110 protein-coding genes, 4 tRNA genes and 11 pseudogenes (1 of these 125 running past the window's edge) are annotated in these 115,343 nt (G+C 34.7%); 67 read left to right on the plus strand and 58 right to left on the minus strand.

Annotated elements, in window-relative coordinates:
- Positions 1-1,383, plus strand: coding sequence for a chromosomal replication initiator protein DnaA (gene dnaA / locus ACJZL1_RS00005; protein WP_353285034.1), 1,383 nt, complete (start codon positions 1-3; stop codon positions 1,381-1,383).
- Positions 1,384-1,410: 27 nt separating this feature from the next.
- Here the strand turns inward: dnaA and ACJZL1_RS00010 are convergent, their stop codons facing one another.
- Positions 1,411-2,676 carry a metallophosphoesterase family protein gene (locus ACJZL1_RS00010; RefSeq protein ID WP_419247228.1) on the minus strand — a complete coding sequence of 422 codons (1,266 nt, stop codon included), beginning with the start codon at positions 2,674-2,676 and terminating at the stop codon, positions 1,411-1,413.
- Between the two features lie 190 nt (positions 2,677-2,866).
- On the opposite strand from ACJZL1_RS00010, the gene ACJZL1_RS00015 reads away from it, so the two are divergent.
- From ACJZL1_RS00015 to ACJZL1_RS00050, 8 genes are all read left to right on the plus strand, one after another.
- Positions 2,867-2,954 (plus strand) — tRNA-Leu (locus ACJZL1_RS00015).
- A 29-nt stretch (positions 2,955-2,983) separates the two neighbouring features.
- Positions 2,984-4,066, plus strand: a complete 1,083-nt coding sequence (locus ACJZL1_RS00020) for a GTP cyclohydrolase II (RefSeq protein WP_265025964.1) — start codon at positions 2,984-2,986, stop codon at positions 4,064-4,066.
- A gap of 72 nt (positions 4,067-4,138) precedes the next feature.
- On the plus strand, positions 4,139-4,819 hold the full coding sequence (locus ACJZL1_RS00025) for a virB8 family protein (protein ID WP_265025963.1): 681 nt from the start codon (positions 4,139-4,141) through the stop codon (positions 4,817-4,819).
- Positions 4,806-5,606 (plus strand): P-type conjugative transfer protein VirB9, encoded by an 801-nt coding sequence (virB9, locus tag ACJZL1_RS00030; protein WP_265026659.1) that lies wholly within the window; start codon positions 4,806-4,808, stop codon positions 5,604-5,606. Before ACJZL1_RS00025 ends, virB9 begins: the two co-directional genes overlap by 14 nt.
- Before the next feature lie 16 nt (positions 5,607-5,622).
- Positions 5,623-7,059 carry a TrbI/VirB10 family protein gene (locus ACJZL1_RS00035; protein WP_419247229.1) on the plus strand — a complete coding sequence of 479 codons (1,437 nt, stop codon included), beginning with the start codon at positions 5,623-5,625 and terminating at the stop codon, positions 7,057-7,059.
- Position 7,060: 1 nt separating this feature from the next.
- On the plus strand, positions 7,061-8,053 hold the full coding sequence (gene virB11, locus ACJZL1_RS00040) for a P-type DNA transfer ATPase VirB11 (RefSeq protein ID WP_419247230.1): 993 nt from the start codon (positions 7,061-7,063) through the stop codon (positions 8,051-8,053).
- A 30-nt stretch (positions 8,054-8,083) separates the two neighbouring features.
- The gene (locus tag ACJZL1_RS00045; RefSeq protein ID WP_265025960.1) at positions 8,084-10,111 is read left to right on the plus strand and encodes a type IV secretory system conjugative DNA transfer family protein; all 2,028 of its coding nucleotides are present in this window, start codon (positions 8,084-8,086) and stop codon (positions 10,109-10,111) included.
- Positions 10,112-10,227: 116 nt separating this feature from the next.
- Positions 10,228-11,070, plus strand: coding sequence for a P44/Msp2 family outer membrane protein (locus ACJZL1_RS00050; protein WP_265025959.1), 843 nt, complete (start codon positions 10,228-10,230; stop codon positions 11,068-11,070).
- 71 nt (positions 11,071-11,141) lie between these two features.
- Here ACJZL1_RS00050 and ACJZL1_RS00055 read toward each other — a convergent pair whose 3' ends face one another.
- The 6 genes and pseudogenes from ACJZL1_RS00055 to ACJZL1_RS00080 all read right to left on the minus strand — a co-directional run.
- Complete coding sequence (locus tag ACJZL1_RS00055) at positions 11,142-11,273, minus strand: hypothetical protein (RefSeq protein ID WP_353285031.1); 132 nt, start codon at positions 11,271-11,273, stop codon at positions 11,142-11,144.
- Complete coding sequence (gene prmC, locus ACJZL1_RS00060; protein WP_419247231.1) at positions 11,249-12,088, minus strand: peptide chain release factor N(5)-glutamine methyltransferase; 840 nt, start codon at positions 12,086-12,088, stop codon at positions 11,249-11,251. The genes ACJZL1_RS00055 and prmC overlap by 25 nt, the downstream gene beginning before the upstream one ends.
- A 187-nt stretch (positions 12,089-12,275) precedes the next feature.
- On the minus strand, positions 12,276-12,881 hold the full coding sequence (locus tag ACJZL1_RS00065) for a hypothetical protein (RefSeq protein ID WP_265025957.1): 606 nt from the start codon (positions 12,879-12,881) through the stop codon (positions 12,276-12,278).
- A gap of 149 nt (positions 12,882-13,030) precedes the next feature.
- Entirely contained in the window at positions 13,031-14,107 is a 1,077-nt protein-coding gene (locus ACJZL1_RS00070; RefSeq protein WP_419247232.1) for a recombinase family protein, read from the minus strand.
- Positions 14,101-14,277, minus strand: a complete 177-nt coding sequence (locus ACJZL1_RS00075) for a hypothetical protein (RefSeq protein WP_265025955.1) — start codon at positions 14,275-14,277, stop codon at positions 14,101-14,103. The genes ACJZL1_RS00070 and ACJZL1_RS00075 overlap by 7 nt, the downstream gene beginning before the upstream one ends.
- A 383-nt stretch (positions 14,278-14,660) precedes the next feature.
- Positions 14,661-15,021, minus strand: a pseudogene (locus tag ACJZL1_RS00080) (toprim domain-containing protein); the annotation flags it as partial.
- Between the two features lie 244 nt (positions 15,022-15,265).
- Between ACJZL1_RS00080 and ACJZL1_RS00085 the strand changes: the two are divergent.
- From ACJZL1_RS00085 to ACJZL1_RS00100, 4 genes and pseudogenes are all read left to right on the plus strand, one after another.
- Positions 15,266-16,049 (plus strand): annotated as a pseudogene (locus ACJZL1_RS00085) (IS110 family transposase); the annotation flags it as partial.
- A 433-nt stretch (positions 16,050-16,482) separates the two neighbouring features.
- A complete protein-coding gene (locus ACJZL1_RS00090; protein WP_419247233.1) occupies positions 16,483-17,100 on the plus strand; it encodes an AAA family ATPase in 618 nt (205 codons plus the stop codon).
- A 34-nt stretch (positions 17,101-17,134) separates the two neighbouring features.
- On the plus strand, positions 17,135-17,581 hold the full coding sequence (locus ACJZL1_RS00095) for an RNA pyrophosphohydrolase (protein ID WP_410541785.1): 447 nt from the start codon (positions 17,135-17,137) through the stop codon (positions 17,579-17,581).
- On the plus strand, positions 17,578-18,366 hold the full coding sequence (locus ACJZL1_RS00100) for a TatD family hydrolase (RefSeq protein WP_265025951.1): 789 nt from the start codon (positions 17,578-17,580) through the stop codon (positions 18,364-18,366). Before ACJZL1_RS00095 ends, ACJZL1_RS00100 begins: the two co-directional genes overlap by 4 nt.
- Positions 18,367-18,380: 14 nt before the next feature.
- Here the strand turns inward: ACJZL1_RS00100 and mdh are convergent, their stop codons facing one another.
- Genes mdh through ACJZL1_RS00135 form a run of 7 tightly spaced genes read right to left on the minus strand, consistent with a single transcriptional unit; the run spans position 18,381 to position 22,284 of the window.
- Entirely contained in the window at positions 18,381-19,331 is a 951-nt protein-coding gene (mdh, locus tag ACJZL1_RS00105) for a malate dehydrogenase (RefSeq protein WP_265025950.1), read from the minus strand.
- A gap of 3 nt (positions 19,332-19,334) precedes the next feature.
- A complete protein-coding gene (locus tag ACJZL1_RS00110; RefSeq protein ID WP_265034473.1) occupies positions 19,335-19,907 on the minus strand; it encodes an NADH-quinone oxidoreductase subunit C in 573 nt (190 codons plus the stop codon).
- Entirely contained in the window at positions 19,900-20,415 is a 516-nt protein-coding gene (locus tag ACJZL1_RS00115; RefSeq protein WP_419247234.1) for a NuoB/complex I 20 kDa subunit family protein, read from the minus strand. The genes ACJZL1_RS00110 and ACJZL1_RS00115 overlap by 8 nt, the downstream gene beginning before the upstream one ends.
- A 3-nt stretch (positions 20,416-20,418) precedes the next feature.
- Positions 20,419-20,772, minus strand: coding sequence for an NADH-quinone oxidoreductase subunit A (locus ACJZL1_RS00120; protein ID WP_006279576.1), 354 nt, complete (start codon positions 20,770-20,772; stop codon positions 20,419-20,421).
- Positions 20,773-20,790: 18 nt separating this feature from the next.
- Positions 20,791-21,159, minus strand: coding sequence for an HIT domain-containing protein (locus tag ACJZL1_RS00125; protein WP_419247235.1), 369 nt, complete (start codon positions 21,157-21,159; stop codon positions 20,791-20,793).
- A gap of 3 nt (positions 21,160-21,162) precedes the next feature.
- A complete protein-coding gene (locus ACJZL1_RS00130; protein WP_265025947.1) occupies positions 21,163-21,417 on the minus strand; it encodes a hypothetical protein in 255 nt (84 codons plus the stop codon).
- Between the two features lie 42 nt (positions 21,418-21,459).
- Complete coding sequence (locus ACJZL1_RS00135) at positions 21,460-22,284, minus strand: hypothetical protein (RefSeq protein ID WP_419247236.1); 825 nt, start codon at positions 22,282-22,284, stop codon at positions 21,460-21,462.
- Between the two features lie 192 nt (positions 22,285-22,476).
- On the opposite strand from ACJZL1_RS00135, the gene ACJZL1_RS00140 reads away from it, so the two are divergent.
- Together ACJZL1_RS00140 and ACJZL1_RS00145 are read left to right on the plus strand one after the other, a co-directional pair.
- Positions 22,477-23,844 (plus strand): UDP-N-acetylmuramoyl-tripeptide--D-alanyl-D-alanine ligase, encoded by a 1,368-nt coding sequence (locus ACJZL1_RS00140; RefSeq protein WP_265025945.1) that lies wholly within the window; start codon positions 22,477-22,479, stop codon positions 23,842-23,844.
- Between the two features lie 50 nt (positions 23,845-23,894).
- A complete protein-coding gene (locus ACJZL1_RS00145; RefSeq protein WP_265034467.1) occupies positions 23,895-24,845 on the plus strand; it encodes a complex I NDUFA9 subunit family protein in 951 nt (316 codons plus the stop codon).
- Between the two features lie 8 nt (positions 24,846-24,853).
- On the opposite strand, the gene ACJZL1_RS00150 is transcribed toward ACJZL1_RS00145, so the two are convergent.
- Positions 24,854-24,927, minus strand: a tRNA-Arg gene (locus ACJZL1_RS00150).
- Between the two features lie 93 nt (positions 24,928-25,020).
- On the opposite strand from ACJZL1_RS00150, the gene ACJZL1_RS00155 reads away from it, so the two are divergent.
- The 8 genes and pseudogenes from ACJZL1_RS00155 (at position 25,021) to ACJZL1_RS00190 (ending at position 29,776) form a co-directional block, all read left to right on the plus strand.
- Positions 25,021-25,146 carry a hypothetical protein gene (locus ACJZL1_RS00155; protein ID WP_419247237.1) on the plus strand — a complete coding sequence of 42 codons (126 nt, stop codon included), beginning with the start codon at positions 25,021-25,023 and terminating at the stop codon, positions 25,144-25,146.
- A pseudogene (locus ACJZL1_RS00160) lies at positions 25,131-26,086 on the plus strand (IS5 family transposase). Before ACJZL1_RS00155 ends, ACJZL1_RS00160 begins: the two are co-directional and overlap by 16 nt.
- Entirely contained in the window at positions 26,070-26,192 is a 123-nt protein-coding gene (locus tag ACJZL1_RS00165) for a hypothetical protein (RefSeq protein ID WP_419247238.1), read from the plus strand. Before ACJZL1_RS00160 ends, ACJZL1_RS00165 begins: the two are co-directional and overlap by 17 nt.
- Positions 26,189-26,317 (plus strand): hypothetical protein, encoded by a 129-nt coding sequence (locus ACJZL1_RS00170; protein ID WP_265034465.1) that lies wholly within the window; start codon positions 26,189-26,191, stop codon positions 26,315-26,317. Before ACJZL1_RS00165 ends, ACJZL1_RS00170 begins: the two co-directional genes overlap by 4 nt.
- Positions 26,304-26,429, plus strand: a complete 126-nt coding sequence (locus tag ACJZL1_RS00175; protein ID WP_341812840.1) for a hypothetical protein — start codon at positions 26,304-26,306, stop codon at positions 26,427-26,429. The genes ACJZL1_RS00170 and ACJZL1_RS00175 overlap by 14 nt, the downstream gene beginning before the upstream one ends.
- Positions 26,430-26,562: 133 nt before the next feature.
- Complete coding sequence (locus ACJZL1_RS00180) at positions 26,563-27,162, plus strand: peroxiredoxin (RefSeq protein ID WP_419247239.1); 600 nt, start codon at positions 26,563-26,565, stop codon at positions 27,160-27,162.
- A complete protein-coding gene (gene trxB / locus ACJZL1_RS00185; protein WP_419247240.1) occupies positions 27,149-28,087 on the plus strand; it encodes a thioredoxin-disulfide reductase in 939 nt (312 codons plus the stop codon). The genes ACJZL1_RS00180 and trxB overlap by 14 nt, the downstream gene beginning before the upstream one ends.
- Positions 28,088-28,303: 216 nt before the next feature.
- The gene (locus ACJZL1_RS00190) at positions 28,304-29,776 is read left to right on the plus strand and encodes an ankyrin repeat domain-containing protein (RefSeq protein ID WP_419247241.1); all 1,473 of its coding nucleotides are present in this window, start codon (positions 28,304-28,306) and stop codon (positions 29,774-29,776) included.
- On the opposite strand, the gene ACJZL1_RS00195 is transcribed toward ACJZL1_RS00190, so the two are convergent.
- The 7 genes and pseudogenes from ACJZL1_RS00195 to ACJZL1_RS00225 form a co-directional block, all read right to left on the minus strand.
- Positions 29,721-30,782 (minus strand): tyrosine-type recombinase/integrase, encoded by a 1,062-nt coding sequence (locus ACJZL1_RS00195; protein WP_419247242.1) that lies wholly within the window; start codon positions 30,780-30,782, stop codon positions 29,721-29,723. The genes ACJZL1_RS00190 and ACJZL1_RS00195 overlap by 56 nt on opposite strands.
- Positions 30,783-30,784: 2 nt before the next feature.
- Positions 30,785-32,173 (minus strand): dihydrolipoyl dehydrogenase, encoded by a 1,389-nt coding sequence (gene lpdA / locus ACJZL1_RS00200; RefSeq protein ID WP_419247243.1) that lies wholly within the window; start codon positions 32,171-32,173, stop codon positions 30,785-30,787.
- A pseudogene (locus ACJZL1_RS00205) lies at positions 32,166-33,275 on the minus strand (PQQ-binding-like beta-propeller repeat protein). Before ACJZL1_RS00205 ends, lpdA begins: the two are co-directional and overlap by 8 nt.
- Positions 33,276-33,378: 103 nt before the next feature.
- Positions 33,379-33,519: a hypothetical protein gene (locus ACJZL1_RS00210; protein WP_419247244.1), complete on the minus strand. Its 141-nt coding sequence runs from the start codon at positions 33,517-33,519 to the stop codon at positions 33,379-33,381.
- Positions 33,520-33,575: 56 nt separating this feature from the next.
- A complete protein-coding gene (locus ACJZL1_RS00215; RefSeq protein ID WP_419247245.1) occupies positions 33,576-34,748 on the minus strand; it encodes a porin in 1,173 nt (390 codons plus the stop codon).
- Positions 34,749-35,175: 427 nt separating this feature from the next.
- Positions 35,176-35,979, minus strand: coding sequence for a hypothetical protein (locus ACJZL1_RS00220; protein ID WP_419247246.1), 804 nt, complete (start codon positions 35,977-35,979; stop codon positions 35,176-35,178).
- Between the two features lie 238 nt (positions 35,980-36,217).
- Entirely contained in the window at positions 36,218-37,474 is a 1,257-nt protein-coding gene (locus tag ACJZL1_RS00225) for a hypothetical protein (RefSeq protein ID WP_419247247.1), read from the minus strand.
- Positions 37,475-37,747: 273 nt separating this feature from the next.
- On the opposite strand from ACJZL1_RS00225, the gene ACJZL1_RS00230 reads away from it, so the two are divergent.
- The gene (locus tag ACJZL1_RS00230; RefSeq protein ID WP_265026385.1) at positions 37,748-38,533 is read left to right on the plus strand and encodes an enoyl-ACP reductase FabI; all 786 of its coding nucleotides are present in this window, start codon (positions 37,748-37,750) and stop codon (positions 38,531-38,533) included.
- Here ACJZL1_RS00230 and secD read toward each other — a convergent pair.
- From secD to ACJZL1_RS00245, 3 genes are all read right to left on the minus strand, one after another.
- Positions 38,530-40,038 (minus strand): protein translocase subunit SecD, encoded by a 1,509-nt coding sequence (gene secD, locus ACJZL1_RS00235; protein ID WP_419247531.1) that lies wholly within the window; start codon positions 40,036-40,038, stop codon positions 38,530-38,532. The genes ACJZL1_RS00230 and secD overlap by 4 nt on opposite strands.
- Positions 40,039-40,815: 777 nt before the next feature.
- Positions 40,816-41,772: an IS5 family transposase gene (locus ACJZL1_RS00240; protein ID WP_419247248.1), complete on the minus strand. Its 957-nt coding sequence runs from the start codon at positions 41,770-41,772 to the stop codon at positions 40,816-40,818.
- Entirely contained in the window at positions 41,757-41,921 is a 165-nt protein-coding gene (locus tag ACJZL1_RS00245) for a hypothetical protein (RefSeq protein ID WP_265026383.1), read from the minus strand. The genes ACJZL1_RS00240 and ACJZL1_RS00245 overlap by 16 nt, the downstream gene beginning before the upstream one ends.
- A gap of 665 nt (positions 41,922-42,586) precedes the next feature.
- Between ACJZL1_RS00245 and hemC the strand changes: the two genes are divergently transcribed.
- Positions 42,587-43,465: a hydroxymethylbilane synthase gene (hemC, locus tag ACJZL1_RS00250; RefSeq protein ID WP_265035671.1), complete on the plus strand. Its 879-nt coding sequence runs from the start codon at positions 42,587-42,589 to the stop codon at positions 43,463-43,465.
- Positions 43,456-44,343, plus strand: coding sequence for a UDP-N-acetylmuramate dehydrogenase (gene murB / locus ACJZL1_RS00255; RefSeq protein WP_419247249.1), 888 nt, complete (start codon positions 43,456-43,458; stop codon positions 44,341-44,343). Before hemC ends, murB begins: the two co-directional genes overlap by 10 nt.
- A gap of 544 nt (positions 44,344-44,887) precedes the next feature.
- Here murB and ACJZL1_RS00260 read toward each other — a convergent pair.
- Positions 44,888-45,901 (minus strand): hypothetical protein, encoded by a 1,014-nt coding sequence (locus ACJZL1_RS00260; protein ID WP_265026420.1) that lies wholly within the window; start codon positions 45,899-45,901, stop codon positions 44,888-44,890.
- A gap of 118 nt (positions 45,902-46,019) precedes the next feature.
- Here ACJZL1_RS00260 and elbB point away from each other — a divergent pair, with 118 nt between their 5' ends.
- Positions 46,020-46,745 carry an isoprenoid biosynthesis glyoxalase ElbB gene (gene elbB, locus ACJZL1_RS00265; RefSeq protein ID WP_419247250.1) on the plus strand — a complete coding sequence of 242 codons (726 nt, stop codon included), beginning with the start codon at positions 46,020-46,022 and terminating at the stop codon, positions 46,743-46,745.
- Positions 46,746-46,924: 179 nt separating this feature from the next.
- Complete coding sequence (locus ACJZL1_RS00270) at positions 46,925-47,233, plus strand: hypothetical protein (RefSeq protein WP_320109930.1); 309 nt, start codon at positions 46,925-46,927, stop codon at positions 47,231-47,233.
- A 2-nt stretch (positions 47,234-47,235) separates the two neighbouring features.
- On the opposite strand, the gene ACJZL1_RS00275 is transcribed toward ACJZL1_RS00270, so the two are convergent.
- On the minus strand, positions 47,236-49,098 hold the full coding sequence (locus ACJZL1_RS00275) for a peptidoglycan D,D-transpeptidase FtsI family protein (protein WP_265026417.1): 1,863 nt from the start codon (positions 49,096-49,098) through the stop codon (positions 47,236-47,238).
- A gap of 20 nt (positions 49,099-49,118) precedes the next feature.
- On the opposite strand from ACJZL1_RS00275, the gene ispH reads away from it, so the two are divergent.
- Entirely contained in the window at positions 49,119-50,048 is a 930-nt protein-coding gene (gene ispH, locus ACJZL1_RS00280; protein WP_265026610.1) for a 4-hydroxy-3-methylbut-2-enyl diphosphate reductase, read from the plus strand.
- 712 nt (positions 50,049-50,760) lie between these two features.
- A complete protein-coding gene (locus tag ACJZL1_RS00285; protein WP_265026416.1) occupies positions 50,761-50,889 on the plus strand; it encodes a hypothetical protein in 129 nt (42 codons plus the stop codon).
- Positions 50,890-51,264: 375 nt separating this feature from the next.
- Here the strand turns inward: ACJZL1_RS00285 and ACJZL1_RS00290 are convergent.
- The 4 genes and pseudogenes from ACJZL1_RS00290 to ACJZL1_RS00305 form a co-directional block, all read right to left on the minus strand.
- Positions 51,265-52,220, minus strand: a pseudogene (locus ACJZL1_RS00290) (IS5 family transposase).
- Positions 52,205-52,369: a hypothetical protein gene (locus ACJZL1_RS00295; RefSeq protein WP_265026383.1), complete on the minus strand. Its 165-nt coding sequence runs from the start codon at positions 52,367-52,369 to the stop codon at positions 52,205-52,207. The pseudogene ACJZL1_RS00290 and the gene ACJZL1_RS00295 overlap by 16 nt, the downstream one beginning before the upstream one ends.
- Positions 52,370-52,736: 367 nt before the next feature.
- The gene (locus tag ACJZL1_RS00300; protein ID WP_265026380.1) at positions 52,737-53,714 is read right to left on the minus strand and encodes a quinone oxidoreductase family protein; all 978 of its coding nucleotides are present in this window, start codon (positions 53,712-53,714) and stop codon (positions 52,737-52,739) included.
- Between the two features lie 99 nt (positions 53,715-53,813).
- A complete protein-coding gene (locus ACJZL1_RS00305) occupies positions 53,814-54,128 on the minus strand; it encodes a GIY-YIG nuclease family protein (protein WP_253307275.1) in 315 nt (104 codons plus the stop codon).
- 108 nt (positions 54,129-54,236) lie between these two features.
- On the opposite strand from ACJZL1_RS00305, the gene ACJZL1_RS00310 reads away from it, so the two are divergent.
- Positions 54,237-55,193, plus strand: a complete 957-nt coding sequence (locus tag ACJZL1_RS00310) for an IS5 family transposase (RefSeq protein ID WP_264735368.1) — start codon at positions 54,237-54,239, stop codon at positions 55,191-55,193.
- A gap of 174 nt (positions 55,194-55,367) precedes the next feature.
- On the opposite strand, the gene ACJZL1_RS00315 is transcribed toward ACJZL1_RS00310, so the two are convergent.
- The 3 genes from ACJZL1_RS00315 to rlmB all read right to left on the minus strand — a co-directional run bounded on the left by ACJZL1_RS00315 (position 55,368) and on the right by rlmB (position 57,472).
- On the minus strand, positions 55,368-55,904 hold the full coding sequence (locus ACJZL1_RS00315; RefSeq protein ID WP_419247251.1) for a cytochrome c oxidase assembly protein: 537 nt from the start codon (positions 55,902-55,904) through the stop codon (positions 55,368-55,370).
- On the minus strand, positions 55,905-56,627 hold the full coding sequence (locus ACJZL1_RS00320) for a Bax inhibitor-1/YccA family protein (RefSeq protein ID WP_419247252.1): 723 nt from the start codon (positions 56,625-56,627) through the stop codon (positions 55,905-55,907). It abuts the gene before it with no gap.
- Between the two features lie 80 nt (positions 56,628-56,707).
- On the minus strand, positions 56,708-57,472 hold the full coding sequence (rlmB, locus tag ACJZL1_RS00325) for a 23S rRNA (guanosine(2251)-2'-O)-methyltransferase RlmB (protein ID WP_265034442.1): 765 nt from the start codon (positions 57,470-57,472) through the stop codon (positions 56,708-56,710).
- A 92-nt stretch (positions 57,473-57,564) separates the two neighbouring features.
- Here rlmB and ACJZL1_RS00330 point away from each other — a divergent pair.
- From ACJZL1_RS00330 to ACJZL1_RS00340, 3 genes and pseudogenes are all read left to right on the plus strand, one after another.
- Positions 57,565-58,065, plus strand: a pseudogene (locus ACJZL1_RS00330) (Smr/MutS family protein).
- Positions 58,066-58,729: 664 nt separating this feature from the next.
- A complete protein-coding gene (locus ACJZL1_RS00335) occupies positions 58,730-59,248 on the plus strand; it encodes a c-type cytochrome (protein WP_419247253.1) in 519 nt (172 codons plus the stop codon).
- Between the two features lies 1 nt (position 59,249).
- Complete coding sequence (locus ACJZL1_RS00340) at positions 59,250-60,002, plus strand: alpha/beta hydrolase (RefSeq protein WP_265026373.1); 753 nt, start codon at positions 59,250-59,252, stop codon at positions 60,000-60,002.
- A gap of 94 nt (positions 60,003-60,096) precedes the next feature.
- Here ACJZL1_RS00340 and ACJZL1_RS00345 read toward each other — a convergent pair.
- Positions 60,097-61,188: pseudogene (locus ACJZL1_RS00345) on the minus strand (IS3 family transposase).
- A gap of 159 nt (positions 61,189-61,347) precedes the next feature.
- On the opposite strand from ACJZL1_RS00345, the gene tsaD reads away from it, so the two are divergent.
- From tsaD to ACJZL1_RS00405, 12 genes and pseudogenes are all read left to right on the plus strand, one after another.
- Positions 61,348-62,355: a tRNA (adenosine(37)-N6)-threonylcarbamoyltransferase complex transferase subunit TsaD gene (gene tsaD / locus ACJZL1_RS00350; RefSeq protein ID WP_265026370.1), complete on the plus strand. Its 1,008-nt coding sequence runs from the start codon at positions 61,348-61,350 to the stop codon at positions 62,353-62,355.
- 174 nt (positions 62,356-62,529) lie between these two features.
- On the plus strand, positions 62,530-64,275 hold the full coding sequence (locus ACJZL1_RS00355) for a type I secretion system permease/ATPase (protein WP_265034435.1): 1,746 nt from the start codon (positions 62,530-62,532) through the stop codon (positions 64,273-64,275).
- 671 nt (positions 64,276-64,946) lie between these two features.
- Entirely contained in the window at positions 64,947-66,386 is a 1,440-nt protein-coding gene (locus tag ACJZL1_RS00360) for a hypothetical protein (protein WP_265026368.1), read from the plus strand.
- Positions 66,387-66,390: 4 nt separating this feature from the next.
- A complete protein-coding gene (locus ACJZL1_RS00365; RefSeq protein ID WP_419247254.1) occupies positions 66,391-66,999 on the plus strand; it encodes a hypothetical protein in 609 nt (202 codons plus the stop codon).
- A gap of 4 nt (positions 67,000-67,003) precedes the next feature.
- Entirely contained in the window at positions 67,004-67,819 is an 816-nt protein-coding gene (locus ACJZL1_RS00370; protein WP_419247255.1) for a hypothetical protein, read from the plus strand.
- A gap of 96 nt (positions 67,820-67,915) precedes the next feature.
- Positions 67,916-67,989: transfer RNA gene (locus ACJZL1_RS00375), tRNA-Arg, on the plus strand.
- Between the two features lie 67 nt (positions 67,990-68,056).
- Positions 68,057-68,530 carry a single-stranded DNA-binding protein gene (gene ssb, locus ACJZL1_RS00380; RefSeq protein ID WP_265034432.1) on the plus strand — a complete coding sequence of 158 codons (474 nt, stop codon included), beginning with the start codon at positions 68,057-68,059 and terminating at the stop codon, positions 68,528-68,530.
- Positions 68,531-68,539: 9 nt separating this feature from the next.
- Positions 68,540-69,484 carry a 4-hydroxy-tetrahydrodipicolinate synthase gene (gene dapA / locus ACJZL1_RS00385; RefSeq protein WP_265026364.1) on the plus strand — a complete coding sequence of 315 codons (945 nt, stop codon included), beginning with the start codon at positions 68,540-68,542 and terminating at the stop codon, positions 69,482-69,484.
- Between the two features lie 57 nt (positions 69,485-69,541).
- Positions 69,542-70,638: pseudogene (locus ACJZL1_RS00390) on the plus strand (IS3 family transposase).
- A 330-nt stretch (positions 70,639-70,968) separates the two neighbouring features.
- Positions 70,969-71,565 (plus strand): riboflavin synthase, encoded by a 597-nt coding sequence (locus tag ACJZL1_RS00395; protein ID WP_265026363.1) that lies wholly within the window; start codon positions 70,969-70,971, stop codon positions 71,563-71,565.
- A gap of 57 nt (positions 71,566-71,622) precedes the next feature.
- Positions 71,623-72,180 (plus strand): CvpA family protein, encoded by a 558-nt coding sequence (locus ACJZL1_RS00400; RefSeq protein ID WP_265026362.1) that lies wholly within the window; start codon positions 71,623-71,625, stop codon positions 72,178-72,180.
- 212 nt (positions 72,181-72,392) lie between these two features.
- On the plus strand, positions 72,393-72,581 hold the full coding sequence (locus ACJZL1_RS00405; protein ID WP_419247535.1) for a hypothetical protein: 189 nt from the start codon (positions 72,393-72,395) through the stop codon (positions 72,579-72,581).
- Between the two features lie 21 nt (positions 72,582-72,602).
- On the opposite strand, the pseudogene ACJZL1_RS00410 reads toward ACJZL1_RS00405, so the two are convergent.
- A pseudogene (locus ACJZL1_RS00410) lies at positions 72,603-73,081 on the minus strand (IS4 family transposase); the annotation flags it as partial.
- A 547-nt stretch (positions 73,082-73,628) separates the two neighbouring features.
- On the opposite strand from ACJZL1_RS00410, the gene lepB reads away from it, so the two are divergent.
- The gene (gene lepB, locus ACJZL1_RS00415) at positions 73,629-74,375 is read left to right on the plus strand and encodes a signal peptidase I (protein WP_320109927.1); all 747 of its coding nucleotides are present in this window, start codon (positions 73,629-73,631) and stop codon (positions 74,373-74,375) included.
- A gap of 7 nt (positions 74,376-74,382) precedes the next feature.
- Here lepB and hscA read toward each other — a convergent pair whose 3' ends face one another.
- From hscA to iscU, 4 genes are read right to left on the minus strand one after another with little or no spacing between them, the layout of a single operon-like run.
- Positions 74,383-76,140: a Fe-S protein assembly chaperone HscA gene (gene hscA, locus ACJZL1_RS00420; RefSeq protein ID WP_419247256.1), complete on the minus strand. Its 1,758-nt coding sequence runs from the start codon at positions 76,138-76,140 to the stop codon at positions 74,383-74,385.
- Positions 76,118-76,576: an iron-sulfur cluster co-chaperone HscB C-terminal domain-containing protein gene (locus tag ACJZL1_RS00425; protein ID WP_419247532.1), complete on the minus strand. Its 459-nt coding sequence runs from the start codon at positions 76,574-76,576 to the stop codon at positions 76,118-76,120. Before ACJZL1_RS00425 ends, hscA begins: the two co-directional genes overlap by 23 nt.
- Positions 76,569-76,982, minus strand: coding sequence for a HesB/IscA family protein (locus ACJZL1_RS00430; RefSeq protein ID WP_419247257.1), 414 nt, complete (start codon positions 76,980-76,982; stop codon positions 76,569-76,571). Before ACJZL1_RS00430 ends, ACJZL1_RS00425 begins: the two co-directional genes overlap by 8 nt.
- Positions 76,983-76,994: 12 nt before the next feature.
- A complete protein-coding gene (iscU, locus tag ACJZL1_RS00435; RefSeq protein WP_151808025.1) occupies positions 76,995-77,378 on the minus strand; it encodes a Fe-S cluster assembly scaffold IscU in 384 nt (127 codons plus the stop codon).
- Positions 77,379-77,569: 191 nt separating this feature from the next.
- Here iscU and ftsY point away from each other — a divergent pair, with 191 nt between their 5' ends.
- Positions 77,570-78,481, plus strand: coding sequence for a signal recognition particle-docking protein FtsY (gene ftsY / locus ACJZL1_RS00440; RefSeq protein ID WP_419247258.1), 912 nt, complete (start codon positions 77,570-77,572; stop codon positions 78,479-78,481).
- Here the strand turns inward: ftsY and radA are convergent.
- The gene (gene radA, locus ACJZL1_RS00445; RefSeq protein ID WP_419247259.1) at positions 78,468-79,811 is read right to left on the minus strand and encodes a DNA repair protein RadA; all 1,344 of its coding nucleotides are present in this window, start codon (positions 79,809-79,811) and stop codon (positions 78,468-78,470) included. The genes ftsY and radA overlap by 14 nt on opposite strands.
- A 373-nt stretch (positions 79,812-80,184) precedes the next feature.
- Positions 80,185-80,507: pseudogene (locus ACJZL1_RS00450) on the minus strand (IS110 family transposase); the annotation flags it as partial.
- 258 nt (positions 80,508-80,765) lie between these two features.
- Between ACJZL1_RS00450 and rsfS the strand changes: the two are divergent.
- On the plus strand, positions 80,766-81,092 hold the full coding sequence (gene rsfS / locus ACJZL1_RS00455; protein ID WP_265026353.1) for a ribosome silencing factor: 327 nt from the start codon (positions 80,766-80,768) through the stop codon (positions 81,090-81,092).
- A 68-nt stretch (positions 81,093-81,160) separates the two neighbouring features.
- Here rsfS and ACJZL1_RS00460 read toward each other — a convergent pair whose 3' ends face one another.
- Complete coding sequence (locus ACJZL1_RS00460; protein WP_167347162.1) at positions 81,161-81,310, minus strand: hypothetical protein; 150 nt, start codon at positions 81,308-81,310, stop codon at positions 81,161-81,163.
- Positions 81,311-81,336: 26 nt separating this feature from the next.
- On the opposite strand from ACJZL1_RS00460, the gene tyrS reads away from it, so the two are divergent.
- Together tyrS and ACJZL1_RS00470 are read left to right on the plus strand one after the other, a co-directional pair.
- Complete coding sequence (gene tyrS / locus ACJZL1_RS00465; RefSeq protein WP_353285016.1) at positions 81,337-82,587, plus strand: tyrosine--tRNA ligase; 1,251 nt, start codon at positions 81,337-81,339, stop codon at positions 82,585-82,587.
- Positions 82,588-82,655: 68 nt separating this feature from the next.
- Positions 82,656-83,132: an SWIM zinc finger family protein gene (locus tag ACJZL1_RS00470; RefSeq protein ID WP_419247260.1), complete on the plus strand. Its 477-nt coding sequence runs from the start codon at positions 82,656-82,658 to the stop codon at positions 83,130-83,132.
- Between the two features lie 57 nt (positions 83,133-83,189).
- On the opposite strand, the gene ACJZL1_RS00475 is transcribed toward ACJZL1_RS00470, so the two are convergent.
- Entirely contained in the window at positions 83,190-83,351 is a 162-nt protein-coding gene (locus ACJZL1_RS00475; protein WP_419247261.1) for a hypothetical protein, read from the minus strand.
- Between the two features lie 635 nt (positions 83,352-83,986).
- Here ACJZL1_RS00475 and polA point away from each other — a divergent pair.
- Together polA and ACJZL1_RS00485 are read left to right on the plus strand one after the other, a co-directional pair.
- Positions 83,987-86,560, plus strand: a complete 2,574-nt coding sequence (gene polA, locus ACJZL1_RS00480; protein WP_419247262.1) for a DNA polymerase I — start codon at positions 83,987-83,989, stop codon at positions 86,558-86,560.
- Positions 86,561-86,609: 49 nt separating this feature from the next.
- Positions 86,610-87,740 carry a hypothetical protein gene (locus ACJZL1_RS00485; RefSeq protein ID WP_419247263.1) on the plus strand — a complete coding sequence of 377 codons (1,131 nt, stop codon included), beginning with the start codon at positions 86,610-86,612 and terminating at the stop codon, positions 87,738-87,740.
- Positions 87,741-87,776: 36 nt separating this feature from the next.
- Here ACJZL1_RS00485 and ACJZL1_RS00490 read toward each other — a convergent pair whose 3' ends face one another.
- From ACJZL1_RS00490 to ACJZL1_RS00510, 5 genes are all read right to left on the minus strand, one after another.
- Positions 87,777-88,556 carry an exodeoxyribonuclease III gene (locus ACJZL1_RS00490; protein ID WP_265026347.1) on the minus strand — a complete coding sequence of 260 codons (780 nt, stop codon included), beginning with the start codon at positions 88,554-88,556 and terminating at the stop codon, positions 87,777-87,779.
- Complete coding sequence (locus ACJZL1_RS00495) at positions 88,556-89,263, minus strand: uroporphyrinogen-III synthase (RefSeq protein ID WP_265026346.1); 708 nt, start codon at positions 89,261-89,263, stop codon at positions 88,556-88,558. The genes ACJZL1_RS00490 and ACJZL1_RS00495 overlap by 1 nt, the downstream gene beginning before the upstream one ends.
- A gap of 152 nt (positions 89,264-89,415) precedes the next feature.
- On the minus strand, positions 89,416-89,799 hold the full coding sequence (locus tag ACJZL1_RS00500) for a hypothetical protein (RefSeq protein WP_265034410.1): 384 nt from the start codon (positions 89,797-89,799) through the stop codon (positions 89,416-89,418).
- Between the two features lie 81 nt (positions 89,800-89,880).
- Positions 89,881-90,372 carry a hypothetical protein gene (locus ACJZL1_RS00505; RefSeq protein WP_265034409.1) on the minus strand — a complete coding sequence of 164 codons (492 nt, stop codon included), beginning with the start codon at positions 90,370-90,372 and terminating at the stop codon, positions 89,881-89,883.
- A 69-nt stretch (positions 90,373-90,441) separates the two neighbouring features.
- Positions 90,442-90,526, minus strand: a tRNA-Leu gene (locus ACJZL1_RS00510).
- A 62-nt stretch (positions 90,527-90,588) separates the two neighbouring features.
- On the opposite strand from ACJZL1_RS00510, the gene tldD reads away from it, so the two are divergent.
- From tldD to ACJZL1_RS00545, 7 genes are all read left to right on the plus strand, one after another.
- The gene (tldD, locus tag ACJZL1_RS00515) at positions 90,589-92,007 is read left to right on the plus strand and encodes a metalloprotease TldD (RefSeq protein ID WP_419247264.1); all 1,419 of its coding nucleotides are present in this window, start codon (positions 90,589-90,591) and stop codon (positions 92,005-92,007) included.
- A 500-nt stretch (positions 92,008-92,507) separates the two neighbouring features.
- Positions 92,508-93,095 carry a hypothetical protein gene (locus ACJZL1_RS00520; protein ID WP_419247265.1) on the plus strand — a complete coding sequence of 196 codons (588 nt, stop codon included), beginning with the start codon at positions 92,508-92,510 and terminating at the stop codon, positions 93,093-93,095.
- 160 nt (positions 93,096-93,255) lie between these two features.
- Complete coding sequence (locus ACJZL1_RS00525) at positions 93,256-94,077, plus strand: hypothetical protein (RefSeq protein ID WP_265026342.1); 822 nt, start codon at positions 93,256-93,258, stop codon at positions 94,075-94,077.
- Between the two features lie 107 nt (positions 94,078-94,184).
- The gene (locus ACJZL1_RS00530) at positions 94,185-95,540 is read left to right on the plus strand and encodes a hypothetical protein (RefSeq protein WP_265026341.1); all 1,356 of its coding nucleotides are present in this window, start codon (positions 94,185-94,187) and stop codon (positions 95,538-95,540) included.
- Positions 95,537-97,927, plus strand: a complete 2,391-nt coding sequence (locus ACJZL1_RS00535) for a hypothetical protein (RefSeq protein ID WP_419247266.1) — start codon at positions 95,537-95,539, stop codon at positions 97,925-97,927. Before ACJZL1_RS00530 ends, ACJZL1_RS00535 begins: the two co-directional genes overlap by 4 nt.
- 755 nt (positions 97,928-98,682) lie before the next feature.
- Positions 98,683-99,153: a hypothetical protein gene (locus tag ACJZL1_RS00540; RefSeq protein ID WP_265026338.1), complete on the plus strand. Its 471-nt coding sequence runs from the start codon at positions 98,683-98,685 to the stop codon at positions 99,151-99,153.
- 278 nt (positions 99,154-99,431) lie between these two features.
- The gene (locus tag ACJZL1_RS00545; RefSeq protein WP_419247267.1) at positions 99,432-101,174 is read left to right on the plus strand and encodes an ankyrin repeat domain-containing protein; all 1,743 of its coding nucleotides are present in this window, start codon (positions 99,432-99,434) and stop codon (positions 101,172-101,174) included.
- Here ACJZL1_RS00545 and ACJZL1_RS00550 read toward each other — a convergent pair.
- On the minus strand, positions 101,166-101,948 hold the full coding sequence (locus ACJZL1_RS00550) for an Rpn family recombination-promoting nuclease/putative transposase (RefSeq protein ID WP_419247533.1): 783 nt from the start codon (positions 101,946-101,948) through the stop codon (positions 101,166-101,168). The two genes, ACJZL1_RS00545 and ACJZL1_RS00550, sit on opposite strands and share 9 nt — an antisense overlap.
- A 66-nt stretch (positions 101,949-102,014) precedes the next feature.
- Here ACJZL1_RS00550 and ACJZL1_RS00555 point away from each other — a divergent pair.
- Positions 102,015-103,111: pseudogene (locus ACJZL1_RS00555) on the plus strand (IS3 family transposase).
- A gap of 244 nt (positions 103,112-103,355) precedes the next feature.
- Here the strand turns inward: ACJZL1_RS00555 and ACJZL1_RS00560 are convergent.
- The 4 genes from ACJZL1_RS00560 to ACJZL1_RS00575 form a co-directional block, all read right to left on the minus strand.
- On the minus strand, positions 103,356-104,312 hold the full coding sequence (locus ACJZL1_RS00560; RefSeq protein ID WP_264735368.1) for an IS5 family transposase: 957 nt from the start codon (positions 104,310-104,312) through the stop codon (positions 103,356-103,358).
- 24 nt (positions 104,313-104,336) lie between these two features.
- A complete protein-coding gene (locus tag ACJZL1_RS00565; RefSeq protein WP_419247268.1) occupies positions 104,337-104,513 on the minus strand; it encodes a hypothetical protein in 177 nt (58 codons plus the stop codon).
- 647 nt (positions 104,514-105,160) lie between these two features.
- Positions 105,161-106,738 (minus strand): penicillin-binding transpeptidase domain-containing protein, encoded by a 1,578-nt coding sequence (locus ACJZL1_RS00570; protein WP_419247269.1) that lies wholly within the window; start codon positions 106,736-106,738, stop codon positions 105,161-105,163.
- Positions 106,693-107,532, minus strand: a complete 840-nt coding sequence (locus ACJZL1_RS00575; RefSeq protein ID WP_320109925.1) for a polysaccharide deacetylase family protein — start codon at positions 107,530-107,532, stop codon at positions 106,693-106,695. The genes ACJZL1_RS00570 and ACJZL1_RS00575 overlap by 46 nt, the downstream gene beginning before the upstream one ends.
- A 125-nt stretch (positions 107,533-107,657) precedes the next feature.
- Between ACJZL1_RS00575 and ACJZL1_RS00580 the strand changes: the two genes are divergently transcribed.
- From ACJZL1_RS00580 to ACJZL1_RS00605, 6 genes are all read left to right on the plus strand, one after another.
- Positions 107,658-109,166, plus strand: a complete 1,509-nt coding sequence (locus ACJZL1_RS00580; RefSeq protein ID WP_341812852.1) for a YifB family Mg chelatase-like AAA ATPase — start codon at positions 107,658-107,660, stop codon at positions 109,164-109,166.
- Between the two features lie 84 nt (positions 109,167-109,250).
- Entirely contained in the window at positions 109,251-109,703 is a 453-nt protein-coding gene (locus ACJZL1_RS00585) for a hypothetical protein (protein WP_419247270.1), read from the plus strand.
- 239 nt (positions 109,704-109,942) lie between these two features.
- Entirely contained in the window at positions 109,943-111,139 is a 1,197-nt protein-coding gene (gene ftsZ, locus ACJZL1_RS00590; RefSeq protein WP_341818497.1) for a cell division protein FtsZ, read from the plus strand.
- Positions 111,139-111,537 carry an EVE domain-containing protein gene (locus tag ACJZL1_RS00595; RefSeq protein WP_265026328.1) on the plus strand — a complete coding sequence of 133 codons (399 nt, stop codon included), beginning with the start codon at positions 111,139-111,141 and terminating at the stop codon, positions 111,535-111,537. The genes ftsZ and ACJZL1_RS00595 overlap by 1 nt, the downstream gene beginning before the upstream one ends.
- Positions 111,531-111,983 carry an rRNA maturation RNase YbeY gene (ybeY, locus tag ACJZL1_RS00600; protein ID WP_419247271.1) on the plus strand — a complete coding sequence of 151 codons (453 nt, stop codon included), beginning with the start codon at positions 111,531-111,533 and terminating at the stop codon, positions 111,981-111,983. Before ACJZL1_RS00595 ends, ybeY begins: the two co-directional genes overlap by 7 nt.
- Before the next feature lie 86 nt (positions 111,984-112,069).
- Positions 112,070-112,858 (plus strand): succinate dehydrogenase iron-sulfur subunit, encoded by a 789-nt coding sequence (locus ACJZL1_RS00605; RefSeq protein WP_010082472.1) that lies wholly within the window; start codon positions 112,070-112,072, stop codon positions 112,856-112,858.
- 3 nt (positions 112,859-112,861) lie between these two features.
- On the opposite strand, the gene ACJZL1_RS00610 is transcribed toward ACJZL1_RS00605, so the two are convergent.
- The 4 genes in view from ACJZL1_RS00610 to ACJZL1_RS00625 are tightly spaced (at most 42 nt apart) and all read right to left on the minus strand, a layout consistent with a single transcriptional unit that may run on beyond the window.
- Entirely contained in the window at positions 112,862-113,998 is a 1,137-nt protein-coding gene (locus ACJZL1_RS00610; RefSeq protein WP_419247272.1) for a hypothetical protein, read from the minus strand.
- Positions 113,999-114,040: 42 nt separating this feature from the next.
- Complete coding sequence (locus tag ACJZL1_RS00615) at positions 114,041-114,820, minus strand: GNAT family N-acetyltransferase (RefSeq protein WP_265026324.1); 780 nt, start codon at positions 114,818-114,820, stop codon at positions 114,041-114,043.
- On the minus strand, positions 114,810-115,292 hold the full coding sequence (locus ACJZL1_RS00620) for a phosphatidylglycerophosphatase A (protein WP_265026323.1): 483 nt from the start codon (positions 115,290-115,292) through the stop codon (positions 114,810-114,812). The genes ACJZL1_RS00615 and ACJZL1_RS00620 overlap by 11 nt, the downstream gene beginning before the upstream one ends.
- Positions 115,293-115,311: 19 nt before the next feature.
- A protein-coding gene (locus tag ACJZL1_RS00625; protein WP_419247273.1) for an NAD(P)H-dependent glycerol-3-phosphate dehydrogenase crosses the window boundary here: on the minus strand, positions 115,312-115,343 show its 3' portion. The gene runs 952 nt beyond the window's last position; the window shows 32 of its 984 coding nt (coding positions 953-984); the start codon falls outside the window, past its right edge; the stop codon is at positions 115,312-115,314.

The raw sequence follows: 115,343 nt of genomic DNA on the forward strand, positions 1-115,343 counted from the left end.
ATGAACTTAACTAGCCCTAAGGTTTCTACTATGTTTTTTGATCAGATTATTACAGTAACGGATCACAATGTTACTTGGGAAAAAATCCAAAATTGTCTTTATAATCTTTATGGAGAAGCAACATATAACAGCTGGCTGAGTTCGCTAAAATTTATCAGTAGCAGAAATGAGGAAGTTCTTTTATCCGTGTCAACAAGGTTTATAAAAGAGTGGATTACAGTTCATTACATGAAAAAAATACTATCATTATGGCAAAGCGAAGATAAAAGTATATGTTCTATTGATATTCAAGTAATTGAGGAAAGGAATTCAAATTCTAATGTTATACTAAAAAACAGAGAGGAAAGTAATCATAATCTTGGTTCACCACTGGATCCCAGATTCACTTTTGATAATTTTGTGGTAGGAAAGTCAAATGAATTAGCATTTACGGCGGCAAAGCGTGTGGCAGAATCTATAGATCCAATATTAGGCAGCAATCCTTTGTTTCTATATGGTGGAGTGGGACTTGGTAAAACACATCTAATGCATGCTATAGCTTGGCACATAGTCAATTCCCCATCAGAAAAAAGAAAAGTAGTATATTTATCAGCAGAGAAATTCATGTACCAATATATTACAGCGCTGCGAAGCAAAGATATTATGTTGTTTAAAGAGCAATTTAGATCAGTAGATGTATTGATGGTAGATGATGTGCAATTTATCAGTGGTAAAGATAGTACACAAGAAGAATTTTTTCACACTTTCAATGCATTGATAGACCAAAATAAACAATTGGTTATATCAGCTGATAGGTCTCCTAGTGATCTTGATGGAGTGGAAGAAAGAATAAGATCACGACTCGGTTGGGGGTTGGTGGCAGATATTAATGAAACAACTTTTGAATTAAGGCTTGGTATATTGCAGGCAAAAGTGGAGCAGATGAATATGTATGTTCCGAAAGATGTCCTAGAGTTTTTAGCAAGGAACATCAAATCTAATATAAGAGAATTAGAAGGAGCATTAAATAAGATTACCCATACCTCATTAATTGGAAGAAGTATGACGGTAGAATCAGCTAGTGAAACCCTAATCGATCTTCTGAGGTCAAATCATAGGTCAGTCACAATAGAAGAAATACAAAAGAAAGTAGCTGAATTTTTCAATATAAAGGTTGCAGATATGCAATCCAATAGAAGGCTTCGCAGTCTTGCAAGGCCAAGACAAATAGCTATGTATTTTGCCAAAAAATTTACGCAAAAAAGCCTACCAGATATTGGGAGAAACTTTGGTGGCAGAGACCATGCTACTGTTATACATGCAGTAAAACAAGTAGAAAATTTTATAAAGACCGACTCAAAATTTGCTGATGAAATCAATCGATTAAAAAAGATGTTTAAGTAGCGTTTTTAAAATAGCTAATAACAAATCCTAAAATGAATTGACTATAGTTTTAATCCGTTTAAGTTTAAAATCTTCTGTTAGCTTCGCAGAATACATTTCCTTATTGTGTTGATTATAGAAGGTAAATTTGTGATCATCTAAGTTTAGTATTGCAAAGCCAAAACCGAAAAAGTTTCTAACCTCGTGTGCTAAGTAGTTTCTACCATTTGAATAGTCAAATTCTACATTTTGATAAACAGGCTCTTGATCTTGAGCGTGTAATAATGCACCACCGTTTCCAACTATAATCTGGTCTGGAGCATTATCCATTAATAAAATCTGGGCTATATGAATGTGGCCAGAAACTATGGTAGTAACATTGCTTGGAAATTTATCTCCAAAAGCTTCAATTTGTGTAAGATTACCATGGCTTTTTAATGTCAAAAATTCTTTTTTTGGAGATCTCCAAAGCGGTTTATGAGTTAAAAACCACGTGGGCTTATCTTGTATCAATTTATCAAATTGCCTTTCAAAAGCATCAATTGTGCTTTGGGTTGTAAAAATATCCTCACCGGATGAAGAGTCGAAGATAAAAAATTTCATCGGTCCAGCATCTAAAGACCAACTAGAAACAAGATTTTCACATTTTTCAGGCGAAAAAGGGTATGAATCTAGATATCTGAGCCATCCTTCATAAGCTCTATCACAACTCTCATGGTTTCCACGAACAAAAAGGAAAGGGGATTGTAATGAAATATCCTTTGCAGGCTCAAACCAATCAGCGTACCAAGCTTCTTTATTATATCCATAAATATCGCCACACTTTTTTGTATTTCTACATTTTGTTTGTCTATAATGATAATCACCAACATGGATAATTAAATCTGGTTTATGAAGGGCGATTGAATCTAAATTTTTTTTTAAAGGCCAGCTATCTACCGAATTACATTCCTGCTGAAATAACATATTTATTCTACAACCCGTGTCACCAATAAAAGCAATTTTATTAACCTTTTCTGGTAATATAGGAACTCGTAGATCCTCAATACTAATGTTTTTGGCACTTGTTTGTACTGTCAGTTCACAAACTGTTTCGTTATGATCACCATTGTTAATTGAGCTGCGATTCAGCATTTCTATTTCCTCGCCATCGACATAAACAATGGGACACATGTCATTGTCTGTAATTGCACGTATGCTTAATTTATTTTCTGGGATAACTTGAGACCATGTGTATAATATTTGTGCATGGACGAAATGAAAGCTAGTTATAAGAGAGAGAGCTAAAAAAATAAAGATATTAGCTATATTCATTTGTATAAAAACCTAAGTTAAAAATTAGTAGTAAGGTTATCTTAAATGATTAAAATTTATAATCACAAAATTCATAATCAAATTATACAGGTAATTTCTAAATTATTCTAGTATCAGATTGACACTCTAGATGAAAAATTCTAAAATGATTAAGTAATTTAAAATAATTATATAAAAACTAGAATATAGTGCGGCCGTGGTGGAATTGGTAGACACGCAGCGTTGAGGTCGCTGTGGCTCATAAGGCCTTGGAAGTTCAAGTCTTCTCGGCCGCACCAGTTTTTATCGCTGTTTAATATGGGTAAAAATGTTTATAGGAAATCAGAGTAGCAATAAGGTAGAAAGAGCTATCAGCGAAATCAGACGCGGTCGGCCAATTGTAATATATGATGAAAGTAATTACCTATTGTTCGCTGCTGCTGAGGCTTTAGAAAGAGATTTATTTAATCAATACAAGCTTATATCAAGTAATGTATATGTTACTTTAACTTCAAGTAAGGTAAAATACATATCTCAGAATAAAGAACATAATAGCAAACGTCTGTTGGTGAATAATTTTGATGAATTGCTCCATTTAATAAACTGTTCAAAGGAAGATTGCATAAAAGAGTTGCAATGCTCAAAGACAATAGATGAATGTGCTATTGCCTTGCTTAAGTTCTCAGAATTATTGCCATACGCGTTAGTGGCTGATATGATTTTTGAGAATAACCATGAAATGCGAAATTGGTGCGAGAAAAATGACGTTATTGCACTGGACACGTCATTCATAAATAATTTTCAAGAAAATCAGGATGTATATGAAGTGTGCAAAACATCATTATTTTTAAAACAGACTCAAGAAGTAAATATCATATCTTATAGAACCGAAAGTGGCGGAAGAGAACATCATGCAATTATCATTGGCAATCCAGATAAAGATGATGAACCATTAGTGAGAATTCATTCTTCGTGCTATACGGGTGACTTGTTAGATAGCTTATCATGCGATTGCAGAAGTCAGTTACATCAAGCAATTCAAATGATAGCTGACTCTGGAAGTGGTATTATATTGTATTTGATGCAAGATGGAAGAGGCATTGGTTTAACTAATAAGTTAAGAGCGTACAGTATGCAAAGAGGACATAATCTTGATACTGTTGATGCAAATAGAATATTGGGTTTTGAAGATGATGAAAGAAGTTTTGCTGTTGCAGCTAAAATGCTTAAGAAATTGAACATTAACAAAATCCAATTACTTACAAACAATGATAGGAAATTGTCAGAATTGGAAAGTAGTGGTATAGGAGTTACAAAGTGTCTACCACTTATTGTGGAACGTAATAAATATAACGATTCATATATGGAGACAAAGTTTAGTAAGCTAGGCCATAGATTAAGAGTTTTTTAGCTTTTTTGTTGTAACTACTTTGTTAATTTGCTATGTTTATTAACATAAGTTAAGATTTTTAGGAATACTAAAATGCTAAGATTTTTTAAGCGAGAAAAAAATACTGAATCCTTAGATAAGGATATAAATTGGAATTCAAACCGCTACAGCACAGTTATTGCTCAAAGGAATATTCTACTTTTATTTGCATTAATATTATTAGCAACGATCTCTATCAGCATATTAGTCATATTTAAAATTAGCACAAGTAGCACTATTGAGCCATTTGTTATAGAAATTGACAAGAAATCAGGAATAGTGCAATTGGTTGATCCTGTCACAGTAAAACAGTATTCTGCAGATGAAGCGCTAAACGATTATTTTATTTCAGAGTATATAAAAGCAAGGGAGGTTTTTGATCCATATCATTATAATTATAACTATTATACAAAGGTGAGGTTGTTTTCCTCACCTAATGTGTATAATGAATTTAGAAATTATGTAGGATCGCAGAATATGGATGATCTTTTTAATTTATACTCAGATACCAAAAGTGGATTTAAAATTCGCTCAATTCAAAAATTGGGTAACGATGCTCTTCAGGTGAGGTTTTTTGTGGAATTTACACGGAAAGATGGAAGTTCCACAAGAAAAAATAAGATAGTTATTATGTCATATAGATATGCATCGCTTGAAATGGATGATCAGCAAAGATATATTAACCCATTAGGATTTCAAGTTATTTCATATAGAGTAGATGATGAATATGTATAGGATATTATTAGTTTTAGCTTTACTTATAAGTGGCAATTTGAACGCATCCATTAATTATAATGAGCCTATTTCTGTAGATAGTAGAATAAAGACTTTTGTGTATAGCCCTAATGAAGTATTTACGGTGGTTTTTAGTCAGGGTTACTATTCTTATATTGAATTTGCGGAAGGAGAAAAAGTTAAAAATATTGCTGTTGGTGATGCATCAAGTTGGAAAATTAATCCTTATGACAATAAATTGCTTATCATGCCATTTGAAGTTAGTAGTCGCACTAACATGATTATTACGACAACTAAAAAAAGAAATTACATTTTCGATTTAATCTCAAGGCCAAACTACGATAAATACCCGGATACTGATGCTAAGAAAGTGGATCACGATTATTCTGCTGAAAAGGATATATCTTACGTAGTACGTTTTTATTATCCTCAAGAAGAAGGTGAATTTGATGTTGATTTAGATGAGGTTTCTTTACCTACTCAAATGCAATATACTACAGACAAGCCAGAAAAAATAATACAGGAAAATGATACGAAGTACAATTATACATATATTGATGAAGGTGGTAATGTGGATATAGTTCCGATTGAGCTATTTGATGATGGTTATTTAACCTATTTAAAATTTAGAAATAATAATAAAATACCTCAGATTTTTGTAGAAGAGGAGGATAAACCTTGTAAAAGGCTGTTATTTGATGATTATGTTATAATAAAAGGAGTACATAAAAAGCTATTTATGCGTTATGAAGATGGTGAAGTTGAAATTATAAATAGGTCACTTTAGCTGTGGTACATGCAATATGAATAAAGAAAGGCGTAACAATTCAGAAGATGAATCAGAAATAGAGAACAAGGTAGTAACAGTTGGCTCTAATCAAGGTCATAGGGCATTGATGGTCGTTATTTTAGTGCTTCTGGTTGGTGGAGTGTATTATCTCTATTTTAGTCCTTCTCCTAAAGAGGGTTTAGAAGTTATTAAAAAAGAGGAAACAAAGCAAAACGTTCAAGAATTGAAAGGAAAGTTGGAACAAGTTCCAGATAATGTAATGGTTCCTGAAAGAATAATAACTGATCCCTTACCACCCTTACCTCCTCTTCCTACACCACAAATCATACCAGAAATAAAACCAATAAAAAAAGAAGAAGAGAAACCAAAAGAAATCTCTGTGTCAAATATACCTATTTTGCCAAAGCAAAATTTTCCTTCTAGTAATGTTATGGGCAATTTACCTACCTCGTTTCCTACAATAGGGGGTGGCGGTTATCCTAGAGACAGACGTAGTGCACAAATGTTAACAATTTCAAGTGATGGTGGGGAGAACAAGGCTGCTGATGCTATTACTTCAGCACAATCGAGCAAAGCTACCAGAGTAGGAAAGCTTGGTTTAATGATTACTCAAGGTAAAATTATTGATGCTGTTCTTGAAACTGCAATAAATTCTGATCTGCAAGGAATGCTGCGTGCTATGGTGAGTAGAGATGTTTATGCAGAAACTGGTGATACAGTTTTAATACCTAAAGGCTCAAGATTGATAGGCAGTTATTCATTTGACTCGAATGTTGCAAGAGCCCGTGTAAATATAAATTGGAACAGAGTGATTATGCCACATGGAATAGATATTGCTATCTCATCACTTAGTACTGACGAGCTTGGTAGAGCAGGAATTGCAGGAATAGTTGATAATAAAATAGTAAGTGCATTATTCTCTTCAGTGGCACTTGCTGGTGTTTCAATTGGTTCAGCTGTTGTAGGACAAAAGGCCTCTAATCTTATTGGTACGCTAACTCCTATGGATGCGGTGAGATCCATCACTGTAACTGAAATAGATTTTTCTTCATTCAAAGATGTTATTGGTGAAGCAGCAAATGGTAAATCTAGTGATAAATGGAAACTGGGCCTTGGAGCTATTGGAGAAATTCGTAATGCTAAAAATGAGCAAGATTTGCTGAAAATAATGAAAAAGGAAATAGCAAAAGCGCTAGAAATTGAGGAAGACAAGGTGACTATAAGCCTGGAAAATGTAAATCAACTGTTACAACAATTTCAAAGAAAAAGCAAGTCTGTTTATGATGAAGCAATCGGGAAATCAATCAATGATTTTTCTAAAGACATGCGGGATATAGTAGGCAGATCTACAGATAAAAAACCAACTATTTATGTTGATCAAGGCACTGCATTGAAAGTATTTGTTAACCAAGATATAGTATTTCCTTCACAGGCAATATTAAATCAATGAAATGAATTATGCTGCACTTGATACATATTTGGAGCCATTACAAGGCATATTTCAAGAAGAAGGCGTAAATGAAATATCAATAAATAAGCCAAAGGAAGTATGGATTGAAAATCGCGGTGAAATAAGGTGTGAAAAATTAGAAGTATTCGATCTTAACCATTTGAAATCTCTTGGCAGACTGATTGCTCAAGCTACAGAACAAAAGCTTAGCGAAGAAGCGCCGTTACTTTCAGCAACATTACCAAATGGTTATCGTATACAGATAGTATTTCCGCCAGCGTGCGAGCCTGATAAAGTAGTAATGTCGATTCGTAAGCCTTCTAGCATGCAATTAGCACTCGATGATTACGAAAAAATGGGGGCTTTTTCTGAAACTGTTACAGAAGCAACTGATAATCTAGTTGACCGTCATTTGGATTTACTGTTAAAACAAAAGAAAATAAAAGAGTTTTTAGAATACGCTGTAATAAGTAAGAAAAATATTATAATTAGCGGTGGAACTTCCACTGGTAAGACTACTTTTACTAATGCTACTTTGCGTGCTATTCCAGCTGAGGAAAGAATTATTACTGTTGAGGATGCAAGGGAAATCGTTTTGAACGAACATCCCAATAAAGTCCATCTAATTGCCTCTAAAGGAGGGCAGGGCAGAGCAAAAGTAACCACTCAAGATTTGATAGAAGCGTGCTTACGTTTAAGGCCAGATAGAATAATAGTTGGTGAACTTCGTGGGGCGGAAGCTTTTAGCTTTCTCAGGGCAATAAATACTGGTCACCCTGGATCAGTATCAACCCTTCATGCGGATAGTCCAACAATGGCCCTTGAGCAAATAAAATTGATGGTTATGCAGGCAAATCTTGGCATTCCTCCAGATCAGATCATACCATACATTAGAAATGTGATTGATATTGTTATTCAGCTAAAAAGAACCGGTGGGGGCAAAAGAAGCATTTCTGAGATATTATTTACTAGATCTGCGAGCGAAAATGCTTAAATTTATACATAAGTTAAGGAAGAGTAGTTTATGAGTAATGGAAATCACCTACGTAATATTCTCGTAGGAGGTGTAGTAGCTTTTAGCGTACTTGACTTTTGCTTCTATCTATCTGGTATATTGTTTGTTCTGTTTGCTGATGGTCCAGATGCTGTGGATTTTAAGGCAATTAATCCTAGTTTGACGCCTTTCCCTCAAGCTCTTTGGCCAACGATTTTTGATCATATACAATATTGTTGGCATCATCCAAAGTTATATAGCCTTGAGCTCAAAATCAAATTAATTATATCTTCTGCACTGCCTATCGTTGTTTTAATGATTATTTTGTGGAATTTAAGAGAAAGGATAATTGAGTGGCGACCGTTTAAAAAGAAAGAATCACTTCATGGAGACTCGCAGTGGGCATCAGAGAAAGACATACGAAAAGCAGGATTAAGAAGCCAAAAGGGATTATTGCTTGGTAAAGATAAAAGAGGATACTTCATTGCTGATGGGTTTCAGCATGCATTGTTATTTGCACCTACAGGTTCTGGTAAGGGTGTTGGCTTTGTAATTCCTAATTTATTATTTTGGACTGACTCGGTAATTGTACACGACATAAAATTAGAAAACTATGAAATAACAAGTGGTTGGCGAGAACGACAAGGACAAAAAGTATACGTATGGAATCCAGCGCAGCCAGATGGAATAAGTCACTGTTACAATCCATTACAATGGATTAGTGAAAAACCTGGGCAGATGGTTGACGATGTGCAGAAAATAGCTAACTTAATCATGCCTGAACAAGACTTTTGGCAAAATGAAGCAAGAAGCTTATTTGTTGGAGTGGTATTATACTTACTTGCTGCACCAGAGAAAGTTAAATCTTTTGGTGAAGTTGTGCGTACGATGCGTAGTGATGACGTAGTTTATAATCTTGCTGTTGCTCTTGATACAATGGGTAAAATACTACACCCTGTAGCATATATGAATATTGCAGCTTTTTTACAAAAAGCTGATAAAGAAAGGTCGGGTGTTGTATCAACTATGAACTCATCGCTTGAATTGTGGGCAAACCCATTGATTGATACTGCAACTGCGTCAAGTGACTTTAATATTCTAGATTTTAAAAGGAAGAAAATTACAGTTTATGTTGGTTTAACTCCTGACAACTTGACTAGGCTCAGGCCTTTAATGCAGGTTTTTTACCAACAGGCAACTGAGTTTTTATGTAGAAAATTGCCATCAGATGACGAGCCTTATGGCGTATTGTTTTTAATGGATGAGTTTCCTACGCTTGGAAAAATGGAGCAATTTCAAACAGGTATTGCATATTTTCGTGGTTATCGAGTTAGATTATTCTTAATTGTTCAAGATACTGAGCAGCTCAAAGGAATATACGAAGAAGCAGGAATGAACTCCTTTTTGTCAAACTCGACTTACAGAATAACTTTTGCAGCCAATAATATTGAAACAGCTAATTTAATATCGCAACTTATAGGAAACAAAACTGTACAACAAGAATCGTTGAATAAGCCTAAATTTTTAGATTTAAATCCTGCTTCAAGGTCATTACATATCTCTGAAACACAGAGAGCATTGCTATTGCCTCAAGAAGTTATTATGTTGCCACGTGACGATCAGATAATTTTAATAGAGTCGACTTACCCAATTAAATCAAAGAAAATTTTGTACTACAGTGATACCACCTTCACAAGAAGGCTGCTCAAACAAACTCGTGTGCCTACACAAGAACCATATGACCCAAACAAAGTTCTTTCTGCCGCTGCGAGCAAAGATAAGGTTAATAATGAGGGGAATAATGCTCTTGAGGGGCCTAATTCAGTTGATTATCCTGCTGAAACTAAAACAGAAGATGCAGTATATGATGAATCAGATGAATTTGCAGACGAAGATATTGATGATGAAGATATTGACGATAAGTTTGAAGATGATGACGAAGAAGATGAGGATAGGAGCGATGATGGGTTCGATGACGAAGAAGAGGAGGATGAATTTGAAGATGAGGATATTGACGATAAATTAAAAAATGATGATAAAGCCGAAGATAAAGGTTGACTTCGCCTATTTTTTAGCTTAGAAAAGTGCAAGTTATGCAAATAATTAGGTTTTTCATATTAAGCCATTTTTAATTAATTAGTATTAGATTAGCTATTTTAACTAGGGGAGTAGTAATGATTAGTAGAAAAACATTAGCGGTTACAGCACTTGCTTTGTTGTTGTCACAACAATCTTTTGCAAGTGAAACAGAGGGGTTTTACTTTGGTAGTGGATATTACGGTCAATTTTTTAATGGCATGGGTGAGTTGAAAGCAAAAATTGGAGATACTGCTGCTACAGCTACCAATAATGTATCTGTAAATGACAGGAGTGCTCAGAACACAGAAGGTCAGTCACTAAGTAAGTATAAAGGAGATTATAATCCACCTTTTGCTGCAAATGTGGCATTTGGTTACACAGGAGAATTGGGTAACAACAGCTATAGGGCTGAATTGGAAGGGATGTATTCTTCTGTAAAAGTGGATAATATTGGTTTAACAAGCGGCCAGATGACAATATCGTACACAAAAGACGGCGATAAATATGGATCAATTATTAATCATGACCAAGTTGAAAACGCATCTATAATGGCAAATGTTTATCATCATTGGAAAAGTGACCGTTTCTCTTTTTCTCCTTACGTTGGTATTGGAATCGGTGCAACAAGAATGACAATGTTTGAAAAATCGTCAATAAGACCCGCAGGTCAATTAAAAGCTGGCCTTGATTATCGCATAAACGAAGATGTAAATATGCATATTGGATATAGAGGTTTTGGTGCTATTGGTAGCAGTGAGTGCAAACTAGAAACCTTACAGTGGGATCCCAATTCTGATAATGGCGCAGGTAAGCCAAAAGGTGGAATGGCTAAACAAAAAGATGAGAAGAATTTAGTATCTACTACCATACAGAACAGCTTTTTTCATACGCACGGCATAGAAGCTGGTCTTACTTTCCACTTTGCCAGCAAAGCTTAAACATGTTGCCCTTTAAAAAATGCATGGCTAACCAAAACCGTTCCTGTCATCCTATGGCTTGACCATAGGATCTAGTTAAATATAGATCCCAGTGTCACGCACTGGGATGACGAGGTAGAGGGTACTGGGATGACATAGGATAATATGGGATGAAGGAGATAATACAAGAAAACATTAGCTATGTTCTTTTCACAACAATGCATCTCTTCATTCCCGCTAAGTCATATACATATTCCTGAAAAGCTAATTCGTATGAGGGGATTATTTTGTCAATATCATTTTGATCTTCGCCTATCTCCAATATCGCAAACCCATTTTTTTTAAGGCACTTTCTCAATATTGGAAAAATGCTTAAATAACAGCTCAAACCATCAATACCACCATCAAGGGCAATTCTTGGCTCTTTTTGCACTTCGGCTTGTAAGTCTTTTAATTTGCTTCTTTTAATATATGGAGGATTGCTAATTATCAGATCAAATAAATCGCTGCATTCTGTCCACGAACTTGGAAATATTTTGGCTCTGCTGAGAAGATCATGTTTTTTTGTGTTCTGATAGGCAACTTTGTATGCTTCCAAGCTTTTTTCAAAACCGATGCCGACAGCATATTCATACTCACTAAGTACGGATATCAATAAACAACCTGTACCTGTACCAAAATCCGCGATTTTTAGTTTCTGCTTTTTGTTTGGGTAATATTTTAACACTGTTGAGATTAATGTTTCACTATCTGGTCTTGGATCTAAAACATGTTGGTTAACTATAAAATTTTTACTCCAGAATTCACGATTACCTATTATTTGCGATATTGGATATCTTTCCGCTCTTTTTTTTGTTAATTTCCAAAATAAAAGTTCTTTCTCCATCGGCACTTGATCAGCATGGTTCATAATTATGAATGATCTTTCCACTCCAAGTATGTGCTGCATGATGATTTCACAATCTAAATGTGGTGATTCAACTTTATGTGACGATAATAACTCCGATCCTTCTTGAATTAAAGTGCTGATTGTTTTCATTATTCTAAAAATGTGTTCCTTTCAGCCAAGAATAGCAAGATGAGCTTCCAGTTTAGGGTAGCTGCACTAAATCCCAGTGTCAAGCACGCAGCTGTACGAACATTGCAATTTGCAGATTCAAGTAGCTTGACTACTTGGATCCAGCTAAGTTGGTGAGTATAAAAGTATAGCTAACGCGAGCTCTACGTCATGCCGCCGCGGCGCTAACACGTAGCGGGATGACGAGGTTATCGTCATGCCACCGTGAACCGTCATACCGCCGCGGTATCTCATCCGCTAACACGTAGCGGGATGACAGCAATCCTACGTCATACCGCGATTCATTCGCGGTATCTCTAGATCCCGCTAACAAGTAGCGGGATGACGAGTTACTATGCCGCCGCGAACCGTCATACCTACCCCTACAACAACATTGCAAGTATTGGTCTTTTTCCCTATGAGAAGAGTCTGGAAGCTCTTTTACTCTAAAAACGATGTTCACATTCTCGAAATTAATCTCTATTCGCTTAACTAATGTCCTAATAATATCACGTTTAGTTAGCCAGTCCGCATTATCAAGACTTGAGTTAATACTAGAGGAAAACCCCTCTAAATTTGTTACTATTAGAGTGAACTCTTCTGTGAGTTTTTTCTGATCAAATATCTTTTTCTTTTGTTCTTCAACCATTTTTAAGTTTTGTTTCATTGCTCTAATTCTTGGCTCAAATTCTTCTTGATTAATATACTCTTGAGCATAATTATCAATTAATCTTGCAATACCTCGTTTCAATTTATCTTCTTGTGCTTCAAGCAAAGCGCTTTTTTGATCTAGTGGTAAGTTCTGAAAGTCTTCGTTTATACTCTTCTAATATTCTATTCGGATTTTCTAGTAGATGCTTTACTTCTTCCCAAACAGCCATGTCTAATGTATCTGTACGAATTAATTTGTTGTTACACATTTTATTACCGCCAAAACGGCGTGCCAATACAACGATAATACACCTGAATATTAGTTTTTTTTCCCTCCTTATTCCTTGCAATACTAGCACCGTAATATGCATAATTACAAAGCTTACATACTACTAAACCTTGCAATAAATGTCTTGCTCCTCTTTGTCTTGTTCTTGCTATTTTTCTATTCTCAGCTAATTGTTCTTGAACTATATCAAATAAATCTTTGTTTACTATACTAGGTACTTTAATATAAATCCAATCCTCTTTTGGAACAGGATAAGTAGAATAATTATCTTTTGGTTGCTCGCAGGAGTTCTTTTTGGGTCTTATATGTTTTAATTTTACGCCTAACCTTGTCTTACCAAAAGCTGCTTTTCCTCTATAAGCAGAGTTTTTTAACATACTCAAAACTACAGCTCTATCCCAATACTCTTTTCCTGTTCGTGTCTTAATGGACATAGCACCTAGCCTACGGCATACTTCTCCTATACTTGCTCTTTCTCGTCCTACCAAAAAAAATACTTTACGAACAACTTCAGCTTCTTCTTCATAAATTTCAAATAATGCTTGTCCTGTATCTGTATTTTTATTTATATAACGATAGCCATAAGGAGCAGCACTCATTACACTTATATCACCATTATTGGCTGCATAAATCTTTCCTCGTCGGCTTCGTTCCATGATTTTTGCACGTTCATATTCTGCTATCATACCTTGCATTTGTAATAGTAGTTGAGATTCCGGATTATCGCTAATTTGATAATTTGAAAAAATGACTTCTACTCCTAATTTCTTAAACTCTTCAAGTAATACCATCTGATATGCATACTTGCGAGATAAACGATCAGGAGAATGAATATAAACCTTATCAAGGTTACCCTCTGCTATTTTATCACGTAATTTTTCCAAACCAGGACGGATTATGTTAGAACCACTATAACCATTATCAATAAATTTATATTCATTTAATAATTTATGTCCATCCATACTAATTTGATTCTCTATAGCAGCAATTTGGCTTGCTATTGTACCTTCTTGTGCTTGTCTCCCTGAAGAAACTCTTGCATATAAACTCACTGTTACCATTTAACCCTCCTCAAATCTACTTTCTTACATTCAGAGTCTTCTTCCTTTTTGCTCACTTTTATTGGTTTACTTAACACCAATTTTCCATATGCATCTAATAGATACAACTCTGCTAATCGATTAACTTCATAACTACAATTAATACGAACTGTTAATTTCTTGTTGCCCACGAGCTCTCCCATTTATTATTCATCGAGACATATGGTTATTTGGTCACTAGCTCTATAAATAAATTCAACTCTCCGTTCTTTTTGTAGAAGCTTTCGGAAAATAGTTTTCTCTAGTTTCAGGTTTCTTGCAATATTGTTGGCGGAGTCCCAGATGCCATATGAAATAGCCAAGAAATAAGAAAGTCACTTTTTCCTACCTTAGGTGCACCAGCAAAGACTAAAAGTCCTCTTGGAGTTAAGATTCTTGGGGCAATTGTATCCTCCGGCATTGGTGATTTGTCACTCAAATATTGTCTTGCAGGAAATGAAACAAATCTCTTCGTCTTTAGAATATCAGTAGTTGGAGTATTAGTAGCAGGTAAATTTATACATGGGGTTGAAGCTAAAAACTCTTCAACATTTATTCCTTCTAACACACCATCTGCAGCATCCCAACCTTTTGGTTTATTTTGTTGGAATCTTAAGAGTAACAAGTGATGCAACACCAAGATCTGACAGCTTTTTGGCAGCATTTTCAGCATATCGTTTGCCTGCTTCATCATTATCTGGCCAAATAATAATATGCTTACCTTTAAGGGGTGACCAGTCTGTTTTATCAATTGGTGCGTTTGCTCCTGACATAGCTGTTGTTGCAGTAATTCCTTGTTCTATGAGCGCTTCAGCACATTTTTCTCCTTCAACCAAAATAACTTTATCAGACTTCAGAATGCCTGGAATATTGTATAGAGGTCTTATTTCTGGTGAAACATAATTCAACGTTTTAACATCAAATGAATGCTGGTACTATAGTAGATTACATTGTATCATTTTGCTTTAACTTTGACAGAGTTGCTTGGTGAAAAAGCTAGTGTAACTATGGATAAGTACGACTACACAAACTAAAAGTACTTATCCATAGTTACACTAATTTATAGAAGATGTAAGCCTAAATTTTCTTGTCATTTTTTATTCTTTTTAATCAAATAACTTGTTGACAGTAGAGACAGTATCTGGTTGTTATAGCGAAGATTTAGTTACCTTTATGTATGATCTGGGACATAATGTAAGTGTAGTAAACCCAGAAAGCTTTTGGCAAAAGTGAGTTACTTAGAAACAAAACAGACAAGTCAGATGCAGCTATGATAGTTAGATTTTGTATTGCTAATAAACCTAATCTTTGGAAACCTGCTCCTCCTGAAGTCAAGCGTTTAAGAGAACTTTATCGTTGTTTGCAAGCACTTAAAGATGACAAGTTGCAACAGATGAATCGCTTGGAAAATAAAAATATGGATTCCCGTTGTCAACAAGCCATACTTGAGGTCATTGCTACAATAGACAAACAAATTTCTGACCTAGAGAAAGAAATTAATGAGCATATCAATAATTACCCACACCTAAAAAATATGATAGAAAACCTTAAGACTGTGAAAGGTGTAGGACATATTACTGCTATTGCTGTTGTTGCGGAAATGCCATTAGTTGATAATTTTGATCATGCTAGGCAATTCACAGCCTTTGCTGGTCTAAATCCACAGCACTACCAATCAGGATCATCAGTAAATAAAAAAAGTCGAATATGTAAAATAGGATCTGAGCATATTCGCAAAGCTCTTTATATGCCGGCTATAGTAGTCAAAAATCGTAATTCTCATTTTCAAAAGTTTTGCCAGCGTTTAGCAAGTAAAGGAAAATGCCCAATGGTTATAATTGTTGCGTTGATGAGAAAACTAATGCATGTATTTTTTGGTATTCTTAAAAACAATCAACCATTCAATAGTGATTTAGTGAAATAATTTTAACAATAAGGAGTAACATGAGCTTATGCTCAACGGTTTTGAAATATATACTATTTAACATAAAAGACCGTGCTTAGAGTTCTAGTGCTATATAGGTTGTACCCTACCATTTCATTTTGATAGAGATACTCGGTTATCTTACAAAATAAGCCTTATTGTATAAGAAGACACGATGATAAGCTAGTGTAACTGTGCGCCTATACAAACTAAAAGCACAGTTACACTAATTTATAGAAGATGTAATCTTAAATTGTTTTGTTATTTTTTATCTTTTTAGTCAAATAATTTGTTGACAGTAAAGACAGTATCTATTTTCAACGCGACTGTTCGTTAAAGGTATTACCTGCATCTATTTTATCATCATGTTTTTAGCATGTACAATGTACATACTTTTTATATAATTGAGAATAGCTTTTTACTAGTATTCATTATGGGCAAGACTCTCATCTACTTAATCGGCTTTCCAGGCAGTGGTAAGTCTACTACTGTAAAGGAACTGTGTAAAATCATTGATGCGGTGATAGTAAGCAATAATCTATTCAATAATATTATATTTGATATTGTTAAATTACAGAATGCTGAAGTTCCAGATGACCTATGGGAAAAAATTTTTGCAGTTAGAGAAAATATATTAGCAATACTGGAAAAATATTACGTAAAATCAAAACATTATATATTTACAAATGAATTGATAGAGGGTGATCCCTATGATCAGAAGATATACAACTCCGTGATAAATTTAAGTAAGAAAATGGGCGTAAAAATTTTTCCTGTAGTATTACATTGTAATAATGAGGAACTGGTAAAGCGTGTTCAATCAGAAGAAAGGTACCAGGAAAATAAAATTACTGATTCGGATTTTGCTATGAAAAGAATTGAAGGGAAAAGGCTATTTATACCGGAAGGTACACTTGAAATTGGTAACTCAAATTTAAGTGCAAAAGAAGTTGCAAAGAAAATTATTGAAGAGATGAAGGAAGAAAAAAATGGAAAATTAATTAAAACTTCCATAACAAATAATTTAACAACAGGGGATGCTTGTGATTAAGCAGAAAAGTGAATATCGTCCTTGTGTTGGCATAATGCTATTTAACAAACAAGGACATGTCTTTATTGGAAAACGCTTTGATAGCGACTCTTACTGGCAGATGCCACAGGGAGGGGTTGATGATGGTGAGGAACTGGAACAAGCAGCGTTACGTGAGTTGCTAGAGGAAGTTGGTACAGATAAAGCAGAAATTATAGCTAAAAACAAAGATTGGATATACTACGACTTGCCTGAAGAAGTTATACCAATATGCTGGAATGGAAAATATTCTGGTCAAAAGCAAAGGTGGTTCTTAATGAAGTTTTGTGGAGAGGATAAGAATATTGATATTAATTATACTGATCATCCAGAGTTCAAAGAGTGGCGTTGGCAAAGTGTAGATAGTTTAGTAGCCAGTGCTATATCATTTAAAAAAGAAGTTTATAAAACAGTGATAGAAGAGTTTTCTTCTACAATAAAAGCCTCAACAATAAGCTCATGATAGTAGATTCTCATTGCCACTTGATTTATTTTTCCGATGATGAAATACCAAAAGTAATTTCAAGGGCAGAGCAAAATGGTGTAAAGATTTTGCATAACATATGCATAAGCGTTAATGATATTCCTAAATTACTAAAAATTTCTTCATCCTATGATCAAGTTTACTCCTCTGTTGGTGTGCATCCACTTGATGCTGCCATAGAAAACGGTGAGTGTATACATGTTGATGAATTAGTTGAATTTACCAAAAATCAAAAGGTAATTAGTATCGGCGAAACCGGGTTAGATTTTTATAAATCTGGCAACAAAGACAATCAAAAAAAAAGTTTTGCATCACACATAGAAGCAGCAAGAATGACTGGGTTACCCTTGGTTATTCACACTAGAAATGCTGATAATGAAATGATTGATATGTTAAAGTCAGAAATGAAAGCAAGTGCTTTTAATGGAGTGATGCACTGCTTTGCTTCCTCTAAGGAGCTTGCTTATCAATCTATAGATTTAGGATTATATATTTCATTTTCTGGAATTATTACTTTTAAAAATGCGAGCTTACTCAGAGGAATTGCACAAAATGTACCACGCGAACGTGTTTTAGTCGAAACTGATGCACCATATCTATCACCTGAGCCTTATAGAGGAAAAAAGAACGAACCAGCAATGGTGAAATACGTTGTTGATTGTTTGGCAGAATTATGGAATGAGTCACCAGAACAAGTAGCGGAGGTAACCACAAGCAACTTTTTTAGGCTGTTTACGAAACTTAAGCTCAAAGAAACTCTATAAAACCATTAATTTGCTTATGAACCTAAAGATTTTACCAGCTCTCTCACCGAGTTTACAGATTTATTAAACATTTTTTGTTCACTATCATTCATTTTAACTTCTAGGATCTTTTCAACTCCATTTTTTCCAATAATTACAGGAACACCAATAAACAAATCTTTCACGCCATATTCACCATTAAGGTAAGCAGCACATGGTAATATACGCCTTTTATCTTTTAAATATGACTCTAACATGCATATAGCTGAAGATGCAGGAGCGTAGTATGCAGATCCAGACTTAAGCAGATCAACTATTTCTTTTCCGCCATTGCGAGTGCGTTCAACTATTTCATCAACTTTTTTCTGCGTAATGAGACCCATATCGATAACTTGGGTAAGTGGAATGCCAGCGATAGAAGTGCAATTAATGAGTGGTACCATAGTGTCACCATGTCCTCCAAGCACAAAAGCAGATATATCTTCAACTGAGATATTTAATTCACTTGCAAGAAAATAACGAAAACGGGAAGAATCAAGCACTCCTGCCATTCCAACAACCATATTAGCTGGAAGGTTTGAAAATTTATGCACCACTGAAACCATGGCATCCAGAGGGTTGGTAACCACTATTACAAACACGTTTGGAGAATGTTTTTTAATATTTTCGCCAACCTCCTTCATTACTTTAGCATTGGTTTGCAGGAGGTCATCCCTGCTCATTCCTGGTTTTCTGGCAATGCCAGCGGTTATTATAATTGCATCGGAGTTTTTTATATCTTCATACCTATTTGTCCCAGTAATATTGACATTAAATCCATCAATAGGGGATGATTCTGCTATGTCGAGTGCTTTACCTTGTGGTATTCCATCACTAATATCAAGTAAAACAACATCACCGAGTTCCCTTAGTGCAATCATATGGGCGAGAGTTCCACCGATATTTCCTGCACCGATTAAAGATATTTTTTTTCTTTGTACTGTCATTTTCTACTCCTTTGTATTTACTTTTATGGTTTTACTTTCCCAAGGTGATAGGCTATCAAACATACGAAAATCTTGCGGTAAATCTATAGGATTATATACAACCTTTTTTGCCTCTATATCATATCTTACTTCCTCATAACCAGTGAGAGGGAAATCTTTTAACATTGGATGACCTTTGAATCCATAATCTGTTAGAATCCTACGCAAATCAGGGTGATCAGAGAATTCTATTCCATACATATCAAACACTTCACGCTCAAACCACGAAGCTGTGCTAAATATCTTCGCTACACTTGGAAGTATGTCGCTTTCACATAACTGAAGCTTTATGTGTACTCTAATATTATGCACAATGCTGAGCAGATTGTATATTAGCTCGAAACGCTTCTCTCTATTTGGATAGTCAACTCCAAAAATATCAACTAATAGTTCAAACCTACACTTTTCATCATCACGTAGAAAGAGTAAGTGCTTTTCAATTTCATCTAAAGTTGAATATATTACAATAATGCCATCATCTTTTTGAATGCACTCACACTTGGTCTTTTTTTGTATATGCCTTGCAGTTTTATCCATGCTTTATATTCTGAGTTCGTTTTATTTTGTTTTGTAGGCATAGCATTCCATATAGCAACGCCTCAGCAGTTGGTGGACATCCAGGGACATACACGTCAACTGGCACAATTCTATCACAGCCTCGGACTACTGAATAAGAGTAATGGTAATAACCACCACCATTTGCACAACTTCCCATAGAAATAACATACTTCTGGTCTGCCATTTGATCATAAACCTTGCGCAATGCTGCTGCCATTTTATTAGTTAGTGTGCCAGCAACAATCATCACATCTGATTGACGTGGGCTTGCACGGAACATTATGCCATATCTATCAAGATCATAACGGCTGGATGCAGTATGCATCATCTCAACTGCGCAACATGCAAGACCAAATGTCATTGGCCACAATGAACCAGACCTTGCCCAATTCATTACATAATCTATTAAATCACCAAATTTAGTAACAAGAAACCCTTCTTTTTTATAACGACCCCAGTCATCATTAGATAGAATTTGATTTGTCATAAACTACTCCCACTCTAATGCACCTTTACACCATTCATAGATAAAACCTATAGTGAGTATTGCAAGAAATACCATCATAGACCAAAATCCACCATAGCTTATCTTAGATAAAGAAACAGCCCAAGGAAAAAGAAAAGCAATTTCTAAGTCAAATATTATAAATAATATTGAAACTAGGTAAAATTTAATGTCAAAATTTTTTCTTGCACTGGATAGTGGATTGAAGCCACACTCATATGTGGAAAGCTTTTCACCATCTGGCTTACTCACTGCAAGAAACATAGGCAATATACCTAAAGCAAAAGATACTACAATTGATACGCAGATAAAAATTACTATGGTTAAGTATTCGCTCATTTAACAAAACATATAACACTATGAATTTATATGCTTTCCTAACTTTTTACCACCTAAAATATGCACGTGAAAGTGTGGTACAACCTGCTCTCCATTTTCACCGTAGTTAGTGACTAATCTATATCCTGTTTTTTCTAGATTATATTTGTGTGCTATTTCTCTAACAGTTTTGAAAAAACTTATTATCTCCTCTTCAGGAGCTTTTAGAATGAAGTCATCATATGAAACATATTGATTTTTTGATATAACTAAAATGTGAACTGGTGCGTCAGGGTACTTATCACAAAAAGCCAGTACATTTTCATTTTCATGTACCTTCTCACAAGGTAACTCACCTCTTAATATTTGAGCAAAGATGTTATCGCTATCATAAACTTCATTGCTCATATTTTAAGAGCGACCTTTCCCTCTTCCTTCGTTTTTCTCTACACTAGGTGTAGATAGTGGTTTTATCGTTTCACCAGAAGCATCTTCAAGATTTAAAGAGCTTACAAGTTCCCTTACTTTTACCATGTCCTGCTGTTCTTTCAAAGAGGTTTCTATTCCACTCACCCTTTTTCCAGTAATAACTCCTGGTTGTAAGTGATACATATCCCCAGGAACAGTTAGACTATGATGTCTTTCCTCTATTTTAACTTCATTCATAATACTCCCCTTATAATTCATAACTTTACCCCTTAACTCCTTTTATATTTTCAGAAACCTGTGATTCAACTCTATTTTGCCAATTATTTGCAATTTTCTCTGATGACTTTCCTTTATCACTCCTACAGATACCCCAGCATTTTTTAATGTCTCGCCCTCCTGACCAGCAGATAAAGCCAGAGTTTCTGAAGGCTGACCAACATCAGACTTCACAACTTCGTTTGATGGCTGCTTTTGATTATCATATTCCTTATACAATTTTTCTGCAATACCATTTAGCAATTTTAAGTCTGTATGAATTTTAAATTCTCCACCAGTAATTCCTGCCAGTTTCTTAAGGTCTTCGTCAACTTTATTAGCAATTCCTTTAAGAACAAGCTCTTTTATCTCTTCTGGACTCTTTCCTTTATTTTTAGAGTCAGTTTTAATGTCTTCAATTATTTTTTTAACATCAACTTCAATTACAATTTTGTTTTCTTCTCTAAAAATAGTTACATTCGGTAAACCTACTTTTATTTTACCCAATTGTTCATCGTTCAAATAAGGTATATCTCCCGTCAAAGTCCTTGACGCTAAAAAAGCTACCTTTCCTGTCCCTTTCTTTTGCTCTGTTATTTCTACACCAAGATTCTCACTAGCTTGTGTGGTTTCTATAGGTGGATCATATTCCCTTTTTTCTTTAGGTACATCTATACCAACAGCTTCCTTTAACGAAACTGTGGCATCATGTTTCATTTCACCCGTTGAAGCAAACGGCTTCTCTATAGGGTAAATAAGTGCTTTAGGCACAAGAGCAAGCACCCAACCTGTAGCTTTTACACCTGTTTTAACTACTCCGCCTATCTTAGCCCAAATAGATTCTGCCATACATACCTCCAAGGTACTTTCTACAACCAGGTGCTACAACATACCTAATTATAGACGAAAAAATTTAAACTTCTATATCTATTATAAGATGAAATTATAGAGATAGCAACCATTATTTGTACATTATCTAAAACATGTAGTATTTTCGCTACTTTTATTGTTCAATTTATTATAAAGAATACTCTCTAAATTATGTTTAAATGGAACACAAATAATATCATTGATGCAACTGGTGGAAGAGGAGAGGGAGGTTGTTACAGCTCAAATATTTCAACAGACACAAGAAGCATAAAAAAAGGTGATTTATTTATTGCCCTCAAGGGAAAGAATTTTGATGGCCATAATTTTTTGCATGAAGCGTTTTTAAAAGGGGCTGCCGCTGCAATAGTGAGTGAGGGTAAATATAAAAGTTTCCCTCTCGTTATTGTACAAGATACCCTGAAAGCTTTGCACGATATGGCATCATACTATATTAGAAATGTTCTTGTTGACGCTAAAGTTATTGCAATTACAGGCAGTGTCGGGAAAACTACTACAAAGGATATGCTGCACACTGTTTTATCGCAATATGGAGTGTCCCATGCAAACGAAGGTAACTTAAATAATAATATAGGATTGCCTTTGACAATTCTAAAAGCTCCAAAAAACTGCCAGTACTTAATCCTTGAAATGGGAATGAATAAAGCTGGTGAAATAAAAGAATTATCAAAGATTAGTAATCCGAATATTGCAGTTATTACCAACATCGAACCTGCACATACTGAAAATTTTTCATCACTATTTGACGTTGCACAAGCGAAGTTAGAGATTCTGTATGGTATGAAAAATAACGGTACTTTGATTTTGAACAGAGATAATAAATATTATGATTATCTCTCATCACATGCCAATAGAAATGTAATAAGCTTCGGTAAAGATAAAAATGCTGAAGTTTGTTTGTTGGACCTAATAAGAAATGATGACGGGCTAAATTTAAAAATCAGGCTGAGTGATAATCAAACTATAAACTGTAATTTACGTGTGCAAGGTGAGCATTTTGCTTATTCGCTACTTGTTGCAGCAGCAGTTGTGCAGAGCCTCGGACTTGATTTATCAAAATTACCACTTGCACTTAAGAATTTTAGTGTAACGAAAGGTAGAGGCAATATTCATAAGGTCAAATACAATAAAAAATATATACATTTAATTGATGACTCCTATAACGCCAGCCCTACTTCGATGAAAACTGCAATAAAAACTTTGAGTACATATTCTAATCAGAGAAAAGTAGCTTTGCTTGGTGATATGTTGGAACTTGGTGATAAGAGCATAGAATTCCATACAGATTTGGTTAAGATTATCACAGAAAATAATATAGATAAAGTTTATACAGTTGGTAAATCTATGTTAGAATTACATGAGCTTTTGCCAGATAATATAAGAGGCGCACATTTTAATGATTCTAATCAATTGAAAAGTGATTTAGCTAACATTATTCAGAATAATGACGCAATTCTAGTTAAAGGTTCACAAGGAATGAAAATGGATCTTATTGTACGGGAATTCATAATAGAATATTAAGCAAAATCATTGTATTAATTTACAGTAACAAATTATTAGGAACTTTAATTGTGACAAAACGTGTAATTATTTTTGGTGGAACGGGGTTTATAGGGAAACACATCGTAAGACGCTTGGCAGCAGAAGGATATTTAATAAAGATATTCACTCGTAATCAGGAAAAAGCTGCTTGTTTAAAATTGTGTGGCAATTTGGGACAAATATCAATATTTAAAGGCGATTTTTTTGATGAAAAATCAGTTCTGGAGGGTATGGAAGAATGTGATGTAGCCATAAACTTAGTGGGAATATTATATGAAGCAAAAAAGCACGATTTTTACGCTGTTCACGTTAAAATAGCTGAAAGGATAGCAAAAGCTGCAAAAATGAAAAATGTACCTATGATGATACATTTTTCTGCTATGGGAATAGAAAATAGCAAGTTGTCAAAATATGCTCAAAGTAAATTGGAAGGTGAAAAAGCTGTAACTTCAGCATTTCAAGAAGCAATAATAATTAGGCCAAGCCTTGTATTTGGTAAGGAAGATAACTTCTTTAATAAATTTGCAAGATTAGCAACTATTCTTCCTTTCTTACCACTAATTGGCAATGGAACGACTAAATTTCAGCCCATATGTGTAACAGACTTAGCTGAAGTGGTATATCGTATTATCAGTTTTAATAAGCAAGACAAGAAAATTTATAACATGGGTGGACCAAAGGTTTACTCTTTCAAAAGCTTATTGAAGTTTATTCTGAATGTTACTAACAGAAAGTGTTTGTTGATCAATGTATCTTTTCCAATGGCAAAGTTAATAGCTTTCTTTTTAGAAAATAAAATTATTTCTATGCTGCTAAAACCAATAACCGGAGATACGAACCCTGTGCTTACTCAAGATCAGGTGAAAGTTATGATGAATAGCTCAATCGAAAAGTCAGCTGACCTTGAAACAATGAAGGTTCGACCATTAGCAATTGAAAATGTGGTGCCAGAATACTTGAAGATTTATAGAAAGTATTGATAGAAGAGTGTGCCCGGTGGGATTCGAACCTACGACCCACAGCTTAGAAGGCTGTTGCTCTATCCAGCTGAGCTACGGGCACACAACATATATAAAATGCTTCTTAGTACAAGTGAAGTCAAGTATTTCGTGTGAATATGATGTTTATCTTGCAACACCTTGTCATTGCAGTTGTGTGTCACGCGCTGCCGAAGTTGGATGGCTTTGTTGCATAGCAACCGAAAAAATCTGGTGGCTACTGACAAAATTCATTATAAATAACCATTTAACTGTTGAAGAAAAAATATGCCACAGAAAATGAAAGTCAGTAACCAAAACGAATATAACAAATTCCTTGAAAAAAGGGGAAATATTTTTCGTTACATCGATGAAGCTATCGAAAATTGGTATGAAATTGGGCCAAAATGCAGGGTGGCAACAATATTTACAGTGATAAAGTCGTAATTTTGGTGCATATAATTGTCAATCTTTTTAGAATTGGTTTAAGACAAACGGTGGGGTTTATAAAAGGATATCTGCAACAAATAGGAAAAAATTTGGCAGTTATCAGCTATTCACAAGCATCAAGAAGGTTTAAAAAACTTAATATTAAGATAAATGATTGCAGGGTTGATAAAAGCAACATGGAAAATATTGAAATTATCATAGATAGCACAAGTATCAGCATTTACAGTAACACTCCTGGCCACAGTAAGGAAAACAGTGCAGATAGAAAGTACCGAAGCTACGAGCAAGTAAGAAAGTTACATGTTATGTTAAGTGTGAATAGTAAAAAAGCTATAGCTGCAAGATACAGTAATGGCGTCTACTCTGACCACTATGGAGCTTGCGATTTGCTTGAAGAAGTTAATTTTCAGCACAAAATAAAAGCATTATATGCAGATAGGGCATACGATAGGCACAAACTTTATAAATTGTGTAAGAAATACGATATAAAGACAAAAGTTCTACCAAAAAAGGATGCAGCAGAACATTCAAAAATAGATTATATGTCTGACAGAAATGCTGCTATTAGGTTAATAAAATTATATGGACAAGATGGTGTAAAAGAGTGGAAAAAGGAAGCAATTTATGGAAAGAGATCTTACATAGAAGGATTTTTCTCAAGGTTGAAGCAAGTATTTGGATTTAGCTTTAGGAATAAATCTGAAGTAAATCGTGAAAAAGAATTACTAATTAAGTGCTATTTGCTCAACAAATTCACTGATATTGGTATGGCTAAATTTGAAATCATTACATAAATTTGTCGTAAACCATCACTGCTTAAGGTGCTATGCAACAAAGCCATCCCAGTGTCTGGGCACTGGGATGACACCATTCTTTTTCCTGGATTCCAAACTGGGATGACAGCTAGCCTGACAATCGTCATCCCGCTGCTTGTTAGCGGGATCTATGCTAAAAGATACTGCGGCGGTATGACGGTTTGTGGTGGAATGGCGATAAGCTCGTCATCCCGCTTTGTTAGCGGATGAGATACCGCGGCGGTATGACGGTTTGTGGTGGAATGACGATAAGCTCGTCATCCCGCTGCTTGTTAGCGGGATGACAAGAAAGGAGCAGCAGGATGACACCATCATAAAATGAAACTAGATTGTATCTTATCGGTAAAAAAGAAGAGCTATTTTAGGAAGTTTTTATAGGGCTAAAACTAAAGAAAACTTGCATATAAGTTCATCAAGATGTAAAATTGAAGTTATTTTAAAAGAATAGGTCAATTATGAATCTTGTAACAAAATCTGCTATCGATTTTACTGCTTCAGCTGTTCTCTCCGGCGGAGAAATTGTTGATGATTTCTGTCTGAGTGAGCGCATAAAAAATAAGTATGCTGTCCTTTTTTTCTATCCACTTGATTTTACCTTTGTCTGTCCAACTGAGTTGATATCATTTAGTAATAAAATAGAGGATTTTTCAAAACGTGGTGTTGAAGTTATAGGGGTAAGTGTAGATTCAAAGTTCTCACATTATAAATGGCGAAACACTCCAGTTAATGATGGTGGTATTGGAGAGGTTAGCTACACTTTAGTGTCTGATATCAAAAAGTCTATATCAAGAGACTATGGGGTCTTATATGATGACTCAATTGCGCTGAGAGCAACTTTCGTTATTGATGATAAATTTATTGTACGTCATCAATCGATAAATGATTTGCCTTTAGGGCGTAATATCGATGAATTCGTTAGAATCGTTGATGCAATTAAACATAATGAGGAGCATGGTGAAGTATGTCCAGCAGGGTGGAAGAAAGGTAAGCCAGCAATGCAGGCAAGCGATGAAGGAGTAGCTGATTATCTAAACTCATACAGTGAAGAATTATAGATTTAGTACAAAAGTTCTTATTATTGGATCCGGGGCAGCGGGTTATGCTGCCGCTATATATGCAGCACGTGCAAACTTAGAGCCAATTGTAGTAACGGGAATGCAGCCTGGTGGTCAGCTTACAATTACTACAGATGTTGAAAATTATCCTGGTTTTGTTTCAATACAGGGTTCAGAACTAATGGAGCAAATGAGGTTGCATGCAGAAAAGGTTGGAGCAAAAATAATAGATGATGAGATAAAGAGCGTTGAACAACTTGAGGACTTTAATGAGTATAGATTTAGATCTTCTAGTAATATCAATGACTACTATTCAGATGCAATTATCATTGCATCTGGTGCGCAAGCGAAGTGGCTTGGTTTGGAGAGTGAAAAGGAATTTCAAGGTTACGGAGTTTCAGCTTGTGCAACTTGTGATGGTGCATTTTTTAGGAATAAAGTTGTAGCTGTGGTTGGTGGTGGAAACACTGCTGTTGAAGAGGCGATATTTTTAACTCGATTTGCCAAAGAAGTTATACTAATACACAGGCGTGATAAATTGAGAGCGGAAAAAGTAATGCAAGATAGGCTCTTTAAAAATGATAAAATAAAAGTAATATGGAACCATACCGTAGAGCAGATTCTTGGAGAAGAAAATCCGAAAAAAGTTACTGGTATTATAGTTAAATCAACGGAAGCTCAAGAATTGAAAGTCGATGGAGTGTTTATTGCAATTGGGCATGCACCAAATACAGGTATTTTTAAAGGCTTTGTTGAAATGGATGAGCAGGGTTATATAATTACGAAACCTGGAACAACTTTAACTAGTAGGGCAGGGGTGTTTGCTGCAGGTGATGTTCAAGATAAGGTGTATCGCCAGGCAGTAGTTGCCGCAGGAACAGGGTGCATGGCTGCACTTGATGCAGAGAAGTTTTTAGAGTCGTAATTAATTAACTCAGAATTAGGATTTTATAGCTAAAGTGACTTAAGTTCACCGATAATTTTAAAAACAAAAATTCGTCATTCCGCTACTTGTTAGCGGAATCTATGCTGAGATACCGCGGCGGTATGACACCTTTCTTGGGTTAGCTATAGATAAATCGCTTGCAATTTTCCTTTTCTTTTTCATAATTATATTAGTAAATTATTAGGTAGGTTTAATATGCTTTTCAATGAACCAACACAAAAGTTATTTGAGGCTATTGATGATGAAAACCTAGAAGGTTTTAAACAAGCTCTGGCAGAGGGTGCGGATGTTAATGCGTTTGATAAAGAAGGCATGACACCTTTGGTGTCCATAGTTACTAATTTGTCTGCAGGCTTTAAAAAAGAATATCAGAATATGATTAGGTTACTTCTACTGCACCAGAGAATAGATGTTAATATTTGTGAAAAAAGTAATGACGATACAGCTTTACACCTAGCAATGTGCTTTCAACAAAAGAAAACGTTACAACTTTTGCTTAGTCACCCAAACATAAACACTAATATAACCAATAAGAAAAATCAAAGTCCTAGTGAGTGTGCTAGGCAAAATCGTGCTGAACATTTGATAATAGAAATACAAAAAGCACGAAAAGGAAGACAATTATTAGATGCTCTTTTTAATGGAAATATTAACCGAGCAAAAACACTGTTGGCTCAAGAGCTTAATCCTAATTGCTGGAGAAGAACCCAAGATGGAAGAATAAAAACACCACTTAGCTTAATTATAAAATCATGTTTACAAGGAATAACACAAGATAACGAAGAAGTATTGACTAAATTTTTAAAACATAAAGACCTAGATTTTAGTCAAATAAAGCCAATACAAGATATAGAGAAAAATCCATGGGTGAAGCAAATAATTGAACAAGCTATTACAGAGCGATTAGCTGATGCTATTAATAGCAAGGATTTAGATGATGTAAAAAAATTAGTAGAAGATAATTGTTTCATAAATCGTGCAATTGTTACTGCTGCATTTGAAAGTATTGAAAGTATTGAACGTATCAGAAATTATCTAAATGAAAAATTCCCTACAAGTGCAGAGCAACCTGTAGCAAATACACATAATGTTCAACCAGAAATAAACGACGAATTCATTGCTAAAGAGTTGCAGCAGCTCGAAAACCTTAGAGATGAACTTGAAAGAACAAAAACTCAACTTGTAGAGAAAGAGCAAGAGCTGGATAAGGTTGTACGTGAAAAAACGAGCGAAACTAGCAAAATTTCACAATTAAAAAGAGATTTAGTACAAGTAAGGCAGGAAAAATCGGCTCAACAAAGTGAATTAAGGGAAGAAAGAGATAGGCTTTCATCAGAAAATAGACTGCTCCGTACTAAAAGTCTGAGTAATAAAAACGAAAAATCCTCGGAGGCAATTTCTCCTGGTAGAAAACAAAGCAACTACGCTTCTGCTTTTTTTGTGTTGTCTGGAGCGTTTGCTGTTGGTGCATGTTTAGCAGTTTTATACGGTTATCCAGTAATAGGTGCTTGTCTTGCAGCAGTTGCACTTGTTCTTCTTTTAGTAGGATATTTTTTATACAAAGGAGATGAAAAAGACATAGGACCTGGTAGTGCCACAGATAATCCTCAAGTTACAAGGGTTTTAACTTCTTCTCCAGGCCCTGCTGAAAATTTTTATACATATTAAAAACATCTTGATAATTGAGGTGAGTGTAAACTTGAGTAGTTTCCAGGCTTGAGTGGCCAAGCAGTTGTTGTATTGATCTTATGTCAATATCTTCCTGAAGCAAATGAGTAGCAAAACTATGGCGAAATGCATGTGGAGATAAAATTTCTGGTAAATTTAACATTCTCCTTATTTTCTGCAAACGATTAGCCACATAAGTTCTTCCCAATTTTTTTCCTCTTACTCCCACAAAAAGATGTTGTGCTTCATCAAGGTAAGGACAGGCTTTTACATATTCTTGTATACATTTTTTTACTACTGGGAGAATGAATACCTGCCTTTGTTTATCTCCCTTACCTGTTACTATTAAACTTTCATTGTTAATATCACTAACCCTAAGGTTCAACGCTTCACTGATTCTTAAGCCTGTACCATATAGCAGGACGATAATCGCAATTTCTCTTTTTACCACCCAAGATTCGCCCAAGTCAGATAGTTTCATTTCTTTCACCAAAGTTTTTGCGTTGCCTCCTGTCATCCCAGTACGTGACACTGGTTCTTCTTTTTTTCTGGATTCCAGCGTCACGCGCTGGAATGACAAAGGAGAGTGAATCCCATGTAAATAATGGTTATGCAAGAAGAAATCTATTAAAGCTTTTATATTAGGTATTGATAATGCTTTGGGCAGAGTTCTTCTCTGAATTGGCCTTGATAAGGAAAATATAGCTTCATTGTCTATATTGTAGTTGTTTTTTATGTACTTGAAAAAATTTCTGATTACTGACAATGCACGAGCGTTAGATCTTGCATTCACACCTCTTGCGTAACGAGAGGTAAGCCAACTTCTTAACTCAGGTATACTTAAATTTTTCAGAGTACCAACATTTACTTCTCCACCAATATGAGTATTTAGGAAACTTATAAGATCCTTCAAGTCCCTCATGTATGACTCTAAAGTGTTTGGTGAATAAGATCTGTTGCACCTCAGCCACTCATACCATTTTTCAATGATTGAACCGAGGTTCACAATTATTTTTTAAAGAAAGCATCGATGCACGCATCTCGAAAGGCTTCATTTATATCAGGATGAGAGTGACAAATTCTGTATATATCCTCTGCTGCTGCGCCGTATGCCATTGCAACCGCTGCTTCATTGATTAGCGTATCAGCGTATGCTCCTATGATATGCACACCTAGTATTGTATCTGTTCTGCTACAAGTCAGCACTTTCACGAATCCTTCAGCATCATCAGTGATTTTTGCTCTGCCGTTTGCAGCAAATTGACATTTACCAACTTTGTACTTACGGCCAACACTTTTCAACTCCTCTTCAGTTTTACCGATTGAAGAAACCGCAGGGTGAGTGTAAATGACAGATGGTATAATTTCATAATCAACGTGAGGTGACTGTCCTGCTATTATCTCTGCAACTGCCACTCCTTCTTCTTCTGCCTTATGAGCAAGCATTGCTCCACCGATCACATCACCAATAGCAAATATTCCTTTCACATTAGTTTCATATCTGTTGTTAACTTGAACGAAACCGCGATTATCTTTTTCTATTTTTTCATCAATACCAAGATTCTCAGTGCATGGTTTGCGTCCTGCTGCCACCAATACCTTATCCGCCTCTATAGTGTTTGTTTGATTATCTTTTACAGAGCAAACTTTCACACTCAAAGAGTTGCTACTTTGTTTTATCTCCTCGACTTTAGTGCTAAGTAAAAATTTTATTCCTTGTTTTTGTAGACTAGAAAGTAGAGACTTACTTAATTCTCCATCCATTGCTGCAGCGATTCTATCAAAAAATTCTACTACAGTGACTTCAGACCCTAGCCTCCTCCATACAGAAGACATTTCAAGCCCTATTGCCCCGGCTCCGATTACGACAAGTTTTTTTGGTACTTCAGTTAAAGATAATGCACCAGTAGACGAAATAATGTCTTTCTCATCGATATTAATTCCTGGCAAAGAAATAACGTCAGAACCGGTTGCAATTACTATATTTTTTGTCTTCAGCACCTTACCTTCAGCTAAAACTTCAGGATTACCTTGGTCAAAAGAAGTAATTTTCCCAAGCCCATTGATTTTAGTGATTTTGTGAAGGTTAAACAGATATTCTATACCTTTTCCAAGTTCCTGAACTCTGGCGTCCTTATAGCCTAGCATTTCTTTTAAATCGAAACTTGCGTCCTTAATTTTTACGCCAAGCTTCGACAGATCATTTTTCGTGTGAGCATACTGATAGGAAGAATGAAGTAGTGCTTTGGAGGGTATGCACCCAACTCGCAAGCACGTACCACCAAAAATGCTATTTTTATCTATGCAGGCAACTTTCAATCCAAGTTTTGCAGCAGTGATAGCACACTTATAACCACCTGGACCACCACCTATAACAATTAAATCATAATCAATCATAAAGAACAAACCTATTTTCTAAAGAATAAACACCATTCTTCTCAGTTGTTACATATATCTTATTGCGAGTAAACACTGGAGTGTGAAACACATTACCAGGTACTTTGACTACCTTTCCTGCACTTTCAGATCCCGGAAAAGCAAACATTGAACCTTTATTGCTTGTCACCCACAGTGTATGGGCATGCATAATTGGAGCAAACAATTGCATATTTTCTATTAAATCAGATGTCCAGACCGTTTCTCCATTTTTTATATCCAGGCCAATTATTTTATCGTCTTTAGTAACTATAAAAATTCTTCCGCCTTCTTTTTGCTTCTTTGGAGGAATAAGAGGACTGTAATATGACTCAATGTCTGATACACTTTTTACTTGCAGTGACTTTGACCATAAAATATTTCCTGATCTCACGTCAATACCATAAATATAGGAATTGTTTGTAGCTATTAAAGTATCGCCAAACACTCTCGGTGTAGTAGTTACATCTGTGAGCTGTGTATCCAAAAGGTTTGTAGCCAATTTTTGGCTCCACAATTTTTTACCGTCTTCATTGAAAGCTATTAACTCACCATTTGAAAATGGTGCTATTATTTTATCGTTAGAAATTGTTGGCGATATGGAATACAAACCTCGAACCTCATTGATACCGTTTTGATAAGTCTAAACGGAGCTGCCATCTTTTATATCAAACACGTACAGATAATTATCAATAGTCAATACTACCAATTTATTATTTATTACTGCTGCTTTTCCTCTTACTGGAGCTCTCAATTCTTTTTCCCACTGAATCTCGCCGGTTTTTGCATCTATTGTGTGTAGAACGTTATCCACTATAAAGAAAACGTTTCCTCTGTGACGCAATAGGCTCATGTTACTAATTTTTTTTCTGTGTGAGAGGTGTAATTTCCAATTCATAGCCTTTGAGTTATCAATATCAAAGGAATATAAAGCGCCGTGCTTGTCTGATAAAATAACGCTATCTTCTGTAAGCACTGGAGCTACATACCCTTGAGATAGTTTTTTATCCACTAGACTTATTCGCTCGCTTGCCATTGTGTAACTGCTACACAATAACATTATCATGACAATTATTACTTTCATTACTTATTGAAAACAAGACTTAATTAATATACATCTTAAGAACCTTAATTACAACGGAAATGTTCTTGCTGCATGTTAAAAACGTTGATTTATGAACGAAATATTATATTATTATGTGAGATAATGCATACTTGACCTTACCCAGAAAAAGTGCCAACCTGCCACCTATCCACTCTGAAAAGTGATTATCTTCTCTTGCTTCCAACCAAGCAATACCTAATTCATACCTTCTGGGTAAGGTCATCCGCTACTTGGATGACAGAAAAGAGTGCTGGGATGACAGGAGGCAATGCAACCTCATTAAAAACTTAATTTCAACCCAGCCAAGAGCACATAACCAGAGTTGTTATTTTCTATTGTAGGTTCTTTGGTACTAAATTTTACAATATCGAAATAGTATGAAGTACCTAAAAAAAGAGAATTTTCAAGGCTTAAAGCATATGATGTTAACTCGTTTGTGCCTTTGCCTGCAATATCCCTGCCACTATTGAAATATGTTAAGCTCGATTTGTAAGAATCAGAATGGTAAGCGATACCTGCATTCATATAATACGTATTATTTATTTCAGGATTACGCCTCTCACCAGATTCACCACCATTACCATACGAAAAAATGCAATCAAGATCGAACAATTTTAGCTTTAAACCAAAATTCCAGTTTAGTAATTGATTACGGCATTCATAATTTTTAGAAGTTCCATCTGAGCAATCAGTTAAATTTTCTCTTGCAAATTCACCAGTCAAAGCAGTAGTAAAACCTATATCATCTGACAAGCTGTTTTTATAGGAAAGGCCAGCAGCAATTAAATTGCTGTACTGTAAGTTATTTTTTCCTGGAACATAGCTGAATCCGAGTTGAAAGTTATAGATTTCAGGGGAGATGTAGTTAATTGATGATTGTTTTAACCCTAGTTCGAGTCCATTATAATTACTGTAAATGTTGGGTTTTACCCAAAATACCTTGTCTTTATCATATCCAGGGTCACCATCTTTTTTATGATCACCACGCAAATTTGCATAGTTTGTCCAATGACCATTTACTCCTCCAGCAGCTGTATAAATTTTTGAAGTGTTAATTAACATGCCCTGACTAACTAAACTTCTTTTACCATATTCAATTGATCCAAGTCCCTGATTTTTAATGATGAAATACCCTTCCTCCATGTCTAACTTTTCTATGTCTAACGCTTTTAGGTTTGCAATACCAGAAACTCCTGCCTTAACATTAAACCCCATTTGAGTATTTGGATAAACTTGCTGTAAATAAAGAAAGCGCAAGTATGAATAACTTGAAGTTTTATCCTTAGCCTTAGCATTGAAAGAATCTCTGTTGAAAGCGTAGCCGGATCTCAGATCTACTTTTCCATCTAGTTCTGCATAAAATATTTCCTTATCCAGAATTGTTCTAGAGCTAGCACTATTCTGTGAAAATAATAACGAAAGCAGTGCTATCAGGTAGTACCTTAACTTCATAAATAAACTTAAATTTTTGTAAAAATTTAAGTTTAAACTCAATATAAATAAAAAACAACTTCACATATATTAACTAAGCTTTCTAGACCCAGTGTCAGCTACTTGGATAACACCTACAACCTCGTCATTCCGCTACGTGTTAGCAGAATCTATGCTGAGATACCGCGAATAAATCCATAACTGTACGAACGTTGTGCTACCAGGAGGGTGTTATCCAAGTAGCTGACACTGGGATGACAAGAAAGAGGCACTGGCTCTTGGATGGAAAGCTGGATTCCAGACTGGAATAATACCTCTCTTAGAAAAATTACTTTTATATCATAACGTTCGTACAGTTGTGGAATAAATCGCGGTATGACGTAGAGCTGTGCTAGCTATATCATTAGCTTACATATTTTTTAAAAAGACCAGAAGGCGCCGCTGGTTTTTACGTAGATTTTGCTGCCTGTTTTTGAGCTATATTCCCATAAATTATTGATACACTTGGTAATTTTCGCTTTAATAACTGCTTATTAATGGCAGAATGTATACGATTAATTATTTTAGATGTACTTTTTACATCGCAGTTAATCAAAACAAAAAGCATTTTATTCTCATCAATATACCCTAGAAAATCATCACTACGGCAATTTTTATAAAAATGTTCTATGACAACTTTCAGTGCATCATTTGTCTCGCTACAGCTACTATTTAAGCCAATTATTCCTATAGCTGCATTAATTTGATGTTGAAAGGCGAAATTCAATATAACGTATAACTCTAGAATAGTGGACTCATTGCCCGGTATATCGAATAAGTCATGGTTTTTATATTTTTTACCCATTAGGTATTCATCTCTAAAGATTCCTAATTTATGGGACAAACTGATATCACGTATTAATAGCTCATAATTTATTTTATTACTGGCAAATTGTGCAGTGCGGAAAACTTTTACTTTTGTCCTGATATCTTCTCCTTTAGCATCAATTAAGGAAAAATCTATCACTTTAGGTAATATATCAAGTAAATCGTGTCCATTTTCGGTATACTCTAAATAATTCTTCACGTTGCCGGCTGCTCTTGTGCTTAAGATATTAATTAATGGCTTGTTAAGCAAATTCTCCTCTTCATATTTTAGCAAATCCCTTGCAACTTGATTGAGCCCCGAAATTAACACGGTTTTTTTCTTATTATCCTGACAAATAGATACCACAGCATCATCTTTCCTTCTTGCAGTTATGAAATCATCCATATTTTCATTTTATATGATACATCTATAAGTATAATAAAATTACATTAAAATTTACTTACTTATTAATATGCTTGATTAGATATAAGTAAAATGTCATATGGGATGGCTTTGTTAGCTGCTTTAGGTGGTAATAAATGGATAGTCAAGCAAAATTACATTTGTAACTTTGCTTGACTTGTCCGTTTTTTTTATGTCTTTATTACAATCATAACCTCTAGCTCTGAGTTATACCCCTTTATTACATTGTATTAGATGGAAGTAGAACAGGACCCAATTTTGCGTTTTGTTGTTCTGAAAGACTCCCTAAAAGATCTGTACCAGGTTTTAGCTGCTCAGCAGAATCAAGATTACTGCTTGGTCCTGAATCTTCCAATTGCACAATAGTGCCGCAAGCTTCTTCGTATGATGGTGGTTGTGCTTCTGAAAGATCTGGGTACAATCCTGGCTGCTTAGGTCCATCGTATGGTGGTGCTGAAGGTTTTTTACCATAATCGCCTACTCCTGTTTCTTCTTGTTCTAACTTCTTCACATCTTCAGTATTAGTTGCTTTATCTACATACTTTGGTCCTTCTATGAAGTCTTGCATTTCTTTTACAAAACTTTGCTCATAGTGTCTCAGCATTAAGTAAGCCGCACCTGCTATTGCAAGGAATGTAGCAGAGATTGAGAGCGGAATTACCAAGAAGTATATACAACAACTGGTTAATGAAATGGTGGCTGGACCAATCATTAATTCTGCCATAAGTGACACAAATAGAGGGACAAAAGAGATAAGTGCAGAGAAGTCTTGTATATTTTTTAACATTATAATCTTTTTTCTTTTACTATTAAGGCTTGAATATGTTTTCTCAATATTAGTGTTATCCTTAATATAATGCGCTAACTTCTCTTCCATCACTTTTGTAAGCTCCCTTTCTAGTATGAAAGAGTATTTTTGTGGATAAGAGCTTAATTCTACCTTGCCACCCTTAAAAAGGGTTTCAATATCCTTTTTATATGACTTGATTTTCTCGATCTCAGATGAAGCTTCTGTTATTTCTGCATTTATTTTCTGTATATCATAAGCAAGTGCTTTAGCCTCTTTACCTTGTATTTTTTTATCATTTAAATCAGTTTCATTTGCTTGTAATTTCGCTTTCTTATCTTGCAGATCTTTTAAATCTTTATCCATTGCACCTTGCAACTTTTGATTTAGTTTATCCAAGTCATCTTTGGCTTCTTGAAGTAAATTTTTATGAGTGAAATATCTTAATAAAATAGGTAGAGTTAAAGGATCTTTTTTATGAGTAAAATACAAAGCATCCAGAGTAACACTATCAGGTATTATTTCTCTTGGCAGAGTTATATTTCTTTTTTCATAATCCTTTGAGATCAGATCTGCTAGGTACTTTTCTTTATCACCATCAACTGACCTAAGAAATTTTTTGTTACTAAATATCTCAGCTAGTGCTTTCGTATCCCAGCCACTAGATTGTTTTATAATGTCACTTAGCATTGAAGCCTCACTAATTATTTAATGCACATAGCTTAACACTATTTTAATAATGTGTCAAATTAATGAAAGTATTAACTATATTATTTAATTAATAAAGCTTTATTTTTTTAATAAGGAGCAGTCTAAGATAGACGGCTGCTAGAAACTCTCATCGCTGCCCTTTTGTTAACAGTGGTATTAGACTTCAAGTTACTGCAAAAAATGTTTTAAAACATAGTGATATCTTGACTTTGCCTAGTTAATATTCCAAATTATAAAAAAACAGATAGTTCTATGACAACAAATCTATTACAAGGCAAAAAGGGATTAATAACCGGAATAATAAATAAGAGATCGATAGCATGCGGTATAGCAAAAACTCTCTCAGAGCACGGAGCAGAACTTGCAATCACCTACCAGAATGAAATAATAAAAGAAAAACTATCACCAATAGCAGATGAATTAAATGTGGAGCTAATATTACACTGTGACGTTTCAAATGAAAAAATCATAGATAACGCTTTTGAAATAATAGAGAAAAAATGGGGTACTCTTGACTTTTTGGTGCATGCAATAGCGTTTTCCGATAAAAATGAGTTAAATGGCAAATATGTCAATACTTCACTGAATAACTTCCTCAATGCAATGCATATATCGTGCTATTCTTTTACTGCTTTAGCGCAAAGGGCTGAAAAAATGATGTCAGGTGGTGGTAGTTTACTTACTTTATCTTATTATGGCGCTGAAAAAGTTATGCCAAATTATAACGTTATGGGTTTATGTAAAGCAGCACTTGAAGCAAGTGTAAAATATATAGCATGTGATCTCGGGCCACAAAATATCAGAGTAAATGCAATTTCCGCTGGTCCAATCAGAACTTTAGCATCTTCTGGAATAAGCGATTTTCACTTCATATCAGAATGGAATAGAAATAATTCTCCGCTCAGACGCAATGTTACAATAGAGGATGTTGGCAAGGCAGCGTTATACTTATTAAGCGACTTAAGTAGTGGCACTACTGGAGAAATTTTGCACGTCGATTCAGGATATAACGTTGTGGGAATGAAGGTGGTTGACTAACAAAGCGCTAGTTCCTTCGGGTTCATACACAACTCTATCAGGAGTTTTGTGACTGTGATTGCAGAAAACATCGAACATAAAATTCCTATTGATAAAGTGACAGAAAAGCCTCTAATTGCTCCGCTGCCAATAATGAACATTATTCCTGCAGCAATTAATGTAGTGATATTTGAATCCAGTATTGTCTTTATAGCGTTTTTAAACCCTTCTTCAATAGCACGTTCCACTCTCTTGCCAGATTTGATTTCCTCACGAATTCGCTCAAATATTAAAACATTTGCATCCACCGCCATACCGACAGTGAGTGCAATACCGGCAATTCCAGGTAAAGTTAGAGTTGCTTCAAGCAGAGTGAGAATTGATAATATAAGAATTACATTAGAAAAAAGCGCAATAGAGGCCAATACACCTAATTTGCCGTAAGTGATAATTATAAATAAAGCCACGGCTATAATAGAGATTGTTGCTGCCATTTCCCCTGCCTTTATTGATTCTTCTCCAAGGCTTGGGCCAATGTTTTTTTCTTCAATTATTTTAAGTGGCGCTGGCAGTGCTCCAGATTTTAAAAGTATTGCAAGTTCGCTTGCTTGTTTTTCAGTAAAATTACCGCTAATTTCTCCCTCTCCATTTAAAATTGGCTCACGTATTGTAGGTACTGTTAAAACTGTGTTATCCAGAACAATTGCAAAAGGTTTTCCCACATTTTCTTTAGTGATTTTCGCGAATCTTTTACTCGCTATGCTGTCAAATTTAAAATGCACTGTTGGTTTACCTAAGTGACCAAATCTAACTGATGCATTAATCAGTGCATCACCACCTATTTCAGTTTTGCGGAATATTGGATAAGAATTGCCTAAGGAATCCTTGAGCATGACAGTAGTTTCGTAATCTATATCCTGCACCTTGGCTATGTTAGTGTTTGCCAAATGAAAAGCTAGCTTAGCAGTTTTGCCAAGCAGAGATTTTATCTGTTCGGTGTCTTCTACTCCAGGCACCTGCACTAATATTTTATTCTGCCCTTGTTTTTGAACGCTGACTTCCTTTGTGCCAAGTTTGTCCAAACGCCGCTGGACATTGTTTATTGATTCTGCAGCTACTTCACTGATCAAAGAATTTTTATAATGGGGTTTATACGAAATGAGAATTGAAGAATCTTTTCTATTTAGCTCTAAATTTGGATTTATCGCATTAATCAACACAGATGCTTTTTTATAGTCATCAATATTATTTAAAGTTACAACGCTATTTTGTACGTTAGATTCAATATTTTTTGTTAGCAATGTCTCTTTTATCTCATCAGCTAGCATGCCTAGCTTTTCCTTAAAATAGAAGTCTAAGTCTATGTTTAGAAGCAAAGATGCCCCTCCTTTCAGGTCAAGGCCTAAGTTTATTCTTTTTTTCGAAATAAAAAGCTTATTATCAAAGAAATTTGGCAGTGTTATGTATAAAGCAAATAAACAGATGCATAATACTGAAAAAGATTTGACTATAAGCCTGTTGTACATAAGTTGTAGGTTTAAAATTGCAGTGTAAGTTAAAAATAGATTTTTGTAAAATTCTCTATTGTCCAAATAACCTATCCAAGTAGCTATAGAAACGAAAAAACTTGCTTGACACCCTTCGCCAGCCCCTTTATCATGAAACTGAAGGTATTCAGTTATCTTCATCTGTGCAGATTAAACAGCAAGAAAACAACGTAGTTGGCGTCTTATTTTTAATTTTTTGCACTATGTGCACCTTATGTCTTCACAACATTTCTAGGTTTTTACCTATATAAGCTGAAACGCGCTTATAAGTCGTTTAAGACAGTATAGTACGCCAATTTGCAGGATTAGGGAGTGAACACTAATTACCACGGGGTTTCTTTTGCCTTTTTTTCTGCTTAGTAAATTTCTTAAACATTTAAACAAAGGTGAGTTGCATTTAAAAGCAGCTAAATTGCAGTGTTTAAGACTTAAAAAACGCCAATACTGAAAGTAGACAATGACTAGGGCTTCTTTTGCCTTTTTTTTTGTTTGGTAAATTTCTTAATGTTTATGGCTAAAGATTGCACGAATGTTGCAATTACAAAAGCGATCTCTACTAGGAGAATGTCATTCCAGTGCTCCTTTTTTTGTCATCCCAGTGCTTGACACTGGGATCCAGTTTTCCATATAATCTCATCGAAAACGTTGTATTTTAACGTAAAACATCTATTTTTATGCTTACCAACTTAATAAAATTCCTGGATCCCAGTGGGCTTTGTTGCATAGCACCTTAAGCAGTGATGGTTTACGACAAATTTATGTAATGATTTCAAATTTAGCCATACCAATATCAGTGAATTTGTTGAGCAAATAGCACTTAATTAGTAATTCTTTTTCACGATTTACTTCAGATTTATTCCTAAAGCTAAATCCAAATACTTGCTTCAACCTTGAGAAAAATCCTTCTATGTAAGATCTCTTTCCATAAATTGCTTCCTTTTTCCACTCTTTTACACCATCTTGTCCATATAATTTTATTAACCTAATAGCAGCATTTCTGTCAGACATATAATCTATTTTTGAATGTTCTGCTGCATCCTTTTTTGGTAGAACTTTTGTCTTTATATCGTATTTCTTACACAATTTATAAAGTTTGTGCCTATCGTATACCCTATCTGCATATAATGCTTTTATTTTGTGCTGAAAATTAACTTCTTCAAGCAAATCGCAAGCTCCATAGTGGTCAGAGTAGACGCCATTACTGTATCTTGCAGCTATAGCTTTTTTACTATTCACACTTAACATAACATGTAACTTTCTTACTTGCTCGTAGCTTCGGTACTTTCTATCTGCACTGTTTTCCTTACTGTGGCCAGGAGTGTTACTGTAAATGCTGATACTTGTGCTATCTATGATAATTTCAATATTTTCCATGTTGCTTTTATCAACCCTGCAATCATTTATCTTAATATTAAGTTTTTTAAACCTTCTTGATGCTTGTGAATAGCTGATAACTGCCAAATTTTTTCCTATTTGTTGCAGATATCCTTTTATAAACCCCACCGTTTGTCTTAAACCAATTCTAAAAAGATTGACAATTATATGCACCAAAATTACGACTTTATCACTGTAAATATAGTTGCCGCCCTGCATTTTTGGACTATTTTCATACCAATTTTCGATAGCTTCATCGATGTAACGAAAAATATTTCCCCTTTTTTCAAGGAATTTGTTATATTCGTTTTGGTTACTGACTTTCATTTTCTGTGGCATATTTTTTCTTCAACAGTTAAATGGTTATTTATAATGAATTTTGTCAGTAGCCACCAGATTTTTTCGGTTGCTATGCAACAAAGCCATCCCAGTGTCTGGGCACTGGGATGACACCATTCTTTTTTCTGGATTCCAGACTGGAATGACACCCTTTTGGATGGAAATCAGTGTCAGCTACTTGCATGACACCATCATAAGGTGAAACTGGATCCCAGTGGGCTTTGTTGCATCGCTACTTATGAAAGGCTAACTATAGTTAGGATTATAAGCAACCTATTGAAAATCTTGTTTTTTTGCAATCAATCTGATCAAATTTAAGAATAGTAATTTATTATTTATATTAATAAACTTAATTCTATTGAAAATAGCTAAAGCATTGAAATTCTTGAATTTTAGCCGGATTAGTGAGTGGTAGTGAAATTTCTTTTACTCAAATTTAGGTATTCACTGACCGTTCTTGTTATAAATACCAGAATAATAAGCTACTGATATTCTCCATCTTTTTTATCTTTAATCCATCATAGCTAGCGATGCAACAAAGCCATCCCAGTGTCAGCTACTCGGATGACAGGAAGAGAAGGCTACTTGGATGACACCATTATAGAAGGAACCAGTGTCAGCTACTTGGATAGGGGGCACTAGAATCCAGTAAGCTTATTTATGCATATAAAAGGTTATTATTTTGTAAAGTCAAAGTTGCTTTTGGTTTTAAGTTAAAGTACAATAAATGCAAAGGCTCATATGATGAATTGTATAGTAAAACTGGATCCCAGTGTCTGGGCACTGGGATGACATCAGACAAACAGTCGTACACATGCTAGTCAAAATAGGTACCAGAGGAAGCAGCCTTGCAGTTGCCCAGGCTTTGGAAGCAAAACAAAAGTTGCTGGACTCTTTTCCTAACTTATCTATTGAAATTGTTAAGATAAAAACTTCTGGAGATAAGTATGCAAACGCAAATCTTGCTGAAATAGGGGGCAAAGGATTATTCATTAAAGAAATTGAGACTGAATTGCTCGAAAATAATATAGATATGGCAGTTCATTCGCTAAAGGATGTGCCTGCGTTTTTCTCAGGGGGTTTAACAATTCCTTGTGTTTTAGAAAGGCTAAGTCCATGCGATGCGTTTATTTCTCATAAATACAATAGCCTTGAGTCTTTGCCACAACAGGCTACTATTGCCACTTCTTCAATAAGAAGAAAAGTTCAGTTACTAAATTTTAGACCAGATTTAAATATAGTACCGTTACGTGGAAATGTAACAACCAGATTGCAAAATCAAAGTTTTGATGGAATAATTTTAGCTGAAGCTGGACTCATAAGATTAGAAAAGCATCACTTAATTACAGAGGTATTGCTACCAAAAGTTATGTTAAGTGCAGTGGGACAGGGAGCGATTTGTATTCAATGTAGGAGGAATGATGTAAAAATTATCGATCTTTTAGAGAAAATTAATAATAATATGTCTTTTATAAGAGTGAAATCAGAGCGCAGTTTTATGAAGACAGTGAATGGTTCATGTTTTACACCACTTGCAGCTTTGGCTGAATATGTGAACGAAAATATGCTACACCTTCGTTGTATGTTGGCAGATGGAAAAAATATATACTTCACTGAGCGCACTTCATTTATAGAAGATGCGGAGAAAATGGGTATGGATGCAGGGTTAGAGTTGAAATCAAAATGCTTATAAGCTTACCTAAAGTACGTGGAATCTATCGTTATGACATCTTAATGTCTAAAGCAACGTGGTTAAATGTCGGTGGACGAGCTGATATATTATTTAAACCACGTGATATTGAAGATTTAACATGCTTGATTAAAAACACTGAGTTGCCAATTAACGTTATCGGTGCAACATCCAACATAATAGTGCGAGATAGTGGCATTCGAGGAATAACAGTAAAATTAGGTAAGGAGTTTGCATATATTAAAAGTAAGGGTAACAACTCTATTGTTGCAGGTGGTGCTGCGCTGCTCAGGAACCTTGCTTACTTTGCAGGAGAGCAACAAATTAGTGGACTCGAGTTTCTAGTTGGAATTCCAGGAACAGTTGGTGGCGGAATAGAAATGAATGCAGGTGCATATGGTAGTGATATCGCAAGTGTTGTACAATCCATAAAAGCAGTGAATCTAGAGGATGGAAACCTATATGAGTTCTCCAGCAAAGAAATGGGGTATTTTTATCGTGGACATGGCCTAAAAGGAAATTGGATTTTTGTTGAAGCTGAGTTTAAAGGAGTAAACTCAGAGTATGAGCTTATATTCCAAAGGTTAAAGGAAATTGTTGAGAGAAAAAATAAAAGCCAGCCAACGAGAGGAAAAACTGCTGGGTGCATATTCAAAAATCCAAAAAACTATCGAGCATGGGAGTTAATTGATAAATCTGGCTGCCTAGGGTTAAATATTGGTGGAGCTAGAATCTCTAAGAAACATTGTAACTTCTTGCTCAATTACGATAATGCAACTGCATCTGACTTGGAAAACCTTGGCAACAGAGTAAAAGATGCAGTGAAGGATAAATTTAATGTTGAACTTGAGTGGGAAATAAGGGTTTTGGGTAGCTATTAGACAGTTTTTATAGCTTCTGTATATTCGTTCAGGAAACGGCAAATAAGGTAGACAAGTAATCTAAAAAAATAATCATAGAGAAAACGTGAGGTAATGTGGTTAATCTTGTAGAATTTTGCAAGAATCTATAGCTAAAGTGACTTAGGTTCTCTAATTGCACGGGAATGTTTAAAAAACCATACGCGTCAAGTTAAGGGAAAGTAGCATAAGGAAAAAGAAAAGTGGTAAAAATTATTTTAGATATTAAGCAATAAAGCTAGTAATTTATAGACTCTTCTAAAAGAATTATCTTATTTTAGATCAAAATTTCCAAAAAAATAAATGTAACAAACAAGTTTAAATGGTGCTATATTGGGCCTTAACTTGACGCGTATGGTTTATTTAACACTCCCATTTTCTGTGAAAGACAGATATAGAAAAACAAGAGTATCCACCTTAAGTTCATTGAATTTTCTTACCCTTGTTTCTTAACTTGACGCGTATGGTTTATTTAACACTCCCCTTTCTAATAGTAATTTTTGCGTCAAAACGCTCCTCAAATGCATCAACCCGGTCCTGTGATTCCTTCTCCACTAACTCGTTCAGGACTTGGACTATCTACTTGAGAATCTGGCTTCATTTCCTGAGCTTTCTCATTAACTTTTTGTTCTACCTCGTTTATTTCATTGTTACCAATGGCCATAATTGCAGGTTGAAATTCGCTCATAAAATCTACAAGTTTCTCCATGTCTTCCTCATGAGTACTAGTACCCTTGCTCATAAGATTGTTCAAAAGATCAGCATTATCTTCCCCTATTAACTGTCCTATGGCTGCTAGTTGCTCTTGATTCTGAAGCATTTCTACTATCTTTTTCTCATTCTGAGCGTCTTCCACGCTTTGCTCTGCTTTTAACTTACTATTGTCTGCAATACCTACAAGCAAGTCCCTATATAATCTATCAAAATTATTCTCTCTTGCTTGAACTGTAGGTAATTTATCTATTAAATCCTTATATGAACTTTTCACTGCTTTTCCTGCTTCAATCGCGCCTTCTTTTATTTTTTCCCCTGCCTTTCCTATACCTATTCCTACATAACGTGCTCCAATAGCTACAAGTGCTATTAATGTAGCAAGCACAATAAGCGGAGAAAATGCTACTCCTAATACTATTCCAGTAGAAGCTATTCCAATTTTTTTGTTTGCAGATGCTGATTCAAAATAATTGACTAGATCATCCAGCGGACCTTTATTATTATTTATAACATTACCTATTGCTTGATCATTGACATGCTTTAGCGCATCTTCTATTACTTCTAAGTTGGTTTTTTCAAAAGTTGGACTTTTAAGTGCTTCTTCAATGAATTTTATAAATAATTCTTTGTTGACCTCCTTTTGCAAGCCTTGGTCATTAATCGCTAAACCTACATTATTAAAATTCATTTTTTCAACTTGTTCTGATAGGGCTTTAAGTAACTCCTCTTTTCCCTCTGATGGGGATTGTGCGATGCTTTCTATTATATCTGAAACAGCTTTTCTTAGTTCTTGGTAGTCAGTTTCATTATCAAAGAACTCAGCCACATTTTACTCCATTGACTGTAAATATACCTAATTATACATACTAATTATTAATTATATTATAATTGATATAACATACCCCTTTCCAAATATAGAATTTGTATTAAAATATCTAGATTATATGAAATCAAGGTACTTTATGGGTGAAAAAAAATTAAAAGCTGCTGTGGTTTTATCAGGGTGTGGTCACCTTGACGGTGCAGAGGTAAGAGAAGCGGTTTTAAGTCTGCTTGTGCTTGATCAGCAGGATGTGGATGTTAAATGCTTTGCACCTGATATCAATATCACACAAGTTATGAATCATAAAACAAAGGAGGCAGTGAAAGAAAAAAGGAATGTACTTGTAGAAGCAGCAAGAATCGCAAGAGGCGAAATATATGACTTAAAAGAAGCCAAAGCTGAAAATTTTGACATGCTAGTTGTACCTGGTGGATACGGAGTTGCAAAAAATTTATCTGACTTAGCTGAAAATAAAGGCATGGTGACAGTAATGCCTGAATTTGAAAGATTAGTTTCAGAATTCTTTGTTACAAAAAAGCCAATAGGAGCGATATGCATATCTCCAGCTATCATTGTTTCAATTTTAAGTAGTAAGATAGGTAAAGAAGAAAGTAAGGTTAAGGTAACTATAGGAGATGACAAAGAACAGTTGATAGAAAAGCTTGGCGGCGAACACATAAAGTGCGATACAGGGTTATCAATAGAAGACGAAGAGTATAATGTATTTTCTTGTTCTGCTTATATGCGTAGTGACGAAAGTACATACTCTGTATATCAAGGGATAAAGCATATGATTGACAGCATGGTAAAAAAGATTAACAAAAAAACTAAACAGCCATTCCTCTAAGATGTAGTAATTTAGACTTCCTTACACAATTAACTGTTGAATTTTACATTTCTAGCTGTATTATGGTTATATAGCTAAAGTGATCTAGGTTTACTGACGATTACTTGTTAGCGGCATGGCGTAGGGCTGCACTAGCTATATATATTTAGCTCTTTTTTTATAAACGTAAGGTGTTTTATATGTCAGACCTTTTCTATATTGAAACTACGTGTTGTGTGGACGGTCAGTGTGATGTCTATACAGGGGAAGTGAGTTTTAATGATGTCATGTTAGGCAAGTTCAGTCTAAATTCGTGCAGCGGGAAAGAAGCTATGATAAATCTAGACGTTATTACATTCGACATTAATATCGCTATCGATGATCAAAATGGAAAGACAATAAAAAGAGATCTTAAAGGTCTTGAATTTGTAACTAAAGATGATGGTTCTTGGTATATTAATAAGGATTTTGGTAATGATAAATTTGAAATTACAGTAAAGCAATCATAATTTTACATCTCAGGTGTAACATTTAGTATAGGTGCTATTCTATTTATAATGTTCTTTACTATAGGCGCAGCAATTATTCCCCCGGTATGGTGTATCCCTTGAGGTTCATCAATAGCAATTAGCACTATATACCTTGGGTCAAGCATGGTTAGCACTCCTATAAATGACGCTATGTTTGCATCTTTGCTATATTTACCATCTACAACTTTTTCCGCCGATCCAGTCTTTCCCCCTATTGAATATGCCTTTATTTTTGCTTTCCTGCCAGTGCCATCTGTTACTGCTGCGCGTAATAATTTTCTCATTTCCCTGGAAGTTCTTCTTGAGATAATTTGCTCTCCTATACTTCTTTTATTCAACATCAAGGTTGCGTTATGAAATATCCCATTGTTGATTAATGCTGCTGCAGTTTGTACAAGATGTATAGGAGTTACAGCTATGCCATAACCATAAGATGCTGTTATTAAAGTGTTTTCACTCCATTTATCCGGGATTATCGGTGTAGATTTTTCTGGTATTTCTATTTTCAAAGGAGAAAATAGCTTCATAGCTTTAAAGTATTCTACTTGTTTTTCAATACCTAATTTGACTGCAATTTTTGCTGCACCAATGTTGGATGATTTTACAAATATATCTTGCACAGTAATTTTTGGAATTTTAGATTTGTGAAAATCCTGAATTTTATACTTTCCAATGGTGATTGGTGTTGATACGTCATATAAATCGCTAGTTTTTGTAACGTTTGCATCAAGTGCTGCGGCTATTGTAAAGTATTTTAATACCGACCCCATCTCATACACCCCAAGACTGGCGCGATTAAACTTTTGTACGTCTTCTGCCTTATTCTGTAGGTTGGGGTTAAAATCAGGTAGACTGATCATCGAGATGACTTCACTATTTCTCACATTTAAAACAATTCCTACTCCGCCGAGTGCCTGATATCTGCTTACAGCTTTAGTTAGCTCTTCATGTACTATGCTTTGCACTCGTGTATCTAAGGATAGTTGAACATATTGATCAGCAGAGCGTGACCATCCCTGTTGGATGACAGAAGATTGTGCAGAAACTTGGTCTGCAGTGCACTGACACTGGAATCCAGTTTTATGCGCAATTTCATCACTAACATTGGTTTTGACATATGTTTCTGGAATCCGTTGTTCATCACGTAATTTGTCAGTATTTTTATCCAGTGTCACGCACTGGATCTGTTGTGTGGGGGATTGCTGTGCAGAAGATGATGCCACCTGCTGTGCAGGGGATTGTTGTGCAGGAATTGCTTTCAAGTTGCAATATTCGTACAACTGTATATCAGCTACTTGGATGACAGAAAGTTGCGTAAGGAATCTATTTTTTATGTACGCCTCAACTCCTGCAATACCGTTGCCATCTATGTCAGTGTAACCAAGCACGTGTGAAAATAAATTACTGTGAGGATATATACGTTTTACATCGTTATAGAAGTTTATTCCTGGCACGCCGGCATTTTTTATTGCTAACAGTTCTTTTGGAGTCAAGTGCCGCTTTATCCAAGCAAATTTCTTTTCTGAAGTAAGTATTCTATATAAGTTCTCGTATTCGAGGTCATGCAAAGTAGAACACAGTTGTGCTGCTATACTTTCCGGATTCTTTACTTTGGTTGCATCTGTATATAGTGATGTTGTGGGCACATTTGTTGCTATTACCACTCCATTTCTATCTAAAATATCAGGTTGTTTATGTACTATATTATCTTTTCTAAAATTTTCTGAAGTAGTAGGTTGATCAAATGTTAAAGAGAATATGCGAAAAATAATTATTATATAAAATATAAATAATGGTACTATAAAACACAGTGAGCGGAGCTTATTTTTAAGTAATGCTTGCATATTTACTTGATTTGACAAAAATGGAAATCATCTTAGCTGAGCCGCGAGGTTTTTGTGCCGGGGTAAAAAGAGCTGTGGACATATTAGCTATTACTTTAGAAAAATACAAAAACAAGTGCCAAGTTTATGTGCTACACGAAATTGTTCACAATAAATATATAGTAGAGGACTTTAAGAAACAAGGAGTGGTTTTTGTGAACAGTATCGAGGAAATTGAAGATAATGGAGGAATACTGATCTTCAGCGCGCACGGAGTGTCAAAAAATATAGAAGATGAGGCAAAAAGAAAGGGTATTCAAGTGATTGATGCAACATGTCCTTTAGTCAGCAAAGTGCATAAAGAGGCAAAAAGGTATGAAAACAGTGGTAAAGAATTAATTCTCATTGGGCATGAAAACCATCCAGAAGTTAAGGGAATTAGAGGAAGAGTAAATAATCCTATCATTTTAGTGCAAACTGTGCAGGACGTACACAATTTAAAAGTTAAAGATCCAGATAATTTGTCTTATGTTACACAAACTACGTTAAGCATCGACGATACCCGTGACATTATTGCTGCCCTGAAATTAAGGTTTCCAGGCATAACAGGTCCAGATTTAAAGGACATATGCTATGCAACGCAAAACAGACAAAATGCTGTTAAAAAGCTAGCTAAAATTGTAGACATGGTATTAGTTGTAGGAAGTAAAAATAGCTCAAATTCAAATCGCTTATTAGATCTATGCACTGCCAGAGGAAAAAGAACCTACTTGATTGATAATTACAGCTGTGTGAATAAAAGCTGGTTTCAGGGCGTAGAAAAGATAGGAATCACTGCAGGTGCTTCCGCTCCTGACATATTAGTTGATGAATTAATAGACTACCTAAAAGTAAGTATGAATGTAGAAGTTTCAGTTATGCCAGATGGTATTATTGAAAATGTTCAGTTTAAAATACCGAATCTGATTTAAAACACAACTTATCTACTAAGCTTCTCTTGAAATCACACAAATCAGCATCTATAGCTAAGACGTCATACCGCGATTCATTAGACTTCTTGCATAACCTTATAACAAACTTTTATTGGGAATAGAAACGAAAAACTTACTTGACAAACTCCGCCAGCCCCCTTATCATGAAACTGAAGGTATTCAGTTATCTTCATCTGTGCAGATTAAACAGCAAAAAAACAACGTAGTTGGCGTCTTATTTTTAATTTTTTGCACTATGTGCACCTTATGTCTTCACAATATTCTGGGTTTTTACCTATATAAGCTGAAACGCGCTTATAAGTCGTTTAAGACAGTATAGTACGCCAATTTGAAGGATTAGAGAGTGAACACTAATTACCACGGGATTTCTTTTGCCTTTTTTTCTGCTTAGTAAATTTCTTAAACATTTGAGATAAGGTGAGTTGCATTTAAAAGCAGCCAAATTGCAGTGTTTAAGACTTAAAAAACGCCAATACTGAAAATAGATATTAACCGGGGCTTCTTTTGCCTTTTTTTCCGTTTGGTAAATTTCTTAAATATTTATAGCTAAACGACAATCGTCATCCCGCTGCTTGTTAGCGGGATCTAGAGATACCGTGACGGTATGACGAGGGAGAACAGTTAGCGGCTGAGATACCGCGAATGAATCGCGGTATGACGTAGGACTGCTGTCATTCCAGTACTCCTTTTTTTGTCATCCCAGTGCTTGACACTGGGATGGCTTTGTTGCATCGCTACTTATGAAAGGCTAACTATAGTTAGGATTATAAGCAACTTATTGAAAATCTTGTTTTTTTGCAATCAATCTGATCAAATTTAAGAATAGTAATTTATTATTTATATTAATAAATTTAATTCTATTGAAAATAGCTAAAGCATTGAAATTCTTGAATTTTAGCCGGATTAGTGAGTGGTAGTGAAATTTCTTTTACTCAAATTTAGGTATTCACTGACCGTTCTTGTTATAAATACCAGAATAATAAGCTACTGATATTCTCTATCTTTTTTATCTTTAATCCATCATAGCTAGCGGTGCAACAAAGCCCACTGGGATCCAGTTTTCCATATAATCTCATCGAAAACGTTGTATTTTAACGTAAAACATCTATTTTTATGCTTACCAACTTAATAAAATTCCTGGATCCCAGTGGGCTTTGTTGCATAGCACCTTAAGCAGTGATGGTTTACGACAAATTTATGTAATGATTTCAAATTTAGCCATACCAATATCAGTGAATTTGTTGAGCAAATAGCACTTAATTAGTAATTCTTTTTCACGATTTACTTCAGATTTATTCCTAAAGCTAAATCCAAATACTTGCTTCAACCTTGAGAAAAATCCTTCTATGTAAGATCTCTTTCCATAAATTGCTTCCTTTTTCCACTCTTTTACACCATCTTGTCCATATAATTTTATTAACCTAATAGCAGCATTTCTGTCAGACATATAATCTATTTTTGAATGTTCTGCTGCATCCTTTTTTGGTAGAACTTTTGTCTTTATATCGTATTTCTTACACAATTTATAAAGTTTGTGCCTATCGTATACCCTATCTGCATATAATGCTTTTATTTTGTGCTGAAAATTAACTTCTTCAAGCAAATCGCAAGCTCCATAGTGGTCAGAGTAGACGCCATTACTGTATCTTGCAGCTATAGCTTTTTTACTATTCACACTTAACATAACATGTAACTTTCTTACTTGCTCGTAGCTTCGGTACTTTCTATCTGCACTGTTTTCCTTACTGTGGCCAGGAGTGTTACTGTAAATGCTGATACTTGTGCTATCTATGATAATTTCAATATTTTCCATGTTGCTTTTATCAACCCTGCAATCATTTATCTTAATATTAAGTTTTTTAAACCTTCTTGATGCTTGTGAATAGCTGATAACTGCCAAATTTTTTCCTATTTGTTGCAGATATCCTTTTATAAACCCCACCGTTTGTCTTAAACCAATTCTAAAAAGATTGACAATTATATGCACCAAAATTACGACTTTATCACTGTAAATATTGTTGCCACCCTGCATTTTGGCCCAATTTCATACCAATTTTCGATAGCTTCATCGATGTAACGAAAAATATTTCCCCTTTTTTCAAGGAATTTGTTATATTCGTTTTGGTTACTGACTTTCATTTTCTGTGGCATATTTTTTCTTCAACAGTTAAATGGTTATTTATAATGAATTTTGTCAGTAGCCACCAGATTTTTTCGGTTGCTATGCAACAAAGCCATCCCAGTGTCTGGGCACTGGGATGACACCATTCTTTTTTCTGGATTCCAGACTGGAATGACACCGTCTTGGATGGAAACCAGTGTCAGCTACTTTCATGACACCATCATAAGGTGAAACTGGATCCCAGTGTCTGGGCACTGGGATGACAAGAAGAGGGCACTGGGATGACAGGAGAAGGGGCTACTGCCGTCATAAAGGAACCAGTGTCAGCTACTCGGATGATACCTTTTTCTACTTAATTTGGGTTATGCAAGAAGTCTATTCGCGGTATCTCAGCATAGATTCCGCTAACACGTAGCGGGATGACGGTTGTCGGTAAGCCTAAGTCAGTTTAGCTATATGCTTTTAATTCCCCCAAAAGGAGAATTAAATATATGAGATTCTAGTTGATATAATTTAATGAATGGTTAGTTTAAATTACTAATTACTTAAGAAATTTTGATAATATTTAATCCACTCGCTTTTCTATTTTCCATATCGCGATGGGCTTGAATTATTTCATCAAATTTATATTTTTTATTGATCCGTACAGTTAAAAGTTTTTTTCTTATCATCTCGAAGATTTCCATTGTGGTAAGCACTAATGTGAATCTATCATGCTTATAATGGTATATTGAGGTTCCAGTTGCAAATAACGAACGTGAACTAAGTAAAGAAAAACTAATAGGAGCGTTACCTGATATCTGCCCATAGGAAACGTATATGCCGAACCTGCCTAAAGATTCAAAAGAGAGCTTGCTTGTAGCGTAACCTATGGGGTCATACACTGCACCTACTCCTCTGTTTTGCGTAATCTCCATAATTTTAGAAACGAAGTCTTTATCATTGTAGTTTATTGCGTATGTGCAGCCACTTTGTAAAGCTGTCTTCATTTTTTCATCAGAGCTTACAGAGCCTATCACTACACCTTTTTTATCCTTTGCCCATTGGCATATTATTTGTCCTAAACCACCATTAGCCCCATGAACTAGCACGAAAGCACCAGGCCTAATTTTATAAGATTGATTAACTAAATAGTGAGCTGTCATACCTTTAAACAGCACTGCAGCAGCAACTTCATCAGATATGTCATCTGGAATTTTTATCAGATATTTCTGGTGTATAACGCGCTTTTCACAATATGCCCCTGGAGGAGCTGTGCAATATCCAACTCTATCTCCAACCTTCAATCCATCACTGATTTTTTTACCAAGCTTTTCAATAACTCCCACTGCTTCTACCCCAAGCACTGATGGTAAATTTTTAATTTTGCGCGTACCTTTTCTGTGCTCTAAATCATAACGATTTAAGCCAATAGTTGTGTGACGTACTAAAACTTCCTCGCCTTTTGGCTCACCTATATTCTTATCTACAAATTCTAATACTTCTGGTCCCCCAGTTTTTTTAATTTGTATAGCTCTAACCATGATGAATGTAAGATAAAAACTTTCATTATGTTATCTAACAATTAATATTTTGCAAAGTTATTGTTTCCACAATCAATAGACTTCTTGCGTTACCTCCTGTCATTCCAGCGCGTGACGCTGGAATCCAGATACGATTTCATCATATAAATCTTTCCATTCTTGATTTGTTTTTTCAATTAAGTTTATTTTCCATTTTCTCTGCCAGCTTTTTAGAAGCTTTTCTTTACTAATTGCTAAATTTATGTCTTGAAACTCCTCAAAGTAGACTAATTTACTAACATTGTACTTTGACGTGAAACCGGAAATGGCTTTGCTTTTATGCTCCCAAATTCGTTTAATTAAATTTGATGTTATACCTATATACAGGGTTCCATTTCGTTCACTTGCAAGTATATAAACATAATAACTTTTCATATATAGTAACCTGGATCCCAGTGGGCTTTGTTGCATAGCAACCGAAAAAATCTGGTGGCTACTGACAAAATTCATTATAAATAACCATTTAACTGTTGAAGAAAAAATATGCCACAGAAAATGAAAGTCAGTAACCAAAACGAATATAACAAATTCCTTGAAAAAAGGGGAAATATTTTTCGTTACATCGATGAAGCTATCGAAAATTGGTATGAAAATAGTCCAAAAATGCAGGGCGGCAACTATATTTACAGTGATAAAGTCGTAATTTTGGTGCATATAATTGTCAATCTTTTTAGAATTGGTTTAAGACAAACGGTGGGGTTTATAAAAGGATATCTGCAACAAATAGGAAAAAATTTGGCAGTTATCAGCTATTCACAAGCATCAAGAAGGTTTAAAAAACTTAATATTAAGATAAATGATTGCAGGGTTGATAAAAGCAACATGGAAAATATTGAAATTATCATAGATAGCACAAGTATCAGCATTTACAGTAACACTCCTGGCCACAGTAAGGAAAACAGTGCAGATAGAAAGTACCGAAGCTACGAGCAAGTAAGAAAGTTACATGTTATGTTAAGTGTGAATAGTAAAAAAGCTATAGCTGCAAGATACAGTAATGGCGTCTACTCTGACCACTATGGAGCTTGCGATTTGCTTGAAGAAGTTAATTTTCAGCACAAAATAAAAGCATTATATGCAGATAGGGCATACGATAGGCACAAACTTTATAAATTGTGTAAGAAATACGATATAAAGACAAAAGTTCTACCAAAAAAGGATGCAGCAGAACATTCAAAAATAGATTATATGTCTGACAGAAATGCTGCTATTAGGTTAATAAAATTATATGGACAAGATGGTGTAAAAGAGTGGAAAAAGGAAGCAATTTATGGAAAGAGATCTTACATAGAAGGATTTTTCTCAAGGTTGAAGCAAGTATTTGGATTTAGCTTTAGGAATAAATCTGAAGTAAATCGTGAAAAAGAATTACTAATTAAGTGCTATTTGCTCAACAAATTCACTGATATTGGTATGGCTAAATTTGAAATCATTACATAAATTTGTCGTAAACCATCACTGCTTAAGGTGCTATGCAACAAAGCCATCCCAGTGTCAAGCACTGGGATGACACCATTTGTTGTAAACTCACTTTTACTCTATGGTTATACTACCTTGCCGCTATCCTGAACGGATACCTTCTTTCAGCTTTGGATGACAATAGGAAAAAGTTTGTTACTTAAGCTTAAAAAACGTGTATGATAGTGTTATTTCGCTCAAATCTTTTGTATTACTATCAAGCATTATCTCAGGATCTATATAGAAAGATACGGGCATAGCAGCTTTTTGTTTTGGCAGCAACATTTGCTCTTCAAAACAAAAGCATGCAACTTTATTGAAATACTTACCTGCTTTAAAAGGCGTAACATTATACACCGCCATTCCAAATGAAGGCTGATCAGATAGATTTTTTGCGTAATAAAACGCTAAACTTTGTTCTCCTATGTTTACGTCAACGTAGTTAGTTTCTGATTTAAATTCCCAAGGTAGATCGGACATTATATCAGCATTGAAGTGAACCCTGATTTTTTGGTCAGTTGCACTTATTGTTGCATTAGTTACTTTTCTTGTTGTGCCACCATATCCAGTAGCTTTGCAAAAAATGCTGTATAGAGGCACCGATGCATATGCAAGACATAGCATCAACACGACTAAAGATATTAAAAAGAAAACTATAGAATTCTTACTACCTTTCCTTAAAAAGGAAAACATCTAGTCCCTATTATTGAACAAGTTAAGTAACCTGAGTAGATTGAGAAATATGTTAATAAAGTTAAAATAAAGATCAGTTGCACCCAGTATTGCCAATTTAGTAGTAGCGACTTCTGATCCGTCGTTATATTTATAATAAACGTCCTTGATTCTTTGAGCATCATACGCAGTCATTAAGGTAAAGACTATTACTGATATGAACGATATTGCAAAGTAGAGAGGACTACTTCCAAGGAATAAATTTACTACGGATGCTATAATTATCCCCAAGACTCCCATAATCAAGAAAGAGCCCATACTTGTAAGATCTCTTTTTGTGGTATTACCATATAAAGCCATAGAGCCAAACATAATTGATGTAATGAAAAACGCTCTTGCTATATTTTCTGCAGTATAAACTATAAAAATATAAGATAAGGAAAGCCCCATTAACACTGAGAACGAGAAAAATATAGTAACGGCAGACTGAGCACTTAGGTGTTGAATTCTATACCGCATATAGATCACCAATGCAGCTGGAGAGAATATTATCACAAGCGACAGAACAGGATTAGAATGAATTACCTGAAAAAGACCAGAAAATACCGTTAGAAACGCAACAAGCCCTGTAACGCCTAAAGCTAAAGCCATGTAGTTATATACTTTAGTTAGGTAACTTCTAAGCCCAGCACTATAATAAGCGCCTTGAGCGCGGACATCCTGTTCATTTCTCATGTAAGACATAAATATAACTCCTTTTGTCTATTATTTAACACATTATAATATAAAACCACATTTTTATCAAGTATTTTTATTATAAACAGCTATGCGCTGGCATTTGTTTTAATATAAATAGAATATAGGCCTATTGCTGCTGCATTTGAAACATTTAAGCTGTCAATTACGTTTGACATTGGTATTTTTAAAAGATAATCACAATTTTCTTTAACTAACCTCCGCATTCCTTTCTCTTCGGAACCAAAAATAATTACTCTTTTTTTCTCAAAGCTCTTTATTTCATCTATATTTTCTTTAGCATTGCAATCAAACCCGTAACACCAGTAGCCGACCTCTTTCAAATACTGCATAGTTTTTACTATATTTGTAACGTATATTAGCGGGACAATATCTAATGCCCCACTTGCTGCTTTTGCAATAGATGCATTTTCACTCGGTGAATGGTTATGTGGTAAAACCAATGCGTTGACATTAAAACAAGCTGAAGTTCTTAAAATCGACCCAATATTGTGCGTGTCAGTGACTTGATCTAAAATGACTATGGTAGAGCTATCGTTCGAGCTTTCAGCTATTTCTTCAATGCTTAAGTTATAAAGAATAGGGGCAACATTTAAAGCAATTCCCTGATGGTTAGCACCTTTGGGTAAAACGTCATTAAGTATTTTGTTTTCTACTAATCGAACTTTAATGCCCTTACTGTCTACACATTGCCTAATTTCTTTTTCGTGTTCTCTATAGAAATTTTCTGTTGCTAACAGTTCTATACACCGCCTATTTTTATTCTTCAGTGCTGACATGCAGGTATGCTTTCCATACAGCCAAAAATTCTCATTAGTTTTTGACGATTTCATCGTATTATTGAAAATCGGGTTTTTATAGAATAAGCAACATTTTACTATGTTTAGATATTGTTGTAAAATTATACAATTCGATTAATGCGTTTATGTCGGACGATAAGTTGGATTGGCAAAAAAATGTTAAGCCAATAGAATGTAGAAAAGTTACTTTGAAAGTTGATCATAAAGTAAATATAAAGTCTATGGTTGATAAAGGTACCTCCGACTTACAAGGGAATTTTCTTAATACCAATAATGGTAATTCATCATTTTGTCTTGACTACAACACAAAATCAAAGATTGATAGGGGTAAATATTTTATAAGCGATAAGCTCGATTTGCATGGCTATAATATAGAGGATGCTTACTGTAAATTGATAGATTTTATTATCAAAAATTATCGAGCAGGAAATAGATGTTTATTGGTAATTACGGGATACGGCAGTGCAACAAATAAAACAGACACTATAAAGAGTAACTAAAATAAATGGTTAAATGACACTAAAATCCAGCATATGGTTCTATACTACCAGCAAGCTACGAAAAAACATGGTGGTAAAGGAGCTTTTTATGTTTTATTAAGAAGGAATAAAAACCTTGAGTCCTGATACTTAAAATTCCTTTTAAGCCTTAATTTTTCTTGTATAACCATATAAAAATCAGTGTTCGGCAGCGCATGACGCACAATTGTACAAACATTGTAGCCGTTATTCAAGTAGCTATAGAAACGAAAAACTTGCTTGACACCCTCCGCCAGCCCCCCTATCATAGTACTGAAGGTATTCATTTATCTTCAATCTGTGCAGATTAAACGACAACAGTATTACGTAATTGGCGTCTTATTTTTAATTTCTTGCACTATGCGCACCTTATGTCTTCACAACATTTCTAGCTATATAAGCTGAAACGCGCTTATAAAGCGTTTAAGACAGTATAGAACGCCAATTTGCAGGATTAGAGAGTGACAACTAGCTAACACGGAATATCTTTTGCCTTTTTTTCTGCTTAGTAAATTTCCTAAACATTTATGACTAAAGGTTAGTTGCATTAAAAAGCAGCTGAGTCGCGGTTATTAGACGTTTAAAACATAAAAAAACGCCAATGTTTTTAAATAGATATTAGCCGGGGTTTCTTTTGCCTTTTTTTTCGTTTGGTAAATTTCTTAATATTTGTAGCTAGAGACTCTCATCTTTAGCGAGCTTCAAGGTAATTGGTTGCTATTTGCGAAAATATTTGCATAATTTAAGCAACATTAATTGATAAAAATTAACTATGGAGCTTAATAAGATTGCAGCATCGATTTTACTTTCTGGGCTAATCATTATGATAGTCAGCAACGTAGTTGATATGCTGTATAGTCCAGAGGAATATAAGATTGAACACCAAACGATAGTAGCTGCTGAGCCTCAGCAAAAAATTGAGCAAGTGGCGCTTGATATTGGAGCGCTCATGCAGAATGCTAGCTTTGAGAAAGGTAAATCAGCAGCGAAAAAATGTATAGCTTGCCATAGTTTTGAGAAAAGTGGAATGAATAAAGTAGGACCAAATTTATGGAACGTAATTGGAAACAAAAAGGCCCATCTTGGCAACTCATTCAATTACTCAAAAGCAGTGCTTGAAAAAGGTGGAAAATGGGGGTATGAGGAGCTATTTGCCTTTTTAAAGAACCCAAAAGCCTATATAAAAGGTACACGTATGGCATTTGCAGGTATTTCCAATCCACAAGAAATTGCAGATCTAGTCAGCTATTTGCGTTCGATGAGCGATAGTCCGGTTGCTTTGCCAAAGTAGTATGGATTATTGTAAATTGTTTGATGGAAATAATGGTCACATAGCATATCGAAAGCTACAAGGAAAGAAAGCTTCTGTAGTTTTTTTCGGTGGATTTGCATCAAATATGAATGGAACTAAAGCAACTGCTATTTACAAATTTTGCCAAGAAAATGACGTAGCACTTGTGCTATTTGATTACTTTGGTCACGGTAACTCAAGTGGTAATTTTGCCGATTATACAATAAGTGATTGGCAAAAAAATTGTGCTAAAGTGATAAGTGAATTAACTAGTGGTAAACAAATAGTTATAGGTTCAAGTATGGGAGGATGGCTGATGCTGCTCACTGCCCTTCAATTTTCAGAAAAAATTGCAGCATTAATCGGCATATCGTCTGCTCCCGATTTCACTGAAGATTTGATATTCAAGCAATTGTCAGGCAAGCAAAAAGAAGAACTAGATTCTAAAGGTGTAATAGATTTTACTTCAGAGCATTGTACATACAAAATAACTAAAAATTTGATCGAAGATGGCAGAAAGAACCTTCTTTTAAACAAAGAGACAATAGATATAAACTGTCCTGTGCGCTTATTGCATAGCATTAATGATAAAGATGTTCCTTATCAAACTTCATTGAATTTAGCTGAAAAAATCAAGTCAACTGATGTTGAAGTACACTTAATAAAATCAGCAGAGCATAACATGTCTGACAATCATTCACTGGAAGTTTTATTTAAGACCATTAGAGAATTTTGTAACCGTTCACTTATTTGAGCTTTCTTCAATTTAAAGTAAATACAGAAAATTGCTGCCTATAGCTAAACTGACCTTACCCAGAAAAAGTGGAGAGAAAGTTGAGAATGTTTTTTTATAAAAAGAATGATGAATCAAAATGTTCAGGGATGCAATAGTTAATAGTAACGTTGTTTGTTATAAAAAATTTCTATATATTCAAATATAGCAGTTTTAATATGCTGTTTAGAGTGCTTAGAAGTGTCTATTGGTAACTCCCTTTTTAGAGAACTTTTCTACAACAGAATTGTCGTAACAACAACCTTTATGGCTCATCTATATTCTTTATGGCTAAGAGATATTGATAACCTTGTGAAGTATATTGTGAACCTTGATCACTATGTAACAGTAGGTTTTTGGCAGGTTTACGTTTATTAACGGCCATTAATACAGAGTCCATGACCAATTGTTTATTCATTGAACTACTCATTGACCAGCCAATCACCATATGTGAGTATAGGTCGATTACTGCTGCCAAATATAGCCATCCTTCTTTGGTTTTTATATAAGTAATCCCATACTTTATTTGGTTGATCGACAATAAAGTTTTGGTCTAATATTACGACTCTACTGTCCGTTTGTTGTTTCTTAATTTTAAATTTTCTTCTCAATATAGCCTGAATACCATTTTTCTGCATAATACTTTGCACTGTTTTCAAGTTGCAACTTTTACCCAAAGCCTTTAATTCAGCATGAATTTTACGAGCTCCATATCTACATTTAGAAGCTTTTTTTGAATATCTGCTTTTATTTGCTAATTCTCTATTGCTTATTTCCCTCGCAGCCCACTTATAGTAGCCACTAGCAGATACATTCAAAATCCTACATAATTCCCGTACTTTATAGCAGCTGCTATGTTCTTTTATAAAAAAATATTTTACTCTTTTTGACTGCCCAGGGCTTTTTTTTAAATGTCTCTCTCTCTTGTTACTCTTGCTAACTCTTTCTTTAAATCAAATCTTTCTTTGTCGTAAGGAGCTACATTACCCCTACCTGGAAAAGCATTTGCTACTGACTTCTTTTCGTTATATTTTTTTATCCACTTACCTAATACGTTAGAGCTTATACCTAGATCTTTTGCTACTTTCGAAATTGTTTCTCCTCTTTCTTTAAAAAGTTTTACAGCTTCTTCTTTCAACTCTGCTGTATATTCTCTTCCATTTGACATATTGTACCTCTCTATAAAAACATTTTTTTATTATAAAAACGTACCAACTTTCTCTCCACTTTTTCTGGGTAAGGTCACTTTAGCTATAGCAGTTAACTTTGCAGTTAACTTTTACAGCGTTTCAAGGTATAGTTTTTATAATAAAGTGTTCGAATATACATGAAAACCATTTTAGCTGTTGAAACAAGCTGCGACGAAACTGCAGTAGCGATTGTAAATAGTGACAAGCAAGTCCTTGCTCACGAAATTCTCTCCCAAGCAGAACACAAAAAACGCGGTGGCGTAATCCCTGAGATAGCGTCACGTGCTCATATGGAGCATTTAAGTGGTCTAATAAAAAGCGCTGTAGAAAAATCTAACCTCAATTTTCGCGATTTGGACGCGATTGCAGCAACATCAGGACCAGGACTCATAGGTGGACTAATAGTTGGTACAATGATGGCTAAAGCAATTGCGCATGTAGCACAAAAACCGTTCATTGCAGTGAATCACTTAGAAGCACATGCATTGGTTATTAGGTTACTGCATGAGGTAAAATTTCCATTTTTAGTCCTACTAATATCAGGTGGTCACTGTCAATTTTTAATTGCACAGGATGTAGGTAAATATATTAAACTCGGGAAGACACTCGATGACTCGTTAGGAGAAGCATTTGATAAAGTTGCTAAGATGCTGGGTTTAAGCTATCCCGGAGGACCATTAATTGAAAAGTTAGCTAAAAAAGGCAATGGTGCAAGATTTAAACTGCCAAGGGCAATGATAAAACGTTCTGGATGTAATTTTTCGTTTTCTGGAATCAAGACAGCAGTAAAAAACTTAGTGCAGAAACTCGAAATAAGCGAGCAAAATGTGTGTGATGTATGTGCTTCATTTCAAGAGTGTATTAGTGACATACTGCTGGACAGGGTTAGTAATGCGATTATTATGGCCGAATCTTTAAATATCAAAATCAATGACTTTGTGATTACCGGCGGAGTTGCAGCAAATAATTTCTTGAGAGAAAAATTGAAAAAACACACAAACTTAAATATATTTTTTCCCCCTAATAACCTATGTACAGATAATGCAGTGATGGTTGGATGGGCAGGAATTGAAATGTTAAGGAAAAACTATATCGATTCTCTCAATTTTGCACCAAGGCCAAAGTGGGAGTTGGAGAGTTATTAAAAACTCTCAATTTTGAATTAGGTAATGAAGGAAATATTAACTATACTTCTTTGTTTATATTTCCTATTCACATATATTAATATTTTACTCACTTAAAGTAAGCTAACTGCCGTTATTAATATTTTTGTAATAAAAATTGTATATGGTGCATGTAATCAAATTAAGAGGAAGATTGTGGAAATTACGCCATCAATAAAAAAAGAATTGAAGCAAAGTACTCTATATGTTTGCCTAGAAAAATGCAAAAGTGCATTTTGGTTTATCTTTTGGTTTAGTGCGGGAATCAATTTATTAATGTTATTCCTACCACTTTATACCTCTCAAGTGCTTGATCGGGTGATATCGAGCGAAAGTGTATCAACACTAACTATGCTGACAATTATCACTTTATCTGCATTTGCATGTTCTGCAATGCTTGAAACTTGTCGATATTTAGCCATGGCAAAAATAGGTGATTGGATCGATAAAACTGCAACACCAGATCTGATAGTAAGGTCAATCAGGCTAACGTCAGTGCAGAGCTCAACTTCAAGTGGTGAAGCAATACGAGATCTCGGAGTGATAAAAAATTTCATTACAGGAAATGGTATATTCTCACTGTTTGATACTCCATGGTCGTTAATTTACCTTGTTGTGATTTTCATGATACATACCTCCACGGGGTTTATAGCTATTACTGGAATTATTATATTAGTCTCTATGGCAATATGGAATGAACTTGCCACTAAACGAATATTACAAGAAACCAACGAAGAAACTATACGGAATATCAATGCTATAGATGTTGCAACAAGAAATGCAGAAGTGGTTGAAGCTATGGGCATGTCAGAATTCATAGTCTCTGATTGGTGTAAACGAAATGATCAGAATCGAGCAATGCAAATTAAAGCACAAAATCGCTCTAATGTAATTACTGGAATCACTAAGTTTTTGCGCTCAACTCTGCAAATATCAGTAATTGGAACAGGTGCATTACTTGCAATCACAGCTCATAAGACTGCTGGTAGCATCATCGCTGCTTCAATTTTAATGGGTAGAGTATTAGCACCATTTGACGCTGCGGTTCATACTTGGAAGTTTTTAAATCAGGCTAGAATGTCATATGGAAGGCTACAAAGACTTATATTAACATCGCCAAAAAGAGAGCAAACGATGGCTCTACCAGAACCTGAAGGAAAATTGGAATTTGATAGAGTATTTTTTACTCCTTATGGAAGCAATAAGCCGACAGTAAAAGGAATATCATTCATTATAGATCCTGGAGATGTAGTTGGTGTTATTGGTGCAAGTGCTTCTGGTAAATCCACTATCGCAAAATTAACTGTTGGTGTATGGAAGCCAATATCTGGTGTAGTCAGACTAGATGGCGCTGATGTATATACTTGGAATCGAGAAAATTTTGGTAATTATGTTGGCTACTTACCTCAGGATATTGAGTTATTTAACACTAGTGTCAAAGCTAATATTGCTCGCATGAGGCCAGATCCAAATCCTGAAGAAATAATCAAAGCAGCAAAAATTGCAGGAATACATGAACTAATACTAAGCTTACCAAATGGATATGATACAACAATAGGAGGTCCTGGAGGAGTAACGCTCTCTGGCGGCCAAAAACAGCTTCTTGGACTTGCCAGAGCTTTTTATGGTCACACAAAACTTTTAGTACTTGATGAACCAAACGCTAACTTAGATAGCAATGGAGAGGCATGCTTAATTAATGCAATTGGCATTGCAAGAAAACAAAATACTACTACTGTTATCATCACTCACAAGCTACCGTTATTGTCCGTAGTTGATAAGGTGATCCTCATGTCAGATGGTGTCATTTACGCTATGGGACCAAAAGATGAGATTTTGAGCAAATTAGTTGCTCCATCATCAAATACCACAGAAGATGAGCGCTCTTCAGCAAATGGTTAGCTTACTTACACTAAATTCTGTATCTGAAATAACAACTGTTCCAGAGAAATATATATTTCTTTACCATTAGAAATAATATTACAAGAATAGTAAATAGATTAATAACTCCTATTAATTAAAGTTAATCGGCAGATATAGCTAAAGTGGCTTAGGTTTACCTACAATTTGAAAAACAACAAATTCGTCATTCCGCTACTCGTTAGCGCCGCGGCGCATAAGTGTTGAAAGTGCAATCACACAAGGTGATTAATGGTATGTAAATCTCCTCTTGATATCAACCTTCGTTGTTGGGAAAGCAGATAAACCACGTCGAAAATTCGCTTAAACCTTCTAACCACAGGCAAAAAGGCGCTTTTTTAATTTATTTTATTACCATTGAAATTTATGCCGTTAACCACCTTATATAATGCCACTTATAGCACTTTCAACACTTATGCGCCGCGGCGGTATGACGTAGAGAAACCTTTCTTGGGTTAGCTATAGTGTATATTTCTAATTAATGAACTTTCTTAATCTATTGTTTAAATAACTTAATATTAGTAGTGGTTTTATAAAAAAATTATAATATAAATAATGTTGCTGCGAAAATTTATAACAATATTTCCCTCTAACGTTTAATGAATTTCAATAAATTGCCTTTTTAATTCTAGATAAGTATATGCTTTGTTAATATGTTTAGTTCAAAATCCAAAAGTAAGTTTATGCTTTCTATTGGAGAAGAAGGCATAATGTTACTATATTTTAAAAATAATACTTTAAATAAAAGGTATTTTGTTAAGGGCAAAAACGATAAAGCAGTTTCCGATTTAATTTCATGTCTTTCATCAGACAAAAAAGCACCTTTATACCTGGTGCTTAATCATGCAGATCAAAATTACTCGCTACAGTTTATTACAAGGGCAAACAAGATTAGTGCCTATCTATCAGCAAAAACAAAGATGGAGCATTTTTCTCGTAATAATGACATAAGTTCAGTTTTTTTGGTTGAGAAGCCAAACAAATTCAATCAAAACTGGTGCTATCTTCTTGTTTCATCAAAAGCAAAGCATTTAGTAGAATATTGGTTGAATGTGTTTATTGAGATAGGCTCCAACTTTAAGGGAATATTAATGTTTCCTATAGAAATAAGTAATATAACAAAAAAGATTCTACATAAAGATCCTAATAATTGGAAAATTATAGTTGCTGCAACTAAAACGGGAGGCTATAGACAAGTGGTTCTTAAAGAGAATAAAATGGTATTTACGCGTTTAACATCATTTACTAATGATAATTTACCAGGAATTATTGCTGGTGGAATATATCAGGAAGTGCAAGATACTATTCGATCCTTAACTAAGTTTGGGTTTGAAAAAAATAACCCTATCGACCTTTGCATCATAGTGTCAGAAGATATTAAAGCTAGTTTATCAGTCATAAATTTTTCAGAGAACAGTGTGAACATATTAACTCCATATGAGTTAGGCAAACTATTAGGAGCAGAACTAGCTATAAGTGAAAAAGATAACTTTTGCGATACTATAATTTTGTTTCATAGCTTTAAGAATAAGCCAACAGCTATTTTTAATACAAAGGAAACTAAAGAATTTTATCTATTCAATTACCTTTATTTAAACTCTCCTCAAATTTTTCTATACTTTGCTTTGGTTTTAGTTGTAATTAACATCCTTTGTTTGCTAAATTTGTATTCAAATTTCAATGTCGCTGATAATTTATCCGCAAAGCAGAGCACCTTAAATAACCAATTAACAAAACTTAGCCAAAGCTATAATGTAAAAAAAATAGATGAAATTTATGATTTTATTAATATCAATAATATTTTATCAAAAATAGAATACTCTCCTCTTACACAAGTTAAGTATGTAGAAAAGTTAAAAGTACCAGGTATAGAACTTCGATCATTTGAATGGAATTATAATGAGGCAAAAAGTTATATTACTACAACTTTAAGGTTTAATTTTCGATCCGGTGAAAATATTTCCTATCAATACGAGAAACTACGAAAAAATTTAAACGATAATTTTCGTACCTATGACATTAATATTTCTAACTTACCTGCTGCTAAAGGGCAAAATCTATCTATTGATGTTGAAATAGGAGAGGCAATGTAGATTAATGACTATCTCTCAATTAAAAAGAAAAGCTACAATTCAGTTTATATCGTATTTGTTATTATCTGTTGGATTAATAGGGTTATTAACATATGTTGTTATCTATAACGAAAAGGTTTATAATAAAAACCAAATTGCGATTGATAAAATACGTTCTATTAATTTACAGATTACTGGAATTCAAAAAAAGGAAGTTGTTCTAAATAGAAACCTAGATTTATGGAAAAAAATTTCTTCTTCAAATTTACACAGTAGCAGATACATTGCAAATTTAAATTTCGAGCTTAGCAAGTTATATAAAAAGTACTATATATTAGAACCTGAAATATCAATTTCTATACCCGAAGAAGTTGAGCTCCACAACAAAAGTGAACGCACAAAAGTAATAAAAAGTGAAGTGGCCCTAAATTTAAGCTCAATCAGCGATAAGCATATTTTTTTATTTCTACAGTCTATTCCAAATCTGCCTGGTTATGTTATGATCAAATCTCTTATTTTAAACAAGCAGAGAAATATTGATGCTGCAACTATGAATCAGATTTTGAATGGTAATATGATAGAGATAGTGAGAGCTAATATAGTCTTTGATTGGTATACTATATTAAGTAGATAAGATAATGAATATAAAGCTGTTTTTTATTTTTACGCTACTCATTTCCAATGTTAATGCATATTGCAGTTGTGAAGATATCATAGAAAGCATAGAAATTTGTAAGGAGTATTCTTGCCGACAATATATTGGCAATGAAGATTTTATTGAGCATAAAATATTAGGATTAAATAGTGGAAATTTATGCGTATATATAGAAAAACAAGGTAATGATGAAATGGTTTGTCATCATTCTCAGTATGGAATGATGATAGAAAAAAGATATTTTGAAAGTGTTCTTAAAGTTGGCAATCAAGAAATCGATGATTTTATTGATATAGCAAATTTGCGTGCAAAAGAGTGTTTCTTTATTAACAATCAAAAACTAAGCTATACAGATCGGGACGATATAATAAGAGAAGCAGTGGAAAGTGACTTTGACGTTTTGTCACAATATAGTAACGTAAAAAGCATTTTTTTTGATGAAGAGCCAGTTAATAGAATGGTCAATGAAATGGAAAAGTTCAATTTACGGTCTTCAAGAGCTGCAAAAGAGGAGGTATCAGATAATTTCAACTGTAAGGTAGTGAGTTTAGACTCAATTTTATATCTTTCTCCCGATACATGGAAAATATGGGTAAATGGAAAGCTGTTTATAAATACTAAGGATTTAAAAGTGCACTCAGTCACTGAAAATTGTGTGACTTTTGTATGGGCCGTAGATCAAAAAGCAATAAAAAAGCATGCGAATGATTCTCAAAATGTATATCTTGGACATGAGAGTATTATGTTTACGCTTTATCCAAAACAAAAATTTGACTTGGATAGCTTATCTATTAAATAATTTAGTATATAGCCAAAGTGACTTAGGTTTACCGACAATTTGAAGAACCGTCATCCCGCTGCTTGTTAGCTGATGAGATACCGCGGGTCTATACATGCGCTTGTAGCTCAGTTGGATAGAGCGTTGCCCTCCGGAGGCAAAGGCCGTGGGTTCGAATCCCTCCAAGCGCACTTTTAATTAAATTTGACAATAGTACTTTCATATAAGATAATAAAGGGATTTATTTAGAGCATAATTATGTCTGGTGGTACCATAAACAAAGTCATACTAGTTGGTAATTTAGGAAAAGATCCTGAAATTAGGACTACACAAAATGGAAAAGAGATGGCAAGTTTTTCAATAGCCACATCCGAAAGTTGGACTGACAAACTTTCCGGTATGCGCTCTGAAAAGACAGAATGGCATAATATCGTAATTTTTAGTGAAGGATTAGTAAAAGTCGTCAAAGATTTTGCACGTAAAGGCAGTAAAGTTTATGTTGAAGGTTCTTTGAGAACTAGAAAATGGACTGACCAAAACGGTAGTGAAAGATACACAACAGAGGTGGTTCTATATAATTTTAATAGTGCTCTTACTCTCTTGGATTCGCGACCAAATTCCGATTACAAGCCGAGTGAATACAAGCAAAATGAAACAGAACAAAAAAATAAGCACGAAAGTTTTGACAACGATATAAAAGATGAACTAATCGACGATGAAATACCATTTTAACAATTTAAATTGAAATCTACATTTTTATGGACTGCTTGTGTTACTCCATTTAATTGCAATGGGGATAGCATAGATTATAGCAGTTTGCAGCGTTTACTGACAATGCAAGTTAAAGCTGAAAATGGTGTAGTGTTGCTGGGTAGCACCGGTGAAAGCCTATCGCTCACTGATTCTGAAAAGCATACATTAGTTGAATTTGTATGTAAGCTAAAATTAAATACGAAAATTATAATTGGTGTACCAGGAGTGAATCTATATCAGACTCTTGAATGGCTTGATTTTTGCAAGGGTATGCCTATTCACGGCTATCTAATGACAACTCCCATTTATGCAAAGCCCGGAATTATGGGGCAGACTTTATGGTTTGAAAAGCTGCTTGAGAAAGCACATGTGCCGGCTATGTTTTACAATATTCCATCGAGAGCAGGAGTGAGTCTTCACGCTGAAACTGTACGCAACTTATCCAGCCACGAAAAATTTTGGGCTATCAAAGATTCAAGTGGCACCGTTGATACTTTAGCTCAGTATAAGAAAGTTGCTCCAAATATTGAGGTCTTTTGCGGAGATGATAATATGATATCCGATATGGCCGCTTATGGTGCGGCTGGTCTGGTTTCCGTTGCTTCCAATGTTTGGCCACATGTAGCACATGAATATGTTAAGCAATGCCTACTGTCATTCCAGCACGTAACTAGAAAAAAAACAACTCCTCAAATGACAGGAAATGACATAAAAAGTTCAACAGATATCTGGCAACAAGCTTGCAAAGCTCTATTTATTGCCAGCAACCCAATACCCACTAAAGCACTTTTGCATGATATTGGTCTTATAGAACATCAAACTGTCCGCCTACCACTCAGCACAGAAGACTTGCCTTCTGTTGAGATATTAAGGCAAGCCAATAAAATGATTCTTGGATGGAAAGAACTGACTGACCTTACCCAGAAAAAGTAGAGAGAAAGTTAAGACGTTTTTGGAGTAAAATAAAACGTTTTTTCAAAGAGGTGTAATATGACAAATAGAAGAGAATATACAGCAGAATTTAAATTGGAAGCTGTTAAGCTGGTTAAAGAAACAGGTCAAACAAGTACAAAAATAGCAAAAGATCTAGGTATAGATGGCAGTATGTTAAGTAAATGGGTAAGAAAATATGATGGAAAAATGTCTGGAGCATACGCATTTCCAGGCAAAGGAAAACTAGCTCCTTATGACAAAGAAAGATTTGATCTAAAAAAAGAGTTAGCAAGAGTAAGAAGAGAAAGAGACATTTTAAAAAAAGCCCTGGGATATTTTGCCAAAGAAAAAGAGTAAAATATTCTTTTATAAAAGAGCATAGAAATTGCTATAAAATACAGGAACTATGCAGGGTTTTGTGCTGGTGGTTATTATAAATGGATTGCTAAAGAAAAAAGCAATAAAGAATTAGCAAGGGAAGGACTTCTAGCAGAGATTCAAAAAAAGCATCTAAATGCAGATATGGAGCCCCTAAAATCCATAAAAGCTTTAGGCAAAAATTATAACATCAAAACAGTGCAAAATGTTATGCAGGAAAATGACATTATAGCCAAACTTAGACGAAGATTTAAAACTAAAAAACAACCAAATAATATGGTTATTGCTCCTAATATATTAGATCAAAATTTTATCACTGAGCAACCAAATAAAGTATGGGATTACTTATATAAAAACCAAGGAAGGTTGTTGGCAGCAATAATTCTCACGCATGGTAGTTAATGAGTCATACAATGACAAAACAATTAATTGTGGATTCTTTGCTTATGGCTGTTAACAAACGCAAACCCCCTGAAAATCTACTGTTACATAGCGATCAAGGGTCACAGTATACCTCTCAAAATTACCAATTTCTATTGAATACAAAAAACATCATTTCCAGCATGAGCCATAAGGGCTGTTGTTACGATAATTCTGTTGCAGAAAGCTTCTTCAGTTCACTCAAAAGGGAGCTGCTTATTGATACTTCTCAACATTCTGCTCAACAAACTAGAACTGCCATATTTGAATACATAGAAATCTTTTATAACAAACAACGTAGACATTCTACTATTAACTATTGCATTCCTGCACAATTTGATGCATCATTCTCATGACAAAATCGTCTTAACTTTCTCTCTACTTTTTCTGGGTAAGGTCAGGCCAGTTTTTTGACAACTTTCCTTTACATGCCGGTGCTTCTAGTCTGCATTTTTCTTGAGCTCTCATTTGCGTAACGACGTTGACAAAGTGTAACCAAGGTGTTTCTTTTATAACATATTTTTAACTTACAACCGCCGCGGTATCTCTTAGCCGCTAACAAGTAGCGGAATGACGAATTTGTCGTTTTTTAAATCGTCGGTAAACCAGAATTACTTTAGCTATAACAAAATAGAAATAAGTTGTTGTAAAAAATTTTTCATGGTAAAATTATTTATTTTCACCACATGTTTAAAGGAATTATCACGGATATCGGGACTATAACTGATACTACCACTCACTCCAACTCTGATCAAATTTTCCATATCAAAACACAAAACTTACCCTCTATAAATAAAGGAGACTCAATAGCTTGCTCTGGTGTGTGTTTAACTGTTGTTGATATAATGAGCGATACATTTACAGTCCAAACGTCTCAAGAAACTATGAAGGTTTCTAACTTAAATACGTGGAAGATAGGCAAAAAAATAAATCTCGAACAAGCAATGAGATTAAGTGATAAGATCGATGGCCACCTAGTTCAGGGTCATGTTGACGGGATAGTAAAAATTTTAACAATTGAGCGAAATTTAGATTCTCATGAAATCAAGCTATCATGCCCACAAGAATTAATTAAATTTGTTGCAAAAAAAGGCTCTGTTACACTAGATGGGGTTTCTCTCACAGTGAACTCAGTTATTAATCAGGAATTTACAGTAAATATCACTCCCTATACATGGGAAAATACAACTTTTCAGTACAACAAAGTAAATGATTATCTGAATTTAGAAATTGACATGATCGCTAGGTATTTAGATCAACTGATGCAGCATAAATACAATTAATTTTACAACCTCGTTATTTATAACTATTATATCTTGAAAACCATATAGATATAAAATATGCTTTTCGATAGTCTAATTATCTTCATTGTTGTTCTATGTGTAATAATCTCGATAACTAGAGGCTTTATAAAAGAGCTATGCGCACTAATGTTTCTATTTTTATCAGTTTTTCTGACAGCTAATCACTATGATTTTTTCACTCTAAATTATAGTAAATATTTTGATTCTAAAGTTACGTTAAACATACTCTCTACAATTTCTGTATTTATTATACTTAATCTTATATTGATGATAATAAATAACTGGCTAATGTACATATTATCGCCCATAAGGTTGGGGTTTATCGATAGAGTTACTGGAATCTTTCTCGGAGTGCTTAAAGGAATATTGCTCTCTTATATATTATTTTTTGCTGTGCACTTATATTGCTACACAGTATATGACAAAAAAGAGGAACATTCTGAAATAAAAGCAGAAGACATATTGCCTAATTGGATAATAAATTCACACTCTTATCAGACTTTATTTGTGACAGCAGAAGAAGTAATTGACATGTATGTACCAGAGTCGTTGATACTAAAAATAAAAGAGATCGGTGGAGAAATGGTTGATTAAGAAAAACCTAAAAACAATAAAAAAGAAGAGTAAATATTTATTTATAAATATGTTCATTGGGAGTATTCAAAAAGCCATATGTGTCAGGTTAAGAGCAAATATTCAAAATTGTAAGTCAAAAATATGGTTGAATAACTGTGTGTATAATTATTAATCTTTTCTAAGCATTTTAGCAATGGCTCTTTCTAAATTTCTCGACCCTAAGAATGATGGTGTGCTGCAGTAACAAACAAAGTAATGTTTGTTTTATTGAAGATGAAGGAAGGTCCTTCGAAATCGGTTTTCAGGAGCAGGTTTCAAACCACCTTAAGTGGCTCTATTCAAGAGATAGGGTCATAAGCGTTAAGGAAAAATCAGCATATAAGCTGGAAGGTGTGGATCAGAAAGACGAACGTGAGTGAACCACTGATGAACGTGTCGAAAAGGGAAGTGAACATCGAAAGGGGGAGTGAGTCGTTCTCCTCTGCCAACGTTTGCTCCCAAGCTGCAAGACGAGCACTACAAATTAGCAAAGTACACAAATCAACGAACAAATTGCTAGCGGTGCTTGTTGTTCCATTTGGTTCAAACTCGGATACGATTTCTTCAGAGTTGAATACCAGAACCATCTGCTGCAATAAACCTATAGCCTCTCCAGCTCAGGCTCATCTTGATAGGCTGTTTGGATGCTTAAATTCTTTAAAACCTGTATTTATATCTTGCTTTAGAAAAAGCTTGCTTTGAGGGTGGAACTTAATGAGCTCACATTCTATTCCTAAACTTTTCTTAATTAACTTTAAAATCATAGAAAATACTGTCGTAAAAGCTTGTTCGTGTGAAACTCAACACAATGGATTCTCTGAAAAGCTTTCGAGTATATTATATTTTTAATTTGTAGAATAAGATTTTTTCCTTTTTGCATGTTTCACCTAAAAAGGACATATTTTAGACTTCTTTGTTGAAATAAAACAGAAACAAAAGTGCTGTTTATTGCAGCTTTTGGGTAATTTAATGGTGAAAAATTTAGAGAGAAGTTTTATACACAATCACTGATATTTTCCCTTAAGTTGACGCCATTGGCTGAACAGTTGCTACTTGTTAGCGAGATCTATGCTAAGAGATACCGTGGCGGTATGACGTAGAGCTCGCGTTAGCTATACTTTTATACTCACCAAATCAGTTTGCTTGCTTACAAGCAAACTAGCATAAAAAGTGGTTGTTAAAAAACAACGTTTTCGATGAGATTGCAGGAAGGCTGGATTCTAGTGTCAGCTACTTTCATCTGCCTACCTGCAAATTGCAATGTTCGTACAGTTATGTGTCACGCTACTTGGATGACACCGTTGAAAGAAATGAACCGCCTTTTCAAAATTGTTTTGAATAGAGGAATAACATTCACAAGTAAAATTTCATATTACCATTTTTTAATTTATGTATTATAATAAGCTTAATTTATAAGAAAAACAAAGTTGGAAGGACTAAGCAAAAACTGGGTGATAAGAACGGGAAGATTTTTATCTTCATTGTTTTTTTTACTACTAATTGCGCTATCAATACGTAGTTTTTTATTCGAGCCATTTCATATACCTTCTGGTTCAATGAAAAGCACCCTACTTGAAGGGGATTACATTTTTACTAGTAAATACTCATATGGTTACAGTAAACACTCCTTTCCATTTTCTCCAAACATTTTTAGCGGCAGGATTTTTTACACCCCTCCAAAGCGTGGCGACATAGTAGTTTTCAAACCCACAAAAAACGACAGTATCCGATTTGTTAAGCGGGTAATAGGAACACCGGGCGACAAAGTGCAAATGATAGAGGGAGAATTATACCTAAATGATCAGAAAGTAGAGCGAAGGCAAATTGAAAGTTTTTTTGATTATGAGTCAAATCGTAACATACCAAGATATATAGAAACGCTTTTAAGTGGCAAGGAGCATGAGATTTTGATAGATAACATTTCTAATAAGCTATCATATAACACTCCGGTTTATTATGTACCTAACGATCAATTTTTTGTTATGGGAGACAATAGAAATAATTCTTTAGATAGTAGGTTTCCTGAAGTTGGTTTTGTACCAATGGAAAATATCATTGGGCGTGTAAGCATAGTTGGTTTATCGTTTAAATTGGGAAAGATCGATTGGTTACCATTTAATTTCAGGTTACCTGTTGCTCTGAGATTAAATAGGGTATTGCACAAGGTTGTGTAAGCTTTTTCTACCTATTTGTTAATTCACACAACTCTAAAGAGGAATTTTCTAACTCGGCGATAGCGTTGTTAATTTCATTCAAGTCATTGCCTTGTAAAGCGTCTTTTGCGTTTTGTAATAGGTTTTTCAACTTTTGATCAGTGGAAAAGTTATTATTGTTTTCAACCAAGTGTATGAGTTTATTTCCATTAATTTTAGCGCCTGCAAGGGAACGAGCCTTCATATCTTCATCAAAGCTGTTTATTGACTGGTCAACCATATTTTGAATATCAGCTTCACTCAAGCCAAAACTTGAATTTACTTCAACTGTCTGCTCAATTCCAGTAGCTTTTTCTCTTGCAGTAACAGTCAAGATTCCGTCAACGTTAACTGTGAATTCTATTTCAATTCTTGCAGAACCTGCAGGCAGTGGCGGTATACCTTTTAGTTCAAACTGCGCTAGAGATTTGTTATCCTCTATCATTTCACGTTCTCCCTGACAAACGTGAATTTTCATTGCTGTTTGCCCATCAACATAAGTTGTAAACTCTTTTGTTTCTGAAACTGGTAGTGGCGTATTTCTTGGTATGATTTTTTCAACTATGCCTCCCATAGTTTCTATGCCAAGTGATAAAGGTAGAACATCCAGGAGAATATTCCTATCTTTTGAGCTCGAAGTTAAATCGTGAGCCTGCAGGGCTGCCCCAATGGCAACTGCTTTATCTGGATCCACGTCATTCAGTACTTTATTTCCAAAGAGTTTGACTAGTGAATTTTGAACCAATGGTGTTCTAGTTGCACCACCAACTAAAATTACTCCTTTTATATCATCAATTTTAAGATCTATATCACTTATAGTACGAGTGACTATATTGATAGTCCTATTAACTAAAGGACTTATTGCCGGCTCGAATTCTTCTCTAGTAATTTCGCATTTAAATGACTTGCCGTTAACATTAAATTCGAAGATACCCATAGTGTGATTGCTTAGGTACTCTTTCACAGAGCGTGATTCGATAAGTAAGGAATTTAGTTGCTTAGGGGTTTCTCCAGTCTTTTCTCTATACTTATTAAGCACAATTGAACTCAGAAGATGATCAAAATCATCACCGCCGAGTTTGGTGTCACCACCAACCGCAAGAACTTGAAACACTCCTTGATGCAATTTCAATATCGAAATATCAAATGTTCCACCACCAAGGTCATAAACTGCATATATTCCACTGTTATTGTTCTTTTCAATAGAGTAAGAAAGCGCTGCAGCGGTTGGCTCGTTAACGAGGCGAAGAACTTCTATTCCAGCTAATTTTGCTGCATATTTAGTTGCGTTACGTGCTGAATCGTCAAAGTAAGCTGGCACAGTAATCACTGCTTTTTTTACTTCCAGCCCCTTAGACTTTTTTACCCTCTCACATAAAGCTTTTAATATCTCAGCAGAAATCTCAACAGGAGTAAGATACTTTTCCTCTGCGCATTTTACTCTAATAACTTTTTCACTTTCGTTATCTATTTCAAAATTGAGGCCTTCTTTATTTAATTCTTCAACACTTTTACCCATTAAACGCTTTATTGAGTAGATTGCATTTCGACCGACGTTACAGCCAGTTTTCAATGTATTATCTTCATATGAAATAACAGAAGGCAGTAGCTCTCTTCCTTGCTCATCTTTAAATATTTCTGCATTGCCAGCTTTATTTACCATGGCAATTAAAGAATTGGTAGTACCAAGATCTATACCAAAAACTACTTCACTTGAATTTGGTTCAGAAATTTGAATTGGTTGCATTCTTTTTCACCTCCTCAAATGACTTATATAAATATTTCAATCTTAAGACTTGTGTAGCAGCTCCATCAAAATTCTTTACAGCAAAAGTGTTAATTAGGTTTTTAATGCAACCTTTTATTTTTTCATCAACCATCCTACTTGCAAATTGTAGGTCGTCGCAGTCTAGTAAGTACTCTCTTACCTCCATTGATTCATTTAATATTTCAGAATTCAGATGATCCTTTTTATTTTTTACATTAAAAAGATTCAATAAATGCTCGGCACGTTCTAGTGGTGACTTTAGCACTTGATAAGCTTTGTTGATATTTTCCATATTTTTGGACTGCTTTTCATTTATATCAGTCTTGCTTAGCTCAATATATTTTTTCTCTAACTCATCAAAGCTGATATTGAAAGTTGGTTCAATTTTAAACAATGCAAAATAGCTGCTAGACATGAAAACTCTCTCCACAACCACACTTTCCTTTTTCATTGGGATTTTTGAAAACAAAACCAGATGAGAATTTTTCCTCTACATAATCCATTTCAGAACCAAGAATAAACATGACGGATTTTGGATCGATCAACACTTTAACTTTTTGGTCATCACTACAGGTTTCCTCAATTATCGACTCTAAAGGACGAGTATCATATGCATATTCAATATCATATTTTAAACCAGAACATCCTTTTTGTTTAATTAGCACTCTTATTCCTATTGCTTCTTCTGATTTCTCAAGGTTAGCATGCTTTTTTTGATCCAATAAATACCTTATCCTTTCTACTGCTTCCGCAGTTATAGTGATAAGTTTTTTATTCTTTTTTACAGTTTCACCTCCGCCTACTTCTTGATATTCACCCATGTTCGTAGCTTCTTAATTCTTTTGTTTACTTTGATAGTCATGAATAGCAGCCTTTATAGCATCTTCAGCAAGTACCGAACAGTGTATCTTCACTGGAGGTAAAGACAACTCTTCCACTATTTGAGTATTCTTTATCTGTGTAACGTCACTGATGGTTCTTCCCTTTATCATCTCTGTTAACAAGGAACTTGAAGCAATGGCAGAACCACAACCAAAAGTTTTAAATTTTGCATCTTCAATAACACCTTTGTCATTGACCTTTATCTGCAATTTCATTACATCACCGCACGATGGTGCACCAACTAAACCAGTACCAACACTTGGATCATTTTTATCCAGAGAGCCAACATTCCTTGGATTTTCGTAATGATCTAATATTTTCTCATTATAACTCATAAAATTACCTATAAACCACTACATTTATTATAACACATTTAAGTTAAAAACTAAAGTAAAATACACTAGCAAACGGTATATTTTACTCACGAAATACCCGCAAAGTGAGTGCATTTTACTTTACAAATACACGTATTACATGTCATTCTTTATATTGTAATTAAGTTTATAATTTAAAAAGGAGTATTCCCTTGAGTTTATTTGGTAACCTTTATAAAGGCCTGTTAAAAACTTCTTCTCGCTTTAGCGATGGAGTGAAAAGTATTTTTTCTGGCAAAAAAAAATTAGATCAGTCGCTTTTGGATGAGCTAGAAGAATTGCTAATTAGCATGGACATTGGTCATAAAACTTCTAAGTTGATTATCGATAGGCTCACAAGCATCAAATTTGACAAGGAAGTTGAGCATAACATTATCACACGGCAGTTAATGAACGAGATAGAAGCGATATTAAACCCTGTTGTGCAGCCGTTAATTTTAAATAAAAAACCACATATAATAATGGTGTGCGGAGTAAATGGTAATGGTAAAACCACAACTATAGGTAAACTCGCATATAAATATAAGGAGATGGGAAAGTCCGTTATGCTTGTTGCATGCGACACATTTAGAGCGGCTGCTAGTGAGCAGTTAAATATTTGGGCAGAACGCTCTGGTTGTTCTATCGTTACTGGAGAGTACGGTAGCGACTCTGCAAGTGTGGCATATAGAGCTGTAAGTCAAGCTATAAAAGATAACGTTGATGTTGTTCTAATTGACACAGCAGGAAGGCTGCAAAATAATGTGAACCTTATGGAGGAATTATCAAAAATATATAGAACGATAAAGAAATTGGATGACACTGCCCCTCATGACGTTATTTTAGTTCTTGATGCAACTACCGGCCAAAATGCTTATAGCCAATTAGAAGCATTTAGCAAAATGGTTAATGTTACCGGGCTAATCGTAACAAAGCTAGATGGCACTGCTAAGGGTGGAGTGGTAATTGGACTCGCAGAAGCCTATAAGATAAAGTTATATGCTATAGGAATTGGCGAAAGTATAGAGGACTTAAGGGAGTTTACTAGTAAAGAGTTTGCTGAAGCACTATTTAATTGTAATTAAAAATTTCTCTTAATTCCCTTACGTGACCAAGTTTAATTATCTCAATATCATGAGAAGAGTAATTACCATTTTTAGGCATAATTGCTTTTTTGAATCCTAACTTTTGTGCTTCTTTTAGTCTGAGATCAGCATGCGAGACATTCCTAATTTCTCCTGAAAGTGCAACTTCACCGCAGATTATTGAAGAAGTTGGCAGCGGTAAATTTACTACACTTGAAATAAGGGAAGCAGCAACAGCAAGATCAGCCGATGGTTCCTGTATTTTGAGTCCCCCTGCAATGTTTAGGTATACCTCTTTATCATGCAAAAACATTTTGCAACGAGCATTTAGCACCGCGATGATCATAGCCAATCGATTAATATCCCACCCAACTACTGCCCTTCTTGGGGTTGCCATATTAGTCCCTGCTATTAATGCTTGCACTTCCATTAAAATTGGTCTTGAACCTTCAATTCCTGCAAATACGGCGCTGCCAACTACTTCTCTGTCATGGGCCATCAGAAACAATGATGATGGGTTATCAACAGGCACAAGTCCAGCTTCAGACATCTCAAAAACACCAATTTCATTTGCAGGGCCAAATCTATTTTTAATAGTACGCAAAATGCGATATTGATTACTATTTTCACCCTCAAAATATAGTACTGTATCTACCATATGCTCCAGGGTTTTAGGTCCTGCTATTTGTCCATCTTTCGTTATATGGCCAACTATCAAGAGAGAAACACCATATTGTTTCGCAAGAATGGTTAATTCATGTGCACAAGTACGAACCTGAGTTACAGTTCCTGGTGCTGATGTAATTCTGCTATCATACATTGTTTGTATAGAGTCAATTACTAAGAATTTAATACTTTTATTTTCCTTTATTGTTGCTACTACATCAGTTAAAGACACTGTAGATAAAAGCTTAATTTTAGGTTCATTTATCTTAAGACGCTTTGCTCTGAGACTCACTTGCTCTAAAGATTCCTCGCCAGATACATAAAGACATTCAAAAGAGGAAAGTTGCACAACATTAGCTGCAATTCTAAGCAAAAGGGTAGATTTCCCAATTCCAGGTTCGCCACCAATTAAAATGCTAGCACCTTGAACGATACCCCCACCAAAAACTCTATCTAATTCTTCTATCCCTGTTAGGAAACGACTTGGAATGATAATTTCGCTACCCGATAACGTCTTTATTAAAATTGGCGCAGATATACTTCTTTTGCTCGTTTTTACTGCTATTTCCTCAACAACTGTATCCCAATTGTCACATGCAATACACTTCCCTACCCACCTACCAGTGCTGTGACCACAGGATTGACATACATATACAGTTTTCATTAAAATCAAAATTATTTTGTTATAATTGTAATAAAAATTAGCTGAATAGGCGAAGTAAATCTAAACACTGAGTCTCACAAACGTTGTGGTGCGAAGATAATTGTCATAAGTTGTGCCATTTAAATTCATGCACAATAATTGCACGCACGCTTCCCTCCAGGATCTAAGTAGCCTCTTCTCCTGTCATCTAAGTAGCCCCTTCTCCTGTCATTCCAGTGCTTGACACTGGAATCTTGTTTCAATGTTAAACAAAATACCATAGAATTCAAGAAGACAATTCCTAGAAAATTTCTACATCCAAAAAAAGGCATAAGTCATGTTAATGCTGTTTGAATGAGCTGATATAAAGATAAGCCAAATTTTTACAAGGAAAAGCAATACAAAACCTAGCGATCATAGCAGCATCTGATCTATCTGTTTTATTTCTAAGTAGCTCACTTTTGCCAAAAGCTTTGATTTGGGCTGGCACTTACATTATGTCCCAGGTCATACATAAAATTTTTCACTATAACAACCTGTTGCTTCAAGACACAGATGAATAAGCTCTGCTCCATGATTATTGCACCAAGTCACAAGCTTTTCAAAACCATCTTGGTTGTTGTGAAAAACTTTATGTCGTTTTTTGCTGCCTACCAACAAACAAGCATCAAATTTTTGTTTAGCAATATCTATAACTAAAATAGCATTTGTTTGCATAAAACCGCCTCCAAGACTATAAACAAAATTGAGAGTTCTTGTAAATACGGGATATAATTTCAAAGATACTGTTCAGTCTTTTAACTCTATTGGAAGGAGAGCAAAATCTAATTTTCGGCCTTATTGGCGTTAGTTCACATCCGGCTTCACCCTTCCCTGCAAGATATTTTAGCTCTAATACCTTACATCATAAAGATACAAGTTCATATTTAGAGATTTTGAGTGTATAATTATAAGCAAATTAAATAATTTAAGATGATGACTAATGTATCCAGTGATACAGAATCAATAAAAAGCATGATTGTAAGTATAATAGATCAAAATAAAGGTCACGATATAGTTACTTTCGATGTGCAGAATAGAACCATTATTGCAAAATATATGATTATTGCATCTGGTGATTCAAGTCGCCATGTGAAAGCGTTAGCTGAACACGTAATAAAAAGTCTCGAGCGACATGATAAAATAGATGTAGAAGGTATGGATGAAGGCAATTGGGTGGTTTTGAATTTTCAAGGCATAATGGTTCACATATTCAGGTCAGAAGTAAGGGAGTATTATAAAATAGAAGAACTGTGGAATTGATTGCCTGGGCCATTCAAGTACAACTGTATAAGTATCGCACCTTTAGGATAGCTCCCCAAGAAAAGGTGTCATCCCAGTGCTTGACACTGGGATCCAGAAAACTTAATTATAAACGAGCACACTATACAACGCTTTTGATGAAATTGCATGAAAAACTGGATTCCAGCGTCACGCGCTGGAATGACATCATCATCGATATCTTCAATGACAATGTTCACATATAAAATAACATACTAAAAAGATTATGAAACACAAGTCCGAGTTTTTAAATTTTATCCAAGAAAGAGGGTACCTATACCAATGTACAAATATTGAAGGGTTAGATCAGCTATTATCCGAAAATAATCATATAGTCGCATACATTGGGTTTGATTGCACAGCACCAAGTCTTCATATTGGTCATCTAATGCATATTATGATGTTCCGCCACCTGCAAAAATTTGGTTACAAGTCGATAGTTTTACTTGGAGGTGGCACAACGAAAATCGGCGACCCATCCGGTAAGGATAAAGCAAGAAGCTTCTTATCTATCAAGGATATTAGCGAAAATATATCTAGTATAAAGAAAACATTGGAGAAAATGATATCTTTCGATGATGGAAAGACTGGTGCAGTTATAGTAAATAACGCAGACTGGCTGGATAGTATAAAATATATAGACTTTTTGCGTGATATAGGAATACATTTTTCAGTAAATCGCATGCTAAGTTTTGATAGTGTGAAAACTAGGCTGGATAGAGAGCAAACCTTAAGCTTCTTAGAATTCAATTACATGCTATTGCAAGCTTACGACTTTACTGAATTAAACAAAAAATATGATTGTCGTCTGCAGATTGGAGGGTCAGACCAGTGGGGAAATATAGTAAACGGAATTGAGCTTGGAAAAAAGTTGAATTTACCTGAGCTGTTTGGCCTTACTACGCCTCTTTTATTAAATGCACAAGGAAAAAAAATGGGCAAAACTGAAAGTGGAGCAATATGGCTCGATGGCGATATGCTAAAACCTTACGACTACTGGCAATATTTTCGCAACGTTGATGATCAAGATGTTGGACGTTTTTTGAGATTGCTCACTGATGTGCCAATTGATGAGATTAGAAAACTAGAATCTTTAAAGGATCAAGAAATAAATGAAGCAAAAAAAGTTTTGGCAACAGAAGTGACAAAAATATGTCATGGTAATAAAGAAGCAGAACTTGCACGATCTGCTGCAGTTTCTGCTTTTGAAAATGAAGATAGCTCACTACTTCCTGATTACATCATAAAAAAAGAACAAGTTGCAAGCGGCACATCCTTAGTAGACCTGTTACACGATACTGGTTTTGAATTGTCCAAAGGTGCTGCAAAGCGTTTAATACAGGGCAATGGGTGCAAAGTTAATGATAATATTATAACCGACGTTAACTACATAATAAATTCCGAGAGCTTCAAAGGTCGGTCATTTATAAAACTGTCTGCAGGAAAGAAACGCCATATAAAAGTCGTGGTGGGTTAATAAATTTTTATGGAAGAAAGGATATATTAGAAAATTGAGGGCTTTATATATGAAATAAGGAGGCAAAAATGAGACTGTATTATAAAGATATCACAGGTCTTATCAAAGAACCCTACCTCTCTAGCGGAAGAGATTATTTTAACAAAGGAAAGGTGCAGATCATATCTGTTGATGAATCTCACGCTAAATCAAAGGTGGTTGGGTCAAGTAAATATCAGGTAACACTAAAGCACGATGGTCCTCTTTTCAGTGGAACATGTTCCTGTCCTGCATTCTGTTACTTTGGTCCATGTAAGCATATGGCTGCAACGGGTTTTACTTTGATTGATCTTGACAGAAAGGAGTATCGATCATCTATGTGCCCGGGATATGTTGATAAACAAACTCTCCTTGAAAGGTTTTTACTTAAAAAAACAAACAAAGAGCTCATTTCAATAATTGTTCGTCTAGGTGACCAACATCCAGAGATTTTTGAAGAACTAGAGGATGAAGAATATGAGCAATTCACTCAAAGTAAGTTTTCAAAATCCGAGAATTATGTATAAAGTGATTGGAAAGATGGTGAGATCAGGTAATCTATAGCTGGCCCAAGCAAGGTTTCCCTATGTCATACCGCCGCGATATCTCTTAGCCGCTAACACGTAGCGGGACGACAGCAGTCCTATGTCATGCCGCCGCGAACCGTCATACCGCCGCGAACCGTCATACCGCCGCGGTATCTCATCAGCTAACAAGCAGCGGGATGACGGTTGTCGTTTAGCCATAAATGTTTAAGAAATTTACCAAATGAAAAAAAAGGCAAAAGAAGCCCCGTGGTTGGCTAATTACTTACATTATACTTTCAAGTATGGCGTTTTTTTATTCTAAACGCTTAATAACCGCGATTCAGCTGCTTTTAAACCGCAACTAATCTAAATTATAAACGTTAAGAAATTTACTAAACAGAAAAAAAGGCAAAAGAAACCCTAGGGTAGCTAGTTACTCACTATCCATTTTTTAAGTTGGCGTTTTTTGATGTTTTAAATGCTTTATAAGCGTATTTCAGCTTGTGTAGGTAAAAACCTAGAAATTTGATAAAGACATAAGATGCACATAGTGCAAAAAATTAAACATGAGACGCCAAATACGTTGAGTTTTTTTGTCATTTAATCTGTACAGAGAAGATAAATAAATAGCTTCAGTTTCATGATAAGGGGGCTGGCGAAGGGTGTCAAGTAAGTTTTTTGTTTCTATTCCCAATAAAAGTTCGTTATATGGTTATGCAAGAAGTCTAATTGGTATAACCATGCATGAATGCTATTTTCGGTAAAATCTCTTACAACGCTCAAAAGCAGAAAAACAAAAACTTGATTTTCGCAGCTAAATAGTGGACCATCAAAAGCACGCATAAATATCTACAATGAAAGAAAAAACTTTCACAATCATCGATGGCTATGGTTTTCTTTTCAGAGCTTATTATGTACTACCTCACTTAATTACCACAACAGGAATGCCAATAGGTGGTGTATATGGCTTTCTGAATATGGTTCTTAAGTACATTGCCCATTCGGACTACTTAACTATAGCACTTGATGTGGGGAAAAAGAATTTTAGGCACAATTTATATCCTGAGTACAAAGCAAACAGAGTAACGCCTCCTGAGGATCTAATTCCACAGTTTACCATACTGAGGGAAGCGGTAGAAGCTTTTAACCTCAGCTATGAAGAAATTGAAGGTTATGAAGCAGATGACATAATCGCAACACTAGCTGCAAAATACGCCAACCACCAAGACTTTAAAGTGGTAGTCGTTTCATCAGATAAAGATTTATTTCAACTCTTGAACCACAATATTTTAATATTCGATCCCATTAAAAATATATACATAGATGAAAAACAAGTAATAGAAAAATTTGGTGTAAATTCAAACAAGCTTCTTGATTTATTTTCTCTAACTGGTGATGCATCTGATAACATTCCAGGTGTTCCAGGAATAGGTCCGAAGACTGCAGCTAAATTACTGGATGAATTTGATTCATTGAATAATATTATAGAGAACATTGATAACATCGAGCAAACGAGGATTCGTAATATTCTTACCGAACATAAGGAAAAAGCACTAATTTCAAGAGAACTTTTATCACTATGCGAAAAAGTAGACCTTCAACATGATATTGCAAAATATGAAGTCCATTCTCCAAATATGGAGAAACTATTATCCTTTTTAAAGAAGTATGAATTCAATTCCTTAATAGGTAAAATGGAAAAGCTTTTTTCTTACAATGGATCTAGCACAGAAAAGAAAACAGAATATAGTAGTGAAGAGTTAGAGAAATTTTTGGAGCATTGTAGATATGAAGGCAAAATTGTAATTCATTACCACCTTGAAAACAATGTATTAAGTCTATCTTATAGCGAAAGTAATATTTTTTATATAGAGCAAGACAGCATACAAGATGCACTCATTACAATTAACTCAACTTTACTCTCAAATGGGGTGCTTAAAATAATACATAACATTAAAGAGATCAGGAAAATCTTCCCTGCAGTAGAGAAGATGCTAGATTCAGTTGATGATTTGATGATAATGTCGTATAGCTTGGATACAGGAAAGCATGATCACAGTATTCCAAACATAGTTGCGCATAATTTGAGTGAAAATGCAGAAATTTTCTCGGCAAAAACTTTAATAGCAATTCATGAAAAGCTAAAGCAAAGGTTGTTTCAGGAAAAATTGTTCACAATTTACGAGCGCTTCGATAAGCCACTTATGAAAGTAATATTTGATATGGAGAAAAATGGGATATTACTGAACATACAAAAATTACAGGAATTGTCCGATAAATTTCAGCAGGTAATTGCTGTACTTGAAAGTGAGATATATAACTTAGCAGAGGAAAGATTTAATATTGCTTCGCCAAAACAATTAAGTGATGTCTTATTTAATAAAATGGGGCTTAATAAAAAGAAAAAGTCAAAATATGGGTCGTATAGCACCAATTCTGAGGTTCTAGAGGCGCTTGAAGCAGAAGGAGCGGAAATCGCAAGTAAAATCTTAAATTGGCGACATTTAAGTAAATTAAAAGGCACCTACACTGATGCGTTAATAAAGCAAGTTGATCCCATTGATGGTAGAATACACACAAGCTTTTCAACGACTGCAACTGCAACTGGAAGGCTGAGCTCCAGCAATCCTAATTTACAGAACATTCCTATCAGAAGCGAAGAAGGAAATCTCATTAGACAAGCATTTATTGCGCCAAAAGGACATAAGATAATTTCTGCCGACTATTCACAAATAGAATTGAGACTCTTGGCACACGTTGCAAACGTTGCAGCATTTAAAGAAGCTTTTGCAAACGGACAAGATATTCACGATATCACCGCAAGGCAAGTTTTTGGAGTGCAAGAAATAGATGAGCAATTAAGACGCAAAGCAAAATCCATTAATTTTGGAATTATATATGGCATTAGTCCGTTTGGCCTTGCAAAACGGCTTGGAATTACCATTGCGGAAGCTGCTGAATACATTAATTACTATTTTTCCTGTTACCCAGAAATAAAAGTCTATATGGAAAAAGCAGTGTCTATCGCGAGATTGCATGGTTATGTAGAAACTTTGTTTGGCAGGAGATGCTTTGTAAGAGACATAAACAATACAATTCCTTATGTAAGACAATTTGCAGAAAGGGCAGCAATAAATGCACCACTGCAAGGCACCGCTGCTGATATAATAAAACGTGCGATGATTCAGCTTTTTGACCAATTGAAAGTAGGTAAAATAATCCTCCAGGTTCACGATGAACTACTGGTTGAAGTAGAAGACGAAAAGGTACAAGAAACAGCAAAACTTATGAAAGATATAATGGAAAATGCAATAGAAATTTCTGTACCACTTGAAGTAGAAATAAAAGTTGGCGACAACTGGGGTCTAAATTCCCTTAATTATGACTTAAACATCGTGAATTCTAGGAGTATAAATCATTTGAACTAATACGAAAAATATGTTAGAATAGAACATAGCAAATGCAAATAGGTCAGCCATGACAGGCCCACAAGTAAAAAGTTCAAAACCTCCAAAGTTACCTACTCAGGTAACTAACAAAGATGAGAAAACTTTTGAAAAAGAGGAACATCAGTTAATCTATCGTGCTTTCCTATATACTTTAGGAAATCCAGAAAATCTAGAGAAGCAAACGAAACAGGAAATAGAAAAGAAGAAACAGAAATTGAAAGAAGAACTTTTAGATCAAGAAAAACAAAAATTACAGAGTGATCTGGAGTCATTAAATAAACGATTAGAGCGATTACAGAATGGAAATGAAAAGAAAATTTTTACTTTTATATCAAAAAATCATGAAGGTATATTCAATAATATTAATCAAGAAGATATAAAGTTACTAAGTGAAGAGAATTTCTGTCAGTTTTTACTTTCTGTATTTAAAGAAATTAGAGAGCAAGGCTTAGCTAGAGAAGAGAAATTCAATAATGATAAAATACAACAAATAATAACCAAGTGTGTAGCTGATATACGGGGTACAGAAGCTAAAGATTCACTAATAAAGCTTCTCGGGTGGCCGCTTGGAGTAAAGGTAGATCCTAAAAACGCTCTTGGCTCTATTAAAGACGGATTATTAGAGAAGGTGCCATTTTTCGGTAAAGACAAAAAAGAGGAAGATGAACCACCACTCAGTGATGAAGAGATGGTAACAACGTTCTTACGTAAGATCTTTCTTCCTATTCTTTTTTCCATTGCTTCAATATCAATTTTTGGTCCTACTACACTTGCGGTAGTTGTTGCTGCTATTGGTGCAATATTTGCTATAAAAGGAGGAGTGGGAGTTCTTTTTTCAAATAACAAAAAAGGTACTTTGTATGACCCTAGCTCACAAGATAAAGATGATACAGAAAAGAGAGCAAAACTGAATGGAAAAATTCTCGAGGGCATTGATGATATTTTAAAAACCCCAGTTACAGGAGTTGAGAAAGGCACCTCTGTTTCTGAACAAATTTCCCAAGAAAAAGAAAAGAGTGAACAACAACCTGTTCCTGAGCAAATTTCCCAGGAAAACAACAGGGGAAACGAAAAGAGTGAGCAGCAAGATCGATCTTGGGCAGGAAAGGAAAACAAACGAAGGGAAGAGACCATAGAGCAGCAATCAAGTAAGACCTAGGTTTGCCAAAAAGTGAGTTGTGTAAGAGGTCTACTATTATTCTATAGCACATACAACAGGAGTATGGTCAGACGGATTTTCTAGCTTACGCAATCTATCATCTATGTAGCATGTTTCCAATTTATCTACAGCTTGTGGTGATAACAGCATATAATCTATTCGCATTCCTTGATTATTTCTGAGTGAATTGCCTTGATAATGCCACCAAGTAAATTGTTGCAAATTTGGGTGAGATATTCTAAACGCGTCTTTAAACCCAAGATTCAAGACTGCTCTTAACTTCTCACGTTCTTTTATATGAAAGCACACTTGGCCATTCAATAAATTTGAATCAAAGACATCAATTTCATCCGGTGCAACATTATAATCGCCAGCTATAATAGTTAACTCTTCATTCTTTAACAAAGTGCTCATCCTTTCATATAGGTTATCAAAAAACTTGAGTTTATATTCAAATGCGTGAGAGTCCGGGCTTTGACCGTTTGGAACGTATACACTTCCTACCCTTATCTTACTATTGGTATGCTTTATCACACACTCTATATAACGTGCTTCTTGATGACTCTCTACAACATCAATTTTTAATTTTTCCAGTATCGGATATTTAGATAAAACACAAACGCCGTTTCTTGCAACTTGTCCATAGATAGCATATTCATATCCTAACTTTTCTATCTCTGCATAAGGAAATTGCTCTTCTGTACATTTTATCTCTTGCAGCAAAACTATATCTATCTGACTATCAACTATAAAACTACAAAGTTGGTTAACTCTTTTACGTATGGAGTTTACATTCCAAGTTGCAATCTTTAGCATCAACAGTCCTTATTAATTATATCAATTAAACTCTCCCCAGTAGGCAACCTCGATGTTATAATTTTTTTCCATTTGATTAACTTTAAACTATCAGCAATGTTTTTACTCATGGTATATGCAACTGTATTATTCATCACATGAGATAGCCCACTTTTTAGAACTAATGAACAAAATACCCTTGCTGTCTGTGAGGAAAAAAAAGCAACACTATCAATTTTACTATCCAACAGTAAATTTTTACACCTATTAGTTAGACTCCTTTTAATAATTGTTTTATAGAGTACAACTTCTCTTACGTTAAAATCTTCTTCAGATAATCTCTTTTTTAGGTCACATGATACTTCTTGTCCTCTTATATATAAGAACTTTATTGCACTTGAATAGTGAGCTTTTATGAATGATATCAGACCATCAACGTTGCTGTCTGCTGAGATTATATCAGAAAATCCCAAATTTTTTGCAGCCTGCATGGTTGAATTACCAACTGTAATAATCGGAAAGTCATCCACTTTGCATATTTGACTAAAAGCCTTTACACTGTTTTTACTTGTAGATATCACAACGTCAAATTCGTACGCAGATATATCAGGATTTAAGTACTTTATTGTGAATACTGGTTCTATAAAAACTTTGTATCCATACTTTCTCAATATATTTCTTGTATTGAACGAATCCAATAAAGGCCTCGTTAATAAAATAGACTTCATTCTGATTTATTTCACTACTAGTAAAATAGTACCCTTTATACACAAATTACTGAATAAAAATTTTTATTTTGATGGCTTGAGCAACTATTCAAGTAATTGATGTTGAAATAAGGATACTCAGTCCCCTATTTACCACTAAGCTTTAAATTCACTTATACTTTTTTAATGCTAATTACATTGAACTCTGTTGAATCATTCCATTCACCTGGAGTTATATTGAATACTAATTCTCTCTCATCTAAAGATAAAGTTCCATTATCTATCTTATAGTTATTTGTATAACACTTTTTGATTCTGCTATCTTCTATCCTCTCTTCTATTTGTAAAGATTTTGGATTAAGCATTATATCTTTATGTACGTTTCCATCGGAACATATATATGTATATAAGTTTTTGAATACCAAATTCTCATATTCATCACGTTCTACTACATATGCACTACGATCTATCAGATCTGGATTATCCTTATTATATTCAGATATTACATAATGAGCATTATCCTCAAAAAAATCTGGGTGACTGTTTGAAAAATCCATATACTAACCTCTTTTATTATTAAACTATTAGTATTATAGCTAATATTCCTATACAAGTCAAATAAGTTAACTTGTTAACACTTAAACTGCTTTTGCGGTTGGAGAGAGGTTATCAGTAGGTTTTTCTGCCTGTGGTTTGCTGATCAAAGTCCGAATGATATTAGTTGCCATAATAGCACAACCTAAAATAAAAAAAGGTGTAGAAACAAAATAGATAACAGAAGACTCAAAAAGCGACATAGATGCAATACCTCCTATTAGAAATGAAACACTGGATACTATATCAAGATAGATCTTCGTTAATTTTTCTTGTCCAGGAGAGTTTTCTACACCAAGCTGCTTATTAAGCTCACATTTTCGAAAGTGATCAGTACGTGACCATAAATTTAAGCCAAGTGAAATTGCACTTAGTGTGATACTAAGAGCGGCAGAATGTACACTTAGCCCAGAAATATTAAAGACTAATATTGCTATATATCCAATAAAAAGGACAGTAGATAGCGCAGTAACTAAGCGTTTCGAGTAAGTTCGTACCTTCTTTCTGTAGGCTAACTTATCTTTTTCACCATACATAGCATAAATATTACCTAATACTTATATTGTAGCATTAATTAATTCAACAAGCAATATGGAAGCTAAGAGTGCCCGAGAGAAGACTTGAACTTCCACAACTTAAAAAGTTACTAGCACCTGAAGCTAGCGCGTCTACCAATTCCGCCACCCGGGCTTTTTATAGTTTACTATGTTAAAGTTAAATAATATACTTAAACAATTTTTAGTTCAAAGGTAATGCCAAATCTAGATCAAATATTTTTCGCTCAAAACAATGTTAATATTAATAACGTATATAAAATAGTCAATAGCGCTTTGAGCAATAGCGATGGTGGTGAGCTGTTTCTAGAATTTTGCCAGTCGGAGTCCCTGCTTTTTGAGGATAACATATTAAAACACATGGACTTGAATACTAGAAGGGGATTTGGTTTAAGGTCTTTTTGTGAGGATAGTACATCTTTCGTTTGTTCTTCTGAGATTAGCGAAAAAGAAATTAGTAATGCTGCTTCTATGGTAAAAAGCTCAGTGTCTTTAAACAAGACAAATTCAATAAATTTAAACGAAGAGACGACAAGCCTATATTCGAGGATTAACCCCATAAATGAAATGGATCTGAATTCAAAGATTAAACTACTCAATGAGGTTAATGAGTATGTAAGGTCCAAAAATAACTGCGTGAAGCAAGTAAAAATAACTTTAAGTGGAGAATGGCAAGTCGTACAAATAATAAAAGTTGATCACAGATTAAGCGATATCAGGCCTCTGGTACGTTTCAATGTGCTAGTCATTGTAGAAAAAGATGGTCGTACCGAAAGAGGTTCTGCAGGGCATGGTGGAAGGGACTCTTATAGTAAGTTTATTTCTGAGAAAAAGTGGAAAGAAGTTGCAAACCAAGCGTTAGAACAAGCACTGGTAAATCTTGAAGCAATTCCAACTCCAGCCGGAGAAATGACAGTCGTTTTAGGTCCAGGCTGGCCAGGAATATTGTTACACGAAGCCGTGGGTCATGGACTTGAGGGCGACTTCAATCGTAAAAAAGTTTCAGCATTTTCAAATTCTGTGGGTAAACAAGTAGCGGCTAGTGACATCACAGTAGTTGATGACGGAACTCTGCCTAATTTGCGTGGCTCTATCAGCGTAGACGATGAAGGCACTCCACCCAGTTATAATATATTGATAGAGAATGGGATCCTCAAAGGATACATGCAGGATCATATGAACGCTAAACTCATGGGTGTAAATCCAACCGGTAATGGTAGAAGAGAAAGTTATAAAGAAGTTATTATGCCGCGCATGACAAACACCTATATGCTGCCTGGAAAACATACACCGGAGGAAATAATATCTAGCGTAAAGAAAGGTCTGTATGCAGTAAATTTCGGTGGTGGGCAAGTTGATATAACGTCAGGAAAATTTGTTTTTTCATCTTCGGAAGCTTACCTAATAGAAAATGGTAAAATTACACAGCCAGTCAAAGGAGCAACACTAATTGGTGACGGTCCAACAGTGTTGAAAAAAGTATCTATGGTTGGTAATGATCTAAAGTTGGATCCTGGTGTTGGCACATGCTCAAAAGATGGACAAAATGTACCCGTTGGAGTTGGTCAGCCGACACTCAAAGTCGACGCAATAACTGTTGGTGGAACTGAGATATAGATAAGGGCTAAAACGGATTCCAGCGCATGACGTACAATTGTACAAACATTGTAGCCGTTATCCAAGTAGCCTGCAGAAACGAAAAAACTTACTTGACACCCTTTGCCAGCCCCCTTATCATGACGTGTATAACAATGTTACAAAAAATAATATCATAGAATTCAATAGGATAATCCCTAGAGAATTACTCATCTACAAAAAGCCAAATCGTGTTAATGCTGTTTAGATGTAAAAGATAAGCTAAATTTTTACGAGGAAAAAATAGCAAGACATCTTTGATTGAACCAAGTTTATGTGGTAGGCAACTGAGCCGGGTTGTTATTTTAACTACCACAATTAAGTCAACAAATTTTAACAGTAAGGAGAAACATCATGAAAACACCGAAAAAAATATGGAAAAGTATTGCTAAAAAATTCAAAATAGCACTGCCGCAAAAGAAGCTGCTATACAAGAGCCAAACGTTTTTAGCAGTGCAGATTTAGCAGAAGCCAAGAAACCTTTGGAAGATGTTCTTAATGAGAAAACAACCATAGAGCAGCAGGTTGTAACAGGCAAAGCTGAAAGTGTGAGTCTGATCCAGGATACTGCTTCTATAATCGGTAATATCGAGACACCGGCTAACGCATGTGAAATGGTAACTGAAGTATGTAGTTTTGATGTGAAGCATAAACCTGTAATTGATACTGACACCAGATTATGCGAAGATGTCAATAAAAGTAGTGAAGGTTTTCAGCCTATATGTGAAAACAGCGAAAAAGTTCAGCAAACTTCAGTGAAGACTGATGAACAAGAGTCAAATGCTTCCAATGACCTATCTCCCAAACCTCGTTTTGATGATAATGCTACAGATAAAAGAGAAAAACCATTAACAACGCAAGCAATTCTGGCTGGTAGTGTTGGTGCAGCATTACTAGTCAGTAGTGTTGTAGCTTATATATTGAAAATGTATGCTATAGCGGTGATTGGGTGGATAGTTGGATTAGCGTGTATAGGTTTTGCGCTGTACAATATCATAAATCCCAACACCAAGCTCGAGAAAGTAGAGGAACAATCGATTACTGCTCATCCTCCTTTGAAGGCAATATAAACAAGATAATTTCTTCTATACGGAACCACAATGGTGAATGCCTTCAACAAATGGTCAAGTTTTAACTCAAAATTAATTAAAAATTTATGCAAAAAAAAAGTTGTTGACTTGTAATCTGATGATAGTTAAGGTATGCTTAATTTATCACTAGAGAGGTAATATGCCAAGTTTTTTTGATAAGTCATTTGAAGAACAAGTAGAGAGTATAATTAGAACAGAAGATCTAAAACTACTACAAGCATTCATTGGTATTCGCAATCCGATTGGGCTTTTACAATACTACTCGAGTTTCATAATTACTAAAATTAATATCATGAATACAAGACTTCATGGTGAGTACAAAGTACAAGAAAGGTGTTTAAAGCAGTATAAAGATAATATGATAATGGAGGATATAGAAGAGCAAAGTAGAGCATTATGCATTAGTGATAATACAAATTCAAATTTACATTCTAAGTTAGTTTCAGATATCAGTAAAGATGTAAGAAAGGAATTATTAATGAATATGTTACTTCCTATAACTAATAAAGGGGATAAAAGTTATGATTCTATTTGTAATACTGATTATATGTGCTCATCAATTTCAGATCAGGACCTTATTAGTTATATACGTAATACTGAAATAAGTAGCCTATGCTCTATGGATACAAGGCAAATAATTGAAATGTATGACACATTTGTTCATAAATCAAAAAACCTTGTGAAAAGGATTATAGAGAGAAATTCTTTTGGAAGTTTGGAGCAAAAAAAGGAAATTAGTGAAGAATTAAGTGTTCTTAGAAGAAGAATTATAGAGCAAGAAGGAGAAATTATTAAATATAAGAACTCTTTAGGAAAAGTAAAAGATCGTTCTTTTTTGAGAGAGTGGTATAATGAACTGATAAGTGTGGTGGGAAAAGAAGCTCAAGAGAAAAAAGGTCACGTATTACATGAAGGTTTTCCTAAGGATATAAGAAGAGCATCCTTTTTTATGGAAAACTAAGGGATCGGTTTACTCTGGAAGTTATATCACGTCTTTTAAAAGAGATTATTAGCGATAGATGCAGCAAAGAGCAATTTGATTATCTACAAGATATAATGATGGATCAATTGGTAGACAGCTGTAAGTTAGACTACCAGTCCCTTGTAGAAGAAGTAAATGCAAGATTAAAGGAAGAAATCAACAAATGTGACAACAAGTTTAAAGAAATACTTGAGCTAATAATTAACAAAATTAAGCCAGATAAAGTTATGAAAGCAGAACAAGATGTTCTAAATGACATGCTTTTAGAAGCAGTTAGCCAAGGAAAACAAGATAGTGCACTGTTATTGATATGCAATGGCGCTAATATTAATTTAGAAAAAGAAAACAAAGATAAAACAAAAATTAAAGTGAGGGAAAGATTAGATGAGAAGATCCTAAAGAAACCAGGTTTTTTAGTGATCAGAAAGTTATATAGCGATATGCCATCAATTAAAGCAAGTTTACGCTTAAACCTAGATATTCAAACATTGAATGAGTTTGTTGTAGAAGGATCTTCACAGTCAGTAGAAAACTTTAAAGAGTTTAAAGTGGAAGATATATTTACTCTTGCGGAAATTAGTGACGCCTCACCTGACAATACTGTAACCAAAAAAGCTGCAGATTCTTTAGTAGAATGTGATAAAGGTAAGTTGATTATCAAAGAGCAAGTCATGCAAAAACAAAAAGTTCTATATGAATTACAAGAGAAGTTCAACTCTAAGAAAGAAGAATACACAAAACCTTCATGGAAATGGGCTGCACTAGTTCCTATGGTTGTTATACCATGGTATAGTTTAGTATATGCTGCTTTGTATGTTGGTGCTTGTTTAGCTTATACTGCAGTTGATGTAGGTAGACCATGGAATGCAAGACGAAATGCTCAGAATGAGTTAGAGATAGCACAAGAAGACTTAGGCAGAGCAACAAAAATGTTTGAAGTTTTTTTAGAGTGTTTACAACACTCTGTAGTAGCAGGAAGTGACATATTTAAGGAAAGGTGTAAGGAGATAGAGGCAGAAATAGCAAATATAAAAAAGAATAAGGAAAAGTGGGTTAATTTATCAAGTGTTTTGTCAGCGTTTGAAAATGCACAGAAGGTTAGTAGTGAGAGTGCATCTTGTTTCAATACAAAATCTATTAAATTTAGTGAACTTGCTGGAGATATCATATGTAATAGAATGAGATATATGGATGAACTTAGTCAGCCAGATCAACCATGTAAAAGCACTGGTCAAACTGTAGTAGCTAAGGATAAAGGTAATACAGCAGAAGAAGAGAAGGGGGAAAGGAAGAAAGCAGAAGCAAAAGCTCAAGATGCAGAAGCAAAAAATGAAGCTTATGAACGCTTACTATTGCAGCTAAAAAATGGAGAATTACCTCTCAGTGCGTTGAAGGATATAGAGATTGAATCTCCAGTTGCAGGTCCTTCTTGGCAGGTATGAGAACAAAGGAGTTTATAAAGTTTTTAGAACGTAAAAAGCTAAAAGATGTTCTATACAAAAAACTTGAGTGGCAAAGTGATTATGTTCCAAGTAGTTACGTAGAAGTAGGTAAGTTATTTGATGAGTTTGGCAAGCAAAAGATAGCACCTTTCCTACATGGTGATGTATCCTATTATGCAAGCAGAAGGAGGATTATTGCTTGGCAAGCAGGAGCATTAATTTTTTCTTTTTGGTTAGGGTCGCTGGTTTTATGTATTCAGCTCAATGGGCAAAAGAAATTATTAGCTCTATCGGGTTGGGCAGTATTGTCTGCCATTTCTTGGTATGCTGGGTATTCTTGGTGGCCAGGTTTACTTGACTTATGTTTTGCAAATAGAATTAAAGAATATGTTGAAATGTATAGTGAGAAAGTTATGTTGAGTCATCCAAGGAATGAAGGGTATTCAGGTTATGTTAAGTCAATAAGAGGGTTAGTAGATGTTTCAGAGTTTGAGATGCATGTAACATATTTACATGGTATCAGTAGCGAAGCCTTTAAAGAGTATAAAGAGCACCTTCTTGCAACAACACTTGTGAATCATAAAGAGATAAGAAAAAGATTTTTGGAATATGTAGAGGCATTACGTAGTGGGGAGATAGCTAATGATGAATTTGAAGTACATGTATCTCGTCTTAGAGAATATACTAGCATAAAGATCGATGAAGAAGAACAGTATAGGTATAGTATTCTATTTAATGAAACGAAGAAGTTTTTTTGGAAAGTTGTTCCTTCTGATTATGAAAATAGAGCAATATCTGAAGACGAAAGCGTTGAAAATTTGTACAGAATATTAAGCGGAATAGATTACGAAAAGGCAACTTTAGGAGAAGTTTTAAAATCGCTCGGTTTATTAGAGTTGGTGGGTGATTATAATGTTGAGTTAGTGTATGTGCTAAAGAAAATGCTATTTCAATATCACCCAGATAGGAATAAGCACGAAAAAGCCAAAGAGATTTTTACATTGATTAATGAGAATATTAACAATCCGATATTTATAATACTTGAGGATTTTGAAAAATATACTGATTGTTTCTACACTTCGTGTCAGTTAGATGAATTCCTAACTTGGCGAATAGGAAAAATAAAAGAGATAAGAGAGGAGGAAGAGAGGAATTTACACCACATCTTAGAAGACAGAGGAAAAAAAGCGCTAGCAGTTTATAATCATCTTCTCTCTAAAATTGGGCCAGAGGGTGCTGATTTTGGATATAGCCTTTTGGATGAAAGGTTTAATTGGCAAAGGTCACCATGTTCATTTAAAATGGAAAATTATAGAAGCGAAAAAGCAGGTATTTTGAATGAAAAAGATAAAATATTAGTTGAATATAGGGAGTTAGCAAGAGAATACATTGTGTTAAGACAAAATAAACTGTTGCATGGAGAGAAAAAGAAGCAGCTGGAAGACATAGAAGAAAACTACAGGAGAATAAAAGAAGAGGAAATAGAGGATCTGGATAATGAGATAGAAAATGATGAGAGGGGAATTAAAGAAAGAGAAAAGTGTCTGAAAGAAAAAAAGGAAAGAATGAAATCATTAGTAGAGTATTTTGTACCATTGTATGATCCAATGATAGAGAGATATGAGAGAGAAATTAGCTATTTAAAGGATGTATGTGCAGGCAAGGTAGATTTTGCAGAAAAATGGAAAGTTCGCTATGAGTGGAATCAAGATCATATAGATAGGTGCAAAAGGAAAATAAAGCAAGAGAAACTTAATACTTTTGTAGATGAAAGAAGGCTAAGGTTATATCAAGAAAAGTTGTTAGAATTAAAAGAAGAGAAAGAAATAATGGAAAATCTACTGGTTTACCTATCTAAGGAAACAGAAAAACCTGCAAGTTATAAGGAAGTATCAAGATACTATTTTATGAAAGGAAAGGATGAATTAGTGTCAGGAATGGTTAAGTTAGGAACTAAATTGTGTCTTGTCTTGGATTACAATACTGATAGTCAAAAAGGTTTAGCAGGTGAATATATAAACATATGTCATGAATATAAACACTTAAAAAGCGAGTGTAAGTCAGCTAAGCAACGAGAAGATATTGAGAATTTAAATGTACAATATGAAGATTTAAAGAATAGGTTTAAAACTGAAGAAGAAAAATATGAAGAGTTACAAAAAAACAAGAAAAAGGTAGATAAAAAGGAATTATTGGTAGTAATAAAGGAAAGAAAGAAAGCAGAAATAAAAGCTCAAGATGCAGAAGCAAAAGCTCAAGATGCAGAAGCAAAAAATGAAGCTTATGAACGCTTACTATTGCAGCTAAAAAATGGAGAATTACCTCTCAGTGCGTTGAAGGATATAGAGATTGAATCTCCAGTTGCAGGACCTTCTTGGAGGAAATAAGAGTTTTGGAGTTTCTATAGTGTGAAAGGTTTAAATTTGTAAATATTATTTTATATATCCTTTCTACCATAGAAAATATCAAAAAATTACTTTTTATAAAAACACAAGTTTATTAGCGTCGCAAAAAAATTAAATATTTACTTTCTTCAAAAACGTGAAAATAGTACGTATATTTGTGAGAACGCGTTGCGTAAAAATAGGGTTGTGAAAATAAAAACATAAAATTGTTGCAACAAAGCTAAGCAACTTAATTCATATGTAAATAAGACAAAAGTAGGCTAAAATGGCTGGTTTTGTGGTATGATAAAATTATTATATAGTAAAGTTCGCACAGAACAAGCGGTAGACCAACTGATTCCAAAAAAAACACTTCTCACGAAATTTGGTTTTGGTTGCTGAGAGTGGTCGGATTATTTAAGTTTTTATTAATACTTTTAAGAAATTAACAGTAATTTATTTGGAAATAACAGAAAAATTTATGATAATTTTATACTTCAAACAGAATGAGATCCTTTTTATTGATACTGTCCTTTTTGTAAAAAATATTCTTAACTTTTTTGCTATTTTTCCTAACAAGGTCAGTTTATCACTTTTTCCTTAACTTAATAGCAGTGCGAACCCATTTTCCCGCTCTTGTTTCCAAAATCATTTGAGAATTAATTAGCTTGATTATCTAATTAATTTATATTATATCAATAGAGGAACCTTTAATCCTCAAAAAAGTTATTGTTATCAATTAAATTTCAGGAGGTCGTATGAATGAAAACATTGAAGCACTTTTAAAATTTTGTGGTGTAGCATCAGCAATGGGAGCGCTTGTAGGTTTGGGATTGAGTTTTACAGCTTTATCACCTTTAGTAATAGGAGGAATTATTGGCTCCATAGCTCCAGCGCTGCTTGCAATTTGTCTTATTTGTTGTAAAAAAGATCCTATTGAGGAGAAAGATCTTAAAATCTCTCCTATTTGTCTCGGTACTATAGCACTTGCAAGCGTTACAATCGGAGTTGGTCTTGCTGCAGCTGCAGCTGCTATTTTTCCAGGTGCAATGATTGGAGCTGGATCCACAGCTTTAACAGGTGCAGTGATAGGGGTCTCTGCATTTATTGCAGGAGCTTTTGTAACAAATTATGTTATTGACCCAATAGTTGAAAAAGTGAATAAGCATATTATATCACCTATAGTTGAAAAAGTTAGTGAATGCTTTTCTTCAAAAGAGAAAGGATAACTAGTTTAAGATAACTAAATAAGGTTTCTTTTCTGTTATCTTTCTAAGTTATATCTTCCAGGCATAACTTCATCTATTTTCTTTGTAATTGTTGAGTTTACCCTACTTTCCTGCCTTTTCTATTCCCCTTTAATCCAGAATTCGTGTTAGTAGCTGATATAACGATTCCAAAAAAAACTTGTTGCAATCAAAAATATTTGTGCTACAGGTAACAAGTTTACATGATTTAGTGACAACTTTGTTGTGTAAAGTAAAGGCTAGTATTATTTGGAGGGTTTATGAGAGAAATTGATCAGAAATTACTTGATGCTGCAGGTCAAGGTAATCTTAGTGAGGTCAAAAAATGCCTTAATAGGGGAGCTAATATTAATGCTGTAGATAATAATGGTATGACAGCATTACATTGGACTGCTAAAAAGGGTCAACGAGAAGTTGCAAAGCTTTTGATTGATAATGGAGCTGCTACTAATGCTGTAGATAATAATGGTAGAACAGCATTACGTTGGGCTGAAATAGAAATTAATCCGGGAGTTGGAGAACTTTTAGGAGGTGAGTCTCGTTTAGCAGTAGCAGCACAAATGACGGTAGGGGGAGTGATAGTAGGAGGACTAATTGCGGGAGTGTGTGCAATAGGAGTAGTGCCACTAGCTGTAACAGGGTTGGTAGTAGGAGGAGTGGTAGCTGCGGCAAATGCTCCAGCGCCAGTATATGACGGAGAGCGACGGAGAAGATTGGAAGCAGCGGCAGGAGGGGCACAACCCGGATCTCTTCACTACCAGAGAACGGAACATGTGAGAAGGGAGTACGGTTACGATGATAGTCCTGGGTGTTCAATACAATTTTGTCAAGAACAACAAAAAGCATATTTACATTTATCACAATTTGTATCACATAATTTCCAAAGTGCATTAATTAAATCAATAAAACAAGGTCTTTATTTGCCTTCTTTTGAAGCAAGGAATGTTAAAATTAATGGTAAGTGTACTGCAATTACACGTAGCTTATCTCAAGCTTTATCCTTACAGAATAACAAATCATTTTTAAGTAATTTAGAAACTTCGGCTGAAATTTATGAGCGTATAGTGCAGGGTAAACAAATATCTAAAAGGGAAGAAAGAGAAGTTTTTGCTTTTAGTAAATTGCTTAACAATTTTGAAAGGCAGTTAGATTCTGCTACAAATAGTCTACCTTCAAACTTAATGCATAATAAGGTCTACAAAACATTCAGTGATTTATCAAGTGATATAGCTGAAATTAAAGGTAATTTTGCTATTCATTTAGTAACAAGCAATCATGTTGTTGCTATTTATAGAACTGGTAGTAATTATGCTTATTTTGATAGCAATGTAGCATTTGTTTCTGGGTTAAAAAGTGTTGATCAGCTTATGGAAGTTGCAGAAAAAGCAGTGGAATTTGCTGGCTATAAAGTAGAAGAAAAGGGCTTACTTGTTGAACACTTTGATGTTGCTAGAGCTAATAATCAACTACCTGATGAAGATAAGCAAGTTCTGACAAAAGAAATAAAAACAGAGCGTCAACTTCTAGCAGAGCAGGATAAGAAGCTTGGTCTTATTAAGATTAATGGTCAAGAATTATCTAGAGTTCAGCTATATGACTTTGGAACTAAAATTGATGTAAAAGGTGGTGTATCGTTACTTATCAATGCTGATATGAATTTAAGTAGCAAAAAGTTTCAGGATCTAATAGATAAAAAAGAAATAAGTATGACAGCTAGGGAATATCTCGATAACTTGAAAAATGGCAAGAATGTAGAAGAAGTGGTACAAGCAACCAAAGTAATTCCTTTTATAGGTTCAAAACGTGAAGTTGAAAAAGCAGAGCAAACACGCAAGCCTTTATTAGAACAGTTGGTTAAAGGAACAATTAATTCTATACTTGCTGCTGTTTCCCTTGTTAATATTAGCCGGTCAGAGAGTCAGTTGCCAGGAAAAGCAGATGATAAACCTAGAACCTGTTTAAATGATCCAACAGCAGACAAGCAGCTACAAAGATCACTGTGATATTTCTTCCTTGAGTTGTGCAATTTCAGCTTGAGGAAGACCAGTAGATTCAGCTATCAAGTTGATAGATACGCCAGCTTTAAGTAGGTTTTTAGCCACTGCTATTTTAGCCTGTTTTTCGCCCTCTTCTCTGCCTTTTTCACGTCCGATTAGGATGCCTTCTTCTCTACCTTTTTCAGTAGCATCATCAAGTTTTTGAGCGAGGACAGCCTGTTCATCAAGAATACGTTTTATTTCCTGTTCATAGGCAATAAATTCTTTTTCTGACCAGTTAAATCTATTTAGCTCTTCATAGGCCTTTTTAATTATTACATCACTACCTATTATTTTTTCCAGCTCTTCTTCACTAGTCTCATCTGCATATCGAAAAAAATAAACCCATTTTTCAACTATATTTTCCAACTGATCTTCCTTATTCTTTGGAAATTTTGGCAACTCAATAAATATAAAATAGAAATCTTTTAGATCATGCTCATTAGTGTCTTCATCTCGAATAGTATGCTTTGATTTGTACTCATATTTATTAGGAAACAGTACACAATCTGCTATAGCAATGAAGATAATTTCCTTAAGGTTATGATACTGGTCACCTTTATCAGCTTGCCTTGAGTAAGCTTTAGCAGCATAGTATTGGGCACGTTTTTCAAAGCCTTTAGTTTTAGCAACTTGCATCTCGACGATCACTTGCACCCCATTTTCATCTCTACAGAGAACGTCAACAATACTTTGCTTTTTAGCAGCAATATCAGGGTCTTGAATAGTGACCTTACCCAGAAAAAGTAGAGAGAAAGTTAAGACGTTTTTGGAGTAAAATAAAACGTTTTTTCAAAGAGGTGTAATATGACAAATAGAAGAGAATATACAGCAGAATTTAAATTGGAAGCTGTTAAGCTGGTTAAAGAAACAGGTCAAACAAGTACAAAAATAGCAAAAGATCTAGGTATAGATGGCAGTATGTTAAGTAAATGGGTAAGAAAATATGATGGAAAAATGTCTGGAGCATACGCATTTCCAGGCAAAGGAAAACTAGCTCCTTATGACAAAGAAAGATTTGATCTAAAAAAAGAGTTAGCAAGAGTAAGAAGAGAAAGAGACATTTTAAAAAAAGCCCTGGGATATTTTGCCAAAGAAAAAGAGTAAAATATTCTTTTATAAAAGAGCATAGAAATTGCTATAAAATACAGGAACTATGCAGGGTTTTGTGCTGGTGGTTATTATAAATGGATTGCTAAAGAAAAAAGCAATAAAGAATTAGCAAGGGAAGGACTTCTAGCAGAGATTCAAAAAAAGCATCTAAATGCAGATATGGAGCCCCTAAAATCCATAAAAGCTTTAGGCAAAAATTATAACATCAAAACAGTGCAAAATGTTATGCAGGAAAATGACATTATAGCCAAACTTAGACGAAGATTTAAAACTAAAAAACAACCAAATAATATGGTTATTGCTCCTAATATATTAGATCAAAATTTTATCACTGAGCAACCAAATAAAGTATGGGATTACTTATATAAAAACCAAGGAAGGTTGTTGGCAGCAATAATTCTCACGCATGGTAGTTAATGAGTCATACAATGACAAAACAATTAATTGTGGATTCTTTGCTTATGGCTGTTAACAAACGCAAACCCCCTGAAAATCTACTGTTACATAGCGATCAAGGGTCACAGTATACCTCTCAAAATTACCAATTTCTATTGAATACAAAAAACATCATTTCCAGCATGAGCCATAAGGGCTGTTGTTACGATAATTCTGTTGCAGAAAGCTTCTTCAGTTCACTCAAAAGGGAGCTGCTTATTGATACTTCTCAACATTCTGCTCAACAAACTAGAACTGCCATATTTGAATACATAGAAATCTTTTATAACAAACAACGTAGACATTCTACTATTAACTATTGCATTCCTGCACAATTTGATGCATCATTCTCATGACAAAATCGTCTTAACTTTCTCTCTACTTTTTCTGGGTAAGGTCACAGTGCCCACTTTCTTGTCATCCAAGTAGCTCCTTTCTCGTCATTCAAGTAGCTGACACTGGTTTCCATCCAAGACGGCAGTGCCCAGACATTGGAATCCAGAAAAATTGATTGTGCACTATACAACATTTTCGATCAAAAGCTGGATTCCAGACGGCTTTGTTGCATAGCACCTTAAGCAGTGATGGTTTACGACAAATTTATGTAATGATTTCAAATTTAGCCATACCAATATCAGTGAATTTGTTGAGCAAATAGCACTTAATTAGTAATTCTTTTTCACGATTTACTTCAGATTTATTCCTAAAGCTAAATCCAAATACTTGCTTCAACCTTGAGAAAAATCCTTCTATGTAAGATCTCTTTCCATAAATTGCTTCCTTTTTCCACTCTTTTACACCATCTTGTCCATATAATTTTATTAACCTAATAGCAGCATTTCTGTCAGACATATAATCTATTTTTGAATGTTCTGCTGCATCCTTTTTTGGTAGAACTTTTGTCTTTATATCGTATTTCTTACACAATTTATAAAGTTTGTGCCTATCGTATGCCCTATCTGCATATAATGCTTTTATTTTGTGCTGAAAATTAACTTCTTCAAGCAAATCGCAAGCTCCATAGTGGTCAGAGTAGACGCCATTACTGTATCTTGCAGCTATAGCTTTTTTACTATTCACACTTAACATAACATGTAACTTTCTTACTTGCTCGTAGCTTCGGTACTTTCTATCTGCACTGTTTTCCTTACTGTGGCCAGGAGTGTTACTGTAAATGCTGATACTTGTGCTATCTATGATAATTTCAATATTTTCCATGTTGCTTTTATCAACCCTGCAATCATTTATCTTAATATTAAGTTTTTTAAACCTTCTTGATGCTTGTGAATAGCTGATAACTGCCAAATTTTTTCCTATTTGTTGCAGATATCCTTTTATAAACCCCACCGTTTGTCTTAAACCAATTCTAAAAAGATTGACAATTATATGCACCAAAATTACGACTTTATCACTGTAAATATAGTTGCCGCCCTGCATTTTTGGACTATTTTCATACCAATTTTCGATAGCTTCATCGATGTAACGAAAAATATTTCCCCTTTTTTCAAGGAATTTGTTATATTCGTTTTGGTTACTGACTTTCATTTTCTGTGGCATATTTTTTCTTCAACAGTTAAATGGTTATTTATAATGAATTTTGTCAGTAGCCACCAGATTTTTTCGGTTGCTATGCAACAAAGCCATTCCAGACTGGAATGACAGCAGTCCTACGTCATGCCACCGCGAACCGTCATCCCACCACGAACCGTCATACCGCGATTTATTCGCGGTATCTCTTAGCATAGATTCCGCTAACACGTAGCGGGATGACGATTGTCAGGGTGTCATCCAAGTAGCCTCTTTTTTGTCATCCCAGTGCCCAGACTGGAATGACACCCTACTTAACCGTCATACCGCGATTCATTCGCGGTATCTCAGCCGCTAACAAGAGATCCCGCTAACAAGCAGCGGGATGACGGTTGTCGTTTAGCCATAAATGTTTAAGAAATTTACCAAATGAAAAAAAAGGCAAAAGAAACCCTGGTCATTGTCTATTTTCAGTATTGGCGTTTTTTAAGTCTTAAACACTGCAATTTAGCTGCTTTTAAATGCAACTCACCTTTGTTTAAATGTTTAAGAAATTTACTAAGCAGAAAAAAAGGCAAAAGAAACCCCGTGGTAATTAGTGTTCACTCTCTAATCCTGCAAATTGGCGTACTATACTGTCTTAAACGACTTATAAGCGCGTTTCAGCTTATATAGGTAAAAACCTAGAAATATTGTGAAGACATAAGGTGCACATAGTGCAAAAAATTAAAAATAAGACGCCAACTACGTTGTTTTCTTGCTGTTTAATCTGCACAGATGAAGATAACTGAATACCTTCAGTTTCATGATAAGGGGGCTGGCAAAGGGTGTCAAGTAAGTTTTTTCGTTTCTATTCCCAATAAAAGTTTGTTATATGGTTATGCAAGAAGTCTAATACTCATAGTTTCAAGCATATACTGAAATATCTCATTAGCTATAGCAACATCTTGGCGTGGGGCTTTGCCGTGTTCTATAAACACAGAGATTGCGTAGCGCGGGTTATGGTAAGGGCCATAAGCGATAAATAACTTATGACTTTCGCCCTTAGAGTTTATTTCTGGTGTACCGGTTTTGCCGGCAATTTGTATACCGCTTAGCCCTTTTTTATAGGTTCCAGTTTTAGAATTCACCACGTCAAACATAGCTTTTCGAACTATGCTAAGATGCTCACGATTCACATCAATATCGGAAAAATCTTGTATCGGTTTACTCATCTCAATGCGGGGAATTACCTCTTTTCCTGTTGCAAGCCTTGCCGAAAGAACTGCAAGCTGCAGTGGTGTTGTAAGTATATACCCTTGTCCTATAACTAGGTTGATAGTGTCACCTAAATACCACTGCGAATATAGCTTTCGTGCGCGCCAATCTCTATCGGGCAACAATCCTGGAGCTTCTTCTTTAAACGTTCCAATCATTGGCCCACTTCCAATACCAAATTTTCTGGCCATTTCTACTAGAGAGTCTACACTTATTTTTTTTCCTATGTTATAAAAGTAAGTGTTGCATGATAATGCCATTGCCTCATTTAAAGATACATATCCATGGACTTTGCTTTTCAGGCAACGAAATTTCCGCTCACCTATTTTCATATAGCCCTTACACGAGAATTTCTCTTCTGGTGTGATTATCCCGTCTTTTAAACCCGCAAGCGCAACTATTACTTTAAATATTGAACCAGGTGGAATTTGATACGACAATGCACGATTCACAAGTGGTAATGAAGGAGTATTCAAGCTTTCCCAAGTCTCATTTGATAATCTGCTAGCAAAAAGATTATTATCGTAAGAAGGTGAATTATATAATGCTAAAATTTCTCCATTATTTACATTAATTACCACTGCGGAGCCCTGGTGATCTTTAAATACCTCTGCGATTTTCTCTTGCAGATTAATATCAATTGTCAGTTGTACATCTTGTCCGTCTTGTTGTGGTATGCTTGATAATTCTTTTATGACGCGTTTTTTAGAATTTATTTCCTGCTCAGATTTTCCTGGCTTGCCTTTCAATATATGATCATATGTATATTCAATACCGCTGATTCCTACTTCGTTTATACCTTGCTGTCTTTTTGTATATCCAATTACATGAGAACATATTGAACCAAACGGGTAATAACGTTTATAAAGAGCAGTTACTTTTGTTTCTGACGATTTTGCTATTTTAGACTCGACTTCTGATAATGTTTGCAAATCAACTTCCTTACCAGAACCATCAAACAAAACAACATACGAAATTTTGTTTATCGCAAGTTCAATGCTATTCCTATCTAAAATTTTGCCTCGCTGAGGCATAATAGTGGTGATTCGTACCCTATTGTTATTAGACAGCGTTTCGTATTTTTGTCTGTTTCGTACTTGTAAATTATATAACCTATAGCTAAAAACAGCGGAAATGGTAAGCTGAATACCGCCTAATATGAATGCTCTGCGGTTAAAGACTTTGTTTTTTGTCCACATAACATTCCTTCAAAACGCACTTTTCCCCCCTCTTTTATTGTTACACTTCTGGCTTTTACCGTATTACAAACCCTTTTTTCCCACTCACTTAAGGTAACAAATTTGTAACCTGATTTTTTTAGTATTTTAATAATATGAGGTAAAGCTTCAATTGTGTTTGATCTGTTATTGTGATCATGAAACAGTATAACTGCTCCATTATGTACATTACTTAAAACTCTTTCAACTAAAGCTTCTGGTTTATCACCTTGCCAATCTAGCGAATCAACTGTCCATAATATTGAATACATATTTAATTGATCAGTATTTTCAATCAGATTATCGTCATGACATCCATATGGCGGACGAAACCATTTTACATCTTGTTTTATTACATTTTTAATTGCTGTATTTGTCTTTTCCAATTCTTGCAATTGTTCCTCACTTGAAAGTGATGTCAACTTCCTATGCGACCAAGAGTGATTGCCTAACTCATGACCTGATTCATGAATTTTCTTTACTATTTCAGACGTTTTTTCATTTATACGTTCACCAAGCACAAAAAATGTTGCTTTTGCTTCATAGCTTTCCAGAACATTAATAATATCGTTTACTCTATTGTTAGACGGTCCATCATCAAACGTAAGCACAACAAACTTATCGTCGTTATTCAACAATTTTTTTATATTACTTAAATTTCTATATGATAGATCCAGATTACAACTAAGCCCACAGTATGGTAAATTAAAATTACAATCACCACAGAAAACCGCGCTTGAGTATAGCAAAAGAAAAGTTATTATCCTTATAAACATTTTGTAATCAGCAAAGCGATAGGATACTATGCACTTTTTTGCTAAGTTAAGCCATCTTTAATTGCTGTAGCCTTTACTTCATCACTTCTTTAATATATTATATTAACAATTTTATATAATATATTATGATTGCAAATATAAATACCGTTGCGCTTCAGGGAATTAGCACAGTAAATGTCAATGCACAAATTCATATGGCAAATGGTATTCCAGCTTTTAATATTGTTGGATTACCGGATAAAACTGTTGCAGAATCCAAAGAGCGCATCAGAGCAGCGTTAAATTCAATCAATCTACTACTACCTCCAAAAAGAATTACAGTTAATCTCTCCCCTGCGGATTTGCTGAAAGAAGGCAGTCATTATGACTTGGCTATTGCTATTGGACTACTTGTTGTAATGAATGTGATACCAGTTGAAAAAGTTCAGTCTTATATCATTATGGGTGAGCTTGCCCTTGATGGCAGAGTTATTCCAGTTTCAGGTGTGCTGCCAACAGCAATCAATGCAAAACAGACAAATAAAGGAGTAATTTGCCCAAGGGGAAATGGAGTAGAGGCTTTATGGGTAAAGAATGTTTCAATTCTAGCTATAGAGAAATTAACTGATATTATCAGACACTTTAAGGGTAAACAATTAATTCAGCCAGTAATTTTTAATTATAGTGATGCACCCAAAGAAAAAAGATTGATTCCCGATATGAAGGATATCAAAGGCCAAGTTGTTGCAAAAAGAGCAGCTGAAATTGCAGCAGCAGGTGGACACAATATGCTTCTTGTTGGCCCTCCTGGTACTGGAAAGTCAATGCTTGCTAAGCGCTTTATAGGATTGCTGCCTGATTTGACCGAACAGGAGATGATTGATGTTAATATTATTTCCAGCATAACAAAAACTGGTAATGAAATATTCAAAGTAGCGCGTCCCTTTCGTGAGCCTCATCATTCATGCTCTATGCCAGCAATGATAGGGGGAGGAAAGAATGCAAAACCCGGAGAAATTACCATGGCTCATAATGGCGTGTTATTCCTTGATGAGTTGCCAGAATTTCCAAGACTTGTGCTTGATTCTCTGCGCCAACCACTTGAAGATAGAAAAGTTACCGTTGCAAGGGCAAATGCTCACATTACTTATCCAGCCAATTTTCAACTGATAGCTGCAATGAACCCTTGCAGGTGCGGTTATTTAGGTGATGCAAGCAGATCGTGCAACAAAGCTCCAAAGTGTGGCACAGATTACAAAAACAAAATATCAGGACCATTGCTTGATAGAATAGACATATGCATTGAAATGCCAAACGTTAGCATACTCTCTCCTGAAATCTCTGTGGAGGGAGAAAGTACTAAGATCATGAGAGAAAGAGTGATAGCAGCGAGAAAAATTCAAACTGAGCGTTATAGTAAATTGAATGTTCGTTGTAACGCAGAAGTAAGCGGTGAAGCATTTAATAAATTTACTGAACCAGATCAGGCAGGGTTAGAATTGCTAAAATACGTACTGAAAGAAAATTACATTTCCAATCGAGGCTACACACGCGTATTAAAAGTTGCAAGAACCATTGCAGATCTTGCAAAAACTGAAAAAGTAAAAAGAGCACACATTGCTGAAGCGTTGAATTACAGAATAAGGGTATATTAAAAAATTAGTTTACTTGACAGACAATTTGTTTCATTATATACTACCCTTAATGAAATTTTAACATTCTATTTAAGGAGTAGAGTTATGGCATTAACAGAATATAATTACGAACAAGAACATAGTGTTTTTCACGCTATTTCAGAGGGATATAAACAACCTGATAAGGAACACTGGGGAGTTACAGGTGCTGCTGGTGGGCTTGGTCAGTATATTAAGGATAATAAGTTAAGAACAGCATTATTTCCGCTTGCAGTTGCAAGTGTTGTCTTTACAGCAATGCATATGAAAGCAGGCTTTGTTAGTGCAGCAGAAGCTTCTGGGTTTCTTGCTAAGACTGCCAGCTACTTTGTTGGGACAAATCAAGCAATAGCTGCTTCATTACCTGGATTTATCGGAACAGGTGTTGCTGGTCAGATAGTTGCAGGTGCCATAATGGCAATTGCTGCAGCTGCTGTTCTTTATGGAACATATCAAGTTGCCTCAAAATTAAAAGATGTTGTGGTTGAAGCATGGAAAGGAGAAGGAAAAACTGCATAATAACTTCAACAAAACAAAAAGGGATAGGTTTCTGTCCCTTTTTATAAACACTTTCTATTTTTTTGAAGTAATATCATCCAAAAATCTAGTAATTATAAAATAGCACTTATTAGTATAAATATTAAGAATAAGTAAATCCCGTTTACTGTTTACGCCTATAGAAGTGAAAAGTATTTGCATATTATTAAAAAAGCGGTAACTTATTATCAAGTGAATTCGCTAATATTTGAGTAATTTAAATGTCAATTGACCTTAGTTTACCAGAGTTACCTATATTACACCCAAGGATTACCGTTGTGGGAGTGGGTGGTGCTGGTGGAAATGCTGTGAATAACATGATCCAATCCAATTTGCAAGGAGTGAATTTTGTTGTCGCAAATACCGATGCTCAAGCACTAGAAAAGTCTTTGTGTGATAAAAAAATTCAACTGGGTATTAACTTAACCAAGGGTCTTGGTGCTGGTGCTTTGCCTGATGTTGGCAAAGGTGCAGCAGAAGAATCAATTGATGAGATTATGGAGCATATAAAAGATAGTCATATGCTTTTCATCACAGCAGGAATGGGCGGTGGTACTGGAACCGGTGCAGCACCGGTAATTGCAAAAGCAGCCAGAGAAGCAAGAGCCGCAGTTAAGGATAGAGCGCCAAAAGAAAAAAAGATATTGACTGTTGGAGTTGTAACTAAACCGTTCGGTTTTGAAGGTGTGCGCCGTATGCGCACTGCAGAGTTTGGACTTGAAGAATTGCAAAAATACGTGGATACACTTATTGTCATTCCAAATCAGAATTTATTTAGAATTGCAAATGAAAAAACTACATTTTCTGATGCATTTAAACTTGCTGATAATGTTCTGCACATTGGCATCAGAGGAGTAACTGACTTGATGGTCATGCCAGGGCTTATTAATCTTGACTTCGCTGATATAGAAACAATAATGAGCGAGATGGGCAAAGCGATGATCGGCACCGGAGAGGCAGAAGGAGAAGATAGAGCAATTAGTGCTGCGGAAGCTGCAATATCCAATCCATTACTTGATAATGTATCAATGAAAGGTGCGCAAGGAATATTAATTAACATTACTGGTGGCGGAGATATGACTCTGTTTGAAGTTGATGCTGCAGCCAATAGAGTGCGTGAAGAAGTAGATGAAAATGCAAATATAATATTTGGTGCTACTTTTGATCAAGCGATGGAGGGAAGAGTTAGAGTTTCTGTTCTTGCAACTGGCATTGATGGTCGCAATAATAAATCAGAAACTTCACCTATAAGTCAGAGCGAAGACTCAGAGAAAGAGAAATTTAAGTGGCCCTATAGTCACAGTGAAAGTACGCAAGACAAAACACTGGAAACAAAACCAACTGAACAGGTAAGCGAAGGAGCTAAGTGGGGCAGCAATATCTATGATATACCAGCTTACTTAAGAAGAAAAAAATAATGCAACTTTGGCTACTCAAGTCAGAGCCAAGTGAATATTCATGGCAAAAAATGGAAAAGGAGCAGGTAGTTGAGTGGGATGGCGTGCACAATTATCAAGCTCAAAATTACATGAAAATTATGAAAGTAAGCGATCTTGCGTTTTTTTATCATACAGGTAAAGAGAAAGCAATACTTGGAATCGTTGAAGTATTTAAAGAGTATTATCATGTTAATGATCCCAAGTTCGGATTAGTGAATGTAAAGTTTTTGAACCCTTTAAATAACCAAGTAACGTTAAATAATATAAAACAAAACCCACTTTTGAAAAATATGGCTATATTAAAACAACCACGTTTATCAGTTTCTCCAGTTTCGGAAATTGAATGGAATGAAATAATAAGAATGAGTGAATGTTAGAAGTAAATATTCTTGACAAGAAATGGTGCAGCATCATAGAAAATCCTAAAGATTTTGTATTAGGTGTCATCAATACTTCTCTAAAAGAATTAAAAATAGACCACTATAAACCAAATATATCAATAGCTCTGGCTGATGATGACTTGCTACATCAACTTAATTTAAAATTTAGAGAAATGGATAAACCAACTAACGTACTATCATTTCCGTATGAACAATTGTCTAATGAGTGCGATTTAGGAGACATAGCAATTTCAATAGACACAATAAAAAGAGAATCGCATGAGTATTGTATACCCATTCTTGCTCACATTACACACATGTTAGTGCATGGATTACTGCATTTACTTGGTTATGATCACCAAAAAAAAGATGAAGAAATTATAATGAAAAATCTAGAAAGAGAGATTTTAGCTTCGCTTGACTACAATATGTGCACGATTTAAAAGGAATTTAATAAAAATATAGTAGATGATAATAAAATATGTTATCTACAAAGGGTTTTAGCTATAAACAATAAAAGGTAAGTGATATGGTTCAGTTTTCTTTGCCAAAGAATTCTAAAATTAATCAAAAGGGCAAAATTTATCCTATTCCTGCTAGAGCAAAAAACATCAGAAGATTTCAAATTTACCGTTGGTCTGCTGATGACGAGAAAAACCCTAGAATAGACACATTTTTTATTGATATGGATAGTTGTGGCCCTATGGTACTTGATGCATTAATAAAAATAAAGGATGAAATAGATTCGACTTTAACTTTCAGACGTTCTTGTAGAGAAGGCATATGTGGATCTTGTGCCATGAATATTGACGGAACCAATACTCTTGCATGTACTAGATCTATACACGATATAAAAGGTGACGTAAAAATATATCCATTACCTCACATGTATGTGATAAAGGACCTAGTCTCAGACTTGAGCCAATTTTATGAGCAATACAAATCAATTAAACCTTGGTTACAAGCAGATAAGCCTGCCCTACCAAATAAAGAATACTCTCAATCTTCTGAAGATAGAAAAAAATTAGATGGCTTGTCCGACTGTATATTATGTGCTTGCTGTTCGACTGGTTGCCCAAGCTACTGGTGGAATAGTGATAAATTTTTAGGACCAGCAATACTATTACAAGCCTACAGATGGATTGCTGACAGCCGTGATAATAAGACAGGTGAAAGACTTGATGTTTTAAACGACCCATTCAAGTTGTATCGTTGTCATACAATAATGAATTGCACAAAAACTTGTCCTAAAGGACTTAATCCAGCAAGAGCAATAGCGAAAGTAAAACAGCTCATGGTAGAGAGAGAAGGAGTTTAAGTATTATCTTTTGCATTCTTCGTAAGAGAACAGCAAACCTTCCGAAGCGTAGGGTATTGTTAATACCCTGAACGCTTTTCCATTCGTGAAATGCATCGTATCATCATACGATTCAAATAATTTTTTGAATAACTCATGTCTTTGGTTACTAATAGTTTGAAAATCCTCTTTTTCTAAAAGCTTTTTAGATTCGAAGAGGTAAAGCATAACTTCATGATAAGTTGGGTAAGATGCCAAAAATTTTGGGTCAAATTGAAAGGTTTTTATGAAAGCATTATTATAAAATTTTAGCTTTTGATTCTTACTATATATTACTATAGCAACCGACAACCTCTCAAGCAAATTTTTCTGTGTAGCTAAATAACTGTTTAATTCAGTATATAATTTCTCTGCATCACTAACATCTTTCCCATACATTACTATGCTACCAGAACCTTGTATTGGAATTTTAACAAAATCGAAAACCTTAGGTTCGTTCTTGTAAGTTACGACATGCCTTCCTGGTTTTGTGCTATGAGCGCTACTGGTAATAGCAAATTTCTTAGAACCATCTACATACTTATCATAAAACAAATTATAAAATTCCACCTTTCTATTCTTGTTATATTTTAGTATTGGAAATGGTAAAGAGTTGAAAACATTTTTATAGCTCTCCACTTCTTGTGTAAGCTTACTATTTTCTAACTCAAGTCCGTTAGCTTTTATCTTATAGTCTGAGACATTCCTTATCCATAACAGCACACCTATCACATTGGTAGAATCATCTATTATGCTTCTGCCGTAACATATGCAATAAACCTCACTGTCCTTTGACTTTAAATCTAGAGTAAAAGATTTATTTATTTCCTTTGCCTCAACAAAATTTTTAATTAAGCTTTCTGATTGCTCAAAAAAATTCACAAACTCATTAAACGAGTAAAAAACAGTATTAAGCAAAATTAGTAAGTTGGGAGAGAACTTTTCTATACGCTTTTTTGCATCCCAAATATAAAACCCATCATTCACAGTATCAATTAAATTATTTATGATAACATTTTGATGCTGTAAGTTCTTAATCTTATTACTAATTTTTAATTTAGAATAAGAGAGAAAGAATAATATTAGAATCAATATTAAAACCACTTCATACAAAAAAAACATAGCACTTTTAAAACAAATGTAAAAATTTGTAACCGCTCAGAATTATGCTGAAGAGGTATATAAGTAAAGATTGCCTAACATTTGAAAGCCCAATCTCTTATAAAGGTTCACAGAAGATTTCATACAATGTGCTACTATATATTTGCATTCAAGCTGCTTAGCTATCTTTATTCTTTCTAAAACCATTTGGGTACCTATTCCACGATTCCTGTAAATTGGTAAAACTCCATCACTATAAAAACCAGCTACGCTGTCTTGAACATAAAGACCGCATGTCCCAATAATTTCACTATTTAGTGTTACAAGAAAAAATCTTAATCTTGAGTTTTTATCATCATAATTTGATAATCCGCGAAAAAATGTGCTGACAATTCCAACGCCATGATAAAAAATTTTAGAAGTGTGTAAATCTAACTGTTCTAAGAGGTCGCTACCATTTACAGCATTTAACCTCAAGTTTGGAATAACATCAGCAGGTAAAAAGTAATTTTTCATATTAAGTAAAGCTTTTTTTGGTGTGCTAACGTGTTTTATTTCACACTTTTCTAAAATATCTCTTACTTTCATATGTGAATTTATTACCCATGTTGCTTCTATATCTCTTGTTCTGAGATAATCTAGAGTTTTTTGTATAGAAAGCTCGGTACATTGATCTCCACAGAACACAAAATTAAATAATGACTCCCTGGTACCATTTATTGTAAATGTAACGTTATCAAATTCATCGTGTACTTCCCACTCAGATAAATTCGCTGTGTACAGTATATAATCCTTTAGATTTTGAACAATTAAGCTTGAATAATAAATTTTTTTATCCTGCATACATCAACAATAAACAATAAAAGGCTCCTATAAGAACACAGGCTAAAATTGCAGCTATAATGTCATCTAGCATAACACCTAAAGGACCTTTGGTATTTTTATCGATCAAATTTATAGGCCACGTTTTTATTATATCAAAAAACCTAAAAGAAAAAAAGCACAACAACAATGAAGAGCAATTCATCTCTTGGCTTAACAATATCGAAACTAAAAGTATTGTCAGCAATTGACCAACTACTTCGTCAATTACTACCTCTTTTGGATCACATGAAGTCTCGTAGTGTTTTATATAATTGCCTATAGACCATAGTCCAATCAAAAATAAAAAAAAAATAATTGCTGCACCTAAAATTCTGTCACTCAGTATTACAGGAACAATTGGATAAGAAGCTAAGCTGCCTACGGTACCTGGCATTTTTTTTACTGTGCCAGACAGCCACCATGTTGATATCAATTTATATAAAAATTTCACAATACACCAAAGTACAAAACTAATTTACAAGAACAGAAATAGTATCCTCTA

Source organism: Wolbachia endosymbiont of Rhagoletis indifferens, assembly GCF_048537595.1.
Taxonomy (GTDB): domain Bacteria; phylum Pseudomonadota; class Alphaproteobacteria; order Rickettsiales; family Anaplasmataceae; genus Wolbachia.

What these genes read in the sequence shown, in the direction of transcription:
- dnaA (WP_353285034.1), top strand. Translation starts at nt 1, where the DNA reads ATGAACTTAACTAGCCCTAAGGTTTCTACTATGTTTTTTGATCAGATT.
- ACJZL1_RS00010 (WP_419247228.1), bottom strand. Translation starts at nt 2,676, where the DNA reads ATGAATATAGCTAATATCTTTATTTTTTTAGCTCTCTCTCTTATAACT.
- ACJZL1_RS00020 (WP_265025964.1), top strand. Translation starts at nt 2,984, where the DNA reads ATGTTTATAGGAAATCAGAGTAGCAATAAGGTAGAAAGAGCTATCAGC.
- ACJZL1_RS00025 (WP_265025963.1), top strand. Translation starts at nt 4,139, where the DNA reads ATGCTAAGATTTTTTAAGCGAGAAAAAAATACTGAATCCTTAGATAAG.
- virB9 (WP_265026659.1), top strand. Translation starts at nt 4,806, where the DNA reads ATGAATATGTATAGGATATTATTAGTTTTAGCTTTACTTATAAGTGGC.
- ACJZL1_RS00035 (WP_419247229.1), top strand. Translation starts at nt 5,623, where the DNA reads ATGAATAAAGAAAGGCGTAACAATTCAGAAGATGAATCAGAAATAGAG.
- virB11 (WP_419247230.1), top strand. Translation starts at nt 7,061, where the DNA reads ATGAATTATGCTGCACTTGATACATATTTGGAGCCATTACAAGGCATA.
- ACJZL1_RS00045 (WP_265025960.1), top strand. Translation starts at nt 8,084, where the DNA reads ATGAGTAATGGAAATCACCTACGTAATATTCTCGTAGGAGGTGTAGTA.
- ACJZL1_RS00050 (WP_265025959.1), top strand. Translation starts at nt 10,228, where the DNA reads ATGATTAGTAGAAAAACATTAGCGGTTACAGCACTTGCTTTGTTGTTG.
- ACJZL1_RS00055 (WP_353285031.1), bottom strand. Translation starts at nt 11,273, where the DNA reads ATGCATTGTTGTGAAAAGAACATAGCTAATGTTTTCTTGTATTATCTC.
- prmC (WP_419247231.1), bottom strand. Translation starts at nt 12,088, where the DNA reads ATGAAAACAATCAGCACTTTAATTCAAGAAGGATCGGAGTTATTATCG.
- ACJZL1_RS00070 (WP_419247232.1), bottom strand. Translation starts at nt 14,107, where the DNA reads ATGGTAACAGTGAGTTTATATGCAAGAGTTTCTTCAGGGAGACAAGCA.
- ACJZL1_RS00090 (WP_419247233.1), top strand. Translation starts at nt 16,483, where the DNA reads ATGGGCAAGACTCTCATCTACTTAATCGGCTTTCCAGGCAGTGGTAAG.
- ACJZL1_RS00095 (WP_410541785.1), top strand. Translation starts at nt 17,135, where the DNA reads ATGCTATTTAACAAACAAGGACATGTCTTTATTGGAAAACGCTTTGAT.
- ACJZL1_RS00100 (WP_265025951.1), top strand. Translation starts at nt 17,578, where the DNA reads ATGATAGTAGATTCTCATTGCCACTTGATTTATTTTTCCGATGATGAA.
- mdh (WP_265025950.1), bottom strand. Translation starts at nt 19,331, where the DNA reads ATGACAGTACAAAGAAAAAAAATATCTTTAATCGGTGCAGGAAATATC.
- ACJZL1_RS00110 (WP_265034473.1), bottom strand. Translation starts at nt 19,907, where the DNA reads ATGGATAAAACTGCAAGGCATATACAAAAAAAGACCAAGTGTGAGTGC.
- ACJZL1_RS00115 (WP_419247234.1), bottom strand. Translation starts at nt 20,415, where the DNA reads ATGACAAATCAAATTCTATCTAATGATGACTGGGGTCGTTATAAAAAA.
- ACJZL1_RS00120 (WP_006279576.1), bottom strand. Translation starts at nt 20,772, where the DNA reads ATGAGCGAATACTTAACCATAGTAATTTTTATCTGCGTATCAATTGTA.
- ACJZL1_RS00125 (WP_419247235.1), bottom strand. Translation starts at nt 21,159, where the DNA reads ATGAGCAATGAAGTTTATGATAGCGATAACATCTTTGCTCAAATATTA.
- ACJZL1_RS00130 (WP_265025947.1), bottom strand. Translation starts at nt 21,417, where the DNA reads ATGAATGAAGTTAAAATAGAGGAAAGACATCATAGTCTAACTGTTCCT.
- ACJZL1_RS00135 (WP_419247236.1), bottom strand. Translation starts at nt 22,284, where the DNA reads ATGGCAGAATCTATTTGGGCTAAGATAGGCGGAGTAGTTAAAACAGGT.
- ACJZL1_RS00140 (WP_265025945.1), top strand. Translation starts at nt 22,477, where the DNA reads ATGTTTAAATGGAACACAAATAATATCATTGATGCAACTGGTGGAAGA.
- ACJZL1_RS00170 (WP_265034465.1), top strand. Translation starts at nt 26,189, where the DNA reads ATGACAGCTAGCCTGACAATCGTCATCCCGCTGCTTGTTAGCGGGATC.
- ACJZL1_RS00180 (WP_419247239.1), top strand. Translation starts at nt 26,563, where the DNA reads ATGAATCTTGTAACAAAATCTGCTATCGATTTTACTGCTTCAGCTGTT.
- ACJZL1_RS00190 (WP_419247241.1), top strand. Translation starts at nt 28,304, where the DNA reads ATGCTTTTCAATGAACCAACACAAAAGTTATTTGAGGCTATTGATGAT.
- lpdA (WP_419247243.1), bottom strand. Translation starts at nt 32,173, where the DNA reads ATGATTGATTATGATTTAATTGTTATAGGTGGTGGTCCAGGTGGTTAT.
- ACJZL1_RS00210 (WP_419247244.1), bottom strand. Translation starts at nt 33,519, where the DNA reads ATGACCTTACCCAGAAGGTATGAATTAGGTATTGCTTGGTTGGAAGCA.
- ACJZL1_RS00215 (WP_419247245.1), bottom strand. Translation starts at nt 34,748, where the DNA reads ATGAAGTTAAGGTACTACCTGATAGCACTGCTTTCGTTATTATTTTCA.
- ACJZL1_RS00220 (WP_419247246.1), bottom strand. Translation starts at nt 35,979, where the DNA reads ATGGATGATTTCATAACTGCAAGAAGGAAAGATGATGCTGTGGTATCT.
- ACJZL1_RS00225 (WP_419247247.1), bottom strand. Translation starts at nt 37,474, where the DNA reads ATGCTAAGTGACATTATAAAACAATCTAGTGGCTGGGATACGAAAGCA.
- ACJZL1_RS00230 (WP_265026385.1), top strand. Translation starts at nt 37,748, where the DNA reads ATGACAACAAATCTATTACAAGGCAAAAAGGGATTAATAACCGGAATA.
- secD (WP_419247531.1), bottom strand. Translation starts at nt 40,038, where the DNA reads ATGTACAACAGGCTTATAGTCAAATCTTTTTCAGTATTATGCATCTGT.
- ACJZL1_RS00240 (WP_419247248.1), bottom strand. Translation starts at nt 41,772, where the DNA reads ATGCCACAGAAAATGAAAGTCAGTAACCAAAACGAATATAACAAATTC.
- hemC (WP_265035671.1), top strand. Translation starts at nt 42,587, where the DNA reads ATGCTAGTCAAAATAGGTACCAGAGGAAGCAGCCTTGCAGTTGCCCAG.
- murB (WP_419247249.1), top strand. Translation starts at nt 43,456, where the DNA reads ATGCTTATAAGCTTACCTAAAGTACGTGGAATCTATCGTTATGACATC.
- elbB (WP_419247250.1), top strand. Translation starts at nt 46,020, where the DNA reads ATGAAATCAAGGTACTTTATGGGTGAAAAAAAATTAAAAGCTGCTGTG.
- ACJZL1_RS00270 (WP_320109930.1), top strand. Translation starts at nt 46,925, where the DNA reads ATGTCAGACCTTTTCTATATTGAAACTACGTGTTGTGTGGACGGTCAG.
- ACJZL1_RS00275 (WP_265026417.1), bottom strand. Translation starts at nt 49,098, where the DNA reads ATGCAAGCATTACTTAAAAATAAGCTCCGCTCACTGTGTTTTATAGTA.
- ispH (WP_265026610.1), top strand. Translation starts at nt 49,119, where the DNA reads ATGGAAATCATCTTAGCTGAGCCGCGAGGTTTTTGTGCCGGGGTAAAA.
- ACJZL1_RS00300 (WP_265026380.1), bottom strand. Translation starts at nt 53,714, where the DNA reads ATGGTTAGAGCTATACAAATTAAAAAAACTGGGGGACCAGAAGTATTA.
- ACJZL1_RS00305 (WP_253307275.1), bottom strand. Translation starts at nt 54,128, where the DNA reads ATGAAAAGTTATTATGTTTATATACTTGCAAGTGAACGAAATGGAACC.
- ACJZL1_RS00310 (WP_264735368.1), top strand. Translation starts at nt 54,237, where the DNA reads ATGCCACAGAAAATGAAAGTCAGTAACCAAAACGAATATAACAAATTC.
- ACJZL1_RS00315 (WP_419247251.1), bottom strand. Translation starts at nt 55,904, where the DNA reads ATGTTTTCCTTTTTAAGGAAAGGTAGTAAGAATTCTATAGTTTTCTTT.
- ACJZL1_RS00320 (WP_419247252.1), bottom strand. Translation starts at nt 56,627, where the DNA reads ATGTCTTACATGAGAAATGAACAGGATGTCCGCGCTCAAGGCGCTTAT.
- rlmB (WP_265034442.1), bottom strand. Translation starts at nt 57,472, where the DNA reads ATGAAATCGTCAAAAACTAATGAGAATTTTTGGCTGTATGGAAAGCAT.
- ACJZL1_RS00335 (WP_419247253.1), top strand. Translation starts at nt 58,730, where the DNA reads ATGGAGCTTAATAAGATTGCAGCATCGATTTTACTTTCTGGGCTAATC.
- ACJZL1_RS00340 (WP_265026373.1), top strand. Translation starts at nt 59,250, where the DNA reads ATGGATTATTGTAAATTGTTTGATGGAAATAATGGTCACATAGCATAT.
- tsaD (WP_265026370.1), top strand. Translation starts at nt 61,348, where the DNA reads ATGAAAACCATTTTAGCTGTTGAAACAAGCTGCGACGAAACTGCAGTA.
- ACJZL1_RS00360 (WP_265026368.1), top strand. Translation starts at nt 64,947, where the DNA reads ATGTTTAGTTCAAAATCCAAAAGTAAGTTTATGCTTTCTATTGGAGAA.
- ACJZL1_RS00365 (WP_419247254.1), top strand. Translation starts at nt 66,391, where the DNA reads ATGACTATCTCTCAATTAAAAAGAAAAGCTACAATTCAGTTTATATCG.
- ACJZL1_RS00370 (WP_419247255.1), top strand. Translation starts at nt 67,004, where the DNA reads ATGAATATAAAGCTGTTTTTTATTTTTACGCTACTCATTTCCAATGTT.
- ssb (WP_265034432.1), top strand. Translation starts at nt 68,057, where the DNA reads ATGTCTGGTGGTACCATAAACAAAGTCATACTAGTTGGTAATTTAGGA.
- ACJZL1_RS00395 (WP_265026363.1), top strand. Translation starts at nt 70,969, where the DNA reads ATGTTTAAAGGAATTATCACGGATATCGGGACTATAACTGATACTACC.
- ACJZL1_RS00400 (WP_265026362.1), top strand. Translation starts at nt 71,623, where the DNA reads ATGCTTTTCGATAGTCTAATTATCTTCATTGTTGTTCTATGTGTAATA.
- hscA (WP_419247256.1), bottom strand. Translation starts at nt 76,140, where the DNA reads ATGCAACCAATTCAAATTTCTGAACCAAATTCAAGTGAAGTAGTTTTT.
- ACJZL1_RS00425 (WP_419247532.1), bottom strand. Translation starts at nt 76,576, where the DNA reads ATGTCTAGCAGCTATTTTGCATTGTTTAAAATTGAACCAACTTTCAAT.
- ACJZL1_RS00430 (WP_419247257.1), bottom strand. Translation starts at nt 76,982, where the DNA reads ATGGGTGAATATCAAGAAGTAGGCGGAGGTGAAACTGTAAAAAAGAAT.
- iscU (WP_151808025.1), bottom strand. Translation starts at nt 77,378, where the DNA reads ATGAGTTATAATGAGAAAATATTAGATCATTACGAAAATCCAAGGAAT.
- radA (WP_419247259.1), bottom strand. Translation starts at nt 79,811, where the DNA reads ATGAAAACTGTATATGTATGTCAATCCTGTGGTCACAGCACTGGTAGG.
- rsfS (WP_265026353.1), top strand. Translation starts at nt 80,766, where the DNA reads ATGACTAATGTATCCAGTGATACAGAATCAATAAAAAGCATGATTGTA.
- tyrS (WP_353285016.1), top strand. Translation starts at nt 81,337, where the DNA reads ATGAAACACAAGTCCGAGTTTTTAAATTTTATCCAAGAAAGAGGGTAC.
- ACJZL1_RS00470 (WP_419247260.1), top strand. Translation starts at nt 82,656, where the DNA reads ATGAGACTGTATTATAAAGATATCACAGGTCTTATCAAAGAACCCTAC.
- ACJZL1_RS00475 (WP_419247261.1), bottom strand. Translation starts at nt 83,351, where the DNA reads ATGGCTAAACGACAACCGTCATCCCGCTGCTTGTTAGCTGATGAGATA.
- polA (WP_419247262.1), top strand. Translation starts at nt 83,987, where the DNA reads ATGAAAGAAAAAACTTTCACAATCATCGATGGCTATGGTTTTCTTTTC.
- ACJZL1_RS00485 (WP_419247263.1), top strand. Translation starts at nt 86,610, where the DNA reads ATGACAGGCCCACAAGTAAAAAGTTCAAAACCTCCAAAGTTACCTACT.
- ACJZL1_RS00490 (WP_265026347.1), bottom strand. Translation starts at nt 88,556, where the DNA reads ATGCTAAAGATTGCAACTTGGAATGTAAACTCCATACGTAAAAGAGTT.
- ACJZL1_RS00495 (WP_265026346.1), bottom strand. Translation starts at nt 89,263, where the DNA reads ATGAAGTCTATTTTATTAACGAGGCCTTTATTGGATTCGTTCAATACA.
- ACJZL1_RS00500 (WP_265034410.1), bottom strand. Translation starts at nt 89,799, where the DNA reads ATGGATTTTTCAAACAGTCACCCAGATTTTTTTGAGGATAATGCTCAT.
- ACJZL1_RS00505 (WP_265034409.1), bottom strand. Translation starts at nt 90,372, where the DNA reads ATGTATGGTGAAAAAGATAAGTTAGCCTACAGAAAGAAGGTACGAACT.
- tldD (WP_419247264.1), top strand. Translation starts at nt 90,589, where the DNA reads ATGCCAAATCTAGATCAAATATTTTTCGCTCAAAACAATGTTAATATT.
- ACJZL1_RS00525 (WP_265026342.1), top strand. Translation starts at nt 93,256, where the DNA reads ATGCCAAGTTTTTTTGATAAGTCATTTGAAGAACAAGTAGAGAGTATA.
- ACJZL1_RS00535 (WP_419247266.1), top strand. Translation starts at nt 95,537, where the DNA reads ATGAGAACAAAGGAGTTTATAAAGTTTTTAGAACGTAAAAAGCTAAAA.
- ACJZL1_RS00540 (WP_265026338.1), top strand. Translation starts at nt 98,683, where the DNA reads ATGAATGAAAACATTGAAGCACTTTTAAAATTTTGTGGTGTAGCATCA.
- ACJZL1_RS00545 (WP_419247267.1), top strand. Translation starts at nt 99,432, where the DNA reads ATGAGAGAAATTGATCAGAAATTACTTGATGCTGCAGGTCAAGGTAAT.
- ACJZL1_RS00560 (WP_264735368.1), bottom strand. Translation starts at nt 104,312, where the DNA reads ATGCCACAGAAAATGAAAGTCAGTAACCAAAACGAATATAACAAATTC.
- ACJZL1_RS00570 (WP_419247269.1), bottom strand. Translation starts at nt 106,738, where the DNA reads ATGTGGACAAAAAACAAAGTCTTTAACCGCAGAGCATTCATATTAGGC.
- ACJZL1_RS00575 (WP_320109925.1), bottom strand. Translation starts at nt 107,532, where the DNA reads ATGTTTATAAGGATAATAACTTTTCTTTTGCTATACTCAAGCGCGGTT.
- ACJZL1_RS00580 (WP_341812852.1), top strand. Translation starts at nt 107,658, where the DNA reads ATGATTGCAAATATAAATACCGTTGCGCTTCAGGGAATTAGCACAGTA.
- ACJZL1_RS00585 (WP_419247270.1), top strand. Translation starts at nt 109,251, where the DNA reads ATGGCATTAACAGAATATAATTACGAACAAGAACATAGTGTTTTTCAC.
- ftsZ (WP_341818497.1), top strand. Translation starts at nt 109,943, where the DNA reads ATGTCAATTGACCTTAGTTTACCAGAGTTACCTATATTACACCCAAGG.
- ACJZL1_RS00595 (WP_265026328.1), top strand. Translation starts at nt 111,139, where the DNA reads ATGCAACTTTGGCTACTCAAGTCAGAGCCAAGTGAATATTCATGGCAA.
- ybeY (WP_419247271.1), top strand. Translation starts at nt 111,531, where the DNA reads ATGTTAGAAGTAAATATTCTTGACAAGAAATGGTGCAGCATCATAGAA.
- ACJZL1_RS00605 (WP_010082472.1), top strand. Translation starts at nt 112,070, where the DNA reads ATGGTTCAGTTTTCTTTGCCAAAGAATTCTAAAATTAATCAAAAGGGC.
- ACJZL1_RS00610 (WP_419247272.1), bottom strand. Translation starts at nt 113,998, where the DNA reads ATGTTTTTTTTGTATGAAGTGGTTTTAATATTGATTCTAATATTATTC.
- ACJZL1_RS00615 (WP_265026324.1), bottom strand. Translation starts at nt 114,820, where the DNA reads ATGCAGGATAAAAAAATTTATTATTCAAGCTTAATTGTTCAAAATCTA.